General features: G+C 72.3%; 85 protein-coding genes, 1 tRNA gene and 1 pseudogene. 37 read left to right on the plus strand and 50 right to left on the minus strand.

Annotation, left to right across the window (positions count from 1 at the left end; translation table 11 throughout):
- Window positions 1–327 precede the first annotated feature (327 nt).
- From CHB94_RS07310 to CHB94_RS07340, 7 genes are all read left to right on the plus strand, one after another.
- Complete coding sequence (locus tag CHB94_RS07310; RefSeq protein WP_089335921.1) at window positions 328–1,512, plus strand: mechanosensitive ion channel family protein; 1,185 nt, start codon at window positions 328–330, stop codon at window positions 1,510–1,512.
- A gap of 68 nt (window positions 1,513–1,580) precedes the next feature.
- Window positions 1,581–2,858: a phosphopyruvate hydratase gene (gene eno / locus CHB94_RS07315; protein WP_089335922.1), complete on the plus strand. Its 1,278-nt coding sequence runs from the start codon at window positions 1,581–1,583 to the stop codon at window positions 2,856–2,858.
- A 10-nt stretch (window positions 2,859–2,868) separates the two neighbouring features.
- Window positions 2,869–3,441, plus strand: a complete 573-nt coding sequence (locus CHB94_RS07320; RefSeq protein ID WP_089335923.1) for an FtsB family cell division protein — start codon at window positions 2,869–2,871, stop codon at window positions 3,439–3,441.
- Window positions 3,438–3,944, plus strand: coding sequence for a DUF501 domain-containing protein (locus CHB94_RS07325; protein WP_089335924.1), 507 nt, complete (start codon window positions 3,438–3,440; stop codon window positions 3,942–3,944). The genes CHB94_RS07320 and CHB94_RS07325 overlap by 4 nt, the downstream gene beginning before the upstream one ends.
- Window positions 3,941–4,891, plus strand: a complete 951-nt coding sequence (locus tag CHB94_RS07330; protein ID WP_089336007.1) for a Ppx/GppA phosphatase family protein — start codon at window positions 3,941–3,943, stop codon at window positions 4,889–4,891. Before CHB94_RS07325 ends, CHB94_RS07330 begins: the two co-directional genes overlap by 4 nt.
- 27 nt (window positions 4,892–4,918) lie before the next feature.
- A complete protein-coding gene (locus CHB94_RS07335) occupies window positions 4,919–5,692 on the plus strand; it encodes a uracil-DNA glycosylase (protein WP_089335925.1) in 774 nt (257 codons plus the stop codon).
- A gap of 43 nt (window positions 5,693–5,735) precedes the next feature.
- Window positions 5,736–7,142, plus strand: coding sequence for an NAD(P)/FAD-dependent oxidoreductase (locus CHB94_RS07340; protein WP_254920466.1), 1,407 nt, complete (start codon window positions 5,736–5,738; stop codon window positions 7,140–7,142).
- A 5-nt stretch (window positions 7,143–7,147) separates the two neighbouring features.
- Here the strand turns inward: CHB94_RS07340 and CHB94_RS07345 are convergent, their stop codons facing one another.
- Window positions 7,148–8,071 (minus strand): alpha/beta hydrolase, encoded by a 924-nt coding sequence (locus CHB94_RS07345; protein WP_089335927.1) that lies wholly within the window; start codon window positions 8,069–8,071, stop codon window positions 7,148–7,150.
- Window positions 8,072–8,202: 131 nt separating this feature from the next.
- On the opposite strand from CHB94_RS07345, the gene CHB94_RS07350 reads away from it, so the two are divergent.
- From CHB94_RS07350 to CHB94_RS07360, 4 genes and pseudogenes are all read left to right on the plus strand, one after another.
- Window positions 8,203–8,276 (plus strand) — tRNA-Leu (locus tag CHB94_RS07350).
- A 540-nt stretch (window positions 8,277–8,816) separates the two neighbouring features.
- Window positions 8,817–9,050: pseudogene (locus CHB94_RS26060) on the plus strand (PA domain-containing protein); the annotation flags it as partial.
- Window positions 9,051–9,225: 175 nt separating this feature from the next.
- Complete coding sequence (locus tag CHB94_RS26065) at window positions 9,226–10,005, plus strand: M20/M25/M40 family metallo-hydrolase (protein ID WP_254920467.1); 780 nt, start codon at window positions 9,226–9,228, stop codon at window positions 10,003–10,005.
- A gap of 187 nt (window positions 10,006–10,192) precedes the next feature.
- Window positions 10,193–11,008 (plus strand): Bax inhibitor-1/YccA family protein, encoded by an 816-nt coding sequence (locus CHB94_RS07360; protein WP_089336008.1) that lies wholly within the window; start codon window positions 10,193–10,195, stop codon window positions 11,006–11,008.
- A 181-nt stretch (window positions 11,009–11,189) separates the two neighbouring features.
- On the opposite strand, the gene CHB94_RS07365 is transcribed toward CHB94_RS07360, so the two are convergent.
- Both CHB94_RS07365 and CHB94_RS07370 read right to left on the minus strand, forming a co-directional pair.
- Window positions 11,190–12,410 carry an acetyl-CoA C-acetyltransferase gene (locus tag CHB94_RS07365; protein ID WP_089335928.1) on the minus strand — a complete coding sequence of 407 codons (1,221 nt, stop codon included), beginning with the start codon at window positions 12,408–12,410 and terminating at the stop codon, window positions 11,190–11,192.
- 142 nt (window positions 12,411–12,552) lie between these two features.
- Window positions 12,553–13,575, minus strand: coding sequence for an SGNH/GDSL hydrolase family protein (locus CHB94_RS07370; protein ID WP_089335929.1), 1,023 nt, complete (start codon window positions 13,573–13,575; stop codon window positions 12,553–12,555).
- Window positions 13,576–13,683: 108 nt separating this feature from the next.
- Here CHB94_RS07370 and CHB94_RS07375 point away from each other — a divergent pair, with 108 nt between their 5' ends.
- Window positions 13,684–15,021 (plus strand): DUF2252 domain-containing protein, encoded by a 1,338-nt coding sequence (locus tag CHB94_RS07375; RefSeq protein WP_089335930.1) that lies wholly within the window; start codon window positions 13,684–13,686, stop codon window positions 15,019–15,021.
- A 37-nt stretch (window positions 15,022–15,058) separates the two neighbouring features.
- On the opposite strand, the gene CHB94_RS07380 is transcribed toward CHB94_RS07375, so the two are convergent.
- The 4 genes from CHB94_RS07380 to CHB94_RS07395 form a co-directional block, all read right to left on the minus strand.
- Window positions 15,059–15,427, minus strand: a complete 369-nt coding sequence (locus CHB94_RS07380) for an alpha/beta fold hydrolase (protein WP_089335931.1) — start codon at window positions 15,425–15,427, stop codon at window positions 15,059–15,061.
- 272 nt (window positions 15,428–15,699) lie between these two features.
- On the minus strand, window positions 15,700–16,161 hold the full coding sequence (locus tag CHB94_RS07385; RefSeq protein ID WP_089335932.1) for a GNAT family N-acetyltransferase: 462 nt from the start codon (window positions 16,159–16,161) through the stop codon (window positions 15,700–15,702).
- Window positions 16,162–16,187: 26 nt separating this feature from the next.
- Window positions 16,188–18,173, minus strand: coding sequence for a VWA domain-containing protein (locus tag CHB94_RS07390; protein ID WP_089335933.1), 1,986 nt, complete (start codon window positions 18,171–18,173; stop codon window positions 16,188–16,190).
- 78 nt (window positions 18,174–18,251) lie between these two features.
- Window positions 18,252–19,718: a sigma 54-interacting transcriptional regulator gene (locus tag CHB94_RS07395; RefSeq protein ID WP_089336009.1), complete on the minus strand. Its 1,467-nt coding sequence runs from the start codon at window positions 19,716–19,718 to the stop codon at window positions 18,252–18,254.
- A gap of 92 nt (window positions 19,719–19,810) precedes the next feature.
- Between CHB94_RS07395 and ilvA the strand changes: the two genes are divergently transcribed.
- Entirely contained in the window at window positions 19,811–21,025 is a 1,215-nt protein-coding gene (gene ilvA, locus CHB94_RS07400) for a threonine ammonia-lyase (protein WP_254920468.1), read from the plus strand.
- 208 nt (window positions 21,026–21,233) lie between these two features.
- Window positions 21,234–23,303, plus strand: a complete 2,070-nt coding sequence (locus CHB94_RS07405) for a M3 family metallopeptidase (protein WP_089335934.1) — start codon at window positions 21,234–21,236, stop codon at window positions 23,301–23,303.
- 181 nt (window positions 23,304–23,484) lie between these two features.
- Here CHB94_RS07405 and CHB94_RS07410 read toward each other — a convergent pair whose 3' ends face one another.
- Window positions 23,485–23,808 (minus strand): RNHCP domain-containing protein, encoded by a 324-nt coding sequence (locus CHB94_RS07410; protein WP_254920469.1) that lies wholly within the window; start codon window positions 23,806–23,808, stop codon window positions 23,485–23,487.
- Window positions 23,809–23,816: 8 nt separating this feature from the next.
- Window positions 23,817–24,320, minus strand: coding sequence for a transcription elongation factor GreA (gene greA / locus CHB94_RS07415; protein ID WP_176445452.1), 504 nt, complete (start codon window positions 24,318–24,320; stop codon window positions 23,817–23,819).
- 250 nt (window positions 24,321–24,570) lie between these two features.
- On the opposite strand from greA, the gene mca reads away from it, so the two are divergent.
- The gene (gene mca / locus CHB94_RS07420) at window positions 24,571–25,458 is read left to right on the plus strand and encodes a mycothiol conjugate amidase Mca (RefSeq protein WP_089335936.1); all 888 of its coding nucleotides are present in this window, start codon (window positions 24,571–24,573) and stop codon (window positions 25,456–25,458) included.
- Window positions 25,455–25,772 (plus strand): hypothetical protein, encoded by a 318-nt coding sequence (locus tag CHB94_RS07425; protein WP_089335937.1) that lies wholly within the window; start codon window positions 25,455–25,457, stop codon window positions 25,770–25,772. Before mca ends, CHB94_RS07425 begins: the two co-directional genes overlap by 4 nt.
- Before the next feature lie 50 nt (window positions 25,773–25,822).
- Here the strand turns inward: CHB94_RS07425 and CHB94_RS07430 are convergent, their stop codons facing one another.
- From CHB94_RS07430 to CHB94_RS07460, 6 genes are all read right to left on the minus strand, one after another.
- Window positions 25,823–26,392, minus strand: a complete 570-nt coding sequence (locus tag CHB94_RS07430) for an AMIN-like domain-containing (lipo)protein (protein WP_089335938.1) — start codon at window positions 26,390–26,392, stop codon at window positions 25,823–25,825.
- A 435-nt stretch (window positions 26,393–26,827) separates the two neighbouring features.
- Window positions 26,828–27,724 carry an SDR family oxidoreductase gene (locus tag CHB94_RS07440; RefSeq protein WP_089335940.1) on the minus strand — a complete coding sequence of 299 codons (897 nt, stop codon included), beginning with the start codon at window positions 27,722–27,724 and terminating at the stop codon, window positions 26,828–26,830.
- Between the two features lie 27 nt (window positions 27,725–27,751).
- Complete coding sequence (locus CHB94_RS07445) at window positions 27,752–29,110, minus strand: MFS transporter (RefSeq protein WP_089335941.1); 1,359 nt, start codon at window positions 29,108–29,110, stop codon at window positions 27,752–27,754.
- A gap of 27 nt (window positions 29,111–29,137) precedes the next feature.
- The gene (trxA, locus tag CHB94_RS07450) at window positions 29,138–29,506 is read right to left on the minus strand and encodes a thioredoxin (RefSeq protein ID WP_089335942.1); all 369 of its coding nucleotides are present in this window, start codon (window positions 29,504–29,506) and stop codon (window positions 29,138–29,140) included.
- 208 nt (window positions 29,507–29,714) lie between these two features.
- A complete protein-coding gene (locus tag CHB94_RS07455; protein WP_089335943.1) occupies window positions 29,715–30,872 on the minus strand; it encodes a HoxN/HupN/NixA family nickel/cobalt transporter in 1,158 nt (385 codons plus the stop codon).
- A gap of 85 nt (window positions 30,873–30,957) precedes the next feature.
- A complete protein-coding gene (locus CHB94_RS07460; RefSeq protein ID WP_089335944.1) occupies window positions 30,958–31,317 on the minus strand; it encodes a rhodanese-like domain-containing protein in 360 nt (119 codons plus the stop codon).
- Between the two features lie 304 nt (window positions 31,318–31,621).
- Here CHB94_RS07460 and CHB94_RS07470 point away from each other — a divergent pair, with 304 nt between their 5' ends.
- The 6 genes from CHB94_RS07470 to CHB94_RS07495 all read left to right on the plus strand — a co-directional run bounded on the left by CHB94_RS07470 (window position 31,622) and on the right by CHB94_RS07495 (window position 37,650).
- The gene (locus CHB94_RS07470; RefSeq protein WP_254920470.1) at window positions 31,622–32,119 is read left to right on the plus strand and encodes a hypothetical protein; all 498 of its coding nucleotides are present in this window, start codon (window positions 31,622–31,624) and stop codon (window positions 32,117–32,119) included.
- Between the two features lie 16 nt (window positions 32,120–32,135).
- Entirely contained in the window at window positions 32,136–32,618 is a 483-nt protein-coding gene (locus tag CHB94_RS07475; protein ID WP_254920471.1) for a DUF2243 domain-containing protein, read from the plus strand.
- A 5-nt stretch (window positions 32,619–32,623) separates the two neighbouring features.
- Entirely contained in the window at window positions 32,624–33,550 is a 927-nt protein-coding gene (locus CHB94_RS07480) for a cytochrome c oxidase assembly protein (RefSeq protein WP_217899210.1), read from the plus strand.
- Window positions 33,551–33,669: 119 nt separating this feature from the next.
- Window positions 33,670–35,667: a thioredoxin domain-containing protein gene (locus CHB94_RS07485; RefSeq protein ID WP_089335946.1), complete on the plus strand. Its 1,998-nt coding sequence runs from the start codon at window positions 33,670–33,672 to the stop codon at window positions 35,665–35,667.
- Window positions 35,668–35,726: 59 nt separating this feature from the next.
- Complete coding sequence (gene abmR / locus CHB94_RS07490; RefSeq protein ID WP_089335947.1) at window positions 35,727–36,338, plus strand: ATP-binding transcription factor AbmR; 612 nt, start codon at window positions 35,727–35,729, stop codon at window positions 36,336–36,338.
- A gap of 58 nt (window positions 36,339–36,396) precedes the next feature.
- Complete coding sequence (locus tag CHB94_RS07495) at window positions 36,397–37,650, plus strand: geranylgeranyl reductase family protein (protein ID WP_254920472.1); 1,254 nt, start codon at window positions 36,397–36,399, stop codon at window positions 37,648–37,650.
- Window positions 37,651–37,830: 180 nt separating this feature from the next.
- Here the strand turns inward: CHB94_RS07495 and trhA are convergent, their stop codons facing one another.
- The gene (trhA, locus tag CHB94_RS07500; protein ID WP_089335949.1) at window positions 37,831–38,637 is read right to left on the minus strand and encodes a PAQR family membrane homeostasis protein TrhA; all 807 of its coding nucleotides are present in this window, start codon (window positions 38,635–38,637) and stop codon (window positions 37,831–37,833) included.
- Window positions 38,638–38,775: 138 nt separating this feature from the next.
- On the opposite strand from trhA, the gene CHB94_RS07505 reads away from it, so the two are divergent.
- The 6 genes from CHB94_RS07505 to phoH2 all read left to right on the plus strand — a co-directional run bounded on the left by CHB94_RS07505 (window position 38,776) and on the right by phoH2 (window position 44,616).
- The gene (locus CHB94_RS07505) at window positions 38,776–39,555 is read left to right on the plus strand and encodes an isoprenyl transferase (protein WP_089335950.1); all 780 of its coding nucleotides are present in this window, start codon (window positions 38,776–38,778) and stop codon (window positions 39,553–39,555) included.
- A gap of 117 nt (window positions 39,556–39,672) precedes the next feature.
- Complete coding sequence (locus CHB94_RS07510) at window positions 39,673–40,890, plus strand: DUF885 domain-containing protein (protein WP_089335951.1); 1,218 nt, start codon at window positions 39,673–39,675, stop codon at window positions 40,888–40,890.
- A gap of 3 nt (window positions 40,891–40,893) precedes the next feature.
- Complete coding sequence (locus tag CHB94_RS07515; RefSeq protein WP_089335952.1) at window positions 40,894–41,169, plus strand: hypothetical protein; 276 nt, start codon at window positions 40,894–40,896, stop codon at window positions 41,167–41,169.
- Between the two features lie 57 nt (window positions 41,170–41,226).
- Window positions 41,227–42,222: an ATP-binding cassette domain-containing protein gene (locus CHB94_RS07520; RefSeq protein WP_089336015.1), complete on the plus strand. Its 996-nt coding sequence runs from the start codon at window positions 41,227–41,229 to the stop codon at window positions 42,220–42,222.
- Window positions 42,219–42,977 (plus strand): ABC transporter permease, encoded by a 759-nt coding sequence (locus CHB94_RS07525; RefSeq protein WP_089335953.1) that lies wholly within the window; start codon window positions 42,219–42,221, stop codon window positions 42,975–42,977. The genes CHB94_RS07520 and CHB94_RS07525 overlap by 4 nt, the downstream gene beginning before the upstream one ends.
- Window positions 42,978–43,311: 334 nt before the next feature.
- Window positions 43,312–44,616 carry an RNA 5'-3' helicase PhoH2 gene (gene phoH2 / locus CHB94_RS07530; protein WP_254920473.1) on the plus strand — a complete coding sequence of 435 codons (1,305 nt, stop codon included), beginning with the start codon at window positions 43,312–43,314 and terminating at the stop codon, window positions 44,614–44,616.
- Between the two features lie 88 nt (window positions 44,617–44,704).
- Here phoH2 and CHB94_RS07535 read toward each other — a convergent pair whose 3' ends face one another.
- The 33 genes from CHB94_RS07535 to CHB94_RS07690 all read right to left on the minus strand — a co-directional run bounded on the left by CHB94_RS07535 (window position 44,705) and on the right by CHB94_RS07690 (window position 74,496).
- Window positions 44,705–45,622, minus strand: a complete 918-nt coding sequence (locus CHB94_RS07535) for a type IV toxin-antitoxin system AbiEi family antitoxin domain-containing protein (protein WP_089335955.1) — start codon at window positions 45,620–45,622, stop codon at window positions 44,705–44,707.
- A 178-nt stretch (window positions 45,623–45,800) separates the two neighbouring features.
- A complete protein-coding gene (locus tag CHB94_RS07540; protein ID WP_089335956.1) occupies window positions 45,801–46,055 on the minus strand; it encodes a hypothetical protein in 255 nt (84 codons plus the stop codon).
- Window positions 46,052–48,931, minus strand: a complete 2,880-nt coding sequence (locus CHB94_RS07545) for a hypothetical protein (protein WP_089335957.1) — start codon at window positions 48,929–48,931, stop codon at window positions 46,052–46,054. The genes CHB94_RS07540 and CHB94_RS07545 overlap by 4 nt, the downstream gene beginning before the upstream one ends.
- A complete protein-coding gene (flhA, locus tag CHB94_RS07550; RefSeq protein ID WP_089335958.1) occupies window positions 48,912–50,957 on the minus strand; it encodes a flagellar biosynthesis protein FlhA in 2,046 nt (681 codons plus the stop codon). The genes CHB94_RS07545 and flhA overlap by 20 nt, the downstream gene beginning before the upstream one ends.
- A 149-nt stretch (window positions 50,958–51,106) precedes the next feature.
- The gene (locus CHB94_RS07555) at window positions 51,107–52,249 is read right to left on the minus strand and encodes an EscU/YscU/HrcU family type III secretion system export apparatus switch protein (protein WP_089335959.1); all 1,143 of its coding nucleotides are present in this window, start codon (window positions 52,247–52,249) and stop codon (window positions 51,107–51,109) included.
- On the minus strand, window positions 52,249–53,013 hold the full coding sequence (gene fliR / locus CHB94_RS07560; protein ID WP_089335960.1) for a flagellar biosynthetic protein FliR: 765 nt from the start codon (window positions 53,011–53,013) through the stop codon (window positions 52,249–52,251). The genes CHB94_RS07555 and fliR overlap by 1 nt, the downstream gene beginning before the upstream one ends.
- A gap of 7 nt (window positions 53,014–53,020) precedes the next feature.
- Window positions 53,021–53,296 (minus strand): flagellar biosynthesis protein FliQ, encoded by a 276-nt coding sequence (gene fliQ / locus CHB94_RS07565; RefSeq protein ID WP_089335961.1) that lies wholly within the window; start codon window positions 53,294–53,296, stop codon window positions 53,021–53,023.
- 82 nt (window positions 53,297–53,378) lie between these two features.
- Window positions 53,379–54,221 (minus strand): flagellar type III secretion system pore protein FliP, encoded by an 843-nt coding sequence (gene fliP, locus CHB94_RS07570; RefSeq protein ID WP_089335962.1) that lies wholly within the window; start codon window positions 54,219–54,221, stop codon window positions 53,379–53,381.
- Window positions 54,218–54,649 (minus strand): FliO/MopB family protein, encoded by a 432-nt coding sequence (locus CHB94_RS07575; protein WP_089335963.1) that lies wholly within the window; start codon window positions 54,647–54,649, stop codon window positions 54,218–54,220. The genes fliP and CHB94_RS07575 overlap by 4 nt, the downstream gene beginning before the upstream one ends.
- A 73-nt stretch (window positions 54,650–54,722) precedes the next feature.
- A complete protein-coding gene (gene fliN, locus CHB94_RS07580; protein WP_089335964.1) occupies window positions 54,723–55,457 on the minus strand; it encodes a flagellar motor switch protein FliN in 735 nt (244 codons plus the stop codon).
- Entirely contained in the window at window positions 55,454–56,461 is a 1,008-nt protein-coding gene (locus CHB94_RS07585) for a flagellar motor switch protein FliM (protein WP_254920474.1), read from the minus strand. Before CHB94_RS07585 ends, fliN begins: the two co-directional genes overlap by 4 nt.
- Window positions 56,462–56,627: 166 nt before the next feature.
- Complete coding sequence (locus CHB94_RS07590; protein WP_089335966.1) at window positions 56,628–57,095, minus strand: flagellar basal body-associated FliL family protein; 468 nt, start codon at window positions 57,093–57,095, stop codon at window positions 56,628–56,630.
- The gene (locus CHB94_RS07595) at window positions 57,092–57,997 is read right to left on the minus strand and encodes an OmpA/MotB family protein (RefSeq protein ID WP_089335967.1); all 906 of its coding nucleotides are present in this window, start codon (window positions 57,995–57,997) and stop codon (window positions 57,092–57,094) included. The genes CHB94_RS07590 and CHB94_RS07595 overlap by 4 nt, the downstream gene beginning before the upstream one ends.
- Before the next feature lie 73 nt (window positions 57,998–58,070).
- On the minus strand, window positions 58,071–58,841 hold the full coding sequence (locus CHB94_RS07600; RefSeq protein WP_089335968.1) for a motility protein A: 771 nt from the start codon (window positions 58,839–58,841) through the stop codon (window positions 58,071–58,073).
- 3 nt (window positions 58,842–58,844) lie between these two features.
- On the minus strand, window positions 58,845–59,129 hold the full coding sequence (locus tag CHB94_RS07605; RefSeq protein ID WP_089335969.1) for a flagellar FlbD family protein: 285 nt from the start codon (window positions 59,127–59,129) through the stop codon (window positions 58,845–58,847).
- 281 nt (window positions 59,130–59,410) lie between these two features.
- On the minus strand, window positions 59,411–60,646 hold the full coding sequence (locus CHB94_RS07610) for a flagellar hook protein FlgE (RefSeq protein ID WP_089335970.1): 1,236 nt from the start codon (window positions 60,644–60,646) through the stop codon (window positions 59,411–59,413).
- A 57-nt stretch (window positions 60,647–60,703) separates the two neighbouring features.
- Window positions 60,704–61,135: a flagellar hook assembly protein FlgD gene (locus tag CHB94_RS07615; RefSeq protein WP_089335971.1), complete on the minus strand. Its 432-nt coding sequence runs from the start codon at window positions 61,133–61,135 to the stop codon at window positions 60,704–60,706.
- A gap of 17 nt (window positions 61,136–61,152) precedes the next feature.
- Window positions 61,153–62,652, minus strand: coding sequence for a flagellar hook-length control protein FliK (locus tag CHB94_RS07620; protein WP_176445453.1), 1,500 nt, complete (start codon window positions 62,650–62,652; stop codon window positions 61,153–61,155).
- 71 nt (window positions 62,653–62,723) lie between these two features.
- Window positions 62,724–63,665, minus strand: a complete 942-nt coding sequence (locus tag CHB94_RS07625; RefSeq protein WP_089335973.1) for a lytic transglycosylase domain-containing protein — start codon at window positions 63,663–63,665, stop codon at window positions 62,724–62,726.
- Window positions 63,653–64,150, minus strand: coding sequence for a flagellar FliJ family protein (locus CHB94_RS07630; RefSeq protein ID WP_254920475.1), 498 nt, complete (start codon window positions 64,148–64,150; stop codon window positions 63,653–63,655). The genes CHB94_RS07625 and CHB94_RS07630 overlap by 13 nt, the downstream gene beginning before the upstream one ends.
- Window positions 64,151–64,175: 25 nt before the next feature.
- Entirely contained in the window at window positions 64,176–65,486 is a 1,311-nt protein-coding gene (locus CHB94_RS07635) for a FliI/YscN family ATPase (protein WP_089335974.1), read from the minus strand.
- Entirely contained in the window at window positions 65,483–66,235 is a 753-nt protein-coding gene (locus CHB94_RS07640; protein ID WP_089335975.1) for a FliH/SctL family protein, read from the minus strand. The genes CHB94_RS07635 and CHB94_RS07640 overlap by 4 nt, the downstream gene beginning before the upstream one ends.
- Window positions 66,219–67,301: a flagellar motor switch protein FliG gene (fliG, locus tag CHB94_RS07645; RefSeq protein ID WP_089335976.1), complete on the minus strand. Its 1,083-nt coding sequence runs from the start codon at window positions 67,299–67,301 to the stop codon at window positions 66,219–66,221. The genes CHB94_RS07640 and fliG overlap by 17 nt, the downstream gene beginning before the upstream one ends.
- On the minus strand, window positions 67,298–68,125 hold the full coding sequence (locus CHB94_RS26070; protein WP_254920476.1) for a flagellar M-ring protein FliF C-terminal domain-containing protein: 828 nt from the start codon (window positions 68,123–68,125) through the stop codon (window positions 67,298–67,300). The genes fliG and CHB94_RS26070 overlap by 4 nt, the downstream gene beginning before the upstream one ends.
- Before the next feature lie 70 nt (window positions 68,126–68,195).
- On the minus strand, window positions 68,196–68,891 hold the full coding sequence (gene fliF / locus CHB94_RS26075; protein ID WP_254920477.1) for a flagellar basal-body MS-ring/collar protein FliF: 696 nt from the start codon (window positions 68,889–68,891) through the stop codon (window positions 68,196–68,198).
- Window positions 68,891–69,208 carry a flagellar hook-basal body complex protein FliE gene (fliE, locus tag CHB94_RS07655; RefSeq protein WP_089335977.1) on the minus strand — a complete coding sequence of 106 codons (318 nt, stop codon included), beginning with the start codon at window positions 69,206–69,208 and terminating at the stop codon, window positions 68,891–68,893. The genes fliF and fliE overlap by 1 nt, the downstream gene beginning before the upstream one ends.
- Before the next feature lie 2 nt (window positions 69,209–69,210).
- Window positions 69,211–69,615 carry a flagellar basal body rod protein FlgC gene (gene flgC / locus CHB94_RS07660; protein ID WP_089335978.1) on the minus strand — a complete coding sequence of 135 codons (405 nt, stop codon included), beginning with the start codon at window positions 69,613–69,615 and terminating at the stop codon, window positions 69,211–69,213.
- A 1-nt stretch (window position 69,616) separates the two neighbouring features.
- On the minus strand, window positions 69,617–70,024 hold the full coding sequence (gene flgB / locus CHB94_RS07665) for a flagellar basal body rod protein FlgB (protein WP_254920478.1): 408 nt from the start codon (window positions 70,022–70,024) through the stop codon (window positions 69,617–69,619).
- Window positions 70,025–70,352: 328 nt separating this feature from the next.
- Window positions 70,353–70,766 (minus strand): hypothetical protein, encoded by a 414-nt coding sequence (locus CHB94_RS07670; protein WP_254920479.1) that lies wholly within the window; start codon window positions 70,764–70,766, stop codon window positions 70,353–70,355.
- Window positions 70,767–70,780: 14 nt separating this feature from the next.
- The gene (gene fliS / locus CHB94_RS07675; RefSeq protein WP_089335979.1) at window positions 70,781–71,167 is read right to left on the minus strand and encodes a flagellar export chaperone FliS; all 387 of its coding nucleotides are present in this window, start codon (window positions 71,165–71,167) and stop codon (window positions 70,781–70,783) included.
- A 43-nt stretch (window positions 71,168–71,210) separates the two neighbouring features.
- Window positions 71,211–72,575, minus strand: coding sequence for a flagellar filament capping protein FliD (fliD, locus tag CHB94_RS07680; RefSeq protein WP_089335980.1), 1,365 nt, complete (start codon window positions 72,573–72,575; stop codon window positions 71,211–71,213).
- Between the two features lie 124 nt (window positions 72,576–72,699).
- The gene (locus CHB94_RS07685; protein ID WP_089335981.1) at window positions 72,700–73,536 is read right to left on the minus strand and encodes a flagellin N-terminal helical domain-containing protein; all 837 of its coding nucleotides are present in this window, start codon (window positions 73,534–73,536) and stop codon (window positions 72,700–72,702) included.
- Window positions 73,537–73,665: 129 nt separating this feature from the next.
- The gene (locus CHB94_RS07690; RefSeq protein WP_254920480.1) at window positions 73,666–74,496 is read right to left on the minus strand and encodes a sigma-70 family RNA polymerase sigma factor; all 831 of its coding nucleotides are present in this window, start codon (window positions 74,494–74,496) and stop codon (window positions 73,666–73,668) included.
- Window positions 74,497–74,849: 353 nt separating this feature from the next.
- Here CHB94_RS07690 and CHB94_RS07695 point away from each other — a divergent pair, with 353 nt between their 5' ends.
- From CHB94_RS07695 to CHB94_RS07725, 7 genes are all read left to right on the plus strand, one after another.
- The gene (locus CHB94_RS07695) at window positions 74,850–75,338 is read left to right on the plus strand and encodes a flagellar protein FlgN (RefSeq protein WP_089335983.1); all 489 of its coding nucleotides are present in this window, start codon (window positions 74,850–74,852) and stop codon (window positions 75,336–75,338) included.
- On the plus strand, window positions 75,335–76,735 hold the full coding sequence (gene flgK, locus CHB94_RS07700; RefSeq protein ID WP_089335984.1) for a flagellar hook-associated protein FlgK: 1,401 nt from the start codon (window positions 75,335–75,337) through the stop codon (window positions 76,733–76,735). The genes CHB94_RS07695 and flgK overlap by 4 nt, the downstream gene beginning before the upstream one ends.
- A 5-nt stretch (window positions 76,736–76,740) precedes the next feature.
- Window positions 76,741–77,625: a flagellar hook-associated protein FlgL gene (gene flgL / locus CHB94_RS07705; protein WP_089335985.1), complete on the plus strand. Its 885-nt coding sequence runs from the start codon at window positions 76,741–76,743 to the stop codon at window positions 77,623–77,625.
- Window positions 77,625–78,113, plus strand: a complete 489-nt coding sequence (gene fliW, locus CHB94_RS07710) for a flagellar assembly protein FliW (RefSeq protein WP_089335986.1) — start codon at window positions 77,625–77,627, stop codon at window positions 78,111–78,113. The genes flgL and fliW overlap by 1 nt, the downstream gene beginning before the upstream one ends.
- A 92-nt stretch (window positions 78,114–78,205) precedes the next feature.
- Window positions 78,206–78,481, plus strand: a complete 276-nt coding sequence (csrA, locus tag CHB94_RS26935) for a carbon storage regulator CsrA (RefSeq protein WP_089335987.1) — start codon at window positions 78,206–78,208, stop codon at window positions 78,479–78,481.
- A 199-nt stretch (window positions 78,482–78,680) separates the two neighbouring features.
- Window positions 78,681–79,160: a hypothetical protein gene (locus tag CHB94_RS07720; RefSeq protein WP_089335988.1), complete on the plus strand. Its 480-nt coding sequence runs from the start codon at window positions 78,681–78,683 to the stop codon at window positions 79,158–79,160.
- 65 nt (window positions 79,161–79,225) lie between these two features.
- Window positions 79,226–80,329: a sigma-70 family RNA polymerase sigma factor gene (locus tag CHB94_RS07725; protein ID WP_089335989.1), complete on the plus strand. Its 1,104-nt coding sequence runs from the start codon at window positions 79,226–79,228 to the stop codon at window positions 80,327–80,329.
- Between the two features lie 34 nt (window positions 80,330–80,363).
- Here the strand turns inward: CHB94_RS07725 and CHB94_RS07730 are convergent, their stop codons facing one another.
- Complete coding sequence (locus CHB94_RS07730; protein WP_089335990.1) at window positions 80,364–81,644, minus strand: YncE family protein; 1,281 nt, start codon at window positions 81,642–81,644, stop codon at window positions 80,364–80,366.
- Window positions 81,645–81,868: 224 nt separating this feature from the next.
- Between CHB94_RS07730 and CHB94_RS07735 the strand changes: the two genes are divergently transcribed.
- Together CHB94_RS07735 and CHB94_RS07740 are read left to right on the plus strand one after the other, a co-directional pair.
- The gene (locus CHB94_RS07735) at window positions 81,869–82,216 is read left to right on the plus strand and encodes a hypothetical protein (RefSeq protein ID WP_089335991.1); all 348 of its coding nucleotides are present in this window, start codon (window positions 81,869–81,871) and stop codon (window positions 82,214–82,216) included.
- On the plus strand, window positions 82,213–82,974 hold the full coding sequence (locus tag CHB94_RS07740; RefSeq protein WP_089335992.1) for a hypothetical protein: 762 nt from the start codon (window positions 82,213–82,215) through the stop codon (window positions 82,972–82,974). Before CHB94_RS07735 ends, CHB94_RS07740 begins: the two co-directional genes overlap by 4 nt.
- Window positions 82,975–83,153: the final 179 nt, after the last annotated feature.

Genomic DNA, 83,153 nt, shown 5'->3' on the forward strand with positions numbered 1-83,153 from the left:
GAGCCACTGTCGTCACATGTCAGCGTCGGGGTGCCGCCCGGGCGGCACCCGTCGCTGTGGGCCACCCCACCTCACTCCAGGTGACGGGTCGGGCCGCCAGCCCCTAGCGTGGGACTCGAGCCCCTTCGCGGGGCCGGCCCGTCCCCGCCGTCGCGGGGCTGCCGCGGGCCCGGCGCGCCGACGCGCCGTCCGAGCCGCCCTCCCCGAGCTGCAGCGCTGGGGCCCCGTGCCTCTCGCTGTCCGAAAGGAGCGATTCCGCTGTTCCGCAGGTCCTTCCCGACTGCCGCCGACCTCTCCGCCGCCGACCTGGCGGAGGTGGAGAGCCTGATGCCGACGCAGACCTGGCAGGTGCTCGTCGTCCTCGCCGTCGCGGCCGCCGGTGCCTGGTTGGCCGGCATTCTCATCGGCGCCCTGATCGCGCGTCTGGCCCGACGATCGCCGGTGGCTGCCGACTTCTCGCGCCGGGGCCGCACGCCACTGCGCGCGCTGCTCGTGCTGGCCGCGGTCACCCTCCTCCTGGACGCGGCCCCGGTTCTCGGGGGCTGGCACCAACCGGTCGTGCGGGCGCTGGGGCTGGCCCTCATCGCCACGGTCGGCTGGCTCATGGCGGTCGCCGTCTTCGTCGTCGCGGACCTGGCCCTGGCCCGCTACGACGTCGACGTCGTGGACAACCGGCACGCCCGGCGGGTCCGCACCCAGATATCGCTGCTGCGCCGGCTGGCCGTCGTGGTCATCGGTGTCCTGGCTGCCGCGGCGATGCTGCTCACCTTCCCGTCGGCACGCGCGGCCGGCGCCAGCATCCTGGCCAGCGCCGGGGTGATCTCCATCGTCGCCGGCCTGGCCGCGCAGACGTCCCTGGCCAATGTCTTCGCCGGGCTGCAGCTGGCCTTCACCGACGCCATCCGGGTCGACGACGTCGTGGTGGTCGAGGACGAGTGGGGACGGATCGAGGAGATCACCCTCACCTACGTCGTCGTCCACATCTGGGACGACCGGCGCATGGTCCTGCCCTCGACCTACTTCACGACCACGCCGTTCGAGAACTGGACCCGGACCCAGTCCGCCGTCCTCGGCTCGGTGGAGATCGACGTCGACTGGAGCGTGCCCTTCGAGCAGATGCGGGCCGAGCTGGCGCGGCTCCTGGACGGCAACGACCTCTGGGACGGACGGGTCGGGATCCTGCAGGTGACCGACGCCGTGGGCTCCGTCGTCCGGGTCCGGGCGCTGGTCAGTGCCAAGGACGGGCCGACTCTGTTCGACCTGCGCTGTCACGTGCGCGAGGGCCTGGTGGTCTGGCTGCAGCGGGAGCACGGATACGGCCTGCCGCGGATCCGGCTGGACGGCGGGACGCCGCCGGCGCAGCAGCCGCGGAGCTCGGCGGTCGCGGCCCCGGAGCACGCCGCGCTCTTCACGGGCAGCAGCGAGGCGCGGGAGCGGTCCCGCGCCTTCACCGGCCCCTCGGACCACGAGCTCGCCGACCGCGCGGCGGAGCCGGTGGTGCAGGCGCACTGACCCGTCGTCCCCCGCGTGCCGGGGCCGCGCTCGCGCTGCCCCGACACGCGGCTGGTTAGGCTGCCCCCGTGCCGAGCATCGATGCCGTAGGCGCGCGGGAGATCCTGGACTCGCGCGGAAACCCCACTGTCGAGGTCGAGGTCGCCCTCGACGACGGGACCATCGCCCGGGCCGCCGTGCCGAGCGGCGCCTCCACGGGCGCCTTCGAGGCCGTCGAGCTCCGCGACGGCGGTGACCGCTACGGCGGCAAGGGCGTCACCAAGGCCGTCGACGGCGTCCTCGACGTCATCGGCCCCGAGCTGGTCGGCTACGAGGCGAGCGAGCAGCGGCTGATCGACCAGCGGCTGATCGACCTGGACGGCACGCCGGACAAGTCCCGGCTCGGCGCCAACGCCATCCTCGGCGTCAGCCTCGCGGTCGCGCGGGCTGCGGCCGACTCGTCCGGCCTCCCGCTGTTCCGCTACGTGGGCGGGCCCTCGGCCCACCTGCTGCCGGTGCCGATGATGAACATCCTCAACGGCGGCGCCCACGCCGACAGCAACGTCGACGTGCAGGAGTTCATGATCGCCCCGATCGGCGCCGCGACCTTCGCCGAGGCGCTCGCCATGGGCACCGAGACCTACCACGCGCTGAAGTCGGTGCTGAAGAAGGACGGCCTGGCCACCGGCCTCGGCGACGAGGGCGGCTTCGCGCCGAACCTGCCGAGCAACCGGGCGGCGCTGGACCTCATCGTGCGCGCGGTCGAGCAGGCCGGCTACTCCGTGGGCACCGACGTCGCGTTCGCGCTCGACGTCGCGGCCACCGAGTTCCACGCGGACGGCGCGTATGCCTTCGAGGGCAAGAAGCTGTCGGCGGAGGAGATGACCGCGTACTACACCGAGCTGGTCGACGCCTTCCCGATCGTTTCGATCGAGGACCCGCTGTCGGAGGAGGACTGGGACGGCTGGGTGGCGCTCACCGAGGCGCTCGGCGACCGCGTGCAGATCGTCGGCGACGACCTGTTCGTCACCAATCCGTCCCGGCTCGCCGACGGCATCGCCAAGGGCGCGGCCAACGCGCTGCTGGTGAAGGTCAACCAGATCGGCACGCTCACCGAGACGCTGGACGCGGTGAACCTGGCCCACCGCAGCGGCTACCGCTCCATGATGAGTCACCGCTCCGGCGAGACCGAGGACACCACGATCGCCGATCTCGCCGTCGCGACCGACTGCGGGCAGATCAAGACCGGTGCCCCCGCCCGCAGCGAGCGCGTGGCCAAGTACAACCAGCTGCTGCGCATCGAGGAGGAGCTCGACGACGCCGCGCGGTACGCCGGCGCCGCCGCCTTCCCGCGACTGGCCGGATGAGCAGGGGCGGATGAGCAGCGCTCGGGGCCGCCGGGGCGGGACCCCGGCCGACGGACGGCGGCACACCGGCCGCGCGCCGCGCGTGCACTCGACGCGACCGGTGGGGACGGGCCTGCGGGCCAGTGCCACCAATCGGCCCGGTGCCCGCCGTTCCGGGCGCCGGGCGGTGCGGTCGTCCGCGGGGACGGGGCAGCGCCGCCGGCCGCTGTTCACCGGTCGGGCCGTCCTGCTCGGCGGTCTGATCCTGCTGCTCGCGCTCACCCTGGCCGGTCCTGTCCGCCAGTACCTCGCCGGGCGGGCGGAGCTCGAGCAGCTCGCCGCCGAGGGCCGCGAACTGGACGAGCGGGCGGCGGAGTTGCGTGCGCAGCTCGAGCGTCAGTCCGACCCTGCCTACGCCGAGCGGCAGGCGCGCGAGCGCCTCACCTACGTCCTTCCCGGCGACCGGCTGGTCGTCGTCGTGGACGGCGAGGCGGTGGAGGGCGACGCCGGCACGCTGGCGTCGGCGGGCCGGGACGCCCGGCTGCCCTGGGACGAGGGCCTGATGCAGTCGCTGGCCGATGCCGACGGGGAGCCCGAGGAGTGAACGACCCCGTCACCGAGGCCGAGCGCGAAATCATCGCCCGGCAGCTCGGCCGGCCGCCGCGCGCCCTGGTCGCGGTGGCGCACCGGTGCCCGTGCGGGCAACCCGACGTCGTCGAGACCTCGCCGCGCCTGGAGGACGGCACTCCGTTCCCCACGCTCTACTACCTGACCTGCCCCCGGGCCACCGCCGCGGCGAGCCGGCTGGAGTCGGCCGGCCGTATGCGGGAGTGGCAGGACGAGCTCGGCACCGACCCCGAGCTGGCCGCGGCCTACCAGCGGGCGCACGAGGCCTATCTCGCCACCCGGGACGCCCGTGACGTGCTGCCGACCCGCATGACCGCCGGCGGGATGCCCGACCGCGTCAAGTGCCTGCACGCGCTGGCGGGGCACGCTCTGGCCGCCGGTCCGGGCGTGAACCCCATCGGCGACCGCGCGGTCGAGGAGATGGGCGAGTGGTGGGCCGCGGGTCCCTGTGCCCGACCGTCGGACGGGGACGCCCCATGACCCGCGTGGCGGCCATCGACTGCGGCACCAACTCCATCCGGCTGCTGGTCGCCGACGTGCCGCAGCAGGGCGCGCACACCGACCTGGTGCGGCGCATGGAGGTCGTCCGCCTGGGTCAGGGAGTGGACGCGACGGGTCGCCTCGCCCCGGAGGCGATCGAGCGCACCCGAGCGGCGCTGGCGGAGTACGCCGGGACCGCACGCGAGCTCGGCGCGACCGCCGTCCGGATGGCGGCCACCAGCGCGAGCCGCGACGCGGCCAACCGGGCCGACTTCGAGAAGATGGTGACGGCCACGCTGGGCCGGTTGCCGGACGTCATCACCGGCAGCGAGGAGGCCGAGCTGTCGTTCCTCGGCGCGACCGCGTCCCTGAACGCCGCGGCCGACGCGCACGGTGCACCGTCGCCGCGCCCGCCGTTCCTCGTGGTGGACATCGGTGGTGGATCGACGGAGTTCGTGCTCGGCGACTCCGCCGGGGTCCGCGCGGCTCGCTCGGTCGACATCGGCTGCGTCCGGCTGACCGAGCGTCACCTCCACGGGGACCCGCCCACCGCCGACGAGATCCGCCGGGCCGAGGCGGACATCCGCACCGCCCTCGCCCAGGTCACCGCTGAGGTACCGGTCGCCGAGGCCGCCACCCTGGTCGGCGTGGCCGGCTCGGTCACCACCGTCGCCGCGATCGCCCTCGGGCTGCCCGCGTACGACCCGGTGGCCATCCACGGTTCACGGATCCCTGTCGACGCCGTCCGGGAGGTCACCGCGGACCTGCTCGCGGCCACCCGCGAGACACGGGCCGCCCTGCCGGTGATGCACCCGGGCCGGGTCGATGTCATCGGCGCGGGCGCGCTGATCCTGCGCGTGCTCATGGACGAGTTCGGCATGCCCGAGGTCGTCGTCAGCGAGCACGACATCCTCGACGGCATCGCCCTCCGCCTGGCCCGCGGCTAACGCCGTCGGACACCCTCGACCTGCGCTATGGCTCTCGACGCCGACGGCTTCCCCGTCACCCGCTCCGCGGCCGGGGTGGTCCGCGCCGCCGCAGGGGTGCGCGAGCTGGCCGTCCTGGATGCCCGGGTGTCGGGCTGCCGCGCCTGCCCGCGGTTGGTGGCGTGGCGGGAGGAGGTCGCCCGGGTCAAGCGCGCCTCGTTCCGCGACGAGGACTACTGGGGCCGCCCGGTGCCGGGTCTGGGTCCGGCCGACGCGCGGATCGCCGTCGTCGGCCTGGCCCCGGCGGCCCACGGCGGCAATCGCACCGGACGGGTGTTCACCGGCGACCGCAGCGGGGACTGGATCTTCGCCGCACTGTGGCGGGCGGGGCTGGCCAGCCAGCCGACGTCGACCCACATCGGGGACGGGCTCGAGCTGACCGGCGTCCGGGTCGCCGCCGCGGTGCGCTGCGCCCCGCCCGACAACGCCCCCACCCCGCAGGAGCGCGACACCTGCTCACCGTGGCTGGCGCGGGAGCTGGCGTTGCTCCCGGACCTGCGCGTGATCGTCGTCTTGGGAGGGTTCGGCTGGACGGCGCTCTGGCCCGTCCTCGCCGCGGCCGGCTACCGGCTGCCCCGGCCCCGGCCGGTGTTCGGGCACGGCGTCGAGGTCGACCTCGAGGGCCCGCGCGGGCGGCTCACCCTGCTGGGCAGCTACCACGTGAGCCAGCAGAACACGTTCACCGGCCGGCTGACCGAACCGATGCTGGACGCCGTGCTCGCTCGCGCGACCGAGCTGGCCGGAACATTCGCGAGGGAGTAGCGCTCACCCTGTCCGCCCGGCCGGTCGGGCCTACGCTCGGAGCATGGCTGGGGAGATGGCTCGGGAACAGTCGCACCGCCCGGTGATCCTCGTCGTGGGCGGGGGGTACGTGGGCCTCTACACCGCCCTGCGGCTGCAGAAGAAGCTGTCCCGCGGGCGTGCGGAGATCGTGGTCGTGGACCCGCAGCCGCACATGACCTACCAGCCCTTCCTGCCCGAGGCCGCCGCCGGTTCGGTCGAGCCCCGGCACGTCGTGGTGCCGCTGCGCCGCACGCTGCCGCACTGCCGCGTCATCACCGGCGCGGTGACCGGGCTCAGCCATGCGGACAGGAAGGCCCGGATCGCGCCGGTCGTGGGCAAGACCTTCGAGCTCTCCTACGACGTGCTGGTGATGGCCGCCGGGTCGGTGGCGCGGACGCTGCCCATCCCCGGGCTGGCCGAGCACGGCATCGGCTTCAAGAACGTGGGGGAGGCCATCTACCTGCGCAACCACGTGCTGGACCGGCTGGATGCGGCGAGTTCCACCGACGACCCGGAGGTCCGCAAGCGGGCGCTCACCTTCACCTTCGTCGGCGGCGGCTACGCCGGGGTGGAGGCCTTCGCCGAGCTGGAGGACATGGCGCGGTACGCCATCGTGCACTACTACCCCCGCCTGTCCCCGTCGGACGTGCGCTGGGTGCTGGTGGAGGCGATGGGCCGGATCCTCCCGGAGGTCGACCTCGACATGGCGGCCTGGACGGTGAAGCAGTTGATCGCCCGCGGCATGGACGTCCGGCTCAACACCCGGCTGGAGTCGATCTCGCCCGAGGGTGTCGTCCGGCTCAGCGACGGCGAGGAGTTCCCCAGCGACACGCTCGTCTGGACCGCCGGGACCAAGCCCAATCCCATGCTGACGGCCACGGACCTGCCCCTCGACGGCCGCGGCCGGGTCGAGTGCGAGGCCACGCTCCAGGTGAAGGGCATGCCGGACGCGTGGGCGGCCGGTGACCTCGCCGCCGTGCCGGACCTGACCAAGGACGACCCCGGCGCCACGACCGCGCCCAACGCCCAGCACGCCGTCCGTCAGGCCAAGCGGCTGGCCGACAACATCGTGGCCGTCCTCGCCGGTCAGGAGCCGGTGCCCTACCGGCACGCGTACGCGGGCTCGGTCGCCAGCCTGGGGCTGCACAAGGGCGTCGCGCAGGTCTACGGCGTGAAGCTCAAGGGCTGGCCGGCGTGGTTCATGCACCGCACCTACCACGTGAGCAGGGTGCCCACCTTCAACCGCAAGGCGCGGGTGGTGGCCGACTGGACGATGGCCTCGCTCTTCCGTCGAGAGGTCATCTCCCTCGGTCAGCTGCAGGACCCGCGGCGGGAGTTCGTCTTCGCCGCGAACACCGGCCGGGCCGGCCAGCTCCCACCGCCCCGTGCGGAGGCCGCGGCGTCGGCTCCGCGCGCCGACTCCGCCTGAGGGCCTCACCCGGCGAGCGTCGTCCCGCCCGTGGCCAGGTGCCTGGCGACGGCGGTGCCCAGTGCGTTCACGGCGGCCGTGGACGCGGTCACCATCCCGGCCGAGGCGTGCGCGACGTGCCAGAGGCCGTCGAGCCGCCGCAGCTCGACCGGCACCCCGGCGGCGCGGGCCCGGTGGGCGAGGCGGACGGCGTCGTCGAGCAGGATCTCCTCGCTGCCGACGTGCATCGTGACGGGAGGCAGTCCGGCCAGGTCGGCCTCGAGCGGGGCGAGTTCGGCGGCGCCGAGGCCGGTGCCGCCGGCGAAGTCCCGCGCGCAGCGGCGGAGCCAGGCCGGCCGGAGCATCGCGTCCGAGCGGTCGCCGGGCCACGAGGTGCCCTGCAGGTCCAGCCAGGGAGAGATCAGGCCCAGCGCGCCCGGCCGCGGGTCACCGGCGTCGCGCAGCCGCAGAGCCGCCGAGAGGGCCAGCCAGCCGCCCGCGGAGTCGCCCACGAGGGCGGTCCGGGCAGGCGACGCACCACGGTCCGACAGCTCCCGGTAGGCGGCGAGGACGTCGTCGAGCGCGGCGGGGAACGGGTGCTCGGGTGCCAGCCGGTAGTCCAGGACGTGCACCGTCGCCCCGCTGGCCGCCGCCAGGTGGGTGGCCAGTGCCCGGTGGGTCGCGGGGGAGCCGGTGGTGAACCCCCCGCCGTGCAGGTAGAGCATGCTCGTCGCGGCATCCCCACCGGACGGGACGAGCGTCTCGGCCGGTCGCCGGCCGAGACGGCCCGACCGGATGGTCACGTCCTCGGCCAACGGGGTGGGCCCCGTGACCACGCGCAGCCACCGGCGCTGCACGGCGACCGGCATGCGCGGGCCGAGCACCGGCCGGACGATGCCGCGCACTCCCGCGCGCATGACCCGCAGCGGCACCTGGGGACGCCGGTTCATCGCGGGCCCGGCGGCGTGGTGCGGAGAAGGGACGTGCCGGCCAACGCAGACCTCCGGTCGGGGGACGGGAACCCGGCCACCGTACGGGCAGCCGTCGTCCGGTCTCGCACACCGCTAGCGTGCGGAGGGACGCCCCCGTAGCCCAATCGGCAGAGGCAGGCCCCTTAAAAGGGTCCGAGTGTCGGTTCGATCCCGACCGGGGGCACTCGCGCGGCTCGCGTTCATCGCATTGGTCCCGCCATGTCCAGTCCTTGACAGGAGTGTGACCTATTTCGCAGGGTGTACCGCGTCACGCACGCTGCGTGTCAGTCCGAGAGCTCAGGAGTCCGCTTTGTCTTCTGCTCATCCGCGTTCCCGTGCCCGGCTCGTGGCCACCTCCACGGCCGGTCTGCTGGCCTTGAGTGGCGTGCTGGTCACCGCCTCGCCCGCCACTGCCGGCCCGAACGCCTGCGAGACCCGCAACAACAACACCGTCACGAAGTTGACCGACTGCGTGACCTTCGAGGGCGTTCTCGAGCACGCGAAGGCGTTCCAGGCGATCGCCGATGCCAACGACGGAAACCGCGCCTCCGGAACCCCGGGGTACGACGCCTCAGCCGACTACGTGGCGGAGCGACTGGAGGCCGCCGGTTACGTCGTGGAGCGCCAGGAGTTCGAGTTCCCGTTCTTCCACCTGGGGGAGAGCTCGTTCAGCCGCGTCGCCCCCAGTGCCCTGACGTACGAGCTGGGCACCGATTACACGCCGATGACCTACACCGGCGCGGGCACCGTCGACGACGGCGCGGTCACCCCGGTGGATCTGAACTCCGGGACCAGCGGGTGCGAGGCCGCCGACTTCGCCGGCTTCCCCGCGGGGACCGTTGCTCTGGTCCAGCGAGGCGGCTGCACCTTCGGCCTCAAGGCGGCGAACGCCGAGGCGGCGAACGCCGATGCGGCGATCGTCTACAACAACGTGCCGGGTCCGCTCAACGGCACGCTGGGGACGCCCGGAGTGGGTATCCCGGTCATCGGTGTCCCCACGGCTGTCGGTCAGGAGCTGAGCGCCCCCGGCACCACGGTCGACCTCAGCGTCGAGGCCATCAGCGAGGTCCGGAGCACCGAGAACGTCCTCGCCGAGCTCCCTGGCCGCACGTCCGACAACGTCGTGATGGCCGGTGCCCACCGACTCCGTGCTCGCCGGTCCGGGCATCAACGACAACGGCAGCGGCAGCGCCGCGATCCTCGAGGTCGCCGAGAACATCGCGAAGGTGAAGCCGAGCAACACCGTGCGCTTCGCCTGGTGGGGTGCCGAGGAGCTGGGCCTGCTGGGCTCCGCCCACTACGTCAACTCGCTGAGCGCGGAGCAGAAGGAGGACATCGGCCTCTACCTGAACTTCGACATGGTCGGCTCGCCGAACTTCGCGCGGTTCATCTACGACGGCGACCAGTCGGACTTCACGGCGACGGCTCCGGTTCCTGAGGGTTCGGCCCAGATCGAGTACGTGTTCGAGGACTTCTACGAGCAGCGCAAGCTGTTCTACGAGGGCACCGAGTTCAGCGGACGGAGCGACTACCAGGCCTTCATCAACAACGGCATCCCGGCCGGCGGCCTCTTCACCGGAGCAGAAGGCGTGAAGCAGCCGTACCAGGCGGAGGCCTACGGTGGGACGGCCGGCCAGGCGTACGACCCGAACTACCACCAGGCCGGGGACACCATCGCCAACCTCGACCTGAGCGCGCTGGACCAGAACTCCGACGCCATCGCGTACTCGGTCCTGACGCTGGCCTACACCACGCAGGCGGTCAACGGGGTCGTCGGTCAGCCGGTGCCGGGCGGCACCTACGCCGGGGACCCGGCGAACCGGACCTACCGGCTGAAGTCAGGCGGCCCGGCCGGTGGCGGTGGGCTGCACCCCGAGCACGACGATCACGACCACGGCGGGGTCGAGTCCTGACCCTCCAACAGTGACCGACGCGGCGCCGTCCCTCCAGCGGGAGGGGCGGCGCCGTCGTCGTCGGTGACCCGGGAGGGGGAACCCACGACACGCCGGAACGTTCGCGGGGCCTGGGGCGTTGACCTGACCGAGTGGAGTGCAGCACCGTGAGCTCCACGGACCGACCAGTCACCTCAGGGAGATGACGATGCCCAGCAGCAACCCGGCCTTCAGTCGGGGCTTCGGCGGCGCCGGAAACGGCCAGCAGTACGCCGGTTGGGGCGCGCAGCCGCAGCCGCAGTACGGTGCACCCGCCCAGCACGACCCCTACGCCGCTCCGTCGCCGTACGCGGCGACCACTACGCGGTACCTGACGATGGACGACGTCGTCGCCAAGACCGGCATCACCTTCCTGGTGACCGTGGCCGCCGCCGCCGCCGTCTGGGCGCTGCCCGGGCAGGCGGCCTGGGGCCTCGCGCTCCCGGCCGTGCTCGTGGCCTTCGTCCTGGGCCTGGTGATCGCCTTCAAGCAGATCGCCAACCCGGCGGCGACGCTGGCCTACGGCGCGCTGTACGGCGTCGCCCTCGGCGCCATCAGCGAGGCCTTCAACACGGTCTACCCGGGCATCGTGATGCAGGCGCTCATCGGCACCTTCGGTGTCTTCGCCGGCATGCTCGTGGTCTACAAGACCGGTGCCATCCGGGTCACCCCGAAGCTGACCCGGTGGGTCCTGGCGGCCGGGATCGGCGCTTTCGTGCTGATGGTGGTCAACATCCTCGCCTCCTGGATCGGTGGCGGCGACGGCCTGGGCCTGCGCTCCGGCGGCCCGCTGGCGATCGGCTTCAGCCTGCTGGTCATCGGTATCGCGGCGTTCTTCCTGCTGCTGGACTTCGACATGGCCGACGAGGCCATCCGTCGCGGCGCTCCGGCGAAGTTCGCCTGGTACATCGCCTTCGGTCTGCTCGTGACCGTCATCTGGCTCTACATCGAGATCTTGCGGCTGCTCAGCTACTTCCGCGAGTAGAAGGACCCCCTTCCTCCCCACTCCTCGCAGGCTCGGAGTGGGACCCGGGAAGGGAGCCGTTCCAGCACCTCACCAGGCGAAGGCCCGGTCCCCGTGAGGGGGCCGGGCCTTCTGCCGTCCTTCGGCCCCCTGCAGGGCCCCGCCGCGAGCTTGCGAGTGGTGGGGGGCAGGGGGGCCTCTTTCAGGAGAGGCGCTCCAGCACCATCGCCATGCCCATGCCGCCACCGACGCACATGGTCTCGAGGCCGAAGGTCTTGTCCCGAGTCTGCAGGCCGTTGATCAGCGTGCCGGTGATGCGGGCGCCGGTCATGCCGAACGGGTGGCCGACGGCGATCGCGCCGCCGTGCACGTTGAGCTTGTCGATGTCGATGTCGAGGTCCCGGTAGCTCGGGATGACCTGCGCGGCGAAGGCCTCGTTGATCTCCACGAGGTCGATGTCGTCGATGGTCATGCCGGCCCGCTGCAGCGCCAGCTTCGAGGCGTCGACCGGGCCGTAGCCCATGATCTCCGGCGAGAGGCCGGTGACCGCGGTGGAGACGATCCGAGCCAGCGGGGTCAGGCCCAGCTCACGGGCCTTCGTGTCGCTCATGACGACGACCGCAGCGGCGCCGTCGTTGAGCGGGCAGGCGTTGCCGGCGGTCACCCGGCCGTCGGGGCGGAAGACCGGCTTGAGGCCGGAGATGCCCTCGAGCGTGGTGCCGGCGCGCGGGCCGTCGTCCTTGCTGACGACCGTGCCGTCCGGGGTGGTGACCGGGGTGATCTCCCGCTCCCAGAAGCCGCTGTTGATGGCTTCCTCGGCGAGGTTCTGGCTGCGGACGGCGAACTCGTCCATGTCCTGCCGGGAGACGTCCTTCAGCAGCGCCAGGTTCTCGGCCGTCTGACCCATGGCGATGTAGATGTCCGGGAGGTCGCCGTTCTCGCGGGGGTCGGTCCACGATTCGGCACCGCTCTCGGCGACCTTGGCCCCCCGGGCCTCGGCGTCGGCGAACACCGGGTTCTTGGTGTCGGGCAGCCCGTCGCTGTTGCCCTTCACGAAGCGGGACACCATCTCCACGCCCGCGGAGATGAACACGTCGCCCTCGCCGGCCTTGATGGCGTGCATGGCCATGCGGGTGGTCTGCAGCGAGGAGGAGCAGTAGCGGGTGATGGTCGTCCCCGGCAGGTGGTCCATGCCGAGCAGCACGCTGACGACGCGGCCCATGTTGTAACCCTGCTCGCCGCCGGGGAGACCGCAGCCGAGCATCAGGTCGTCGATGTCGGTCGGGTCCAGGGCAGGCACCTTGTCCAGCGCCGCGCGGACGATGGTGGCGGCCAGGTCGTCGGGCCGCAGGTCCTTCAGCGACCCCTTGAACGCGCGGCCGATGGGGGAGCGGGCGGTCGCGACGATGACGGCTTCAGGCATGGGTCCTCCACGATGAGGCGGGCGCCCGGGCAGGGATGCGCAGGCGACGGGTCGACCCCGAAGCTACCCCGGCCCGCAGGGCCCGGCCCCGTCCAGGGCGCCGCCCCGAGGTCGCGAGGGGCCGGGAGGGCGGGGTCCTCTTTCACGCGGTGACCGTGGCCTCCGCCTGCTCGGGGGTCGGGATCTCCGGGGGACGGCGACGGCGGAGGAGCGCCCACGGACCGCGGGGCCCGGTGTCGGAACCCCGGACCTCGGCCGGCTGGACCTCGGTACCGGTCCGGCTGGCCGCGCGGGCCGCCGCCTTCGCCACCGGACGCACGGTGCCGCGCCGGATGGGACGCCGGCCGCGGTCGGCCGAGGCCGGCCACACCCCCACGGCGTCGGCGACGGAGGGGAGCAGCACGGCCGCGGCCTGCGCGTACCCGTGCGCGCTCGGGTGGAACTCGTCCACGCTGAACATGCTGTGGTCGGAGGCGAAGGCCGGCCCGAGGACGGAGCCGAGTGAGACCGTGCGCCCACCGGCCTCGACGACGGCGACCGTCTGCGCCGCGGCCAGCTGCCGGCTCCAGCGCCGGGCCAGCGTGCGCAGCGGCTGGGCGATCGGCCGGATGGTCCCGAGGTCCGGACACGTGCCCACCACGACCTCGCAGCCGGCCTCGGTCAGCCGCCGCACGGCGTCGGCGAGGTACCGGACCGACACCGACGTGCGGGTGCGGCTGGTGATGTCGTTGGCCCCGATCATGATGAGGGCGACGTCGGGCTGCTCGGCCAGCGCCTTGTCCACCTGCGCGTCGAGGCTGGCCGACCGTGCGCCGGTGACGGCCAGGCGGACCAGGCGGACGGGTCGCTCGGCGAGCTCGGTGAGCGCCGCCGCGATCAGCGCGCCGGGCGTCTCGCTGGAGCGCTCGACGCCCAGGCCGACCGCGGAGGAGTCGCCCAGGACGGCGAAGACGAGCGGCTTCGCCTCGCCCCTTCTCGAGGGCCGTCCGTAGACGCCGTTGCCGGAGGGCGGGTCGTCCTTCGTGCTGCGGGACTCGATGTTGCGGCGGGCGGCCCGGGCCTCCTCGCGGAGCAGGGCGACCAGCGCGGCGCCGCCCAGGGCGACGCTGCCACCGCCGTAAGCAGTGGCGGCGGCCAGCCGTCGCGCCGTCGCAGTCCGCGTCACGGTGCCTCCGCTCTGGTGCTCCTCGCCGTTCCTTCCTGTTACGCAGGTTATCGACCCTCTACCGTGCCTCCTGTGGCCCTATCACCCCCAGGTGCGACCCAACCCACAGTGGCCGACGAGCGCGCACGACTGATCGTCGACGTCCTGGTCGACGCCTTCTCCGACCTCATGGCCGCCGACGCCGACGCCTTCCGCACGAAGTTCCGCAAGATGGCCGCCGATCCCTTCGCCTTCTACCGGGGTAGCGCCTGTCTGTTCTACGCCGACATGGCGACGACGGAGGATCGCTGGTGTGACGAGCGCACGTCCCGGGTGTGGATCCACGGTGACCTGCACGCGGAGAACTTCGGCACCTACATGGACGCCACGGGACGCATCGTCTTCGACGTCAACGACTTCGACGAGGCCTACCTCGGACACGTGAGCTGGGACCTGCGCCGGTTCGCCGCCAGCTTCGCGCTGATGTCCTGGCGCAAGGCATTCTCCGACGACGTCATCGCCGAGCTGATCGGGGTCTACCTGGGCGCCTGGCTGGACCAGGTCGAGGCGTTCGGAAGGTCCGACGCCGACCGGGACTTCGCGCTCACCGTGCACAACACCGAGGGGGCGGTGCGCGAGCTGATCCAGGAGACGGCCACCCGTACCCGGCTGGGACTGCTCGACCGGATGACCGTCGTGGAGCGCTACGAGCGGCGCTTCGCCGATCGGGCGCGCAACCGTCGGCTGGAGGAGCCCGAGCGGGACGAGGTGCTCGAGGCCCTGGAGCGGTACAAGGCCACGCTGCCCCCGCGGCCGTGGCGGCGCGAGGTCGCCTACGAGGTCAAGGACCTGATCGGCACGGGAGGCTTCGGGATCGGCAGCGCGGGGCTGCCCGCGTACAACGTGCTCCTCGAGGGCTACGACCAGGCGCTGGAGAACGACGTCGTCCTGTCGGTCAAGCAGGGGAACGTGCCGGCGCCCAGTCGGATCGTCACCGACCCCGGGATCCGCGAGTACTTCCACCACGAGGGACACCGGACGGCGACCAGCCAGCGGGCGCTGCAGTCGCACGCCTCCCAGTTCCTCGGCCACACCGAGATCCGGGGCACCGGCTTCGTCGTCGCGGAGCTGTCGCCCTACGAGCTGGACCTCGACTGGGACGACCTCACCGAGCCCGCCGACATCCGGCCGGTCCTGGAGCAGCTGGGCCGGGCGACGGCGAAGCTGCACTGCGTGGGGGACGCCGACAGCGACCATGCGCTCGTGCCGTTCCAGACGGAGGAGGCGGTCCTGGCGATGATCGGCGGCCGCCGCGAGGAGTTCGTCGACGACCTCGTCGAGTTCGCGCACTCCTACGCGCGCCGCACCCAGGACGACTTCCGGCTGTTCGTCGACGCCTTCCGGGCCGGCGCGATCCCGGGGATCAGCTCGAGCGGCTCCGAACCGTTGGCCCCGGCGGACCGGTGACACGGGTTGCCGGTGGCCGGTGGTGCGGTGACCGGCGTCAGCCCTCCTGGGGGAGATAGCGGGCCAGGGCCGCCGCGAGATCGGCCGGCTGCCAGCCGTGCCCACTGCCGGGGACCTCGGCCCGTTCGGCCGAGGCGAGGGACTCCACGATGGAGTCGGCCGCTTCGGCGAAGAACGGGACGGCCGACGTCCCGAGCAGGACCACGGTCGGTGCGGTGATCGCGGACCAGAGCTGCTTCCGCGGCGCCGACTGCGTCCAGGTCAGGGCCTCGGCGTCCGCCTCGACGGTCGGCGCCATCCGCTCGAACAGCGGCCACTGCGGTCCGGTGCGCATGGCCTCGAACCACTCCGGCGGCATGCCCGCCATGAACAGCCGCAGCGTGCCCTCGCGGTCCCCGGCAGCCACACGTTCGCGGATACCTCACCGGCCAGCCCGAACGGAGGTTCGCCGCTGCTCTCGCCACGCCCGGGGCGGTCGTAGTGGACGACGTCGAAGCCGCGGCCGGCCAGTTCGGTCGTCAGTGCCCGGGTGCCGGGGTCGACGGCGCGGAACTGTCCCGCACCCCCGACGAGGATCAGCGGCTGACCGCTGCCTTCCCGGTCGTAGCCGACCCGGACACCGTCCCCGGTCTCCACGTAGTGCGTCATGCAGGTGCAGACCAGGGACGGCGGTCGAACTCAGCGCTCGGCCGGCGCGAGGACCATCCCGACGTGCGGGCCGATGCCCGGCTTGTCGAAGGGCTCGCGGACCACCGTGAAACCCAGCCGCTCGTAGAAGCCGGCGGCCGTCACACGGGCGTCGCACCACACCAGATCCCCACCGCGCTCCACCACCGCGGCCACGGCGGCCGCCACGAGGGCCCGGCCCGCGCCGCTGCCCCGCACCTCGGGGTCGGTGGCCATGCCGCGCAGCTGCCACGGGGCAGCGGGGTCGGCACGCCAGGGACAGGGCGCGGGGGAGAGGCGGACCACCCCGACCACCCGGCCGGCCGCGTCCCGCGCGGCGAGGTGGACCGTTCCGGGGTCCTCGTCGCCGGGCCAGACCACGTCGCCGCCGCCGGGGCGCAGGACCGCCCGGCGCAGGTCGTACGTGACCTCGGGGGCCACCTCGTCGACGGTCACGGCGATCGGTGCTGTCACAGGCTCAGTCTTCCGGTGGGCCTCTTTCAGCGTGCCCGACGGCCTCGTCGCGTCCTGAGGTAGTCGGCGACCACGTACTCGCCGAGTCGTTCGGCGTCGGGCTGGAACACCCGGCCGCCGGCGCGCTGGGTGAGGTCGTGCACGAAGTGGATGAGGGCCGGGTCCGGGTCGAGGGCGAAGACGTTCACGGTCGCTCCCGTCCGGGCGACGCGCTCGACCTCGGCGACCGTGCGGGCGATCGTCTCGGGCATCGGCGGCCAGCAGAAGAACGGCGTGCCGTCGTCCTCCAGGTGTGCGGTGGGCTCCCCGTCGGTCACCACCAGGACCACCGGCTCGGCGTCCCGGTGGTGGGCGAGGAACCGCCGCGCCAGCATCAGCCCGTGCTGCAGGTTGGTGCCCTGGAGGGTGTCCACCGACAGCTCGGCGAGGGTCTCCGGCCGCAGCACCTGGGCCGTGGAGGAGAACCCGATGATCTGGATGGCGTCCTGCGGGAAGCGGGTGGTCACCAGCGAGTGCAGGGCCATCGCGGTGGACTTCGCCGCACCCCACGTGCCGCGCAGCGCCATCGAGTAGGAGAGGTCGACCAGGAGAGCCACCGCGGCGCCGGCGCGCCGCTCCGTCTCGACCACCTCGAAGTCCTCGACGGCGATGCGGACCCGGCGCTGGTGCTCCGACCGGGGCTCCCCGGCCGTCCGGAGGACGGCATTGCGCACGGTGCGGACGACGTCGAGGGGCTGTTCGTCGCCGAAGCGCCACTCCCGCGAGCCGCCGGTGAGCTCACCAGCGGCTCCGGCGTCGGCGACGTCGTGCTCCCCGCGCCCCGTGGCGTCCAGCGTGGCGAACACCCGGCGCAGGGCGGTGGCGCCCAGCCGGCGGACGGCCTTGGGGGAGAGCTCCAACTTGCCGTCGGACCGGTTGAGGAAGCCCTGCCGCTCCAGCTCGCGCTCCAGCTGCCGGAGCGCGGCGAGGTCGTCGACGGCCGGCCGGCCGAGCGCCCGCTCCAGCAGCTCCTCGTCGATGTCGGCGAGCGAGGCGCCGGCGTAGCCCTGGGAGAGCTGGCTGGACAGCGCCTCCAGGTCGGCGAGCTCGGCGACCGCGCTGGTGGCGTCGCCCATGCCGAGGGCCTGCTCCCCGTCGGGCACCTGGCCGCGCTGTCCCCACGGCAGGTCCGGCCGGGCCTGGCGGAGGGCGTCGGAGAGGTGGGCCATCTCGCTGGCCAGGCCCATGTCGGACATCGTCTGCGCCATCAGCTCCGACAGCTCGGCGCGCTGGTCGGGGGTGAGGCCGGCCATCATGCGTTCCTGCGCCGCGGCCCGGCGCGCCAGGGAGTCGATGAGTTCCTCGATCGACTGCGGGTCGTCGGGGAAGAACTGGCCGTGCTTGTCCATGAAGTCGCGGAACCGCTCGTCGGTGTCCTCGCCCCGGTTGTGCGCATCGATCAGCTGCGACAGGTCGGCCACCATGTCCTTGACCGCCTGCATGTCCTGCTCGGTGGCGTTCTCCAGGGCCTGCTTCATCGAGGCGAAGGAGCTGTCGAGCACCTCCCGGCGCAGCAGGTCCTGGATCTGCTCGTAGGCCTGGCGGCCCTCGTCGGAGCGCCACGGGTAGTCCTTGAGCGCTCGGACGGCCCCGGCGGTGTCGTCCGGCAGCGCGTCGAGCTCGGCCTCGGCCAGCCGTGCGGCGTCGTCCGGGTCGGGGAACAGCTCCCGCCGCTCGGCGGTCAGCGCCTTGTCGAGCAGTTGCCGGACCTCCTGCAGCGTGCCGTCCATCCGACCGGCCGTGCGTGCCCTGCGGAGCCGCTCGCGGACCGAGCGGCGCAGCTCGTCCAGGCCCCGCCGTCCCTCCGTGCCGCGGCGCAGCAACTCGCGGAGCGCTTCCCGCACGCCGCTGCCGCCGAGGACGGAGTCGCCGATCTCGTCGACGGCGTTGCCCAGGTCGTACGGCGGCGCCAGCGGATCCGGACCACCGCGCCAGCGGCCGTAGCGGTAGCCCCGACCGCGGCGACTCGTCACGCTTCCTCCTCGCTGACGCCCGTCGCCCCCGTGCCGCCAGGGACTCCGCCCCTCGGTGGACTCGCGGGCTCGTTCACCTCAGGCCCCGTAGACGGTGCGGGTGCCGTCGGTGTCCTTGGCGAGCCGTCGGGTCAGGTAGAGACCTTCCAGCGCGAACTCGACCGCGGCCGCCGCCTGCTCGGCCGACTGTTCGCCCTCGGGCACCCCCAGCCGGCCGAGAAGTTCCGCCAGCTTCGGGATGGTGCCCAGCTGGCCGAGCAGTGCCGGGGCGGGGACGAGCTCACCGGACTCCACGGTCTCCCCGCCGGTGAAGTGCTCCTGCAGGCCGGTCAGGTCCAGACCGGCGCAGCGGGCCCGGAAGGTCTGCGCGGTTGCCTGGCGCAGCAGGTGTTCCAGAACCTCCAGCTCCCGCTCGTCGTCCGGGTCGGCGCCCGAATCGGCGAACTCGACCTTGCCGCGGCTGGCCGGCACGACGGCCGGCAGATCCACCACCCGGGCGACCGGCCGGGATTCCCCGGCGATCGCGGCCCGGCGGACGGCGGAGGCGGTGACGGTCTCCAGTCCGGCGATGGCGAACCGTGCGCTGACCCCCGAGCGCTGGTCGACGTGGCTGGACTCGCGGACCAGGCGGGTGAACCGGGCGATGATCTCGACCAGGTGCTCGGGTACCACCGGCATGCCGAACGTCCCGCCACCGGTCCAGCTGGTCTGCGACTCCTGGTGCACGAGCCGGATCTCGTCCTCGAGCTCGATCGGGTAGTGGGTGCGCACCTCTGCGCCGAAGCGGTCCTTGAGCGGGGTGATGATCCGCCCTCGGTTCGTGTAGTCCTCGGGGTTGGCGCTGGCCACGAGCAGCAGATCCAGCGGCAGGCGCACCCGGTGGCCGCGGATCTGGATGTCGCGCTCCTCCAGCACGTTCAGCAGCGCCACCTGGATCCGCTCGGCCAGGTCGGGCAGCTCGTTGACGCTGAAGATGCCGCGGTTGGTCCGCGGCACCAGGCCGTAGTGCACGGTTTCGGGGTCGCCCAGCGTGCGCCCCTCGGCGACCTTGATCGGGTCGACGTCGCCGATCAGGTCACCGACGCTGGTGTCAGGCGTCGCCAGCTTCTCGCCGAAGCGGTCGCTGCGGTGCAGCCAGCCGACCGGGGTGGCGTCGCCGTGCTCGGCGATCTGCCGGTGCGCCCAGACCGAGATCGGGTGCAGCGGGTGCTCGTTGAGCTCGCTGCCGACGAGGACCGGCGTCCACTCGTCCAGCAGGCCGACGAGGGTGCGGATCAGCCGGGTCTTGCCCTGGCCGCGCTCGCCGAGGAGGACGAGGTCGTGGCCGGCGATGATGGCCCGCTCGACCTCGGGGAGGACGGTGTCCTCGAAGCCGACCATGCCCGGCAGGCTGGGGTGCCCGCGGCCGAGTCGGGCGAGGAGGTTGGCGCGGAGCTCGGCCTTCACGGGACGGTAGGCGGCCCCGTCGGCACGCAGCTCGCCGAGCGTCGTCGGGGTGGGGGAAGGGGTGGCTGGTGCGGCGGTGACTCCAGAGGTGTCCGTCACCTCGACCACGGTACGACGATCACACGCGTCCGGTCACGGTCCGATGCGCCGCCTGCGAAGATCGGCGTGTGTCCAGCCCCGAGGTGCCCACCGTGACCTCACCCCTGATCAGCGGTGTCGACGTCGAGGAGGCGGCGGCGCTCCTGTCCGGCGTCGTCCGGCAGACCCCGCTGTGGCACTCCCGCGGGCTGGCCGACCGCGTCGGGGGCCCGGTCTGGCTCAAGTGCGAGAACCTGCAGCGAACCGGGTCGTTCAAGATCCGCGGTGCCTACACGCGGATCGCCCGGCTGACCGACGCCGAACGGGCCCGGGGCGTGGTCGCGGCCAGTGCCGGCAACCACGCGCAGGGCGTTGCTCTCGCCGCCCGGCTGCTCGGCGCCTCGGCCACCGTCTTCATGCCGGAGACCGCACCGCTGCCCAAGGTGGCCGCCACCCGCTCCTACGGTGCCGAGATCCGGATGCTGGGTCAGAGCCTCACCGAGCCGTTGCTCGCCGCCGCGGAGTACGCCGAGCGCACCGGCTCGGTGTTCATCCATCCCTTCGAGCACCCGGACGTGATCGCGGGCCAGGGCACCGTGGGGCTCGAGGTCCTCGACCAGTGCCCGGAGGTCGCGACCGTCCTCGTCTGCGCCGGCGGCGGAGGGCTGGTCGCGGGTGTCGCCGCCGCCGTGAAGGCGCGCCGTCCGGACGTCCGCGTGGTCGCCGTCCAGGCCGAGGGGGCCGCGGCGTTCCCGGGGTCGCTGGCGGCCGGCCGGCCCACGGCGCTGCCGACGATGGCGACGATGGCCGACGGGATCGCCGTCGCCGCCCCCGGCGACCTCACCCTCGCCCACGTCCGCAACCTGGTGGACGAGGTCCGCACGGTCAGCGAAGAAGACCTCTCCCGGGCCCTGCTGTTCTGCCTGGAGCGGGCCAAGCTGGTCGTCGAGCCGGCGGGGGTGGCCGCCGTTGCCGCCGTCCTGGCCGACCCCAAGGCCTTCGCGCCACCGGTGGTCGCCGTCGTCTCCGGCGGCAACATCGACCCGGTGCTCCTGCTGAAGGTGGTCCAGCACGGCATGGCCGCGGCCGGACGCTACCTGTCGCTGCGCCTCCGGGTACCCGACCGGCCGGGTTCCCTGGCCGCGGTGCTCGCCGAACTCGCAGCGGTCGGTGCCAACGTGCTGGAGGTCGAGCACGAGCGGACCGCGGCCCGGCTCGACGTCGGCGAGGTGGAGGTCTTCGTCGTCCTGGAGACCCGCGGGCCCGACCATACCGGCGAGGTCGTGTCGGCGCTGTCGCGAGCCGGGTACCCGGTCACCCGGGAGTGAGCCCGCCCGGCCGCCGATGAGTACGGCCGGCCCGCGCCGTCCTTCCTCCCGTGGACACGACCTCCCGGATGGCTCAGCACCGCCCGCGACGAGCGGTCGGTGACTGTCAGCGGTGCGGCCTGGCGTGCGCGGCAGGACGGACGCGATCGCGGTCGAGGGGGAACCCGAGAGCGCGGGCAACACCCGAGGAGCGACAGGATGGGACGCGATGAGTCCTGACTCCGCCCCGCTGCCCCCCGACAACCCACTGCTGAGCGTCTCGGCCCTGCCCTACCGGCTGCCGCCGTTCGCCGAGATCTCCGCCGAGCACTGCCACGAGGCACTGCTGGCCGGGATGGCCGAACAGCGAGCCGAGATCGCGGCGATCGCCGGCTCGACCGACGCGCCGACGTTCGAGAACACGATCGTGGCCCTGGAGCGGTCCGGGGCCCTGCTGACCCGCGCCTGGAACGTGTTCGGCAACCTGACGTCCTCGGTGTCCACACCGCGGCTCCGGCAGATCGAGCGGGAGCTCGCCCCGCTGCAGGCCGCCCACTCCGATGCGATCCACCTCGACCCGCAGTTGTTCGCCCGGGTCGACGCCGTGCACACCGCTCGGCACGAGGCCGGCCCGGACGGTGCCGGCCTGGACGACGAGGCGGTGCGGCTGGTCGAGCGCTACCACCTGGACTTCGTCCTGGCCGGGGCGCAGCTCGACGAGGCGGGCCGCGCGCGGCTGCGCGAGCTGAATCGCGAGCTCTCGACCCTGTCGACCGCGTTCGGCCAGAACCTCCAGCTGGCCACCGAAGCCGCTGCCGTCCGCGTGGCCGACGCCGCTGAGCTCGACGGGCTCTCCGCCGAGGAGATCGCGGGCGCCGCACGGGCCGCCGCCGACCGGGGCCTCGACGGCTTCCTGCTCCCGATCCTCCTGCCGACCGGGCAACCCGTGCTCACCAAGCTGCGCGACCGCGAGCTGCGGCGCCGGATCTTCGAGGCCTCGCTGGGCCGGGCGTCGAACGGGGAGCACGACAACCGTCCGGTGGCCGTGCGGATCGCCCGGCTGCGCGCCGAGCGCGCACGGCTGCTCGGCTTCGACACCCACGCGGATCTGGTGCTCGCCGACTCCACCGCGCGCACCACTGCGGCGGTCGACTCGATGCTCTCCTCCATGGTGCCGGCGTCGGTGGCGAACGCCGACGCCGAGGCCGCCGTGCTGGCCGACGCTGCGGCCCGGGACGGCGTGGAGCTCGCCCCGTGGGACTGGGCGTTCTACAGCGAGCAGGTCCGGTCGGAGCGCTACGCCGTCGACACCGCAGCCCTGCGGCCGTACTTCGAGCTGGACCGCGTGCTGGTCGACGGCGTCTTCCACGCCGCCGAGCTGCTCTACGGCTACCGGTTCGCGCCACGGGCCGACCTCGCCGGCTACCACCCCGACGTCCGGGTCTGGGAGGTCAGCGGTGCCGACGGCGGCAGTGTCGGCCTCTACCTGGGCGACTTCTTCGCGCGCGAGGGCAAGCGCGGCGGGGCATGGATGAGCTCGTTCGTCCGCCAGTCGCGGCTGCTCGGCACGCAGCCCGTCGTCGTGAACAACCTCAACGTGACCCAGGCGCCGCAGGGCCAGCCCACGCTGCTCACTCTCGACGAGGTGAACACCCTCTTCCACGAGTTCGGCCACGCGCTGCACGGCCTCAGCTCGGCGGTCACCTACCCGCGTTTCTCGGGCACCGCAGTGCCTCGCGACTTCGTCGAGTTCCCGAGCCAGGTGAACGAGATGTGGGCGCTGTGGCCCGAGGTGCTGCGCAACTACGCCCGGCACGTGACGACCGGTGAGCCGCTGCCGCGCTCGCTCGTCGAGTCGATCGATGCCGGGCGGCTGTGGGGCGAGGGCTTCGCCACCCTCGAGTACCTGGCCGCAACGCTGCTCGACCAGGCCTGGCACCGCATCACGCCCGACACCGAGGTGGATGACCCGATCGCGTTCGAGCGGCAGGCACTCACCGAGGCCGGGGTCGCCTCTGCCCTGGTGCCGCCGCGGTACCGGACGACGTACTTCCAGCACATCTTCGCCGGGGGCTACGCAGCCGGGTACTACTCCTACATCTGGTCGGAGGTCCTCGACGCCGACACGGTGGAATGGTTCAAGGAGAACGGCGGTCTGCGACGGGAGAACGGTGACGCCTTCCGGAGCCGGTTGCTCGCCGTCGGCGGATCGGTGGATCCGCTCGCCGCCTTCCGCGCCGTCCGCGGCCGGGACGCCGACCCCGGCCCGCTGCTGAGGAGACGAGGCCTACTCGCTTGAGCACTGCGTTCGCCGGGTGGGGGTCGGAGGCCTCCGACCGGCGAACGCGCAACGGCTCCGCGTCAGAGGGGACGGCATGTCACCGCGGTGCGGTCCGGAGGATCGCAGTGTCACCGCGGTGCGGTCCGGAGGACCGCAATGTCACCGCGGTGCGGTCCGGAGGACCGCGACGTCTTGGCGCTCACAACCAGGGGAGCGAGAGCACCAGGTCCAGGTCGTCGGGGCTCTCGCCGTCGCGGACCAGCCGGTTGGGCTGGCGGTGGCCGCACGCCGTGCAGCGGTGCACCACCTGCCAGCCCTTGCCGGACTTCTCCACCAGCCCGATCGGCTCCATGGGCTGCCGGCATTCACTGGCGCGGTCGCCGGGGAGCTCGTCGACGTGCAGCGACCACAGGCAGAACGGGCAGTGGTTGCGGTAGTGCCCGTCGGTGTTGGCCGGCACCGGGGCCGTGCAGTGGACGCAGGCGAACCCGGTGTTCTCCGCCTGACGGGAGCGCGCCCCCATCGGAGGCGTCAGGGAACGAACGGCTCGACGGCAACGACCTCGACGCTGATGTCGCGGCCGTTGGGGGCCTGGTAGGTCACGGTCGTGCCAGGTTCAGCTCCAAGGATCGCCGACCCGAGAGCGGACTCCGGGGAGTAGACGGTGAGGTCGGTGGTCCCGGCGATCTCGCGGGAGCCGAGCAGGAACTTCTCGGTGTCGTCGTCCCCGGCGAACCTGATGGTGATGACCGTGCCCAGGGCCGCGTTCGTGGCCGTCGTCGGTGCGGCGCCCACCCGAGCCTTGCGCAGCAGGTCGGTCAGCTGACGGATGCGGGCCTCCTGCTTGCCCTGCTCGTCCTTGGCCGCGTGGTAGCCGCCGTTCTCCTTGAGATCGCCCTCCTCCCGGCGGGCGTTGATCTCCGCGGCCATTGCCGGGCGGGAGGCCACCAACTGGTCGAGCTCGGCCTTGAGCCGGTCGTGGGCCTCCTGCGTCAGCCAGACGCCCTGGTCCTGCTCGTCAGTGGGGATGGACACGTAGCGGTACTCCTGAGGACTCGGGTGGCCACCTCCGGGTGGGGATGGCCCGCTTGTCGATCCGGCCAAGCTAACACCGGGATCGGCGCCGACGCACGGACGCGGCAGGCGATCCACCGGATGCGGAACCGTACCGGGCCGCACGGCGATCAGAGGCGTATCTCACCCCGCGGGCACACCACCAGGCACTTCGGGCGCCACCCGTCCGGGCGTCCGCCGCTCCCCGACGTCGGCGGGGGACAATGACCCGGTGACCTCACCCGACCAGTTGCGCCTGCTCGCGGTGCACGCACATCCCGACGACGAGTCGAGCAAGGGCGCCGCCACGATGGCGAAGTACGTCGCCGAGGGCGCCCGCGTCCTGGTGGCCACCTGTACCGGCGGCGAACGCGGCTCGGTGCTCAACCCGGCGATGGACCGACCGGAGATCTGGGAGCGGCTGCCGCAGATCCGGGTCGAGGAGATGGCGCGGGCCCGCGAGATCCTCGGGGTCGAGCAGGAGTTCCTCGGCTTCGTCGACTCCGGCCTGCCCGAGGGCGAGCCGCTGCCCCCGCTCCCGGAGGGATGCTTCGCGCTGACCCCGGTCGAGGAGGCCGCCGCGCCCCTCGTCGCGCTGATCCGCCGATTCAAGCCCCAGGTGATCACCACCTACGACGAGCGGGGCGGCTATCCGCACCCCGACCACATCAAGACCCACGAGATCTCGGTGCACGCCTTCGACGCCGCGGGGGACCCGGACCGGTACCCGGACCTCGGGGAGCCGTGGCAGCCGAGCAAGCTCTACTACCACATGAGCTTCACGCTGCCGCGCACGAAGGCGCTGCACGAGGCGATCCTGGCGACCGGCGCGGAATCGCCGTACACCGAGTGGCTGGCCAACTGGGATCCCGCGCACGACATCTCCCACCGGGTCACCACGCGGGTGTCGTGTGCCGAGTACTTCCCGGTGCGCGACGCCGCGCTGATCGCGCATGCCACCCAGATCGACCCGGAGGGCCGCTGGTTCGCCTGCCCGCCGGAGACGCAGCAGCGGGTGTGGCCCACCGAGGACTACGAGCTGGCCCGCAGCCTGGTCGACTCGCCGACGCCGGAGGACGATCTGTTCGCCGGAATCCGCAGTGAGGTGGGTGTGCGATGACCGAGTTCTCCGCCGTGCTGGCCCAGCAGCTCCCCGAGGACGTCGGCAAGTCCGGCCCGCTCGGGCTGCTGCTGACCGTCGTCCTGCTGATCGCCGTGGTGCTGCTGGTCCGCTCGATGACCAAGCACCTCAAGCGGATCCCGCCGAGCTTCGATCCCGTCGAGCCGGGAGAGCAGGTCCCCGACACCCCGGCGGAGCTCTTCGAGCCGCAGCCGGGCCAGGAGGTGCTGGACAACCTCCGTCGGGCGCCCCTGGCCATCGAGCCGCCCCGCCGCGCGGATGACGGGCGGCCCGAGCGTTCCTCCGACCACTGACCGCAGCAGGACGCCGTCCCCGTCTCCGACGAGGACGGCGTCCTGTGGTCTCACCAGGCGTGCGCGACGTCGATCACGAGCCGCGGTGTGTCATCCGACTGCGGAGTTCCGGGCACGGTGAACACCCGGAACGGGAGCCGGGCACGGACGCCGAGGGCCAGCGTCGTGGAACCCTCGAAGGAGCCGGCCCACGCGACCTGGCGGAACGTCGTGAAGCCGGAGACGTTCACGACCTCCTGGCGATCGGCCGGCAGGAACGTCGGGTTGCCGTACTCGTCGTAGGCGGGTGCGCCCACGACGATCTGCAGGTCCGCCGCGCCCCGCACCGGAACCGGCCTACCCGAGCCGTCCTCGAGCACGAGGGGCACGTACCGCACGTCGTACGAACCGAAGGTCGTGTCCTGGCCGCCGACATCGATGACCAGGCGGTCGAAGCAGGCATGACGCCCGGCACGGACGCCGAAGACCATCTCCGTGTCGGCTGCCTCCGAGGTCTTCGGCAGCGAACCCCAGGTGATCCCGCAGTGGCGACTTGTGGTCGCCGAGGCGGCGCTGATCACCCCCAGTGAGACGACCACGGAGACGAGGACGACGAGGAGTCGGAACAGCGGGCGGTTCATGGTGGCCTCCTGGACGGACGCGCCCTGCGAAGGGTGCGCACACGTGAGGATCCGCCGTAGCTGCCACGATCGCCATGGGCAGGAAATGCCATGGAGTGACGAATTCGCGGCACTACGCCCGGCACATACTGTCAATCGAGGCACGAACTCTTCCGGGTCAGGTCGGGCCACTGCCGCCGGGTCATCGGGCTGATGCGCGCCGTCATCGGTACGTCCGGCCCAGTGGAGAACCGGTGTCGCCCAGCTCCTGGGTGCCACCCGTCGCGGACCGGCCGGAAGGGGTGCAGCCTCTCCCACGCGGGTCGGTCAACGCCGACCGCCACGCGAGGACCGGTGTGCTCGCGGAGCGGTTCGTGCCGCCGTCGCTGGAGTACCGCAACGGCCAGCCACCGAGCTGGCGAGAGATCGACGCCGCGGTGTCCCGCTCGCGCCGGTTCAGGGCATCGGCATGCCGCCGGTGACACCGATGCGCTCACCGGTGATGTAGCTCGATTCCTGGGAAGCCAGGAACACGTACGCCGGCGCCAGCTCCGCCGGCTGCCCCGCCCGGCCGATGGGGGTCTCGGCACCGAAGGAGCCGACCTGCTCCGCCGGCATGGTCGCGGGGATCAGCGGCGTCCAGATCGGTCCGGGCGCCACGGTGTTGACCCGGATGCCCTTCGGCGCGAGCTCCTGGGAGAGCCCCTTCGTGAGGTTCACCAGCGCCCCCTTGGTCGAGGCGTAGTCCAGCAACGAGGGGGAGGGCTGGTAGGCCTGGATCGAGGTGGTGATGATGATGCTGGAGCCGGGCTGCATGTGCCGCACGGCCGCCTTGCAGAGCCAGAACGTGGCGAAGACGTTGGTGTAGTAGGTGCGCAGCAACTGCTCGGTGCTGAGGTCCTCGATGCCGTCGATCGACATCTGGTAGGCCGCATTGCTGACCAGCACGTCCAGGCCGCCGAGCTCGGCGACCGTCCGCTCGACCAGGCTCTGGCAGAACCCCTCGTCCCGGACGTCGCCGGGCGCGGTCACGGCCTGACGCCCCGCGTCGCGGACGACTCGGGCGGTGACCTGGGCGTCGTCCTCCTCCTCGGGCAGGTAGGAGATCAGCACGTCGGCGCCCTCACGCGCGTATGCCAGCGCCACGGCTCGTCCGATGCCGGAATCGCCGCCGGTGATGAGGGCTCGCCTGCCCTCGAGCCGGCCGCTGCCCCGGTAGGTCGACTCGCCGTAGTCCGGCTCGATCGCCATGTCCGACTCGAGCCCCGGGTGCTCGATCGTCTGCTCGGGCAGCGCGTCGGTCTGGACGTGCTGGGAGGTGGGGTCCTGCGCGGAGAACTGGTCCTGGCTCATGGGGCTCCTTCGGGTCCGATCCGCGCCTCATACCCGTCGGGTGGCGCAGGCAGACCGCCCGCCGGGCGCCGACGCCGGGGGCGGCGCCGAGGTGGATGCGCAGGGCTCCGCGGGCCGCGACGTCCACCGGGCGGGGCGCTGGTGCGTCTCGTACATGCGGACGGCGGTGAGCAGGCCGGAGGCCGCGGTGAGTGCGGCGACGACCCAGACGGCCGTGCGGATGCCGTACAGGTCGGCGAGCACACCGGAGAGCAGCGCGCCGACGGCGAAACCACCGTCCCGCCACAACCGGTAGATGCCGACGGCGCGGGCGCGCCAGGCCGGGTGGGCGACGTCGCCGATGGCGGCCAGCAGGGTCGGGTAGACCATCGCGGTTCCCGCACCCAGCAGGGCGGCGGCAGCGGCCCAGACGAGGAAGGTGTCGGCGGCGGCGATCAGCCCGAGGGCGCCGGCCTGCAGCAGCATGCCGCCGGTGATGAAGGGCTTGCGGCCCCAGCGGTCCGACAGCCCACCGGTGACCAGCTGCCCCAGGCCCCACACGGCCGGGTAGAGGGCGGCGAGCACGCCGACGCGGCCGATGCCGAGCCCCGCTCCGGCGAACAGGACGGGGAAGAGTCCCCAGGCCAGGCCGTCGTTGAGGTTGTTGACCAGGCCGGCCTGGCTGGCCGAGGAGAGCGCCGGCTCCCGGAAGCTGGTCTGCAGGAACACCTGCCGCTGCGTCAGGTCCTCCCGCAGGTGGTCATGCCGGTTGTCGGCGCGGTGGGTCTGCGCCTCCAGCCGGGCGTGCCCCCGGGTCTCGCGGACGGCGAGGGTGGACACGCCCAGGCCGAGCGCGGCGTACGCGATACCGACGAAGAACGGCTCCGGGCGCAGCCCGAAGGTGGCGGCCAGGTAGCCGGTGGCCAGTGCGGTGAGGGCGACGGCGAGGTAGCCGGCGGCCTCGTTGAACCCCATCGCCAGCCCGCGCCGGGCCGGGCCGACCAGGTCGATCTTCATGATCACGGTGGTCGACCAGGTGAGCCCCTGGCTGATCCCCAGCAGCACGTTGGCCGCCACGATCCAGCCCCACGATGGCGACCAGATCAGCAACAGCGGCACCGGGACGGCGATGAACCAGCCGGCGACCAGCACCGGCTTCCGCCCGTATCGGTCCGACCAGGCGCCGGCCAGGTAATTGGTGACCGCCTTCGCCAGCCCGAACGCCAGGATGTAGGTCAGGACCGCGCTGTAGGCGGTCAGCCCGAACTCCCGCTCAGCGAGCAGCGGCAGCACCGTCCGCTCCTGGCCCAGCATCCCGCCGACCAGCGCGTTCACCGCGACCAGCAGGGCGAACTGGGCAGCGTTCTGCCGCAGGCCCAGTTCCACCCTGCGGGTACGGCGGCTCATCGGCTCATCGGCTCGTCACCGGGTCGGTCAGGCGCTGCGGCGCTGCGTGGCCAGGTCGGCGCGCACCTGGTCCATGTCCAGGCCGCGCACCGCGGTGACGAGTTCCTCGAGCGCCTCGGCGGGAAGGGCGCCGGGCTGGGCGAACACCAGCACGCCGTCGCGGAAGGCCATCAGGGTCGGGATCGAGCGGATCCCGGCGGCCGCGGCCAGCTCCTGCTCGGCCTCGGTGTCGACCTTGCCGAACACGATGTCGGGGTGCCGCTGCGAGGCGTCCTCGAACACTGGCGCGAAGGCCCGGCACGGGCCGCACCAGCCGGCCCAGAAGTCGACCAGCACGATGCCGTCGCGGGTGACGGTGTCCTGGAAGGTGGTGGCGGTCAGAGCGGTCGAACTCATGGGTGGTCCTCTCTCAGTTGTTCGTATACCCCGGGGGGTACAACAGGATGACGGTCGGATCTGTTCCGGCCGGGCCGTCAGCCGAGGTGCGATGGGTCCTGCTGGCCCTGCGCTCCAGCGGTGCGATGACGTACTGCCAGCCGGTGCAGCCCGTGCTGTCCGTCTTCGCGCTCGGGCTGCCGGCGTGGGCCCTGATGGCTGGCGCACCTCACGCCTGGATCGGATCGACCGGTCGCCCGAGTCCGGCACCGCCGTGGACACCCTGCCGTTCGTGCAGCGCTTCCGACGCCGTCGGCCGGCGCCGCCAGGCGAGCGCCGCGACCCACGCGAGGACGAAGCCCGCGACCACGAGCAGCCCGGAGCGGGAGAGGTCCAGGCCGCTGATCCAGGTGGTGACGACGTCGTCGAGCCCCAGGCGGTCGTGCAGCACCGAGACGAGCTGGATCGTGCCGACGACGAGCGCGACGGCCACCGACAGCCCGGTGACCACGGCGTTGTAGGTGAGCTTGCGCAGAGGGCGGGCGAACGCCCAGTCGTACGCGGCGGTCATGAAGGCGCCGTCCAGGGTGTCGAACAGGCTCATCCCGGCCGCGAAGAGCACGGGCAGGACGAGCACCGCGTACCAGGGCAACGTGACCGCGGCCGTGCCCGCCAGCACGAGCAGTGCGACCTCCGTGGCGGTGTCGAACCCCAGGCCCATGAGCAAGCCGACCGGGTAGGCCTGGGCCGGGTGGTTGATCCTCCGGGTGAAGCGACCCAACAGCCGGGACAGGGCACCTGCGGTGGCGAGCGACGCGTCGAGCTGCTCGGCCGTGAGCCGTCCGCTGCGGAACCGCCGCCGCGTGCGCAGGATGCCGACCAGCGCGACCAGGTTGACCAGCCCGACGACCCACAGGAAGAAGCCGGCGGCGCCGGTGCCGAACGTGCTCAAGGCCGTATGGACGGCCGAGCCCTCCTGCACCAGGGATGAGGCCAGCCGCGCGCCGGTGGCGACGAGCAACGCCATCGCGAAGACGACGCTCGAGTGCCCCAGGGAGAACCAGAAACCGACCGACAGGGGGCGCTTGCCGTCGGCGGTCAGCTTGCGGGTGGCGCCGTCGATGACCCCGATGTGGTCGACGTCGAAGGCGTGCCGCACGCCGAAGGCGTAGGCGGTCAGGCCCAGCCCGAGGCCGAAGACCTGGTCCCCGACGACGTGATCCTGCGGGGCGACGAGGAGAGCGAGCACCCCCCAGCCCACGACGTGCAGACCGGCGACGACGGCCAGCAGCCGCAGCAGTCGGTGGGTGTCCTGCCCGCGCCAGGATCCGCCGGCAGGGGTGCCGGCGTGCCCAGCCCGGGGCATCACGGGTGTCGAGGTGGTCATGAGGTGTCTCCGAGTGGATGGTGCGCGAGGTGTGGCGGACGGCCTGCCCGTGGCACGGGCCGCGAGCCGCCATCGGTGGTGGAAGTCAGATGTGGGTGCGGCCGGGCGGACCGTCGAGCGGCAGCCCGGCCCGCTGCCAGGCGAGCATGCCGCCACGGACGTCGACGACGTCCCGCCCCTCGTTCCTGAGCAGCGCCGCGGCGCGCGCGGACCTCGCCCCGGACCGGCAGACCGTGATGACCCGCCGGTGGGCAGGAACCTCCCGGAGCCGACCGGCCAGCTGGTCGAGCGGGATGTTGCGGCTCCGAGGCGCGTGCCCGGCCTTGAACTCCTGCCGCGTCCTGACGTCGAGCAGTACCGCGCCCGACTGCCGCAGGAGTTCGGCCTCGCGGGGGGTCACCTTGTTCCCGGCGAGGGCCTTCTTGATCCGATCGAGCAGCCTCATGCCTGATCGCCGCCGCAGATCCGGGGACCCGATTCCGTCGCGACGGACGGCGTCCCGTCGTCGAACTGCTCGATACGCACGAGCCTGGCCATGTTGACCTCCGATGACCTGCCGACTGGATACCCTCGGGGGTATATTGGACTCAACGACGAGGTGGGGCAGTTGTTCCCGGCGGCCGCAGTGGGCGAGGGCCGGGACCAATGCGCGGCCCTCGCACCCGGCGGGTACCTGGGCGGGTGTAGGCGGGAGGCCGTCGGGCTACAGCGGTGACAGGGTTCGAGACGGGAGGACAGCTGTGGACGCGGTGAGCGGCACCAGTCGTGCTCGGGCGCTTTTGCCGGCGGCGGGCCGGGGCGTCCTCGCGGGGCTGCTGGGTGTGGCGGTGATGACGGCGGCGGAGAAGGTCGAGCAGTCGATCACCCATCGCCCGAACTCCTACGTCCCGGCGCGCACGCTGCTGACGCTGTTGGGGCGGCACCCGTCCGACGACGCCCGGCCGACCGGGTGGAACCACGCAATGCACTGGGGCACCGGGGCGGTCCTGGGTGCGCTGCGCGGGGTGTGGGCCGCGGTCGGGCTGCGCGGCCCACAGGCGCACGTGGCGCACACCATCGTGCGGCTGTCGACCGATCAGACGTTGGAGAACACCACCGGGGTGGGGGCGCCGCCGATGATCTGGCCGCGCGACGAGCGCGCCGTCGACGTCCTGCACAAAGCGATCTACTCGCTGGCGACCGGCCTGATCGCCGAGCGGATGGTCCCGCCGTACCTGCAGTCCCGCCGCGGGCTGACCAGTCACTGAGACGGAGACGCGCAGGGTGACCGTCTCAGGGACCCGACCGTCCCCCGTCGACCGCCGCAGGTCGCTGCTCACCGGCACCATGCTCGGCATCGCGATCATGGCCGCCGCGGACGAGGTGGTCTTCCACCAACTGCTGGGCTGGCACCACTTCTACGACCGCTCGACGCCCGACGTGGCCCTGCTGTCCGACGGGTTGCTGCAGACGGCCTACCTGGTGCTGCTGGTCGCCGGCTTCTTCCGGTTCGCCGACCTCCGCCGGCGCGCGACGCTGGCCCACCGCTCGACGTGGGGTGGATTCCTGCTGGGTCTGGGCGCCTTCCAGTTGCTCGACGGGGTGGTCGACCACAAGCTGCTGCGGCTGCATCAGGTCCGCTACGGCGTCGACTTGCTGCCCTACGACCTGTTCTGGAACGGCGCCGCGGTGGTGCTGCTGCTGATCGGTGCGATCCTGACCTGGCGGTCCCGCAGTGAGGGGCGGACACCGGCCCCCGGGCACTGACCGTCGTGGCGGTCGCGTCCGTACCACTGGCGCACGGCGGCTCGCACGTGGCCGGCGACTCCGTCGTGGTGTGGCTGCTGGCGGCGCTGGTCGCGATCGTGCCGGTTGCGGTGTACCTCGCCGGCGTGGCCCGGCTGCGCGGGAACGGCCGCGGCTGGAGCAACCGGCGGACGGCGAGCTTCCTGCTGGGAACCGCCCTGGTCGGCACGGCGCTGTCCCCGGCGGTCGACGCAGGCACGGCCGGGGGCCACATGGCGCAGCACCTGCTGCTGGGCATGTACGCACCGATCGCGCTGGTGCTCGGGGCGCCGCTGACCCTGCTGCTGGCCGCCCTGCCAGTCCCCGCCCGCCGGCCGGCCGCCGTGGTCCTTCGTGCCAGGTCGCTGCACGTGCTCTCGCACGTGGCCACCGCCGCCGCGCTCAGCGTCGGCGGCCTGTACCTGTTGTACCTCACGCCGCTGTACGCGCTGAGTGCCCGCTCGGAGTCGGTCCATCACCTGCTCCACCTGCACTTCGTGCTGGCCGGGTACCTGTACGCCTGGGCGGTCGCCGGCCCCGATCCGGCTCCTCGCCGTCCCGGCACGAGGACGCGGATCGCCGTTCTCGTCGTCGCCGGCGGGGCGCACGGCTACCTGGCCAAGCTGCTCTACGCGCGGGCCCCGGACCTGCCTCCCGGCAGCGGCCACACCGCCGCGGAGATCGAATCCGCGGCGCAGTGGATGTACTACGGCGGCCACGTCGGAGAGCTGCTCCTGCTGGTGGCGCTGTTCACCGCCTGGTACCGCCGCACCGGTCGCACCACGCGTGTAGCTGACGTGACGCAGCGGACCTCGGAAGGGGGCGGCCGCTCGATGCGTGTCCGACACGGATGTGGCGAGACGTCGCCACAGCGAGGGCTGACCGGCGGGGGCGTGACTCGCCTCGTCCCCTGAGCGAGCTGGTCCGTTGTGGAGTCGGTGAGGTCGAGGGGAGTTGCTGCCGTCCGGGCAATGGTCGCCGGCGGGTCGACGGCATGAGTTCGCACACGGACCCGTGAGGGAAGCAAAGGGGCATGCCCAACCGTCTCGCCGGCGCCACGAGCCCATACCTGCTGCAACACGCGGACAATCCGGTCGACTGGTGGGAGTGGGGACCGGAGGCGTTCGAGGAGGCGCGGCGTCTCAGCAGACCACTCCTGATCAGCGTCGGCTACGCCGCCTGTCACTGGTGCCACGTGATGGCGCACGAGTCCTTCGAGGACGAGGCGACGGCCGCGCAGATGAACGCGTCCTTCGTCTGCGTGAAGGTCGACCGGGAGGAGCGGCCCGACGTCGACAGCGTGTACATGACCGCCACCCAGGCCATGACCGGACACGGCGGCTGGCCGATGACCGTGTTCACGACCCCCGACGGCAAGCCGTTCTACTGCGGCACCTACTTCCCGCCCCGCCCCGCCCACGGCATGCCCGCCTTCCGGCAGGTGCTCGCAGCGGTCGAGGACGCCTGGGCCAATCGTCGAGCCGACCTCGAGACGGCGGGCACGAAGATCGCCGGCGCCATCTCCTCTCGGCTGGATCTCGGTGCCCCCGCGCCGTTGTCGGCCGAGGTCCTCGACTCCGCCGTCCGTACGTTGGGCAGCAGCTACGACGAGACGGCCGCGGGCTTCGGGGGTGCGCCCAAGTTCCCGCCGTCCATGCTGCTGGAGTTCCTGCTCCGCAACCACGCACGCACCGGTGATGCCGAGGCCCTGCGCATGGCGCGAGGAACGCTCGAGGCCATGGCCCGCGGCGGCATCTACGACCAGCTCGCCGGCGGTTTCGCGCGGTACTCCGTCGACGCGGGGTGGGTGGTGCCGCACTTCGAGAAGATGCTGTACGACAACGCCCTGCTGCTGCGGGTGTACCTGCACCTCTGGCGGACGACGGGCGACGAGTGGGCCCGCCGGGTCGCCGACGAGACGGCCGGCTTCCTGATCCGCGACCTCGGCACGCCGGAGGGCGGCTTCGCCTCCGCCCTGGACGCCGACACCGACGGTGTCGAAGGACTGACCTACGTGTGGACGCCGGACCAGCTGACCGAGGTCCTCGGTCCCGATGACGGGCGTTGGGCCGCCGACCAGTTCGAGGTGACCGACCGCGGCACCTTCGAGCACGGGACGTCGACGTTGCAGTGGCTGCACGACTCCGACGATCCCGCCCGGTTGGCCACCGTGAAGGAGCGGCTGTTGGCCGCGCGCGCCCGGCGACCGCAGCCGGCCCGGGACGACAAGGTGGTCACCGCGTGGAACGGACTGGCCATCGCGGCGCTGGCCGAGCACGGGGTTCTCACCGGCGCCGACGGTTCGGTGGCAGCGGCGCGCCGGGCGGCCGAGCTGCTGGCCGGGACGCACTGGGTCGACGGCCGGCTCCGGCGGGCCTCCCGGAACGGGGTCGCGGGTCGGTACGCGGGTGTCCTGGAGGACTACGGCGACCTGGCCGAGGGACTGCTGGCACTGCACCAGGCGACCGGTGAGGGCCGCTGGCTGGAGCTGGCCGGGGACCTGCTGGACGTCGTCGCCGAACAGTTCATCGACGTCGAGGGATGGCACGACACGGCCGCCGATGCCGAGGCGCTGGTCCACCGGCCCTTCGATCCCGCGGACGGCCCGACGCCCGCGGGCATCGCTGCCGCGGCAGGGGCGGCGGTGGGGTACGCCGCGTTGGCCGGCTCGCCGCGGCACCGGGAACTCGGAGAGGCGGCGCTCGCGTCGCTGACCCGGCTGGTCGCCCAGGCCCCCCGCGCGGCCGGGTGGGCCGCGGCCGTGGGTGAGGCGCTGCTGGCCGGCCCGCTGGAGGTGGCGGTCAGCGGTCCGGCCGGTCCCGAACGGGATGCGCTCGCGGCCGCGGCCCGCGCGGCCACCAGCCCGGGCGCCGTCGTCGTCGTCGGAGAGCCGGACGCGCTGGGGGTGCCGCTCCTGGCCGACCGCCCCGTGCAGGCCGGCCGTGCCGCCGCCTACGTCTGCCGGGGGTTCGTCTGCTCCGCCCCCGTCACCGACGTGTCCGCTCTCAGCGCAGCGATGGCAGCTTCCTGAGCACGCCTCAGCGGCCTACCGTGTAACCGTGTAATCAACACGGACCGCGGGAGGTCGCCATGCATGGACACCGATTCGCCGACGCTGCCTTCGGAGCGGGGTTCGGGCCCGGCTTCCGCCGCGGGCGCGGCCGTGGGCCGGGGGGCCGGGGTGGGGAGGCGCCACCCCCGGTCGAACGCGCCGAGGTCGCCGGCTGGTTCTCCGGGCGGCTCCCGGACGGGTGGTTCACCGGACCGGCCGAGCTCACCATCGACCGGGACGAGATCACCGTCGTCGGCACCCTGTCCGAACCCGAGGCCGGCGAGGGTGACCCCGCTGCGGCACGCGCCGGGCGGATCGCCCGCTTCCGCGAGGAGACCCGTCAGCAGCGCATGGCGATCGCCGACGCCGCACAGGAGCGGTACGGCCGTTCGGTGGCATGGGGCGCCGTGTGCGGCGACCAGCGCGAGCTGTTCACCACGCTGTCCACGCCGGTCATGACCCGGTTGCGTCAGGCCGAACGGCTGGTGCTCGACACCCTGGTGGACGCCGGGGTGGCTCGCTCGCGGTCGGAGGCGCTGGCCTGGGCGGTGCGGCTGGTCGGCCGGAATGCCGACCAGTGGCTCACCGAGCTGCGCGAGGCCATGGCGTCGGTCGAGGAGGTCCGCAGCCGGGGACCGCAGCCCGGCTGAGTCCAGTTCGGCTGAGCGGGTGCGCGGCTCGATTCTTCCGGCAGGGACACTGGACTCTGTGCCAGCCAGTGCCGTCCCTGTAGCGACCGACGTCCTCGTGGTCGGAGCCGGTCCGGCGGGTTCCGCGGCGGCGGCCTGGGCGGCCCGGTCCGGGCACGACGTCGTCCTCGCCGACGTGGCGGTCTTCCCGCGTGACAAGACCTGCGGCGACGGCCTGACGCCTCGCGCGATCGCCGAGCTCGACCTCCTGGGGCTCGGCGACTGGGTACGCGGGCACGCCCGCAACCGGGGGCTGCGCGCCGCCGGCTTCGGCCGCGAGTGGCAGCTGCCCTGGCCGGGTGGCGCGTTCCCCGACCACGGCAGCGCCGTGCCGCGCACCGAGCTCGACGCCCGCATCCGCGAGGTGGCGCTCGGCTGGGGGGCGGAGCCGCTCGAGGGTGCCCGCGCCGTCGATGTGGAGCGCGACGGCGACCGGGTGACCGCCGTGGTCTTCGAGTCGGCCGACGACGAGCATTTCTCCGTCGCCTGCCGGCGACTGGTCGTGGCCGACGGCGTCCGGTCGCCTCTGGGCCGTGTCCTGGGGCGGGAATGGCACCGGGAGACCGCCTACGGGGTCGCCGCGCGCGGTTACGTGCGCTCCGGGCGCAGCGACGACGAGTGGATCTCCTCCCACCTGGAGCTGCGGGGCGACGCCGGCGAGCTGCTGTCCGGCTACGGCTGGGTGTTCCCGCTGGGCGCGGCGGCCGGCGAGGTGAACATCGGGGTCGGCACGCTGGCCACCGCGCGGCGTCCCGCCGGGGTGCAGCTGAAGTCGCTGCTGGAGACCTACACCGACGCCCGCCGTGACGAGTGGCAGATCGACGGGCCGGTCCGCGCGCCCGCCTCGGCCCTCCTGCCGATGGGCGGGGCCGTCTCCGGGGTCGCCGGGCGCAACTGGGCCCTGATCGGCGACGCCGCCGGCTGCGTGAACCCGCTCAACGGCGAGGGCATCGACTACGGGCTGGAGACCGGGCGGATGATCGTCGAGCTGCTGGGGGAGGGCGACTGGTCGATCGCGTGGCCGGCGACCCTGCGGCGGCACTACGGCGAGGCGTTCTCCATCGCGCGCCGGCTGGCGGGGTTGCTCACCCTGCCCCGGTTCCTCCCCGCGGCCGGCCCGGTCGGCATGCGCTCCCGGGCGCTGATGACGGTGGCGCTGCGGGTCATGGGCAACCTGGTGACCGAGGCCGATCGCGACGTCGTCGCCAGGACCTGGCGACTCGCGGGCCGAATGTCGGTGAAACTCGACGACCGCCCACCGTTCACCGCGTAGCGGGTCCGGCCGAGCGGGGGCCCGGAGGGCTCCCCGAGGCGGGACGGGACGTGAGCCGAGAAGGGAACTCGCGGCGGAGCCGCGGTCCGGGAGAGCGGAGGCCCGCAGGGTCTCCCGAGCCCGGACGGAAGGGGCTCAACACAACTGGGGACGGCTCTTGGCCGCGGTCGTCTGACGGAGTCAGACGAAAGGAGAGTTGTACATCGCGAAGTAGACGGCGATGTAGTGGCAGATGGCCGCGACGATCGTCATCGCGTGGAAGACCTCGTGGTACCCGAACGTGCCCGGCCAGGGGTTCGGCTTCCTGATGCCGTAGGCCACGCCGCCGACCGTGTACAGCAGGCCGCCGACCGCGAGCAGGACCATCGCGGTGACGCCGGCGAAGTGCAGGATGTCGGTGAGCACGAAGACCGCCACCCAGCCCAGCCCGATGTAGAGCGGAACCCCCACCCAGCGGGGTGCGGTCGGCCAGCTGAGCTTGAGGACGACGCCTCCCAGCGCCGCGGCCCACACTCCGGCGAGGACCCAGAAGCCTGTGGGTTGGTCGACCGCCAGCAGGGCGAACGGGGTGTAGGTCCCGGCGATGAACAGGAAGATCATCGAATGGTCGAGCCGCTTCATGATCTTCCAGCCGCGCGGTGACCACCGCCGGCGGTGGTAGAGCGCGCTGACGCCGAACAGGCCGCAGATGGTGAGGCAGTAGAGGGCGATCGAGAAGCCGGCGCGCGCACCCTGGACGGCGGCCAGCGGGACGAGGACCGCACCCGCCACGATGGCGCCGAAGAAGGCGAACAGGTGCAGCCAGCCGCGCATGCGGGGCCGGGTGTCGGGGTGCTCCCAGTCCCGGTCGGCGAAGTCGCCGGCGGTCCAGGTCCGCTCGACCTGCTCGCCCTCGGCGCGGACCGCCTCGACGGCCTCGACCAGGGGGGCCTCCAGCTCGGCGCTGTCGGCCTCGACCCGTACCTGCTCGCGTTCCTGGGGGGCCATACTCACGCTCCGAGGTTACGGACCCGTAGGTAGCCCGTCATCCGCAGCGACCGGTGACGTTGCCGAGGGCGGGCACGGGGCGACGCGACGTCGGCACGGATGCCCGCCCGGCCGTGCGCCGGGGCCTAGGGTGACCGCGTGGGCGTGCGTCAGTGGGTGCGGGACGCGATCGTCCAGATCTACGAGCGGCGGCTGGCCGATGCGCTCGAGGGCGCCGACGTCCCACGCCACGTCGGCGTCATCATGGACGGCAACCGGCGCTGGGCGCGGGCGATCGGCCTCGAGGACGTCGCGCACGGCCACCGCCGCGGCGCCGACAAGATCGTCGACCTGCTGGGGTGGTGTGACGACGCCGGCGTCTCCGTCGTCACCCTGTTCATGCTCTCCACCGACAACCTCAGCCGGCCGGAGTCCGAGCTGCGGGCACTGCTGCAGATCATCGAGGACGTCGCCGTCGACCTCTCCCGGCCGCACCGGCGTTGGCAGGTGCGGGCGATGGGCGCACCGGAGGTCCTGCCGCCGGAGACCGTCGCCGTCCTGAAGCAGGCGGAGGAGGACACCCGCGGCCGGCCGGGCGCGACGGTGAACCTGGCCGTCGGCTACGGCGGGCGGCAGGAGATCGCCGACGCCGTCCGGTCGCTGCTGGCCGAGCATGCTCAGCGCGGCACCGCGCTGGAGGAGCTGGTGGAGGCGCTGGAGGTCGAGCACATCGCCGAGCACCTCTACACCCGCGGTCAGCCCGACCCGGACCTGGTCATCCGCACCAGCGGTGAGCAGCGGCTGTCCGGGTTCCTGCTGTGGCAGACGGCCAACACCGAGTTCCACTTCACCGACGTCTACTGGCCCGACTTCCGGCGGGTGGACTTCCTCCGTGCACTGCGCGACTACTCCGCGCGGCACCGGCGCTTCGGCAGCTGACGGCGGGGTGTCGCTGCGCCCGGCGCAGCTCGGGCGAACCCTCGCGCGGCACCGCCGTCCCGGCGCCACGGCCTGCCGGTTCGGTCGCTGCCAGGAGCGGCTGCAAAACTGCCCGTCATGGCCGTTCTCCCTCCTGACCTGCCCCTCGAGTACGTCCGGCTGGGGCTGCGGTTCGACCGGTTGGAGTCCGGCTTCGTCGACGCCTACACCGGGAACCCGCGGCTGCGCGCCGAGGTGGCCGACGAACCGGCCCCCACGCCGTCCGGGCTGCGCGACCAGGCGCGCACCCTCCTGCAGGAACTGGACGCCGCGGGGCTGCCCGCCGACCGCACCGAGTACCTGCGCGGGCAGCTGACCGGCCTGGAGTGCACCGCACGGAAGATGAGCGGGGAGCAGATCGGGTTCGTCGACGAGGTGGCCGCCTACTTCCAGGTCGATGTCGCCCCCGGCGACCCGGCGGAGTACGCCGCCGCCCACGCCGAACTCGCCGCCCTCCTGCCGGGCGACGGCACGCTCGCCGAGAGGTACGCCGCGCACCGCCGCCGGGAGGAGTGCCCGCCGGACCGGCTGGAGACCGCGGTGCACGCCCTGTCCAGCGCGCTGCGGGACCGGGTCCGGGGGCAGTACGGCCTGCCCGAGGTGGAGACCGTGCGCTACGAGGTGGTCACCGACAAGCCCTGGTCGGGGTTCAACTACTACGAGGGCGGCTACCGCTCCCGCGTCGCCATCAACGCCGACCTGCCGCACCGGCTCTCGCAGCTGCCGCACCTCGTGGCGCACGAGTCCTATCCCGGTCACCACACCGAGCACTGCCGCAAGGAGCGCGGCCTCGTGGACCGCGCCGACCGGATGGAGCACACGGTCTTCCTGGTCAACACCCCCGAGTGCCTGATGGCGGAGGGGCTGGCGGACCTCGGCGTGCAGGCGTCGATCGGGGAGGGCTGGGGTCCGTGGGCCGCGGAGATCCTCGGTGATCTCGGGCTCCGGTTCGACGGGCACCTCGCTGAGCGGATCGCGACGGCGGCCGCGCCGCTGAACCGGGTGCGCCAGGACGCCGCCGTCCTCCTCCATGACCGCGGCGCCGACGTCGACGAGGTGAGCGCCTACCTGCAGCGCTGGTCCCTGGTGAGCGCCGAGCGGGCCGCCCAGCAGATCCGGTTCCTCACCGACCCGCTGTGGCGCGCCTACACCTCCACCTACGTGGAGGGCTTCGACCTGCTGTCCCGCTGGCTGGCCGCCCGGCCGGCGGAGCAGTCGGTGGCCGACCGATTCCTCCGCCTGCTCGACGAGCCCCTGACTCCCCGGGCTGTGGCCGGCGAGCTCCGGGCCGTCTGAACGATGACCCGGCACGACCCACGGGAGGCCCGCACGCTGGGGCTGTGGACCGCGGTCTGGCTCGGCGGCCTGCTGCTGGGTGGGCTCCTCTGGCTGGGCGACCTGTCCCTCCAGTGGCCGGTGCTGCTCGTCCCGGTCCTGTGGGCCCTGGTCGCGCTGCGGCCCCGGGAGGGACGCCGACGCGCGGTCGCCGATCCGCGCGACGCCGCCGTCTACCGCACCGACACCGTGGAACGGCCGGCGCTGCGCCCGCCCGGCCGGCGGGACGGGTGGGGCTGACACGCTCTGCGCGAAACCGGTCGACCCCTGTCGGTCCCCCGGCGGATGCTGACGACCGTGATCCACGCCCGCGGGCTCGCCCGCACCTTCCGGAAGAAGAAGCAGGAAATCCATGCCGTCGTCGGCGTCGACCTCGACGTCGAGGCCGGCGAGATCGTCGGCTTCCTGGGCCCCAACGGCGCCGGCAAGACGACGACGCTGCGCATGCTGACCACCCTGCTCGAGCCCACCGCCGGCACTGCCACGGTCGCCGGTCGCGACCTGATCGCCGACCCGGTGGGGGTGCGACGTCGGATCGGCTACGTCTCGCAGAGCGGCTCCACCTACCCGGACGCCCGCGCCGGTGAGGAGGTCGTCGACCACGCCCGCCTCTACGGCATGACCACTGCCGAGGCGACCGAGCGCGGCAAGCGGCTGTTCCGCGAGCTGGACCTCGACGGGCTCTGGGAGCGCCAGCCCAAGACGATGTCCGGCGGGCAGCGTCGCCGGCTCGACATCGCGGTGGGCCTGGTCCACGTGCCGGAGCTGGTCTTCCTGGACGAGCCCACCACCGGTCTGGACCCGCAGGCCCGGGCCAACCTGTGGACCCACATCAGGGCGCTCCGCGAGGAACGCGGCACGACGGTATTCCTCACCACGCACTACCTCGACGAGGCCGACGCGCTCTGCGACCGGATCCTGGTCATCGACCACGGGGCCATCGTCGCGAGCGGGACCCCTGACGAACTGAAGTCACAGGTCGGTGGGGATGTGCTGACCGTGACCGTCGAGCGATCCGAGCAGGTGGGCGAGGTCGCCCGCCTGATGGGGCAGCTGCGCGGGGCCGAGGCGCCCCAGGTGCTCGACGACCGCGTCGTGGGGCGGGTGCCGCACGGCGGCGCCGCGCTGGTCGAGCTCGTCCGCGGGCTGGACCGGGCCGACATCACGATCAGTGGCATCGAGAGCCGGCGGCCGAGTCTGGACGACGTCTTCCTCGGGCTCACCGGCCGCTCGCTGCGGGACCCGGAGTCCTCGGCTCCGGCCGGGTCGCTGGAAGAGGTGACCGTCCGATGAGAACCCTGCTGCGCGACACCGGGACCGTCTTCGTGCGGGCGATGCGGATGTCGCTGCGCAACCCGGCGTGGCTGGTCATCATGATGATGCAGCCGATCCTCTACATCCTGCTGTTCGGACCGCTGCTCCAGCCGCTGGCCGGCCAACTGGGGACGGGCAACGCCTATCAGATCTTCGTTCCCGGCATCCTCGTGCAGCTCGGCATCTTCGGCTCGCTGTTCGTCGGGTTCGGCCTGATCGCCGAGTACCGGGCCGGCGTCATCGAGAGCCAGCGGGTCACACCGGCGAGCCGCACCGCGCTGCTGCTCGGGCGGGTGCTGCGCGACGTCGTCGTCCTGCTGGTGCAGGGTGTGCTGCTCGTGCTGGTGTCCCTGCCGCTCGGGCTGCGTGCGCCGCTGCTCGGGGTCGTGCTGACGCTGGTGGTCATCGCGCTGCTGGGGGCGGCGTTCGCGTCGACCTCCTACGCCCTGGCGCTCACGCTGAAGAGCGAGGACGCCTTCGCGCCGCTGCTGAACGCGTTCGTGCTCCCGGTCCTGCTGCTCTCGGGCATCCTCCTGCCGATGACCCTCGCCCCCGGGTGGCTGCAGACGATCAGCGACATCAACCCGCTCAAGCACGTCGTCGAGGGGACCCGCGAGTTCTTCGTCGGCGGTTACGACACCTCGGTCGCCTGGTGGGGTGCCGCCCTCACGGTCGTGCTGGCCGTTCTGGGATGGGCGTTCGGCGTCCGACGTTTCCGGCGCGAGTCCAGCTGAGCCCACGGTCGACCGCCGGTGCGACGAATGAGGCGGTTGGTACTCCATCGAGTGAACGTTGGGGTGCCTTTCGGGGTGGTGCGCGCGCTTCTGTCGGTGGCCGGGCCTAGCGTCCGCAGTGGATGACGAGCTGCCCTCGTCGTCCACGGGAGGCCCGGTTGGTGCTGACGTCTACGTCGACCAGAGGGGCCGGAATCCGGCCTCTGCGCCGGGGCCCGGCCACCTTCGAGCGGGGGCGCGCCGTGCGCCCCACGGGAGTCGATACATGACCGAGCTTGCGAGGCCATGCAGCAACTCAGCACCCATGGGCACGAGGCCGACGAGCGCTGGCGAGGTGGCCTCGTTGACCACTCGTCGTACGTATGTCCTCGACACCTCCGTCCTGCTCTCCGACCCGGGCGCCTTGATGCGCTTCGGCAACTCCGACGTGGTGCTCCCGCTCGTCGTGATCGGTGAGCTGGAGGACAAGCGCAACCACCCCGAGCTCGGCTGGTTCGCCCGCCAGGCCCTGCGCATGCTCGACGACCTGCGCGTGACGCACGGTCGGCTGGACGCCCCTGTCCCCATCGGTGAGGACGGCGGCACCCTGCACGTCGAGCTCAACCACAGCGACCCGTCGGTGCTGCCGGCCGGCTTCCGCAACGACAGCAACGACAGCCGGATCATGGTCGTCGCGCTGAACCTGCGGTCGGAGGGCCGCGACGTCCGCCTCATAACCAAGGACGTGCCGCTGCGGGTGAAGGCGGCCGCCGTCGGGCTGGACACCGACGAGTACCGCGTCATGGACGCCGTCGACGCCGGCTGGACCGGCATGGCGGAGCTGTCGCTGGACGACGCCGAGCTCGACGACCTCTACGAGACCGGCGAGACGTTCGTCGCGGCCGCGGCGGAGCTGCCCCCGCACACCGGGCTGGTGCTGCTGTCCTCCCGGGGGTCGGCGCTGGGTCGGGTCGCCCCCGACAAGCACGTGCGGTTGGTGCGCGGCGACCGTGAGGCGTTCGGTCTGCACGGCCGCTCCGCCGAGCAGCGCATCGCCCTCGACCTCCTCCTGGACCCCGAGATCGGCATCGTCTCCCTGGGTGGGCGCGCCGGCACCGGCAAGTCGGCGCTGGCGCTGTGCGCGGGCCTGGAGTCGGTGATGGAACGCCGGGCGCACAAGAAGGTGGTCATCTTCCGGCCGCTCTACGCCGTCGGCGGGCAGGAGCTCGGCTACCTGCCGGGCAGCGAGAACGAGAAGATGTCGCCCTGGGCGCAGGCCGTCTACGACACGCTCGGGGCGCTGGTCTCCCCGGCGGTGATCGACGAGATCGCCTCGCGCGGCCTCATCGAGGTGCTGCCGCTGACCCACATCCGCGGTCGCTCGCTGCACGACTCGTTCGTGATCGTCGACGAGGCGCAGTCCCTCGAGCGCGGTGTGCTGCTGACGGTGCTGTCACGGCTGGGCGCGGGGTCCCGGGTGGTGCTCACCCACGACGTCGCCCAGCGGGACAACCTCCGGGTGGGCCGGCACGACGGCATCACCGCGGTGATCGAGGCGCTCAAGGGTCATCCGCTGTTCGCCCACGTGACCCTCACCCGTTCCGAGCGCTCGCCGATCGCCGCCCTGGTGACCGAGATGCTGGAGGACCTGCCCCTCTGACCGGCGGCCCCCTTGCTCCTGGGGTGTTGTTCGTGCGTCAGGGGTTCTGCAGAACCCGAGGAGCGCGAACAACACCCCAGGAGCGGGGTCAGCGCATGCGGCGACGGACGCGCGCGGCGAAGCTGTCGGGTCGGTGCAGATCCGACCACGTCCATCGGATGACGCCCCAACCCTCGTCCCGGATGGCATCTTCACGGCGTTTCTCGCGGAACACGGCGTCGCCGGCGTCCTCCCCCGGCCGGAGCAGACGCCCGTACTTGATGCGGCCGTCGAACTCGCCGATCAGGCGGTGCTCCTCCCAGGCGAAGTCGGTGCGTCCGATGACGCCACCGTCGGCTGAGCGGACCTCGAACTGGAGCGCCGAGGGGGCGAGCTTCCAGCGGTGCAGGATCACCCGGCTGCGTGACTCGCCGACGCTCTCGCTGCGCCCGTCGGCGAAGAGGACAGCCCGGGCCGCGCTCCTGCTGCCGGGTGCACCGGCGATGTCTAAGAGTCGGGCTCGCAGGGCGTCGCGATCGAGCAGACCAAGGCGGAGCGCTGCGTCGAGGACCACGACGGCGGCCTCATGCGGGAGGGACCGCGCCAGGTCCAGCGCCGTCCGCACAGGACTGGTCACCTGCAGGCCGTCGACGTCGACCACTTCGTCGTCGCGCAGGCGGGCGACGTGGCAGCACAGCACGCGGCCAGTGTCGTTCCAGGCACGGGGGCGTCGCGTCACGTGCACCCGGTCGAGCGGAACGTCCCAGAGCGGAAGACCCTGGAGGACCGCCGCCGACTGGTGGCTGACAACGGCCGGACGGCGTAGGCCCGGCATCGTCGCGCGAATCAGGAGGCGATGTGTCGCCGCCGCGTCCAGCGGGAGGGTGCCGTTGACGTAGGCGCCACGCCGTAGCCGCCCGAGCTTGCCGGTCCGGACGAGCCGGCGCAGCTCGTCGTCGGACCAGCCCTCCCGGACGGCGTCACGCCGTAGGTGCAGGTGGACGGCTGGTTCGAGGGAGTCGGTCACCCGGCCACAGTGCGGTGCCTGACCCGGTCCGGAGGGCGCTTCTCATGACCAGTGGACAGCCGGCTGCCCTGTGGACGTCCGGTCCGTGGGTGTTTCTCGCGCTCTCGGCGCCCTGCGGGACCTCTGAAGCGCGAGATCCGCTCCACGAGCGCGGCCGACCGGGCAGCGGTCCGGTGGGTCAGAGGGCGGGGGAGTGGTTCTCGGTCCCCGTGGAGGCATCCGCGGACCGCTGCGGACCCTTGCCCGCCGGCGCGGAGGGTCGGGGAGTGCTGGCGAGGCGGAGCACCGCCACCACGGCCCAGCCGGCGCCGAGGCACCACAGCACCCGCATCATCATCTCTTCGGTCGACAGGTCCCCCCGGAGCCCGAGCGCCAGCACCGGCAGGGCCAGCACGAACCCGACGAGGAGAACGTCCCAGCGCAGCGGACTCATGTCGTCGTGCTCTCCAGCCGCTCGCAGAGCAGCGAGGCCCAGCGGTGCGGCGTGGCCTGGACGCCGTCGAGGAGGGCCACGGGTGCGTTCACCCGGCGGAGGACGGCGGCGGGGTCGGCGCTGAGGTCGGTGTCCTGCACGATCAGGGCGTCGACCCGGGGCAGGCGGTCGATCCACGGCAGCAGGTCCTCGGGCTTGCGGGTGGCCTCGACGACCGCCCACACCGCGACCGGCGTCCAGACGGTCATCATCTGGGCCATCCAGTAGGTGTCGCTCCGCAGCGGCGCGTCGACCGCCACGATGGTCACCGTGCCGGCGGTGACCGACTCCTGGCGGTGCTCGATGGCGGCGTCGACAGTGGTCACCCGGCTGGTCGTCGGGGCGAGCCCGGCGAGGTCGCCACGGGTCGCCCACTGCACGCGGTCGGGGTCCAGCCGCAGCGATGCGGCCAGCGATCGGGCGGCACGGAGCGCGTCGACCCCGGGGCCGACCACGAACACGGTTTCGCCGGCGCCACTGGGCAGTTCGGGAGCCTGGGGCAGGCGCAGCGCAAGGCTGCGGGTGAGCGCCGCGTAGGTGCCTCGCTCGGCGACGTCCTCGGCGAAGGTGCTGCCCAGCATGTCGGCCGGGACACCCAGCAGCTCCAGCCGGCTCGCGACGTCGCCCTGCCCGACCACCGTGGGAGCGACAGGATCCGCCGGTGCGGCTGCGCTGCGCAGCTCCTCGGCGCCCAGCTCGTCGAACTCCTCGGGCAGCTCCGCGATGTCCGCGGTCGGCATCAGGGGAGCCACGGGCAGCCGGGTCACCGTCGCCAGCGTGCGGGTGTGCGGAGCCGGCGCGGCCGGCTCGGGGGTGTCGACGACCGGCGCGGGCAGCGGAGCGGAGGACGTGTCGATGCCCAGGAACCCGGCGTGCTCCTGCTCGTCCGCGGCACCCGGTGTGGTTGCGGGCGCAGCGGGCGCCGACGACCGCGCCGAGGGGGAGGCGCTCTGTCGCGGCGCGGCCGGCGGCACCGGGGGGCGCCCGCGACCACGTGAGGACGGCAGCGGGGGCAGCAGCGACAACGGCGGCATGACGGTGGTCGCGTCGAAGGTCATCATCGGCGCCGGATCGCTCGCGGTACGAGCCAGCAGGGGCGCCGGCTCGGCCACTGCGGACTCCTCGAGGTGCTGCTCCACGAACTCCTCGACCGCCTGTGCCTCCGCGACGGGGGGCTCCGCGACGGGTGCCTCGGCGACCGGCTCCTCGATGGCGGGCGCGTCGATGACGAGGGCCTCCACCGGCTCGTGAGCCACCGGCGCCTCGGCCGAGGCGGCCGTGACGGCCTGGTCCTCCGGGGACGAAGGGAAGAGCGAGGCGGAGGTGGACTCCTGGAACGTCACTCCGGCCCAGATCGGGGCGTCGGTCGTCACCGCGCGCGGGCTCGTGGCCTCACCCCACAGCGGTGCCGACGACGACGTGCCCCACATCTGGTCCCCCGGACCGCAGGTGGTGACGGGAGCGGGCGACGGAGCGGCGGCAGGCGGCAGCTCGGCGACGACGTCCTCGGCCGGCACGGCGACAAGGGGCTCGGCGACGACGTGCTCGGCGGGCACGGCCAGAACGGACTCGGGGGAGGCGGGCTGGGCGGGCACCGCGAACTCGGGCCCGGCGGGTACCGCGAAGACCGGCTCGGCGGGTACCGCGAAGACCGGCTCGACCGGCACGGCGAGAACCGGCTCAGCGGTCGCGGCGATCTCCGGCTCGGTCAGCGCCGTCTGAGGGGCCGCCCCGGCCAGGACCTTGCGCAGGATGCCGGCGAGGGCCTCGTCGGAGTGCCCCTGGGCGAGGGCGCCGCGCAGCAGGTCGGCGATGGCCTCCTCCCGCGGGGAGACCGACGCCGCGGCGACCTCGGGCGCGGCTGCCCACTGGGGGACCTCGACCGGTCGATCCGTCGTGGAGGGCGGCGCGACGACCTGATCTCCCACCGTTTCCTCCTCCTGGCGCGCCGCGGGCGACGGGACCGATGAACCTGCTGTCGGGACGGGGTCGGACCGGACCGGCCAGGGCTCGGCATCATCGTGCGGACGCGTCGCCTCCGGCTGAGCCAGAGCCTCCTGGACCGCCTGTCGTACGTCCTGGTCCCCGGCGACCATCCGCGCGAGCGCGGCGGTGAACGGGGAGGGCGCGTCGGGAACGACGCGTTGGTCCTCCTCGCGGACGGTGGGACGGACCTCGTCGTCCTCGTCGCGGACGGAGGCCTGGGACCGGGACACGGCCCCCGCGCGCGGGGAGGAAGCGCGCGGGAACGTGGCCCGGGAATAGGTCGGGGTGGCGGGTTCGGGCAGCTGGGCGGCCAGCAGCCCCACCAGCTCGCTGACCCGCGCATCCTCCGCCGGAGGGGCAGCCGGCCGCGACGCCGCCCACGTCGGAGCGGCGGTGCGCGGTTGGGCAGCGGCGGGCGCCGGAGCCGGCGTGGCCACGGGGGCGGGGGTGACCGAGCGTGCCGCGCGTGCGGCCGCGGCCGCCGCACGGGCCGCTGGGGGAATGTCGTCGGCCGACCGGGCCGCGGCCTCCGCGGCATACGCCGCAGCGCCGTTCCGGGCGGGGGCGGTCACGCGGGCGCGGGCCGGGGCGGCCGAGGCCAGCGGTGAGGAGAAGTCGGCGGGCAGGGCATCGTCGTCGGCTCGGGCACGCGCCGGAACAGCCGGACGGCCGGTGGTGTCGAGAGCGCCCTCGGCCACCTCGGCGATGTAGCGCTCGGTCGCGAAGAACCCGAGCACCCCGCCGGAACGGACGCGGCGCACGCCGACGACACGGGCGTGGGGGCCGAACTGCTCGCGGGCGGCTGCGATCGCGTCGTCGCGCGAGGCGGCCTCAACGGATCGCAACGGCACCGCTCACAACTCCCAGCGATTCGATCTGCGCTGTCCGGGAGACCTCGGCGTAGGAGATCACCGGAAGCCGGGGGAGGACCTGGCGCATCAGGCGCGCGAGTGCGGCACGCACCTGGGGCGAGCACACCAGGACGGGGGAGAGGCCGGAGCGCTCGGCGTCCTCGAGCAGACCGCTGCAGCCGTTGACGAGGGCGTCGATGCCGGCGGCGTCCAGCGCCAGGACCATGCCCGCGTCGCTCTGCCGGATCGACTCGAGCAGCCGCTGCTCGAAGCCGGGATCCAGCGTGAAGACGTGCAGGCGCTCGTCGGGCGTCACGTACGGGTGACTGATCGCCGAGCCGAGAGCCGCCCGGGCCGCCTCGACGAGACCGTCGAGATCGGCGGACGTCTTCGCACGTACAGAGAGTGCCTCGAAGATGCGGACCAGGTCTCGGATCGACACACCCTCTTCGAGCAACGCGTGCAACACGCGTTGCACCTCTCCCAGGGTCAGCAGGGTGGGAGTCAGTTCCTCGACGACGACGGGGTGCGTCCGGCGGACCATCTCCACCAGGAGACGCACGTCCTCGCGACCGAGTAGATCCGCAGCGTTCTGCCGGACGACCTCGGCGAGGTGGGTCGTGATGACCGAGGACCGGTCGACGACGGTCGCTCCGGCCATCTCGGCCTGGCGCTGCAGCTCGACCGGCACCCACTTGGCCGCCAGCCCGAAGACGGGCTCGCGCGTGGCCTTGCCCGGGAGGCCGTCGAGGTTGTCGCCGATCGCCAGGATGGTGCCGGCGGGGGAGATGCCCTTGGCCGCGGGGACGCCGTTGAGCCAGATGACGTACTGCGAGCCGGGCAGGTCCAGGTTGTCGCGGGTACGCACCAGCGGGATCACCAGGCCGGTGTCCATGGCGACCTTGCGGCGCAGCGCCTTGACCCGGTCGAGGAGGTCCCCACCGCGGGCGGGGTCGACCAGGTCGACCAGGTCGAAGGCCACCTCGAGCTCCAGCGGGTCCACCCGCATCTTCTCGACGATCGCCTCGGGGGAGTCCGGCGTGGGCTCGTCGTCCCCCGCGGCTGCGGCGGCCTCGGCGTCCTCGTCGACCTCCGGGGTCTCCGACATCCGGGTCGCGACGATGAGGAAACCGGCGCCGATCACGAGGAACGGCAGCTTCGGCAGTCCGGGGATGAGGCACATCGCGATGGCCGCGCCGCCGGCGATCCGCACCGGCTGCTTGAAGCGGCCCAGCTGCGCGAGGAGGTCGGTGCCCATGTCGCCCTCGGTGGCCGAGCGCGTGACGATGATGCCGGTCGCGGTGGACATCAGCAGGGCCGGGATCATGGAGACCAGGCCGTCGCCCACGGTCAGCAGCGAGAACGTCGAGACGGCCTCGCCGGGCTCCATGCTCCGCTGCATGACGCCGATGGCGAACCCGCCGATGAGGTTGACCAGCGTGACGATGATGCCGGCGATGGCGTCGCCCTTGACGAACTTGCTGGCGCCGTCCATCGAGCCGTAGAAGTCCGCCTCGGCGGTGACCTCGTGGCGGCGCTTGCGGGCCTGCGCCTCGTTGATCAGTCCGGCGTTCAGATCGGCGTCGATCGCCATCTGCTTGCCCGGCATCGCGTCGAGGGTGAACCGGGCACCGACCTCGGCCACGCGGCCGGCACCGTTGGTGATGACGACGAACTGGACGATCGTCAGGATCAGGAAGATCACCAGACCGACGACCAGCGAGCCGCCGATCACGAAGTGCCCGAAGGCCTCGATGACCTTGCCGGCGTAGCCGTCGGTGAGGACCAACCGGGTGGAGGAGACGTTCAGCGACAACCGGAACAGGGTGGCCACGAGGAGCAGTGACGGAAAGACGGCGAAGTCCAGCGGCTTCTTGATCTGCATGGCGACCAGCAGGATCAGCAGCGACGCGGTGATGTTCAGGCCGAGCAGCAGATCGAGGAGCGCGGCCGGCAGCGGCACGACCAGCATGAGCACGATCGACACGACCCCGATGGGGACGGCCGCCTTGCCGATGCCCTTCACGCGCCCACTCCGGGGGCGCAGGGCAGACGCGGGCTCACGTCCTTCTCATCGGCAGCCCGCCGACGACCTGGTACCCCGCGTCCGTGACGGCCCCTCTGCAGGGGCCCGCCGCGAGCGTGCGAGTGGTGGGAGGGCAGAGGGGTCCTCTTTCAGGCGGTGACGCGGCGGCGGCCGGCCTTGGGCAGCCCCTCCACCTCGGGTGGCTCGAAGCCCGGCCGGTGGAAGCCGCCCTTCACGCCGCGGGCCCCCAGGTGCATGACGAAGGCCAGCACGCGCGCGACGGCGGTGAAGAGCTGGGCGGGGACCTCCTGGCCGAGGTCGCAGGACGCGTGCAGCGCACGGGTCAGCGGGACGTCCTGCACCATCGGCACCCGCGCCTCCTGGGCGAGTGCGCGCAGCTTGGCGGCGACCTCGCCGGCGCCCTTCGCCACGACCCGCGGAGCGCCCTTGGCCGGGTCGTACTTGAGTGCGACCGCGACGTGGGTGGGGTTGACCAGCAGGACGTCGGCGTCGGCGACCTCGCTCATCATCCGGTTCCGCGACATCGCCATCTGGACGCCGCGACGGTGCGCCTTCATGTACGGGTCACCCTCGGACTGCTTGTGCTCCTGGGTGATCTCGTACTTGCTCATCTTGAGCTGCTTCATCATCTTCATCCGGACGACGACGTAGTCGGCCACGGCGATGACCAGCCCGGTGACGGCGACGACCCGGAACATGAGGATGGCCGAGTCGGTGAACGTGGCGGCGACGGCGGACAGCGGGAGGGCGCCGGCCGATGACACCAGCGCCTGCGCCCGGTCACTGGTGATGATCACGACGGTTCCCAGGGCCGCCGTCTTGATCAGCGCCTTGACCGACTCCCACAGGCCCTGGGTGCCGAACATCCGCTTGATCCCGGGGAAGGGATTCAGCTTCTTCATCGTCGGCTTCATCGGCTTGGCCGCGAAGCTGACCCCACCCTGTGCGGCCGCGGCCACGGTGCCGACGACCATCATCCCCAGCGCCATGGGCAGCAGGGTGGTCATGAAGGCGGTGAGCGCCTGCCCCATCAGCACCGAGAGCGCGCCCGGCTCCGGGTTGCTGGCCACCGAGCCGATCTGCACGAAGAGCTTCTGCACGGCGTCGAACGCGTTGCCCACCAGCATCGGCAGCAGGAAGCTCGCCGCCGCGACGCCCAGCCAGGTACCGAGTTCCTGGGTCCGCGGGATCTGTCCTTCCTTGCGCGCCTTCTTCAGGCGCTGCGGAGTGGGCTTCTCGGTCTTCTCCCCGCCGGGACCGTCCTTGGCCATCAGCCGCTCCGGAGGGAGACCATCGCGCGGGTCGCGTGGTCCAGCAACGCGTCCAGCGCGGGCGGGAGGAGCGGGAAGGTCAGGCCCAGCATCGTGAGGGTCAGCAGGATCTTGAGCGGGAACCCGAAGGAGAAGATGTTCAGCGCCGGCGCGGCCCGGCTGAGCAGCGCCAGCGCGACATCGGCGAGCAGCAGCACCGCCACCATCGGGCCGGCGATCTGGAGGGCGGCCAGGAACATCATCGAGAACGCGGTCGCCAGGACCGCGGCGATCTGGTCGGTGGGCACCTCACCGCCGACGGGCAGGCCCACGTAGGACGTCGCGAAGCCCTTGACGATGAGCAGGTGTCCGCCGCTGGTGAACAGCAGGGTGATCGCCAGCAGGTAGTGCAGGCGCCCGACCGAGGAGTTCTGCGTCATGGACAGCGGGTCGTAGGCCGGCTGCAGCGAGAAGCCGCCGGTGACGTCGAGCAGGTCGCCGGCCATCTGCACCGCGCTGAAGAACACCTGGACGACGAAGCCCAGTGCCGCTCCGATGATCACCTCGGTCACCGCGGCGACCACGAGGAAGCCGGCGGTCGGCTCGGGCAGCGACGGCGCGATCTGGGTGGAGAGCAGCAGCGACAGCGCCATCGCGAAGGCGCCCTTGACCGGCGCCGGGATGGTGCGGGAGTTGAACGGCGGGGCCAACAGCACGAAGCCGGTGGCGCGCGCCGTCCCGAGCAGGAGTGCCGCCAGCGTGACCGCCGGGACCGAGAGGTCCATCGCGGCGTCAGGTCCGGTCGAGCAGCGCCGGCAGCTGGTCGAACAGGCCCTGGGTGAAGCTGACCAGCTCGGCGAGCACCCAGTTGCCGGTGACCAGCAGCGCGATCGCGACGGCGATGATCTTCGGGACGAACGAGAGGGTCTGCTCCTGGATCTGGGTGGCGGCCTGGAACAGCGAGATCAGGAAGCCGACCAGCAGGGCGGTCACCAGAATGGGGGCGGCCACCTTCGCGGCGACCAGCATCGTCTGAGCGGCGATCTCGGTGACGTCGGCGTCGCTCACGACGACTCCTCCCCGACGCCCGTCGTACCGGTGAGCGAGGAGGTCGCGGTGCCCATCGGTGCACCCGCACGCGCGTTCGGCATCAGCCGCCCCCGCCGTACGAACCCACCAGCGCGGTGGTGATCAGCGCCCAGCCGTCCACGACGACGAAGAGCAGCAGCTTGAAGGGCAGCGACACGATGGTCGGCGGCACCATCATCATGCCCATCGCCATCAGTGAGGCGCTGACCAGCATGTCCAGCACCAGGAAGGGGATGAAGACGACCAGCCCGATGATGAAGGCGCTCTTGAGCTCGGACAGCACGAACGCCGGGACGAGGGTGGTCATGCTCACCTCGGCCGGGGTCGCCGGGGCCTCCTCGCCGGAGAGCCCGATCATCAGCTGGAGCTCGTCCTCGCGGGTGTTGCTGAGCAGGAACTCGCGCAGCGGGACGACCCCGGAGTCGTAGGCCTGCGACACCGTGATCGTCCCGTCCATGTAGGGCTGGAGGGCGATCTCGTTGATGTCGGCGAACACCGGCCCCATCACGAACAGCGTCAGGAACAGCGCGATGCCGGTGAGCACCTGGTTGGGCGGCGCGGAGGGCAGCCCCAGGGCGTTCCGGGTCAGTCCCAGGACGACGATGATCTTGGTGAAGGAGGTGCAGAGGAGCAGCACCGACGGCGCCACGGAGAGCACCGTGATCGCGAGGATCAGCGTGATCGAGCTGCTGGGCGAACCGTCGCCGATCGAGATGTCGACGTTGCCGTCCCCGGGGACGACCGGCGCCGTGGGCTGTACCGGGGCGGTGGGGGCGGCGGAGGCAGGCCCGGCGAGCAGCATCGCCGCCACCGTGCACAGCGCCGACAGCAGGAGGACCAGGACCGCCCGACGCCGCGTCGAGGAGCCCCCGGGCGCCCGGAGCGGGCGCACGGACGCGGTCATGACCGGCGGACCGTGCGCTCGCGGAGCTGGGTGACGAAGGCGCCCCAGCCGTTGCGGTCGAAGACCGAACCGGCGAGTGCCGGGCTGGTCGACCGGGCCCCCAGCGCCGGGATCTGGTCGGTGGCGGCGTCGGGGGCAGCGCCGACGTGCACGGGCACGCGGCGCTCCCGCAGGGCCGCGTCCACGGCCTCGCCGTCCACCTCGGCCAGCAGGGTGATCTGCTCCTCGGTCGCGCCCACGACCAGGACGACGTCGGCGATGCGGACGACGTTGAGGGTGCTCGCCCGGCCCATGCGCTGGCGGGCGACGACCTCGATCAGGCCGTTGCCCTGGCCCAGGCCGCGCTTCTTGGCCACGCGCGCGGCGAACAGCAGCACCGCGGCGATGAACGCCAGCGACAGGACCAGCCGGATGATCATCCACGTCATGCCGTCACCTCGCCGGCGTTCGGCCACCCCGTCACGCACGTCCCCGTGCCGGTGGCGGAGCGCACGAGGTCGCTCACGCCGACTGCCCCAGCTCCGCGGCGGCGTCGGTCACTATCTCGCTGATCCGCAGGCCGAAGTCCTCGTCCACGACGACGACCTCGCCGCGGGCGATGAGGGTGCCGTTGACCAGCAGGTCGGCCGGAGCGCTGGCGGCGCGGTCGAGTTCGACGACCTCACCCGGGTGGAGGGAGAGCAGCTCCTGCACGGTCATGCGGGTGCGGCCGATCTCGACCGTCACCTCCATGGCCACGTGCCGCAGCAGGTCCAGGCTGCCGCGCTGGGTCTGCGCGGCGGGGAGGGTGACCTGAAGGGCGAAGGTGGCCTGGTGCTCGGTGCCGGCCATGAGCGGGACGGCGACGAACATGCCCTTGTCCCGAAGACCGTCCAGCGCGGCGACCGGCTCCTCGACGCGCTCGGAGGCGATACGCACCCGGCCGAGCGTGGCGGCGGCGGCCTCGAGGGCCGGCCGCAGCGCGGTGGCGACGTCCATCCGGCCGACGGGGGAGTTGGAGAGGGCCTGGACGACGTCGGCGGAGACCACCAGGACGATGTCGCCGCTGACCTCGCCGGACAGACCGGCCGAGACGGCGGAGGCGGCGCCGGGCGGGAGCGGGACGCTGTCGGGGTCGCTGACGGGCGCGCCGGGGACCAGCTCCACCGTGGCCGGGACCAGGGTGGCGGCGGCGCGGGCGGCCGCCGTGACCACCGCGGAGACGGTCTGGGAGTCCTGGGACGTGTCGGTGCTCATGCTGTGTCCTTCGCGGCGGCGTACGGGGTCGGGACGATGGCGGCGGCCAGTCGGCGCCGGTGGTTGCTGGCGATCGCGTAGGCGAACGTCACGTCGTTGGTCGTGACCTCGAGCGGCGCGTCCGGTGGGTGGCGGAGGAGGAGGACGTCGCCGACGGCGAGGGAGAGCAGGTCCGCCGACGAGACGGTGAGCGGGGCGAAGCGCACGCTGACGTCGACCGGCACGAGGTTGAGCCGGGCGGTGAGCGCCTCGGCGGCACGCTTGCGCTTGGCCAGCGCCGTCTCGGAGAGCTGCGGCGAGGCCGCGTTGTTGAGCGCCTGGGCGAAGGAGGAGAACGGCAGGACGAGCGTCGCCTCGCCCTCCCGGGCGCCGACGGCCATCGCGAAGGTGGCGACCATGACGGTGTCGGACCCGGAGGCGGCCTGCGCCAGCAGCGGGTTGTACTCGAACCCGTTGAGCGCCGGCTGGATGTCGGTGATCGAGGCGAACGAGGCGGCGAACTCGTCGAGCAGCCGGCCCAGCAGGTGGTCGGTGATGGCGGACTCCATCGCCGTCATCGGCCGGTTCGGCTGCTCGGCCCGGCCCGAGCCGCCCAGCATGTGGTCCACGATGGCCATGGCCATGTCCAGCGGGTACGCGAGGAGGCCCTTGCCGGCCAGCGGCTCCAGCGTGAACGTGGTGATGAAGACGGGGTTGGGGAGCGTCACGAGGTAGTCGTCGTAGGAGAACTGCTCGATCCCGACGAGCTCGAGGCGGGCACCGGCGCGCAGGAAGGTCGTGAGGATGGTGGTCGCCTGGCGGGCGAAGGACTCCTGGGCGATCTGCAGGACCCGGACGTGTTCACGGGAGAGCTTCGTCGGCCGGCGGAAGTCGTAGGTGCGGGGCTCACCGCGGCGGCTGCGCCCGCTCGTCCCGCTGCCGGGGAGCGACGGTGCCGTGGGTGACGCCTCCGGGGACAGAGGGCCCGCCTTGCCGGGGGCTCGTCCGGTCTCGGGTTGGGTCACGTCAGACCTCATCGGCGGAACCGGGGCCGACCCTGACCGACGGCGCGGGAGCGCTTCCGGTCCTCCGGGAGAGGTGTGACGGGTGGTGCGGAGTGTGGTGGTGCGTGATGTGCCGGTGCCGTGCGAACGAGCGGCGGACCCCGCTGGGAGCGGGGCCCACCGCTCGTCACTGCGTGACGTACTCGGTGTAGTAGATGCCCATCACCATCGGGACGTCGTGTTCGGTGTAGGCCTCGATGATCTTCTGCTCCAGCGCTTCCTTGAGCGCTTCCCGGGCCCCGACCACGTCGGCCGGGTTCGCCTGCGAGAACGTCGAGATGATCTGGTCGTAGGCCTTGGCGCCGTCGACGCTCGCGCCGCCGTGGCCGCCGCCGGCGGCCGCCGTGGTGATCTCCAGGGTGATGCCGACCTTGAGGTAGCCACCCCCGGCGAGGTTGACCGCCACCGGCTGCAAGGCGACGTACCCGCCGTGCTCCGGGGGCGCGGCCTCGGCCTCGCCCGAACTGGCGAACAGGAAGAAGTAGGCGGCCCCGGCCGCGGCCACGAGAACCACGCCGAGGATGAGGAAGAGCTTCTTCTTGCCGCCCTTGCCCTCGGTCTCCTCGGTCTCGGAGGTCTTGTCTCTGGTGCTCACGGCGTTGCCTCCTGTTGGGTGGCGTCGATGCCCGGCAGCAGAGCGTTGGCCTCTGCCGAGGCGTTGGACAGGACGACGATGTCGACCCGGCGGTTGACCGACAGGGCGTTCGGATCGGACTGGGGGACCAGCGGCCGGGTCGAGGAGTAGCCGGTGGCCGACATGCGGGGTTCGGGAACGCCCTCGCCGGCGAGGTAGCGGAGCACGGTGCTGGCGCGGTAGCCGGAAAGCTCCCAGTTGGAGGGCCACGGGCCGCCCTTGGTGACGGGCAGGTGGTTGGCATGCCCCTCGACGCGCAGAACGTTGGACAGATCGGTCAGCGCAGGTGCGACGGCGCGGAGGATCGCTGCACCCTCGGGGCGGAGGACGGCCGCCTCGGCGTCGAAGAGGACCTGGTCGGCGACGATGTGCACCACGAGGCCTCGCTCGTCGACTTCGAAGCGTGCCGCGTCGGCGTATCCGGCCGCGGCCAGGGCGGCTTCGATCTCGGCCCGGGCGGCGGCGAGCTCGTCGTAGGCCGAGGCGGCCTCGGCGGCGATCCGCTCGGCCCGCTCGGCAGCGGCTGCCGCCGCGGCGGCGTCGACCTGGGTGTCCTGGACCGACGGGTCCGGCGGGATGGCGGAGGCGATGTCGATGGCCCCTGGCAGGCCGTCGAGCACGGCTCCCTCGGGAGTCGTGCCGGCCATCACGCTGATGGGAGCCCCGAAGCTCGCCGACAGGCCCTTGGCCAGGGCCGCGAACTTCGTCTTGTCGACCTCGCTCATGGCGTACAGCACGATGAACAGGACGAGGAGCAGCGTCATCATGTCGGCGTAGGACACCATCCACCGCTCGTGGTTCTCGTGCTCCTCCTCCTCGTGCTTCTTCGGGCGTCTGCGCCCCGGATGCGGGGCGGTGCTCACGAGCCCTCCTCGCCAGCGCTCGACGGCCGCGTTCGCGGGGCCGCTGCGTCGATGGGTGCGCCCGCACGCTCCCTCACGCTGCCTCCCGCTCGACCTCGCTCGGAGGCACCATGGCGGTGAGCTTCTGGCGCACGGCCCGCGGGCTGGTGCCGGCCTGGATCTCGGTGATGCCCTCGACCAGCAGCTCCATCTGCGCGGCCTGCAGCTCGCTGACCCGCATGATCTTGGCCCCCATGGGCAGGAACCAGAAGTTGGCTGCCATGACGCCCCAGAGGGTGGCGACGAACGCGGCGGCGATCATCGGGCCCAGCGACTCCGGGTCGTTGAGGTTCTCCATCACGTTGATGAGCCCGACGACGCAGCCCACGATGCCGATGGTGGGGGAGTAGCCGCCCATCTGGTTGAAGAACTTCGCGGCGACCTTGTCCTCCGACTTCTTCGCCGCGATCTCGCCCTCGAGCACGGCGCGGAGCTCCTCGGGGTCGGTGCCGTCGATGCCCATCTGCAGGCCGCGCTTCAGGAACGGGTCGTCGATCTGCTTGACCTGCGCCTCGAGCGCGAGCAGACCCTCCTTGCGCGCCTTCTCGGCGAGGCTCACCAGGGTCTGGATCTGCTGGGTCGGCGGGGCCACCTTGGCAGGCAGCACCCCCATCTTGAACCAGGCGGGGATCTTCTTCAGGTCGCTCATCGTGAAGCTCGACAGCGCCGCACCGAAGGTGGCGAAGATGACCAGGACGATCGCCGGGAGGAAGAGCAGCGACATCGGGTCGGCGCCTTCGAGGATCATGAAGATCAGCAGGGCACCGAGCGAGATCGCGAACCCGATCAGAGTGGCCGGATCCATGGATCAGCGCTCCTCGCGGCTCGGGAACGGGACGACCGACGAGTCCGCGGGGGCGACGCCCTCGCGCCGGGCCGGGCGGTACTCGCCGCGGTCCATCTCGTAGGACGTCGCGAGGATCCCCGCGCGGTACTCCCGGATCTCCTCGAGCACCTCGTCCACGGTCTCCTTGACCACGTACTTGGTGCCGTCCAGCAGGAAGGCGACCGTGTCGGGGTGCGCCTCGATCCGCTCGATCAGGTCGGGGTTGAGCGCGAACTGCTCACCGTTCAGGCGCGTCACACGGATCACGGTTCGGTCCTCTTGGTCGGTAGGGCCCGGAGGGGGCGGGAAGGCACTCTTCTCATCGGCTCACCAAGACCCTTCCTTGAGCCGAACGGCCGGTGAGGACGACGGCATAGCCCCGGGATCCCGCGGAAAATCGACGGCCCGGCCACTCCGCGGGGAGTGACCGGGCCGTCCCATGGCCTCCCTCCAGAGCCCTCACATGGCGGGGAGGTGGGAGCTGGAGGACCCGCCTGCCCCCCGTCGCTCGCACGCTCGCGGCGGGGCCCTACAGGCGGGCCGACGAACTAGCGCTTGAGGTTGACCAGGTCCTGCAGGATCTCGTCGGAGCTGGTGATCACGCGGCTGTTGGCCTGGAAGCCGCGCTGGGCGACGATCAGGCCGGTGAACTCCTCGGCGAGGTCGACGTTCGACATCTCCAGCGCACCGGACATCAGCGCGCCACGACCGCCTTCTGCCGCCGTGCCGATCTGCGCCACGCCGGAGTTCACCCCGACCCGGAACGAGCTGTTGCCGGCCTTCTCCAGCCCCCCGGGGTTGTTGAAGGAGCCCAGGGCCAGGCGGCCGATGGGCTGGCGCAGCTCGTTGGAGTAGACGCCCATGATCGTGCCGTCGGCACCGAGCTGGAAGGACTGCAGGGAGCCCAGTGCGTACCCGTCCTGCTCCGGAGCTCCCAGCGTGTTCGCACCGCCGTACTGGGTGAGCCCGCTGATGTTCACCGTCACGGCGTTCTGCCAGCTGGCGTAGGCAGCGGGAGGCGTGAACGCGGGCAGATTGAACGCTGGGCCGGCCGGGTCGATCAGGGCTCCGGCGGCGTCGAACTCGATCTGCGTGGCGGGCAGCAGATTGGTGCCGTCGGAGTGGTCGACGGTGACGTCCCAGGTGTTGGCGCCGGTCTTCGCGAAGTTGTAGAAGACCTTCTGCGCGACGCCCTGGCTGTCGTACATGGTGATGCCGGTCTGGGCCGTGGCACCGATCGCGGCGTCCGAGGGCAGGTTGCCGTTGACGATCCCGGAGGTGCTGGCGCTCGGGTTCACGAGCTGGCCGTAGGGGACCGACAGGTCACCGATGGGGCCGTTCGGGTTGACCACGCCATCGGCATTCGCCATCCAGCCCTGCAGGATCGAGCCGTCGGGTGTGACCAGCTTGCCGGCCCCGTCGAAGTCGAACGAGCCCGCGCGGGTGAACAGCTGCTCGCCACCGGTGCCGCGGGTGACGAAGAAGCCGTCGCCCTCGATCATGAAGTCCGTCGAGCGGCCGGTGGACTGGGTGGCGCCCTGGGTCCAGTTGGTGGTGATCGCGGCGACCTTCACGCCGAGGCCGACCTGCGCCGGGTTCGTGCCACCGCGGTCCGCGGCCGGGGCCCCGCCCGCGCGGATGACCTGCGAGAGCGTGTCCTGGAAGACGGTCTGCGATCCCTTGAAGCCCACCGTGTTGACGTTGGCGATGTTGTTGCCGGTGACGTCCATCTTGGTCTGGTGCGCGCGGAGGCCGGAGATGGCCGAGAACATGGAACGAAGCACGGAGAGGTTCTCCTCAGGTGTCGGGGTCGCCGGTCGGCAGGAGAGCGGTCGGGCGGGTCAGGAGGGCTTGGGGACGGCGATCTCGGTGAGGCGGCCGACCGGGACCTTGACGCCGTCGATGACGGCCACGGCCTCGCTGTCGCGGCTGGCGAGCCGGACCGAGGTGACGACCCCGGTCCTCGACGCGCCGGTCGTGTCGGTGTAGGTGGCGGTCCGTCCGACGAGGGCGCCGGCGGTGGCCGACTCCTGGAGGACGAGCATCGACGCGTTCTGGTTGACCAGCTGCTCCAGCTTCTCGACCTGACTGAAGGTCGCCGTCTGGGACATCATCTGGCTCGAGTCGACCGGATTTCCCGGGTCCTGGTAGCGCATCTGGGCGACCAGGAGCTTCATGAAGACGTCCTTGCCCATCTGGTCGGGACGGTCGACCGTTGAGGAGGCGGGGGTGTAGTACGTGCCCTCGATCCCGGTCACGCCTGGTGTCGTCATCGGTCGGTCGCTCCTTCTCAGACGCGCACGTCCACGCCGGACGACGTGGAGCGGTTGCGGGGCGGCGTCGGTCCGCTCACTGGGGTATCGGCAGGCGTGCCCCAGGGGCGTGACCGTTCGTCGCCCCGGTCCTGCTGGGTGCCGCGGTGGCCGAAGGCCTGCTGCTCGGCCTGCTGCTGTGCCGAGTGGCGGGCCAGCCACGAGCCGCCGGTGTCCCGGTCGACCTCCAGCCGGGAGCAGTTCAGCCCCGCGCCTTCCAGGTCCCTGCGCAGGTCGGGCAGCCCGTCGAGGAGGGCCGCCCGCCCGTACTCGTGTGCGCCGCGGAGGGTGAGGTCGACGGTTCCTCGGGTCAGGGTGACCGAGACCTCGACCGGCCCGAGGTTCTCCGGGTTGAGGACGAGGGTCATCGTCTGGGTCCCGTCGGGGCCGCGGCCGAGCACGGCGACCTGGCGGGCGATCTGTGACCCCACGGGCAGGGCCGCCGCCGATCCGGTGGCGCCGGTCGCGGCGGTCGGCGTGGTGGCCGAGACCGGCGCGGAGCTCGCCGCGGACCCGAGGAGGCTCACCTCGGAGACCCCGTCCCCGGCAGGAGCGCTCGGTGCCCCGGAGCCCGTACCGGGGTGCCCGGCGCCAGGCGACTGCGATCCGCCCGCCCCGGACGAGCCCACCTGCGCGGTGGCTGCGGCGGGAGCGGCTCCGGTCGTGCCCGCCGCCTCTCCCGATGTCGGCAGTGCGCTGAGGCCACCGGGTGCCACCGGCGCCTCGGGCACCGCGGCGGCCGGCACCACAGTGGCCGCCACCCCGGCGGCCGGCACCGGGGTGGCGGCGCGGGAGTCCCCGGCCACGACGACCGTGAGGCCGGCGGCTGCCGGCCCCCCGTGCGCGGCGGAGACGGGTGCCACGACAGGAGCCGGGATCGTCCCCGCGGCATCGGGCACCGGGACAGCAGCGGGTGCGGCGCCGACCGCGGGGGCCGGTACCGCGGCCGGCACACCGCCGGCGGCGTCGGTCGGTGCGGTCACCACAGGGCCTCCGGTCACATCGGCCCGGCCGCCCGGGGGAGCCGCCACCGCCGGGCCGACAGTCACCGTCGCGGCGGCGTCCGTCTGACCGGTGGTGGCGAGGGGGGTGCCCAGCACCATCGCCCAGACCGCGGCCGGCAGGCCCGTCCCCGCCGTGTCGGTCGCGGCGGTCTCGCCGGTTCCCCCGGCAGCATCGACGGCGGGGTCCGCGGCGCCGTCCGGCGTCGTGCCCGTGCTCTGGTCGACCGCCGCGCCGTCGCCCCGCGCCGCCGCGGCGGCCGCGCGGTCCAGTGCCCGGTCCGCCCGGTCCGCTGCCCGCTCCGCCTGCTGCATGGCCCGCGTACCGGCCTCGGTGGCCCGGTTCGCCGCTCGGGCCGCTCGGTCGTCAGGGGTGCTGCGGCGCTCGGCGGCCCGGTCCGCCCCGGGGAACCGGTCCGCGGAGAGAGCGTCGCCCAGGGCGGAGGCGAACGGTGACGCCCCGGCCGCGCCGCGCACGTCCGGACCGTTCGCAGGCCGCGCGCGATGTGCGATCGCGGTGCTGTGGAGGGGCAGCGCCCCGGGAGCCGTCATCGGTAGGTCTCCGCCTCGGTCATCACTGCACGGACGTAGTTCTGGGTCTCGGGGTAGGGCGGGATGCCGCCGTAGCGGCTCACCGTGCCGGGGCCGGCGTTGTAGGCGGCCAGAGCGAGCTCAGTGGACCCGAACTGCTTGGTGAGGCTGCTCAGGTAGCGGGCCGCGCCGTCGATCGCCGACGTCGGGTCGAGCGCGTTCACGCCGAGGCCCTTGGCCGTCGCGGGCATGAACTGCATGAGGCCCTGTGCACCGGCCGACGAGACCGCCGAGGCGTTGAAGCCGGACTCCTGCGACGCCACGGCCGCCAGCAGCGAGGCGTCCACCCCGTGGCGGGCGCCCGCCCGGGTGAACAGGTCGGCGTAGGGCACCCCGGCCAGCGCGCCGGCGGACGCGGACGAGGGGCCGGCCGCCTGCTGGGGGAGCACGCGGCGGATGACCGTCGGGCTGCCGACGTCCTGCACCTTCACGACCTCGCCGGCCTGCGGGGCGGCGATCATCTTGCCGTTGCCGATGTAGACCCCGACGTGGTCGATACCGGCCCGCGACGAGGAGTGGTCGAAGAAGAGGAGGTCACCCGGGCGCGCCTCGCTCAAGGAGGCCACCGGCTGGCCGCTCGTGGCCTGCTGGGAGGACGTCCGAGGCAGTTCGATGCCCAGGTTCTTGTAGACGAGCTGGGTGAAGCCGGAGCAGTCCAGCCCCTGCGTGGGGTCGGTCCCGCCCCACAGGTAGGGGACGCCGAGGTACTTCTGCGCCTCGGCGACGACGGCGTCCTCGCTCGCGGTCGGACCGGCGCTGGAGACGGTCGTGCTGCTCGTCCCGGTGAGCCCGGCGGCGGCGGCCGCGCTCGCCCAGGTGCCCGACGTCGAGACGGGGCGGTGCACGAAGCGGCTCTGGATCTCGCTGATCCGGGCCTGCACCTGGGTCACACCCTCCACGGCACCTCCCCGGTCTCGTGTCCCTGCTCCATGTCCTCGGCACAGTCATCGGCAGGCCGGGTGGCCGACCGTCCCGCGCGCCCGGTCACGAGGTCGTCGACGGCACGCTCCTCTGCGGTGTCCTCCGCGTGCTGGAGCTCGGCCATGTGTCGCTCGCGGAGCCGCTCCAGGCCCTTGGTGCGCTGCGCGGCCGCGGTCCACCGGGCACGCACGAGCGCCGACTGCTCGGCGGAGGCGGTGGCCAGGGCGCGGGCGTCCGAGGCGTCGGTGGCCGCGGTACGCAGCAGCGTCATGGCGGCGAGGAACTGGCCGGCGGGCAGTGACCGGGGGAGGACGGCGGTCGCGAGCGCCGTCTCGTACTCGGTGGCCCGGCGGTCGGCGTCGGCCGCGGCGTTCGCCGCCTCCGCCGCGGCGGCGGCTGCGGCCCGCTCCTCGCTCCGACGCAGCTCCAGCACCGGCTGCAGGCGGAACGCCGCCCGCTTCACGCGAGAGCCCTGCGCGACCGCGTCGTCACGCCGACCTCACGATCCGCTGCAGCCAGTTCCAGGACTCCGCCGGCGGGGTGGACTCACCCATGGGCTGCTGGAGGAACGCCTCGATGGCGGGCGCGAGCATGCGAGCGCGGTCGACGAGTGGATCGCTGCCGGTCTGGTACGCCCCGATCTCGATGAGCTCCCGCACGTCGCGCAGCGCGCCCATCAGCCGGCGGACCTCTCGGGCGTCGGCCATCTGCGCCGGCGGCACGACGGCCGTCGCGACACGGGAGATCGACTCCAGGACGTCGATGGCCGGGAAGTGGCCGGTCGTGGCCAGCTTGCGGGTGAGCACGATGTGGCCGTCGAGGATCGACCGCGCGGTGTCGGCGATCGGCTCGTTGTGGTCGTCGCCCTCCACCAGGACGGTGTAGAGGCCGGTGATCGAGCCGGTGATGCCGGTGCCGGCCTTCTCGAGCAGCTGCGGCATCATCGCGAAGACGCTGGGCGGGTAGCCCCGGGTCGCCGGCGGCTCGCCCGCGGACAGGCCCACCTCGCGCTGCGCCATGGCGGTGCGGGTGATCGAGTCCATGAGCAGCAGCACGTCGCGGCCCTCGTCGCGGAACGCCTCGGCGATGCGGGTGGCGACGAACGCGGCCTTGAGCCGCACCAGCGGCGGCTCGTCGGACGTCGCGACGACGACGACGGTGCGCGCCATGCCCTCCTCGCCAAGGTTCTCCTCGAGGAATTCGCGCACCTCGCGACCACGCTCGCCGATCAGGCCGATGACCCGGACGTCGGCATCGGTGCCGCGGGTGATCTGCGCCAGCAGGCTGGACTTGCCGACGCCGGAGCCGGCGAAGATGCCCAGGCGCTGTCCCTTGCCGCAGGGCACCAGCGTGTCCAGCGCGCGGACCCCGAAGGTCAGCGGCTCCTGGACCCGGGTGCGGCTCAGCGCGTGCGGCGTCTCGCTGGCCAGGTCCACGAAGGCGATCCGGGAGCCGAGCGGCGGACCGCCGTCGACGGGCCGGCCGAGACCGTCGAGCACCCGGCCCAGCAGCGCCTCGCCCACCGGCACCTGCAGCGGCATGCCGGTCGCGCGCACGGGCGCGCCGGCGTGGACGCCGGAGAGGTTCCCGAGCGGCATGCAGGTGAGCCGGTCCCGGCCGACGGCGACGACCTCGGCGAGCAGCGCGCGACTGCCGGGGTCGACCTCGACCAGGTCGCCGACGGCGGCGCTGATGCCGTCGACGGTCAGGGTCAGGCCCATGGCGCCGGTGACCGATCCGGTCACCTGCGGCCGGGCTGCGGCCCGGGCACGCGCCAGCACGGTGGACGGGAACGTCATGAGGCCAGGACCGCCTGCACCCGCTCGAACGCGGCACCGAGCTGGGCGTCGATCCGGCGGGGGCCGATCTCCGCGATCGCTCCGGCCCGTTCCACGGTCAGGTCGCCGACCACCCGGACGGTCTCGGGGAGCTCGGCGAGGGCCTCGGTGGGGATCTCGGCCAGGTCGTCGGGATGCACCCGCACCACCGCAGGCGAGTCGGACGGGGACAGCGACAGCGCGCGCCGGACGGCGTCCAGGACCGGGGAGTCGGCGAGAGCGAGCTCGCGGCCGAGCAGGTCCTCGACCAGGGTGAGGACCGTCCCGATGACGGTCTCGCGGATCTCGTCCGCGGTCGGCACCGACGCCTCGTCGAGACGCGCGACCGCGGCGGTGAGGGCTGCGGTCGCCGACGCCATCCGCCGCTCCCACCGGGCCTGCACGTCGGCGAGACGCTCGGCGGCGGCCCGCTCGGTCTCGGCGACCACGGCCGCTGCGGCGGTCATGCCCTCGGCGTGGCCGGCGGTGAAGCCCTCCGCGTGCGCGCGCTGGCGCAGCCGCGCCAGTTCCTCGGCGTAGACGTCGCCCAGCCGGAAGGACGGCCCGCCGCCGACGACCGGGACGTCGGCCGCGCGGCGGACGGTCGAGCGCCGCTCGACGGCCGGCTCGGACTGCTGGACCGGGATCTGCTCGGGACGGGACCCGCGGTAGGGAACGGCCCGCTGCGCGCCGGCGCCGCGCAGCAGGACACCCTCACGAGACGAACTCATCGTCCTGTCCGCGGGTCAGCGTCAGGACACCCTGCTCCTCGAGCGTGCGGATGATGCCGACGACCTTGGCCTGGGCCTCCTCGACCGTGCGCGTGCGAACCGGGCCGAGCAGCTCGATCTCCTCGTTGAGGTTCTCGGCGGCACGCTCGGAGAGGTTCCGGACGACCTTGTCGCGGACGTCGGGGCGGACGCCCTTGAGGGCTGTGGCCAGGTCGTTGGCCTCGACCTCGCGCAACACCTGCTGCAGGGAGCGGTCGTCGATGGTGACGATGTCCTCGAAGACGAACATCTGCGAGCGGACCTGCTCGGCCAGCTCCGGGTCGGTGCTGTCCAGCCACTCGAGGATGGAGCGCTCGGTAGGCCGCGGCGAGCGGTTGATGATCTCGACGAGGGTCTCGACGCCACCGACGGTGGTCATGTCCTGGTGCGCGAGGAGCGAGCCCATCCGGCGGCCCAGCTCTTCCTCGACGAGGCGGACCATCTCGGGCGACGTCCGGTCCATCGTGGCGATGCGGTGGGCGACCTCGGCCTGCTGTTCCGGGGCGAAGCCGGAGAGCACCTCGGCCGACTGGGCGGCGGTGAGGTGGGCGAGGACCAGCGCGATGATCTGCGCGTGCTCGTCCTTGAGGAAGGTGACGAGCTGGCGCACGTCGGCGTTGCGCAGAGAGGCGAACGGCACCTCGGTGTAGACGACGTTGAGCCGGGACAGGATGCCCTCCGCCTTGTCCTCGCCCAGGCCGGCCGCGAGGATCTCGCGGGCGAATTCGACCCCGCCGCGGCCGATGAACTGCTGGGCGGTCATGAGGCCGTGGAACTCGCTCATGACCTCGTCGACGTCCTCGACCTCGACCGAGCCCAGGCGCATCAGCTCCCGGGTCAGCGATTCGACCTCGCGGGGCCGGAGCTTGGTCAGGATGGCCCCGGCTTCCTCCTTGGTCATCTGGGCGAGGAACACCGCCGCCTTGCGGAGGCCCGGGAGCTCTGCACGTGGAGGAGCCGCCGGAACGGCGGGCAGGTTGGCCACCCCGCCCAGTCCGACCAGCTGCTCCATACCGGCCAGCGTCACGACTTGTTCTCCGTCAGCCAGCCGCGCAGCATCGCCGCGACCTCGTCCGGACGCTCGCTCACCATGGCCGAGATCTCCCCCCGCACCTTCTGCCGTTCGGCGGCCTCGAGCTCCATCTGGCGGTTGTCGATCTGGACCTCTTCGCGGCTGCTCGCGACCCGGAGGCGGTCGAGCTCGGCGAGCATGTCGTCGCTGAGCTCGAGGGGCTCGTACTCCTCCTCGATCTCGCTGCGGCGGCGCGACCGGAGCCAGACGATGAGGACGACGAGCGCGATGCCGGCGGCGATGCCACCGGTGCGGATCATCGACCACATCTGCTCGCTGGCCTCGGCCTCGCGAGCGGCCTCCATCTCCGCCGCGGCGGCCTCTGCCGCCGCATTGTCGAAGGGCATCGCGGCGACCGCGATCTCGTCGCCGCGCGCCTCGTCCAGGCCGACGGCGTTGCCGATCAGGTCACGGATCTGCTGCTGATTGAGGTTGCCGGCGACCGTGTCGTCCATCACCACCGAGACGGTCAGCCGGTTCAGCGCGCCAGGGGTGCCCTCGACGACCTCGGTGACCTTGCCGACGGAGTTGTTCGCCGTCGTCGACTCCTTGTTGTAGGCCGACTCGCCGCCGCCGGCGTTCTCCGCCGCGTCGGGCATGTTCTCTGGCCCCAGCACGCCCCCGACCGGGGCGCCCCCGCCGACGTACTCCTCGGTCGTCGTGGTCTCCGACAGCGGCGGGGTGTCCTCGTCGTAGACGTAGGTCTCCGACGTGGTGGCCCGATGGTCGAGGTCGACGTCCGCGCGAACGGACACCACGGCCCGGCCCGGGCCGAGCACCCGGTCGAGGATCTGCTGGGCGTTGGTGGCCAGCCGGGACTGGTACTCCTGCTCGACCTGCGAGCGGGCGTCACCGGCGCCGCCGGGTGATCCCGCTGCCGGGTGCGGCGAGCACCTGGCCGGCGGCGTCGGTCACGGTGACCTGGCCGGGCTCCATGCCCTGGATGCTGGAGGAGACCAGGTTGGTCACCGCCTGGATCTGTTCCCCCGACAGCGTCGTCCCGGCGGCGAGGTCGAGCAGCACCGACGCGGTGGGGTCGGCCTGGTCGGTCACGAAGACCTCGTCCTCGGGCAGGGCGACGTGCACGACGGCGGAATTGACGCCGTCCAGCGCCTCGAGGGTCTTGGATAGCTCCCCCTCCAGCGCGCGCTGGTAGGTGACCTGCTGCTGGAACTCGCTGGTCGTGATGCCCTGCTCGTCGAGGAGTGCGTACCCGGTGTCCTGACCGGCCGGCAGGCCCTGGCCGCTCATGGTCAGCCGCAGGTCGTAGACCTGGTCCTTGGCCACCATGATCGTCTGACCGCCGTCGGTGAGCTCGTAGGCGACACCTGCCGCGTTGAGCTCGTCGACGATCGCCGAGGCGTCGGTGGAGGCCAGGTTCGAGAACAGCGGGGCCTGCGTGGGGGCGGTGATCCAGCGGAAGAAGAAGAACCCGCCGAGAAGCAGCCCGAGGACGAGAAGGCCGATGACGACCTTCTGTCCGAGGCTGATCGTGGAGAACGTGGAGCGGGCGCGCTCCATCGTCCCGGCGAGTGCCGCATTCATCAGACCGGCATCCTCATGATCTCGTTGAAGGCCTCAACGGCCTTGTTCTTGAAGGTCACGACCATCTCGGTGGCCAGGGACGCCTCGGTCCTGGCGATGACGTAGTCGTGCACGTCCTTCAGGTCGCCGGTGGCGGCCTGGGCACCGAGGGCGTCCGCCGCGTTCTGCGTGCTCTGCAGCTCGTCGAACGTCGAGGCCAGCACCGAGGCGAAGCCGTCGGCACCCGCGCCGGCCTGCACACCGGGCTCGGTGACGCCGCCGACCGCGCCGAGGCCGACCGGGGTGATACCGCCGATGGCGCCGATGGGAGAGGTCATGGTCAGCCCTTCCCGAGCTGGAGAGCGGCCTGGTACATGTTCGTGGCCCGTTCCACCACGGCGAGGTTCGCCTGGTAGCCGCGCTGGGCGATCATCATCTGGGTCATCTGGTCACCGAGATCGATGTCGGGGTACTTGACGTAGCCCTCCTCGTCGGCGAGCGGGTGGTCCGGCTGGTAGACCATCCGGCCCTGGGGGTCGCCGAACTCGGCGCGGGCGACGCGGACGCCGCCGCTCCCCGAGCCGTAGTCGACCGACTGCGCGACGACGAAGCGCTGCTGGAAGGCGTCCTCGTCGGTCCGCCGGACCGTGTTGATGTTCGAGATGTTGTCCGAGACGGCGTCCAGCCACTTGCGGTGGACCATCAGCCCCGACCCGGAGATCCCGAGCGTGTCGAAGATGGCCACGTCATGCCGTCCTGAGGGCGGTGCGCAGGGAGTTGTACTTGCCGTCGAGCGCGTTCAGGGCCAGCTGGTAGCGCAGGCCGGTCTCGGTGGCGATGAGCGTCTCCGCGTCGAGGTTGACGTTGTTGCCGTTGGTGTTGGTCGGCTCGAGCGAGCGCGCGACCGTGCCACCGTTGATCTCCGGCGTCTCGCCGCTGCGCAGGGCGCCCTTGAGCGAGGACTCGAAGTCGACGCGACCGGCCAGGAAACCGGGCGTGTTGATGTTGGCGATGTTGTCGGCGGTGACGCGCTGGCGCTGCGCGAGGCCGGAGAGGCTGGCGTGCAGCGCCGCGGGGGTGATGTCGCCGATCACGGCGCGGGTCGCCGACGGGTGCAGCAGGACACGTTCGACCTCCGGGTACGCGGAAGGCACTCGCAAGCGAGTGCGGGGTCCGCCGATCCGTGGCGAAGTGGTGCTGTCCGTGCTCTTCCCTCATCGGCACCCCGGCCGGAGGGCCTGACCGCAGGTCCACCACACGAGGGACACGCGAGCCGGGCGGGATTGCGGTGGCTCGTGTGACCAGCGGTGACCTGGCCGTGTCCCGCGGCGGCTGGGGCGGGGGAGTTGGCACCATCCGTGCCTCGGGCCCGGGACGTGCGGGTGTCCCGTCGTCAGAAAGCACGAACGCCCCTGTCACCGGGCCGGTGACAGGGGCGAGGGGAGCGGCCGGCGATGAGGCCGCCGTGATCAGAACGCCGTGTCAGAGCGCCTGGTCGATGAACGACGCGACCGGCCGCGACGGACCGTAGGACATGCGAGCGGCGAGATCCCGCTGCTTCTGGGACTGGGTGATCCGCTCGACCAGTGCCTCGGCGACCGCGAGCTGGTGCTGCAGCAACCGGGCGGCCCGCTCGCGCAGGTCGTCGGGCACCGGGCCCAGACCCGTGGGCGGCACCCAGTCGGTGGACCGCCGGCCCCAGGCCGCGATCTCCTCGGCGCGGCCCCGCGCCATGGTCTCCTCAGCGGCGAGGACCTCGCCCTCGAGCTCCGTGAGGACCTGGTGCCAGTCCAGGGGACGCCTACGCCTGCCGTCGTCCCTCGACGTCGAGTCCCGGGCTGCGGAAGGGGGCGTGTACGGCTTGTGTCCGAAGCCCGCGGTGGTCGCGCCACTCACCGGCCCCACCGCGCTCACGACCGACTGCCGGCCAGCGAGGCAGCGGCCGCCCGCCACGCGTCGCGGAGCGGCTCCACCACCTGGCGGCAGGAGGAGATGCGGTTGGTGTCCAGCTTGATGTTGGCCTGGATCAGCTCGCCGATCAGCCAGCTGTAGAGCGCGGCCAGCCGGGGACCGCCCTCCCAGGCGTCCACCTGCAGGCTGGACATCAGCTCCATCACGATGGCTTGCGCGTGCTGCAGCTGTTCGTTCGCCGCCTCGCGCTCACCGAGCGCCGCGGCCTTCTGGGCTCGCTCGAGGTCCAGGGCGAGCCGGTCGTACAGCATCACCAGCACCTGCTGCGGCGAGCTCGTGGCGACGGCGTCACCGAGGTAGCGGGCGCGGAGGGAAGCGGCACTCATCGAGGAACTCCTGGAGCGAGAGGGGCGGTGCGAGGGGGCGGGCTCAGGACAGCGAGTTGAGCTGGCCGGCCAGCCAACTGGACTGGTTCTGGAGGGAGCTCAGCGCCGTCTCCATGGCGGTGAACTGCCGGGTGAGCATCTGCTTGCGCTTCGCGAGCCGGACATCCCAGGCGGCGATGCGGTCCTGGATCTCCCGGCCCATGGAGTCCTGCCCCGTGGCCAGCGAGGTCAGCGTGCCCGTGGTGGCGTCCGAGGCCGTCTTCGCCGCCGTGCGGAGCCGCTCGGCGATGCCGGGCACGGCGGCCACGTCGTCGCCGCCGCCGACCACGCCGTCCGGGCCGTTGCTCGCCGGGGTGCCAGCCATCAGCGTCTGCGCGAGCGCGGGATCGTCCTTTAGCGCTGCGGTGAACTTGTCCTTGGTGAAGGTGAGCTTGCCGTCGCGGGTCAACTCGAAGCCGATCCGGGCGGGGGAATCCGCCCCGACGGCCTTGGAGAGGGCCTCCAGCAGCTGACCGCTGATCTGCGTGACGGCGTACTCGCCGCGCAGCGCCGCGGTGCTGCCGGGCGTGTTGTTCGTCTGCTTTTTGATGGTGTCCAGCGCCGAGTTCACCGCGTCGACGAGCGCAGAGACCTTAGTGGTGACGGCGTCGGGGTCCGAGACCACGCTGACGGTGACGGGGGCGGTCTCCTCCTTGCTCACCGTGATGGTCGTGCCGGCGAGGACCCCCTGGAACACGTTCGTGGAGGAGGTCACGACGTAGGCGTCGGCGGTAGTGCCGATTTTCAACTCGGCGTCCCGGCCGACGCTGGCGGCCTTGAAGCTTTCGGTCCCACCCAGGGAGAACGCGGCGTTCTTGCCGGACGCGTCCGCGCTGATCTGGAGGGCGAACACGTTGGTCCCGGTCTGGACCACGGCGGCCGTGAGGCCGAGCTTGCTGCCGTTCACCTTGGCCGCGACCTGGTCGAGCGACTCTGTGCCGTCGAGGGCGATGGTGCCCTTGCTGGTCGCCCCGTCGAGGCTCCTGACCTCGATGTCCGTGAGGTTCGCCGCCGTCGTCGTCGACGCCCAGCGGGTGGTGCTCACCGTGGAGTGCGTGCTCGCCACTGAGGTCACGGTGAAGGTCAGCGAACCCGTCGCGGCGCCCGTCGCGGCCGCGACCGTCACGCTGCCGGTGGAGCTGGTGCCCTTCGTGCTCGTCCATGTCTCTGGCTTGAGGACGGTGTCCGCCGCGGTCGTGAGAGCCTGCAGGGCGGTGTTGACGGTGCGGTACGCGGTGGCGGTGGTCTGGGTCGCCGAGAGCTTCGCCTTGAGCGCCGTCTGCGGGGCCGCCTCCACCTGCATGAGTTGGGAAACCAATGCGCCGGTGTCCATCCCGGAGACCAGGCCGGTACTGATGCTCATCGTCATGTCGCTGGCTCCTGGGCTCGACGGGAAGGTGGTGGGAAGTGAGTGAGGGGGGAGACCCGAGGGCCTCCCCCCTCACCCGGGGTGCTGCTGAGGGACCGTGCCTCAGCTACTCAGCTGATCGGGATCAGCGGAGCAGCGACAGGACGCCCTGCGAGGCCTGATTGGCCTGCGCGAGCATCGCGGTGCCGGCCTGGGACAGGATCTGGGCGCGGGTGAACCCGACCATCTCCTGGGCCATGTCGGCGTCACGGATCCGGCTCTCCGACGCGCTCAGGTTCTCGATCGCGACGTTGAGCGAGTTGATGGTGCTCTCGAAGCGGTTCTGCGAGGCACCAAGGGTGGCGCGGGCGCTCGACACGGTCTCGATCTGGGTATCGATCGTGTCCAGGTCGGTCGCCCCGTCGGCGTAGGCGGTCGTGCCGTCCATCTTTGCACCGATCGTCGAGACCGCAGTCGCGACGGCCGTGACGTTGGCCAGCGTCACAACATCGGTCTGGCCGGCGCCGGCGCCCGTCTGGAACGTCAGCGTCGCCGTGTTGCCGTCGAGCAGCTTGGTGCCGTTGAAGTCCGTCCGGTTGGCGATGTTCGTCAGGGCGCCCGCGAGCTCCGTGATCTCCTTGCCGATGTAGCCGGCGGCCTTGGCGTCGACCACACCGGTGTTCGATGCCTGGACGGTCAGGTCGCGGACGCGCTGCAGGATCGAGTGCACCTCGGTGAGGGCACCTTCCGCCGTCTGCACGACGGAAACGCCGTCCTGCGAGTTGCGGACGGCGACCTTGAGGCCACCGACCTGCGAGCGCAGGCCCTCAGAGATCGCCAGACCGGCCGCGTCGTCGGCGGCGCGGTTGATTCGGAAGCCGGAGGACAGCTTCTCCAGCGACTTGCTCATCTGGTTGTCGGTGATCGACAGGTTCCGGTGAGCGTTGAGGGCGGCAATGTTCTGGTTGATGCGCAGACCCATGATGATCCTCCTTGGATGGGGTCTTTCCTTGTGATCCCGCTGCATCCGTGCTGCGGGGCGGTACGCATACTTCTTCGGCCTGGGGCCGCGGGCTCTTGAGCCGAGCGCAGGATTTTCTTTGTGGTCAGATCAGGCGGGTTGGGCCGCCGTCCCGCGTCCGGTCATCGGCCAGGTGGCCCGCTGGCGGGGGAGCGGTGCGGACAGGGGAGACCTGCGTGCGACGCGTTCCACGTAGGAGCGCTGCTGGTTGCGGGCCCGGACGCCCCCGTCGGCCGGCACTGCCTTGCCCTCCCACACCTCGCTCATCGCGGCGTGGAGCAGGGTCAGTGCACGCGCCCGCATCTGGGAGACCCGGGACAGGGTGACGCCGAGGTCCTCGGCGATGTCCGTCAGTGATTCATCACCGAAGAAATTGCGCTCGACCACCTCGTCGAGGCGATCGGGGAGGGCGCGGATCGCCTCGTGCAGGTAGCGGGCCCGCTCACCGCGCAGAACGGCGCGCTCGGGGGACTCGCCGGTGTCGGGCAGGTCGAGCGAGGTCCCGTCGGCGCCGTTCTCCGCGTCGATGCTGACCATCACGGCTCGGTGCACGTCGACCTGCAGGTTGTCGAGCTCGCTGCGCGCGACACCCAGGCTGGCGGCCAGCTCCTCGCGGGTCGGGGGGCGGCCCAGGGAGATGGTCAGTGCGTCCGCAGCCGCATCGGAGCGACGGGCCGCGGCCCGCACGGAGCGGCTGGCCCAGTCCCCGGAGCGCAGCTCGTCCAGGACGGCGCCCTGGAGGCGGGCGAGCGCGTAGGTGGCGAAGGTGGCGCCGGCCGACGGGTCGAACCGCTTGGCCACCTCGACGAGGGCCACGTGGGCGCAGGACAGCAGGTCCTCGCGGCTGACGTGACCGGGCAGCGAGATGCGGGCGGCCACCGCGTTCACCGCGAAGGAGGCCAGTGGCAGGTGCTCGGTCACCAGCGCGTCGATCTCGGCCTGCGGCCGGCCCCGCTGAGTCCGGGGGGTGCGATCGGACCGTGTTCGTTCATGCTGCGACCGCTCATGCGTGGGCCGCTGACGCAGGGAGCGTTCGGTCACCAGGGCACGGGCTGCACTCACGTTCCTTCTTCTCGGCGGACCGGAAGGTGCACGGCACCGCCCCTCGGCACATTTCCTCCGGAACTTGAGTGACGAGTTCCGGCTTCGGCTTGAGGGGCCGCCACGGCGTGCCGATGGCAGCTCGACGAGGAATCCGGCCAGGGCACACGCACGACCCGGCAGGCAGACGGTCGTCATCTGACGGAGCGAGACGACGGAAGGGCGGTGGACACGTGGACTACCAGCACCTGTCGACGTTGCTGTGGCGGGAACAGGAGCTCCTGGACCTGCTGCTGTTCAAGGCCGAGGAGAAGCAGTACCTGATCCTCACCGGCAAGACCCGCTGGCTGGCCCGCATCGCCCACGAGATCGAGGTCGTCCTCGACCAGCTGCGCACCCTCGAGGTGGAGCGCGCGGCGGCCACCGAGGCGATCGCCGTCACGCTCGGCATCGGCGCGAACCCCTCGCTGCGGCAGGTGGCCGAGGCCGCGCCGGCGCCGTGGAACGACCTGTTCGCCAAGCACCACGAGGCGCTGCTGGTGCTCGTGACCGACCTCCGCAGCCTGTCCGACGCCAACCGGGAGCTGATCGAGGGCGGCCTGTCCGCCATCGGCGACGCCCTCATGTCGGTGAAGGCGCCGTCGGCGGGGACCTACGGCTCGACCGGGCGCAACACCGGCGACGGATCGCACCGCGCGGTCACCCTGGACGGTGCCCTGTGAGCACTTTCTCGGCCCTCAACGCCGTCACCACCGCGCTCTGGGCGCAGCGCAGAGGCCTCGACGTCACCGGTCAGAACATCGCCAACGTCAACACCGAGGGCTACTCCCGCCAGCGGGTGGACCTGCGGGCGATCGGCGGCAGTGTCGTGCCCGCCTTCTACTCCACCAGCCCCGGCATCGGCCAAGGTGTCAGCGCCGAGAACGTCATCCGCATCCGCGACGCCTTCCTCGAGGGCCGTGGGCACAGCGAACACGCCAACGTGTCCCGGCTGACCGTGGAAACCGACGCCTACGAGCTGGTCGAGCAGGCGTTCCGGGAGCCGGGGAGCACCGGCCTGCAGAGCCTGATGTCGGACATGTGGAGCGGCTGGCAGGACGTGGCCGTCAATCCCAGGGACTCCGCGGCCCGGGGGCAGGTGCTCAAGCGCCTGGAAACACTCGTCGGTGGCCTGCACTTCAGCTCCGCGTCGCTCGACGCGCAGTGGAAGGAGACCCGGGAGAACCTCGAGGTCCTCGTCAAGGACGTCAACGCCACCGCCGCCACGGTCGCCGACCTCAACCGCGCGATCAAGCTCGCGGCCCAGAGCGGCCTGCCGGCCAACGACCTGTCGGACAAGCGGGACCTGCTGGTGATGAAGCTCGCCGACCAGATCGGCGCCACCGTCCGGCCGGGTGAGCACGGAGTCGTCGACGTGGTCGTCGGGGGCATGGCGCTGGTCGCGGGGGCGACGTCCAGCGAGTTCGCGCTCGTCGGCGCCCTGGGGCCGGGGGGCGTCGCCGCGGACAAGCCGCGCATCGTGACCGCGAGCGGCGGTTTCACGGTGCAGCCCGGCGGCACCGCCGCTGGTCAGCTGAACGCCATGAACGCGATCATCCCCGACCATCTCGCAGCACTCGACGCCATCGCCGTCGACCTTTCCACCACGTTGAACACCGCCCACCAGAGCGGCTACGACCTGGCCGGGAACCCGGGCGGCCCGCTCCTCGGCTCCGCTGCTGGGCCGGTCACCGCCGCGTCGATCACGGTCATGGTCACGGACCCGAACCTGGTCGCGGCATCCTCGATCGGCCCGGGGACCGCTTCGCTGGACAACGGCAACGCCGACAAGATCGCCCAGCTCCGCAGCGATCCCGCCGGCACGGACGCCACCTATCGCAGGATGATCGTCGAACTCGGGGTCCAGTCCGCTGTCTCGAAGCGGAACCTCGACATCCAGTCGGTGATCACCACACAGGTCGACGCCGCCCGCGAGTCGGTGGCCGGCGTCAACATCGACGAGGAGATGACCAACATGCTGTCCTTCCAGCACGCCTATGCCGCGGCGGGTCGGATGGTGACCGCGATCGACGAGACGCTCGACGTGCTGATCAACCGCACCGGGCTCGTGGGGCGCTGATCTGAATGCGGATCACCCAGCGCGCCGTGGCGCTCACCAGCCTCCAGGGCCTCAACCGGAATCTCGACGCCGTCGGCAAGCTGCAGCAGCAGCTCACTTCCGGTCGGCTCATCAACGCGCCGTCGGACTCGCCGACCGGCACCAACCGGGCGATGCAGACCCGGTCGGACCAGGCTGCCGTGGCGCAGTACTCCCGGAACGTCGCCGACGCCGCGAGCTGGCTCGGGCAGACCGACTCCACGCTGCAGAACATGCTGGACACGGTCCGCCGCGTCCGTGACCTGACCGTCCAGGGGGCCAGCACGGGATCCATGGACGACGTGAGCCGCCAGGCCATCGCCGTGGAGGTCGCGTCGCTGCGGGACGGGCTGCTCGGTCTGGCCAACACCACGAACCAGGGGCGACCCCTGTTCGGTGGCATCACCACCGGCAACAACGCCTACGACCCCGTCTCGGGCGCGTTCACCGGCATGGCGGGCACACCGGTCACCCGGCGCGTGTCCGACACCGACGCCGTGCGGGTGGACATCACCGGGCCCGAGGCGTTCGGCCCCCCGGGCAATGACCTGTTCGCCCTCGTCGGGCAGATCGCCCAGGACCTCGTGACGGCCCCGGCGGGGCTCACCGGCCGCATCGGCGACCTGGACGCGGTCATGGACCGCATGAAGGCGGCCCTCGCCGACGTGGGCTCACGGGCCGCGCGCATCGAGCGCGAGGAGCAGATCCTCACCGATCGGGCGATGAACCTCGAGTCGATGCTGGCCGAGACCGAGAACATCGACCTGCCGAACACCATCATGCGGCTGAACATGCAGCAGGTGGGCTACGAGGCGGCCCTGTCGGCGACGGCCAAGGCGATCTCGCCGACGCTACTGGACTACCTGCGCTGATGGTGTCCCTCCAGGTCCGCGAACGCTCGGCCGGGAGCACCCGGCCCGGGACGTCGTCCTCCGCCGCGCCCGCGAGGACGCCGGCGGAGGTTCCGGCGCCGGTCGGGGTGCTGGCCCTGTCCCTGACCGAGCCACTCCCCGGGTTTCCCGCCCACCGCGACTACGTGCTCGTCCCCGCCGAGGACGGCGGCCGGTTGTTCTGGCTGCAGTCGGTCGCTCCGGACGGTCCCCGGTTCCTGGCGGTCCCGGCGGCGGCGTACTTCCCCGACTACGCCCCGACCGTGCCCGGTGCCGCGTGCAGGGAGCTCGGTGTCGCCGACCCCCGCGAGGCCCGCCTCTTCTGCCTGGTCACCGTGCCGGACGGCGACGCAGCCGCGGCCACCGCCAACCTCCGGGCTCCCGTGGTCGTGAACCCGGCCACCCACCAGGCACGTCAGGTCGTCCTCCCGGACAGCGTTCACCCGATCAGGAGGTCACTGCGCCGATAACTCCCTCGGCGGCTGTGCGATCGTGCAGCCGCACCGCCCGCCGGTCGGGCACCGCCAAGGACGGCCAACCACACACCCATGGAGGGGTACCCGTGCTCACACTCACCCGCAGCGTCGGCGAGACGATCCGCATCGGCGATGACATCGAGGTCCACGTCATCGAAGTGCGGGGCGGCACCGTCCGGCTCGGTTTCAAGGCCCCCCGCGAGGTCGCCATCCATCGCGAGGAGGTCTATCGGCAGATCGCCGAGGCCAACCTGCTCGCCGCCCAGGTGACCGCCGACACCCTCGGTGCGCTGGCCGCGTTCGCGCCGTCGGCCGGCGCTACGGAGACGGTGGCCGCGCGGCCGGACGGGGCGACCGGCTGACAGATTCCACGGTGTGGCCGCAGCGTCTTTGGCAGACGCTGCCGACGCGGCTCGACGTCCGCCGCGCAAGATGGACGACACAGGCAACTTCTGCCGAAGTATTGCCTTGCTACTGCGCATGACACGGCGAGTGTTGTCCCGTCCGTTGCGGAGGCCATAGGGCAGATTTCCCTCAAGCACGTGACAGGGGGCAATCAGCATGGAACTCAACGCAATCAACGCGCAGGGTCTGGGACCGGACGAGACGGAGTCCGTGGTCGTCCACGTCCAGCTCCGGCCGCGCCGTGGCGCGACCCGCAAGTGCCTGGCCGCGCTGGCCACGCTGGCCGCCGAGCACGACGCGGTCTCCTTCGCGGTGACCGGGCTGAGCAAGGACGATCGCGTCGTCCGGGTGACCGTCGGTGTGGACCTCGGCCCCCGGACCGCCGTGGCCAAGTTCTCGCCGCAGGCTCAGGCCGCCTATGCATTCGTCAGTGCCGTCTTCGCCTCGCTGTACGAGCACATGCCGGTGTACACCGCCGAGCCCGGTGCGGCCGAGCGCGCCGCCGCGGCGGTCCTCATGGAGCGGGCCTCGGCCGGGGCCTCCGCCGCCGACGTCGTCGAGGGCCTGCCCACGACGCCGGCGTCCCCCATTCCCTCGCCCCGCATGCCCGGACCGGGGGAACGCATCCCCGCCTGACGCCCGAGGGATTTCTGGTCCCTCGACCCCTGCGACCTTCCTTCCCCGTAGTGCCAGGAGTACCGGTGTCCGATCACGCCCCCGTCCCGACAACCACCACCACCGACACCCGCGGTCGGGCCCGCCAGCCGCTCGTGTTCGGCGGCATCCCGGAGGCCGAGGGGTGGGCGCTGGCGCCCATCACCCCGCGCGACCGCGTGCACTTCCGCGTCGACCACGAGCTGCCCCTCCAGGAGCTCCGCAGGGACCTCCCCGACGGCGTGAGCGTCAGCTACGACCAGGGTGACGGCCTGTACCGCGTCGACGGTGCGTGTGGCTCGGCCGCCGTGCTCGCCGACTGGATCCGCGCCTGGGCGGCCCGGCACGGTTCGACCACGATCGGACTCCGCGCCGAGACCGACGTCCGTCGCCGGGCCCCGCGGGACCTGCCGGCCGATTTCCTCAACGACCTCTGCCGCCACTACGGGCCGGTCAGCCTCAAGCGCCTGCAGCGGAACATGAGCACGATCCGCCTGCACCTGCCCGACCCGGACGACCTCGGGCAGCAGGTCTACGAGTGGGTGCTGAAGGGGGTCAGCCAGTACGACGAGACCAAGGGCGTTCCGTTCGGGGCCTTCCTGGCCACCCAGCTGTCCAAGTGGGTGCACGACCTGGGCCGCAACGCGCACGGCCGGACCGCCGCGGACACCGAGCACAAGCAGCAGAAGGCGGTCTCTGCGTTCCTCGCCGAGCACCAGCGCCGGCCCAGCGAGAAGGAGCTGGCGGCGTTCATGGGCCAGAGCGTGGCCACATTGCGCCGCAACTCCCAGACGGTGGCGACGCTCAACGGGTTGCGCAACCTGCAGTCCCTGGACGGTGGCCCGGACGCGACCGAGATCCTGCTGCCGGACTCCTCCGAGGCTCCGGACGAGATCATGGGGGAGGCGGAGCAGACCCTGCTCTCGCACGCCCTGACCGCCGCCTGTGCCCCGGACCCGAACGCCCGGCGGGATCAGCGGGCCGGCCAGCCCAACGTCCTGGGCTGGGCCACCTGGTACCTGACCACCTGGGGCGGCCAGACCAAGACCCAGCTCTCCCAGGACCTCAACACGTCGGTGCGGAACATGAACGTCTACGCCGACCGGGTGGAGCAGGCTCTCAAGACCCGGCTCGCCGAGCTCGCCGACTGAGCCACCAGATCTGCACTGTGCAGATCTCGCGGCGTCAGCGACCCCAGCTGCGCAGCACGTCGCGGGCGACGACGCCCTCGCGCACGCGCTGCGGGTGGTTCCCCACCGGCACGGTGGCCACCGGCTCGGCGGTGGCGTAGTCGATCACGACGACCTCGTCCTCGCCGCTGACCGAGACCCAGCACTGCTCACCGGTCGGCCCGTTGGTCGACCAGTAGGGCTTGGCGCCGACGTCGACGATCTCATGTCGGAGCGTCGTACGGTCCACGATCGCGGCGTAGTCCGACATCGTGCCCGCGGCGCAGAGCGTCGTCCCGGCCCCGTTCATGGCCAGGCCGTGGTGGGCGGAGTCGAGCACGTACTGCTCGCGGGGTAGGCCGTTCGTCCGATCGGGGAGCGGGACCACCCGGCGGACGGCGCCGACCGACGGCTCTCCGTCGTAGGTCGCGCTCGGGTCGGCGTCCAGGGCCTGGGTGTCGAACTCGACGAAGCCGTGGAAGAACGACACCTGCAGGTAGACGTACCGCTCGTCCGGCGCGACGGCCATGGGCCGCACGGCGGAACTCATGTTCGGATGGCCCGCCTCGGCGAGCTCCTTGCCCATGTCCCACCGGGACTCGATGCCCATGTCGCTGTTCCGGACGATCTGGAAGACCCGCTGGCCCTTGGTGGTGTCGAAGGCGGGCTGGTCCGTGGGCGTGTAGACCGTGCCGATGCTGGCGTGGAAGATCCGCTCGCCGTCGGCGGTGTAGTTGTTCTCGTGCGGGGTGTCCCCACTGGCGAACTCGCGCAGCTCGGCGCCGGTGCGGATGTCCAGTTCGTGCACCTTGTTGGCCGTGGAGTCGCTGACCAGCAGCCGTTCGCCGTCCGGCGAGACGCCCATGTGGTCGGCGCGGTAACCCTCCATCGGGAAGCGCCACCGGATCGCGCCGGTGGCCAGGTCGATGCCGACCACGTCGGCGAAGCTGGGCCGGCTGACCGCCAGCAGCCGCCCGTCATGGGTGGTGAACATGTCATCGGTGTACTGGGCGTTGCCCTCACCGACCCCGGCCCGGATGGCGAGATAGAACGCGAGCTTGTCCGGCTGCGTGAGGATCTCGGTCATGCGGGCGCCCCGATCGGGAATGGTGTCGATCGTGCGGAGGGGCCGGTAGGTCCGCGCGTCGACGACGGTCGCAGACCCTTCCCAGTTGTTGCCGACGAACATCACCTCGCGCACGGCGGAGCCGGGGACGCCCTGTGCCGCGGTGGCGCCGGTCGGAACGACGCCCGTCGCGAGCGCAACGGCGAGAGCGGCAACGGTGACACGGCGCATCGAGAGGGCCTCCCGGCTATCGGCTTCGGAATGGCAACGCGCCGGTCACGGCACGGTTACGCACGCGTGGCACGTCCATGGGAAGGGAAATCTGGCTGGACGGGTCCATCAGGGCCCGACGCTGCCGATATCCACCTCGTGACGCCTCGTCCCTGCACCCGTCGCCGCGGCGGCGCGGTGCTGCGCGGCGCCGGGCGGAGTCGCGCACTGCGGGACCGCTCGGCATGAGCGCGCTGCCTGCCGGCGATCCCGGCCTCGAGGTGCTCGTCCCGCACTGGCTGGCCGCCGGTCAGCGGACCGAGCTGGCCGCGACCGTGCGCCAGGCCCTGGCCAGCCGGTCGGTGCATCCGCTGGCCGCCATCCACCTCGAGGACGTCCTCACCGAGCTGCACGTCGCTGCCGCCCGCGATGCCGTCTGGCCCGCATCTGCGGCCCGGGTCCGCCGGGCGACCGGCTGGGATGCGGACGTGCTCCCGGTGCGGCTGAGCGCCGCCGAGCTGGCCAGCGTCCTGGCCCTGGCCGAGCTGCCCTCCGCGATCCGTGACCTGCTCCGCGGTGGTGCACGCGCATGATCGACACCTGCTTCGGCAGTTCGGCCGGTCTGCTGCGGCGGCTGCGACCTGCCCGCGTCGAGGTCCAGGACCTGCGCGAGGTGGCCGGCACGGTGCTGCCCGCCCTCACCACCGGCGGTCTGCGCCTCCGGCTCGTCCAGCGCTCCGGCGCCGGCTCCCAGGTCGTCCTCGAGGAGGACGAACGGCGGCTGAGCGTCCACCTGAGCGAACTCGCCGACGACATGACGCATGCCGGGGTGGTCCCGACGCGCGAGGGGATCGCCGCCGCGCTGACCTCCTGGGTGGCGCACCGGCCGGTGACCGATGCCGCGGCGGCCGCCGCCGGGATCGCCGTCCTCGACTGGTCCGATCGCAGCGAGACCGCGCTCGGCTGGCGGGTCGTCGTCCGACGTGGTGACCGGGCCCTGCCGTGGACGCCGTCCGACAGCGCGGACACGGCCATGGTCCACCGCATCCGGTCCTCGGCCACTGGCCGCGCCCACCACGTCTCCCTCAACCTGCGGGTCGAGGGACCGGTCGCGCTGTGGTCGCACCCGGTCGTCCCCGTGCTGGCCGGTGCGGCGTTGGTCGCGCCGGAACGGATGCTCGAGCGAATCATGGCCGCCGGCCTGCCGATGCCGGACATGCACGTCGTGGTCACGCCGCGACGGCCGGTCGCCTGTGCGGGCCCGGCGGTCGCCGCCCGGCTGGCGGGCGAGATCACCGAGGCCGGCGTCACCCTGCCCTGGCGTCGGCTGGCCGACCTGCCCTGGATCTGAGAAAGGACCCCTGGAAGGACCCCGTCCCCCTCACCGCTCTCAGAACGTGTCTCGGAACCCGGGTCACCGGGCCAGGCGTCGGGTCATCGTCATGATCATCGCGATGTAGACCATCGCTTCGGCGTGCTCGGGCAGGGTCTCGTAGTCGCGCACGCATCGGCGGTGTTTGCTGATCCAGG

This window comes from Blastococcus mobilis, from assembly GCF_900188025.1.
In the GTDB taxonomy this organism is placed as follows: domain Bacteria; phylum Actinomycetota; class Actinomycetes; order Mycobacteriales; family Geodermatophilaceae; genus Blastococcus_B; species Blastococcus_B mobilis.

Coding starts and splice junctions, on each gene's coding strand:
- fliF (WP_254920477.1), bottom strand. CDS start 68,891: ATGAATGCGGCACTCGCCGGGACGATGGAGCGCGCCCGCTCCACGTTC.
- CHB94_RS07460 (WP_089335944.1), bottom strand. CDS start 31,317: ATGAGGCTGCTCGATCGGATCAAGAAGGCCCTCGCCGGGAACAAGGTG.
- CHB94_RS07430 (WP_089335938.1), bottom strand. CDS start 26,392: ATGAACCGCCCGCTGTTCCGACTCCTCGTCGTCCTCGTCTCCGTGGTC.
- abmR (WP_089335947.1), top strand. CDS start 35,727: ATGCATGGACACCGATTCGCCGACGCTGCCTTCGGAGCGGGGTTCGGG.
- CHB94_RS07330 (WP_089336007.1), top strand. CDS start 3,941: ATGACCCGCGTGGCGGCCATCGACTGCGGCACCAACTCCATCCGGCTG.
- CHB94_RS07440 (WP_089335940.1), bottom strand. CDS start 27,724: ATGAGCCAGGACCAGTTCTCCGCGCAGGACCCCACCTCCCAGCACGTC.
- CHB94_RS07365 (WP_089335928.1), bottom strand. CDS start 12,410: ATGCCTGAAGCCGTCATCGTCGCGACCGCCCGCTCCCCCATCGGCCGC.
- CHB94_RS07510 (WP_089335951.1), top strand. CDS start 39,673: ATGGCCGTTCTCCCTCCTGACCTGCCCCTCGAGTACGTCCGGCTGGGG.
- CHB94_RS07340 (WP_254920466.1), top strand. CDS start 5,736: ATGGCTGGGGAGATGGCTCGGGAACAGTCGCACCGCCCGGTGATCCTC.
- CHB94_RS07740 (WP_089335992.1), top strand. CDS start 82,213: ATGATCGACACCTGCTTCGGCAGTTCGGCCGGTCTGCTGCGGCGGCTG.
- CHB94_RS07720 (WP_089335988.1), top strand. CDS start 78,681: ATGGAACTCAACGCAATCAACGCGCAGGGTCTGGGACCGGACGAGACG.
- CHB94_RS07345 (WP_089335927.1), bottom strand. CDS start 8,071: ATGAACCGGCGTCCCCAGGTGCCGCTGCGGGTCATGCGCGCGGGAGTG.
- CHB94_RS07615 (WP_089335971.1), bottom strand. CDS start 61,135: ATGACGACACCAGGCGTGACCGGGATCGAGGGCACGTACTACACCCCC.
- CHB94_RS07735 (WP_089335991.1), top strand. CDS start 81,869: ATGAGCGCGCTGCCTGCCGGCGATCCCGGCCTCGAGGTGCTCGTCCCG.
- CHB94_RS07525 (WP_089335953.1), top strand. CDS start 42,219: ATGAGAACCCTGCTGCGCGACACCGGGACCGTCTTCGTGCGGGCGATG.
- fliS (WP_089335979.1), bottom strand. CDS start 71,167: ATGAGTGCCGCTTCCCTCCGCGCCCGCTACCTCGGTGACGCCGTCGCC.
- CHB94_RS07540 (WP_089335956.1), bottom strand. CDS start 46,055: ATGAGTCCGCTGCGCTGGGACGTTCTCCTCGTCGGGTTCGTGCTGGCC.
- CHB94_RS07320 (WP_089335923.1), top strand. CDS start 2,869: ATGAGCAGCGCTCGGGGCCGCCGGGGCGGGACCCCGGCCGACGGACGG.
- CHB94_RS07640 (WP_089335975.1), bottom strand. CDS start 66,235: ATGAGTTCGTCTCGTGAGGGTGTCCTGCTGCGCGGCGCCGGCGCGCAG.
- fliN (WP_089335964.1), bottom strand. CDS start 55,457: ATGAGCACCGACACGTCCCAGGACTCCCAGACCGTCTCCGCGGTGGTC.
- CHB94_RS07635 (WP_089335974.1), bottom strand. CDS start 65,486: ATGACGTTCCCGTCCACCGTGCTGGCGCGTGCCCGGGCCGCAGCCCGG.
- CHB94_RS07360 (WP_089336008.1), top strand. CDS start 10,193: ATGCCCAGCAGCAACCCGGCCTTCAGTCGGGGCTTCGGCGGCGCCGGA.
- CHB94_RS07425 (WP_089335937.1), top strand. CDS start 25,455: ATGACCGAGTTCTCCGCCGTGCTGGCCCAGCAGCTCCCCGAGGACGTC.
- CHB94_RS07485 (WP_089335946.1), top strand. CDS start 33,670: ATGCCCAACCGTCTCGCCGGCGCCACGAGCCCATACCTGCTGCAACAC.
- trxA (WP_089335942.1), bottom strand. CDS start 29,506: ATGAGTTCGACCGCTCTGACCGCCACCACCTTCCAGGACACCGTCACC.
- fliD (WP_089335980.1), bottom strand. CDS start 72,575: ATGACGATGAGCATCAGTACCGGCCTGGTCTCCGGGATGGACACCGGC.
- CHB94_RS07410 (WP_254920469.1), bottom strand. CDS start 23,808: ATGGGGGCGCGCTCCCGTCAGGCGGAGAACACCGGGTTCGCCTGCGTC.
- fliP (WP_089335962.1), bottom strand. CDS start 54,221: ATGACCGCGTCCGTGCGCCCGCTCCGGGCGCCCGGGGGCTCCTCGACG.
- fliW (WP_089335986.1), top strand. CDS start 77,625: ATGGTGTCCCTCCAGGTCCGCGAACGCTCGGCCGGGAGCACCCGGCCC.
- CHB94_RS07730 (WP_089335990.1), bottom strand. CDS start 81,644: ATGCGCCGTGTCACCGTTGCCGCTCTCGCCGTTGCGCTCGCGACGGGC.
- CHB94_RS07685 (WP_089335981.1), bottom strand. CDS start 73,536: ATGGGTCTGCGCATCAACCAGAACATTGCCGCCCTCAACGCTCACCGG.
- trhA (WP_089335949.1), bottom strand. CDS start 38,637: ATGGCCCCCCAGGAACGCGAGCAGGTACGGGTCGAGGCCGACAGCGCC.
- CHB94_RS07600 (WP_089335968.1), bottom strand. CDS start 58,841: ATGGATCCGGCCACTCTGATCGGGTTCGCGATCTCGCTCGGTGCCCTG.
- CHB94_RS07445 (WP_089335941.1), bottom strand. CDS start 29,110: ATGAGCCGCCGTACCCGCAGGGTGGAACTGGGCCTGCGGCAGAACGCT.
- CHB94_RS07555 (WP_089335959.1), bottom strand. CDS start 52,249: ATGGCCAAGGACGGTCCCGGCGGGGAGAAGACCGAGAAGCCCACTCCG.
- fliR (WP_089335960.1), bottom strand. CDS start 53,013: ATGGACCTCTCGGTCCCGGCGGTCACGCTGGCGGCACTCCTGCTCGGG.
- CHB94_RS07455 (WP_089335943.1), bottom strand. CDS start 30,872: ATGACCACCTCGACACCCGTGATGCCCCGGGCTGGGCACGCCGGCACC.
- CHB94_RS07515 (WP_089335952.1), top strand. CDS start 40,894: ATGACCCGGCACGACCCACGGGAGGCCCGCACGCTGGGGCTGTGGACC.
- CHB94_RS07575 (WP_089335963.1), bottom strand. CDS start 54,649: ATGACGTGGATGATCATCCGGCTGGTCCTGTCGCTGGCGTTCATCGCC.
- CHB94_RS07310 (WP_089335921.1), top strand. CDS start 328: ATGCCGACGCAGACCTGGCAGGTGCTCGTCGTCCTCGCCGTCGCGGCC.
- CHB94_RS07335 (WP_089335925.1), top strand. CDS start 4,919: ATGGCTCTCGACGCCGACGGCTTCCCCGTCACCCGCTCCGCGGCCGGG.
- flgL (WP_089335985.1), top strand. CDS start 76,741: ATGCGGATCACCCAGCGCGCCGTGGCGCTCACCAGCCTCCAGGGCCTC.
- fliE (WP_089335977.1), bottom strand. CDS start 69,208: ATGACCTCTCCCATCGGCGCCATCGGCGGTATCACCCCGGTCGGCCTC.
- CHB94_RS07405 (WP_089335934.1), top strand. CDS start 21,234: ATGAGTCCTGACTCCGCCCCGCTGCCCCCCGACAACCCACTGCTGAGC.